The organism is Enterobacter cloacae complex sp. P17RS (assembly GCF_014895885.1).
Lineage (GTDB): Bacteria > Pseudomonadota > Gammaproteobacteria > Enterobacterales > Enterobacteriaceae > Enterobacter > Enterobacter bugandensis.
Map to the genome: position 1 here is coordinate 56,799 of NZ_JADBQK010000019.1, position 115,343 is coordinate 172,141.

102 protein-coding genes (2 of these 102 cut by a window edge) are annotated in these 115,343 nt (G+C 57.7%); 31 read left to right on the top strand and 71 right to left on the bottom strand.

Features of this window, described 5'->3' with window-relative positions; genetic code table 11:
- The 4 genes from purM to ppx all read left to right on the top strand — a co-directional run.
- Positions 1-632: the 3' portion of a phosphoribosylformylglycinamidine cyclo-ligase gene (gene purM, locus IM265_RS14780; protein ID WP_193030360.1), read on the top strand. The gene continues 406 nt to the left of window position 1, outside the view; only the last 632 of its 1,038 coding nucleotides appear in the window; its start codon lies off the left edge, out of view; it ends in the stop codon at positions 630-632.
- A complete protein-coding gene (gene purN / locus IM265_RS14785) occupies positions 629-1,270 on the top strand; it encodes a phosphoribosylglycinamide formyltransferase (protein WP_028014032.1) in 642 nt (213 codons plus the stop codon). The genes purM and purN overlap by 4 nt, the downstream gene beginning before the upstream one ends.
- A gap of 183 nt (positions 1,271-1,453) precedes the next feature.
- Positions 1,454-3,514: a polyphosphate kinase 1 gene (gene ppk1, locus IM265_RS14790; protein ID WP_028014033.1), complete on the top strand. Its 2,061-nt coding sequence runs from the start codon at positions 1,454-1,456 to the stop codon at positions 3,512-3,514.
- 3 nt (positions 3,515-3,517) lie between these two features.
- Positions 3,518-5,056: an exopolyphosphatase gene (gene ppx, locus IM265_RS14795; protein ID WP_193030358.1), complete on the top strand. Its 1,539-nt coding sequence runs from the start codon at positions 3,518-3,520 to the stop codon at positions 5,054-5,056.
- A gap of 4 nt (positions 5,057-5,060) precedes the next feature.
- On the opposite strand, the gene IM265_RS14800 is transcribed toward ppx, so the two are convergent.
- Positions 5,061-7,301 (bottom strand): EAL domain-containing protein, encoded by a 2,241-nt coding sequence (locus tag IM265_RS14800; RefSeq protein ID WP_028014035.1) that lies wholly within the window; start codon positions 7,299-7,301, stop codon positions 5,061-5,063.
- A 371-nt stretch (positions 7,302-7,672) separates the two neighbouring features.
- Here IM265_RS14800 and IM265_RS14805 point away from each other — a divergent pair, with 371 nt between their 5' ends.
- Positions 7,673-7,843: a YfgG family protein gene (locus IM265_RS14805; protein ID WP_193030356.1), complete on the top strand. Its 171-nt coding sequence runs from the start codon at positions 7,673-7,675 to the stop codon at positions 7,841-7,843.
- Here IM265_RS14805 and IM265_RS14810 read toward each other — a convergent pair.
- Positions 7,840-8,730: a LysR family transcriptional regulator gene (locus tag IM265_RS14810; protein ID WP_193030354.1), complete on the bottom strand. Its 891-nt coding sequence runs from the start codon at positions 8,728-8,730 to the stop codon at positions 7,840-7,842. The genes IM265_RS14805 and IM265_RS14810 overlap by 4 nt on opposite strands.
- A gap of 97 nt (positions 8,731-8,827) precedes the next feature.
- Here IM265_RS14810 and IM265_RS14815 point away from each other — a divergent pair, with 97 nt between their 5' ends.
- Genes IM265_RS14815 through IM265_RS14825 form a run of 3 tightly spaced genes read left to right on the top strand, consistent with a single transcriptional unit; the run spans position 8,828 to position 11,329 of the window.
- Positions 8,828-10,057, top strand: a complete 1,230-nt coding sequence (locus tag IM265_RS14815; RefSeq protein ID WP_193030352.1) for an MFS transporter — start codon at positions 8,828-8,830, stop codon at positions 10,055-10,057.
- 49 nt (positions 10,058-10,106) lie between these two features.
- A complete protein-coding gene (locus tag IM265_RS14820; protein WP_048959920.1) occupies positions 10,107-10,574 on the top strand; it encodes a DUF6130 family protein in 468 nt (155 codons plus the stop codon).
- Positions 10,575-10,585: 11 nt separating this feature from the next.
- Entirely contained in the window at positions 10,586-11,329 is a 744-nt protein-coding gene (locus IM265_RS14825) for an alpha/beta fold hydrolase (protein ID WP_193030350.1), read from the top strand.
- An 89-nt stretch (positions 11,330-11,418) separates the two neighbouring features.
- Here the strand turns inward: IM265_RS14825 and iolB are convergent, their stop codons facing one another.
- From iolB to IM265_RS14875, 10 genes are all read right to left on the bottom strand, one after another.
- Complete coding sequence (gene iolB, locus IM265_RS14830) at positions 11,419-12,243, bottom strand: 5-deoxy-glucuronate isomerase (protein WP_193030348.1); 825 nt, start codon at positions 12,241-12,243, stop codon at positions 11,419-11,421.
- Positions 12,244-12,252: 9 nt separating this feature from the next.
- Positions 12,253-13,143, bottom strand: coding sequence for a myo-inosose-2 dehydratase (gene iolE, locus IM265_RS14835; RefSeq protein ID WP_063437011.1), 891 nt, complete (start codon positions 13,141-13,143; stop codon positions 12,253-12,255).
- An 11-nt stretch (positions 13,144-13,154) separates the two neighbouring features.
- Complete coding sequence (iolC, locus tag IM265_RS14840) at positions 13,155-15,059, bottom strand: 5-dehydro-2-deoxygluconokinase (protein ID WP_193030346.1); 1,905 nt, start codon at positions 15,057-15,059, stop codon at positions 13,155-13,157.
- Positions 15,060-15,071: 12 nt separating this feature from the next.
- The gene (locus IM265_RS14845) at positions 15,072-16,205 is read right to left on the bottom strand and encodes a Gfo/Idh/MocA family protein (protein WP_193030344.1); all 1,134 of its coding nucleotides are present in this window, start codon (positions 16,203-16,205) and stop codon (positions 15,072-15,074) included.
- An 8-nt stretch (positions 16,206-16,213) separates the two neighbouring features.
- A complete protein-coding gene (locus IM265_RS14850) occupies positions 16,214-17,242 on the bottom strand; it encodes an ABC transporter permease (RefSeq protein WP_028014045.1) in 1,029 nt (342 codons plus the stop codon).
- 11 nt (positions 17,243-17,253) lie between these two features.
- A complete protein-coding gene (locus IM265_RS14855) occupies positions 17,254-18,801 on the bottom strand; it encodes a sugar ABC transporter ATP-binding protein (RefSeq protein WP_048957773.1) in 1,548 nt (515 codons plus the stop codon).
- 48 nt (positions 18,802-18,849) lie between these two features.
- Positions 18,850-19,779 carry a sugar ABC transporter substrate-binding protein gene (locus tag IM265_RS14860; protein WP_008502118.1) on the bottom strand — a complete coding sequence of 310 codons (930 nt, stop codon included), beginning with the start codon at positions 19,777-19,779 and terminating at the stop codon, positions 18,850-18,852.
- Between the two features lie 31 nt (positions 19,780-19,810).
- Entirely contained in the window at positions 19,811-20,797 is a 987-nt protein-coding gene (iolG, locus tag IM265_RS14865) for an inositol 2-dehydrogenase (protein WP_047368086.1), read from the bottom strand.
- Positions 20,798-21,097: 300 nt separating this feature from the next.
- Positions 21,098-23,023, bottom strand: a complete 1,926-nt coding sequence (gene iolD, locus IM265_RS14870; protein ID WP_182035064.1) for a 3D-(3,5/4)-trihydroxycyclohexane-1,2-dione acylhydrolase (decyclizing) — start codon at positions 23,021-23,023, stop codon at positions 21,098-21,100.
- Positions 23,024-23,034: 11 nt separating this feature from the next.
- Positions 23,035-24,540 (bottom strand): CoA-acylating methylmalonate-semialdehyde dehydrogenase, encoded by a 1,506-nt coding sequence (locus IM265_RS14875; RefSeq protein ID WP_045630997.1) that lies wholly within the window; start codon positions 24,538-24,540, stop codon positions 23,035-23,037.
- Positions 24,541-24,833: 293 nt separating this feature from the next.
- Between IM265_RS14875 and IM265_RS14880 the strand changes: the two genes are divergently transcribed.
- On the top strand, positions 24,834-25,664 hold the full coding sequence (locus tag IM265_RS14880; protein WP_193030342.1) for a MurR/RpiR family transcriptional regulator: 831 nt from the start codon (positions 24,834-24,836) through the stop codon (positions 25,662-25,664).
- A gap of 56 nt (positions 25,665-25,720) precedes the next feature.
- Here the strand turns inward: IM265_RS14880 and guaA are convergent, their stop codons facing one another.
- Both guaA and guaB read right to left on the bottom strand, forming a co-directional pair.
- Positions 25,721-27,298: a glutamine-hydrolyzing GMP synthase gene (gene guaA, locus IM265_RS14885; RefSeq protein ID WP_003860599.1), complete on the bottom strand. Its 1,578-nt coding sequence runs from the start codon at positions 27,296-27,298 to the stop codon at positions 25,721-25,723.
- Positions 27,299-27,364: 66 nt separating this feature from the next.
- Positions 27,365-28,831 carry an IMP dehydrogenase gene (gene guaB / locus IM265_RS14890; RefSeq protein ID WP_014884799.1) on the bottom strand — a complete coding sequence of 489 codons (1,467 nt, stop codon included), beginning with the start codon at positions 28,829-28,831 and terminating at the stop codon, positions 27,365-27,367.
- Between the two features lie 158 nt (positions 28,832-28,989).
- Here guaB and xseA point away from each other — a divergent pair, with 158 nt between their 5' ends.
- From xseA to IM265_RS14905, 3 genes are read left to right on the top strand one after another with little or no spacing between them, the layout of a single operon-like run.
- Complete coding sequence (gene xseA, locus IM265_RS14895; RefSeq protein WP_193030340.1) at positions 28,990-30,363, top strand: exodeoxyribonuclease VII large subunit; 1,374 nt, start codon at positions 28,990-28,992, stop codon at positions 30,361-30,363.
- 58 nt (positions 30,364-30,421) lie between these two features.
- A complete protein-coding gene (locus tag IM265_RS14900; protein WP_063437004.1) occupies positions 30,422-31,441 on the top strand; it encodes a M4 family metallopeptidase in 1,020 nt (339 codons plus the stop codon).
- Entirely contained in the window at positions 31,442-31,792 is a 351-nt protein-coding gene (locus tag IM265_RS14905; RefSeq protein ID WP_028014053.1) for a protealysin inhibitor emfourin, read from the top strand.
- On the opposite strand, the gene IM265_RS14910 is transcribed toward IM265_RS14905, so the two are convergent.
- The 17 genes from IM265_RS14910 to IM265_RS14990 form a co-directional block, all read right to left on the bottom strand.
- On the bottom strand, positions 31,789-32,010 hold the full coding sequence (locus IM265_RS14910; RefSeq protein WP_193030339.1) for a zinc ribbon domain-containing protein: 222 nt from the start codon (positions 32,008-32,010) through the stop codon (positions 31,789-31,791). The two genes, IM265_RS14905 and IM265_RS14910, sit on opposite strands and share 4 nt — an antisense overlap.
- A gap of 47 nt (positions 32,011-32,057) precedes the next feature.
- Positions 32,058-33,092: an oxidoreductase gene (locus IM265_RS14915; RefSeq protein ID WP_193030337.1), complete on the bottom strand. Its 1,035-nt coding sequence runs from the start codon at positions 33,090-33,092 to the stop codon at positions 32,058-32,060.
- Between the two features lie 58 nt (positions 33,093-33,150).
- Complete coding sequence (locus IM265_RS14920) at positions 33,151-34,695, bottom strand: peptide MFS transporter (protein WP_041908728.1); 1,545 nt, start codon at positions 34,693-34,695, stop codon at positions 33,151-33,153.
- Positions 34,696-34,995: 300 nt separating this feature from the next.
- On the bottom strand, positions 34,996-36,471 hold the full coding sequence (gene der / locus IM265_RS14925) for a ribosome biogenesis GTPase Der (protein ID WP_028014057.1): 1,476 nt from the start codon (positions 36,469-36,471) through the stop codon (positions 34,996-34,998).
- A gap of 112 nt (positions 36,472-36,583) precedes the next feature.
- Complete coding sequence (gene bamB, locus IM265_RS14930) at positions 36,584-37,762, bottom strand: outer membrane protein assembly factor BamB (RefSeq protein ID WP_193030335.1); 1,179 nt, start codon at positions 37,760-37,762, stop codon at positions 36,584-36,586.
- A gap of 10 nt (positions 37,763-37,772) precedes the next feature.
- Positions 37,773-38,393, bottom strand: a complete 621-nt coding sequence (locus IM265_RS14935) for a YfgM family protein (protein WP_028014059.1) — start codon at positions 38,391-38,393, stop codon at positions 37,773-37,775.
- 13 nt (positions 38,394-38,406) lie between these two features.
- A complete protein-coding gene (gene hisS, locus IM265_RS14940; protein ID WP_028014060.1) occupies positions 38,407-39,681 on the bottom strand; it encodes a histidine--tRNA ligase in 1,275 nt (424 codons plus the stop codon).
- 80 nt (positions 39,682-39,761) lie between these two features.
- Positions 39,762-40,880, bottom strand: coding sequence for a flavodoxin-dependent (E)-4-hydroxy-3-methylbut-2-enyl-diphosphate synthase (gene ispG, locus IM265_RS14945; RefSeq protein ID WP_193030333.1), 1,119 nt, complete (start codon positions 40,878-40,880; stop codon positions 39,762-39,764).
- Between the two features lie 26 nt (positions 40,881-40,906).
- Complete coding sequence (gene rodZ / locus IM265_RS14950; protein WP_047368095.1) at positions 40,907-41,914, bottom strand: cytoskeleton protein RodZ; 1,008 nt, start codon at positions 41,912-41,914, stop codon at positions 40,907-40,909.
- 291 nt (positions 41,915-42,205) lie between these two features.
- On the bottom strand, positions 42,206-43,372 hold the full coding sequence (locus tag IM265_RS14955) for a bifunctional tRNA (adenosine(37)-C2)-methyltransferase TrmG/ribosomal RNA large subunit methyltransferase RlmN (RefSeq protein WP_028014062.1): 1,167 nt from the start codon (positions 43,370-43,372) through the stop codon (positions 42,206-42,208).
- Positions 43,373-43,519: 147 nt separating this feature from the next.
- A complete protein-coding gene (gene ndk / locus IM265_RS14960) occupies positions 43,520-43,951 on the bottom strand; it encodes a nucleoside-diphosphate kinase (RefSeq protein ID WP_003860625.1) in 432 nt (143 codons plus the stop codon).
- Positions 43,952-44,074: 123 nt separating this feature from the next.
- Complete coding sequence (locus IM265_RS14965; protein ID WP_193030331.1) at positions 44,075-44,950, bottom strand: 4Fe-4S binding protein; 876 nt, start codon at positions 44,948-44,950, stop codon at positions 44,075-44,077.
- Positions 44,950-45,738, bottom strand: coding sequence for a DmsC/YnfH family molybdoenzyme membrane anchor subunit (locus IM265_RS14970; protein WP_028014064.1), 789 nt, complete (start codon positions 45,736-45,738; stop codon positions 44,950-44,952). Before IM265_RS14970 ends, IM265_RS14965 begins: the two co-directional genes overlap by 1 nt.
- Positions 45,731-46,360 carry a DMSO/selenate family reductase complex B subunit gene (locus IM265_RS14975; RefSeq protein ID WP_003860631.1) on the bottom strand — a complete coding sequence of 210 codons (630 nt, stop codon included), beginning with the start codon at positions 46,358-46,360 and terminating at the stop codon, positions 45,731-45,733. Before IM265_RS14975 ends, IM265_RS14970 begins: the two co-directional genes overlap by 8 nt.
- Positions 46,357-48,735, bottom strand: a complete 2,379-nt coding sequence (locus tag IM265_RS14980; RefSeq protein WP_305038395.1) for a DMSO/selenate family reductase complex A subunit — start codon at positions 48,733-48,735, stop codon at positions 46,357-46,359. The genes IM265_RS14975 and IM265_RS14980 overlap by 4 nt, the downstream gene beginning before the upstream one ends.
- Before the next feature lie 88 nt (positions 48,736-48,823).
- Positions 48,824-51,151, bottom strand: a complete 2,328-nt coding sequence (gene pbpC, locus IM265_RS14985) for a peptidoglycan glycosyltransferase PbpC (RefSeq protein ID WP_193030528.1) — start codon at positions 51,149-51,151, stop codon at positions 48,824-48,826.
- 1 nt (position 51,152) lies between these two features.
- Positions 51,153-56,105: an alpha-2-macroglobulin gene (locus IM265_RS14990; protein WP_193030327.1), complete on the bottom strand. Its 4,953-nt coding sequence runs from the start codon at positions 56,103-56,105 to the stop codon at positions 51,153-51,155.
- A gap of 287 nt (positions 56,106-56,392) precedes the next feature.
- On the opposite strand from IM265_RS14990, the gene IM265_RS14995 reads away from it, so the two are divergent.
- From IM265_RS14995 to IM265_RS15010, 4 genes are all read left to right on the top strand, one after another.
- Positions 56,393-57,937 carry a PTS transporter subunit EIIC gene (locus IM265_RS14995; protein WP_193030325.1) on the top strand — a complete coding sequence of 515 codons (1,545 nt, stop codon included), beginning with the start codon at positions 56,393-56,395 and terminating at the stop codon, positions 57,935-57,937.
- 12 nt (positions 57,938-57,949) lie between these two features.
- Entirely contained in the window at positions 57,950-59,317 is a 1,368-nt protein-coding gene (locus IM265_RS15000; RefSeq protein ID WP_041908712.1) for a 6-phospho-alpha-glucosidase, read from the top strand.
- A gap of 90 nt (positions 59,318-59,407) precedes the next feature.
- Positions 59,408-60,253, top strand: a complete 846-nt coding sequence (sseA, locus tag IM265_RS15005) for a 3-mercaptopyruvate sulfurtransferase (protein WP_088204544.1) — start codon at positions 59,408-59,410, stop codon at positions 60,251-60,253.
- Complete coding sequence (locus IM265_RS15010) at positions 60,253-61,023, top strand: MurR/RpiR family transcriptional regulator (RefSeq protein WP_088204543.1); 771 nt, start codon at positions 60,253-60,255, stop codon at positions 61,021-61,023. The genes sseA and IM265_RS15010 overlap by 1 nt, the downstream gene beginning before the upstream one ends.
- Before the next feature lie 17 nt (positions 61,024-61,040).
- On the opposite strand, the gene sseB is transcribed toward IM265_RS15010, so the two are convergent.
- From sseB to trmJ, 11 genes are all read right to left on the bottom strand, one after another.
- Complete coding sequence (sseB, locus tag IM265_RS15015; protein WP_153656508.1) at positions 61,041-61,817, bottom strand: enhanced serine sensitivity protein SseB; 777 nt, start codon at positions 61,815-61,817, stop codon at positions 61,041-61,043.
- 96 nt (positions 61,818-61,913) lie between these two features.
- Positions 61,914-63,200, bottom strand: coding sequence for an aminopeptidase PepB (gene pepB / locus IM265_RS15020; RefSeq protein ID WP_088204541.1), 1,287 nt, complete (start codon positions 63,198-63,200; stop codon positions 61,914-61,916).
- Between the two features lie 60 nt (positions 63,201-63,260).
- Positions 63,261-63,461 (bottom strand): Fe-S cluster assembly protein IscX, encoded by a 201-nt coding sequence (gene iscX, locus IM265_RS15025; RefSeq protein ID WP_003860650.1) that lies wholly within the window; start codon positions 63,459-63,461, stop codon positions 63,261-63,263.
- 1 nt (position 63,462) lies between these two features.
- A complete protein-coding gene (gene fdx, locus IM265_RS15030; protein ID WP_003860652.1) occupies positions 63,463-63,798 on the bottom strand; it encodes an ISC system 2Fe-2S type ferredoxin in 336 nt (111 codons plus the stop codon).
- A 1-nt stretch (position 63,799) separates the two neighbouring features.
- Positions 63,800-65,650 carry a Fe-S protein assembly chaperone HscA gene (gene hscA, locus IM265_RS15035; RefSeq protein ID WP_045260179.1) on the bottom strand — a complete coding sequence of 617 codons (1,851 nt, stop codon included), beginning with the start codon at positions 65,648-65,650 and terminating at the stop codon, positions 63,800-63,802.
- A 14-nt stretch (positions 65,651-65,664) separates the two neighbouring features.
- Positions 65,665-66,180 carry a co-chaperone HscB gene (hscB, locus tag IM265_RS15040; RefSeq protein ID WP_045260178.1) on the bottom strand — a complete coding sequence of 172 codons (516 nt, stop codon included), beginning with the start codon at positions 66,178-66,180 and terminating at the stop codon, positions 65,665-65,667.
- Between the two features lie 76 nt (positions 66,181-66,256).
- A complete protein-coding gene (gene iscA / locus IM265_RS15045) occupies positions 66,257-66,580 on the bottom strand; it encodes an iron-sulfur cluster assembly protein IscA (RefSeq protein WP_003860659.1) in 324 nt (107 codons plus the stop codon).
- A 13-nt stretch (positions 66,581-66,593) separates the two neighbouring features.
- A complete protein-coding gene (gene iscU, locus IM265_RS15050; RefSeq protein WP_003860661.1) occupies positions 66,594-66,980 on the bottom strand; it encodes a Fe-S cluster assembly scaffold IscU in 387 nt (128 codons plus the stop codon).
- 24 nt (positions 66,981-67,004) lie between these two features.
- Complete coding sequence (gene iscS / locus IM265_RS15055) at positions 67,005-68,219, bottom strand: cysteine desulfurase (protein WP_193030324.1); 1,215 nt, start codon at positions 68,217-68,219, stop codon at positions 67,005-67,007.
- Positions 68,220-68,336: 117 nt separating this feature from the next.
- A complete protein-coding gene (iscR, locus tag IM265_RS15060) occupies positions 68,337-68,828 on the bottom strand; it encodes a Fe-S cluster assembly transcriptional regulator IscR (protein ID WP_008502158.1) in 492 nt (163 codons plus the stop codon).
- A 216-nt stretch (positions 68,829-69,044) separates the two neighbouring features.
- Positions 69,045-69,770 carry a tRNA (cytosine(32)/uridine(32)-2'-O)-methyltransferase TrmJ gene (gene trmJ, locus IM265_RS15065; RefSeq protein ID WP_028014076.1) on the bottom strand — a complete coding sequence of 242 codons (726 nt, stop codon included), beginning with the start codon at positions 69,768-69,770 and terminating at the stop codon, positions 69,045-69,047.
- A gap of 132 nt (positions 69,771-69,902) precedes the next feature.
- Between trmJ and suhB the strand changes: the two genes are divergently transcribed.
- Positions 69,903-70,706, top strand: coding sequence for an inositol-1-monophosphatase (gene suhB / locus IM265_RS15070; RefSeq protein WP_028014077.1), 804 nt, complete (start codon positions 69,903-69,905; stop codon positions 70,704-70,706).
- Positions 70,707-70,711: 5 nt separating this feature from the next.
- Here suhB and IM265_RS15075 read toward each other — a convergent pair whose 3' ends face one another.
- Positions 70,712-71,704, bottom strand: a complete 993-nt coding sequence (locus IM265_RS15075) for a nickel/cobalt transporter (protein ID WP_193030322.1) — start codon at positions 71,702-71,704, stop codon at positions 70,712-70,714.
- On the bottom strand, positions 71,695-72,333 hold the full coding sequence (locus tag IM265_RS15080) for a DUF1007 family protein (RefSeq protein ID WP_028014079.1): 639 nt from the start codon (positions 72,331-72,333) through the stop codon (positions 71,695-71,697). The genes IM265_RS15075 and IM265_RS15080 overlap by 10 nt, the downstream gene beginning before the upstream one ends.
- 125 nt (positions 72,334-72,458) lie before the next feature.
- Here IM265_RS15080 and csiE point away from each other — a divergent pair, with 125 nt between their 5' ends.
- A complete protein-coding gene (gene csiE / locus IM265_RS15085; RefSeq protein ID WP_193030320.1) occupies positions 72,459-73,736 on the top strand; it encodes a stationary phase inducible protein CsiE in 1,278 nt (425 codons plus the stop codon).
- Here the strand turns inward: csiE and IM265_RS15090 are convergent, their stop codons facing one another.
- On the bottom strand, positions 73,737-74,876 hold the full coding sequence (locus tag IM265_RS15090; protein ID WP_049001534.1) for a 3-phenylpropionate MFS transporter: 1,140 nt from the start codon (positions 74,874-74,876) through the stop codon (positions 73,737-73,739). It abuts the gene before it with no gap.
- Between the two features lie 172 nt (positions 74,877-75,048).
- Between IM265_RS15090 and IM265_RS15095 the strand changes: the two genes are divergently transcribed.
- On the top strand, positions 75,049-75,471 hold the full coding sequence (locus tag IM265_RS15095; RefSeq protein WP_028014082.1) for a DoxX family protein: 423 nt from the start codon (positions 75,049-75,051) through the stop codon (positions 75,469-75,471).
- A gap of 54 nt (positions 75,472-75,525) precedes the next feature.
- Here IM265_RS15095 and glyA read toward each other — a convergent pair whose 3' ends face one another.
- Entirely contained in the window at positions 75,526-76,779 is a 1,254-nt protein-coding gene (glyA, locus tag IM265_RS15100; protein ID WP_025757663.1) for a serine hydroxymethyltransferase, read from the bottom strand.
- A 303-nt stretch (positions 76,780-77,082) separates the two neighbouring features.
- Between glyA and hmpA the strand changes: the two genes are divergently transcribed.
- Positions 77,083-78,273 carry an NO-inducible flavohemoprotein gene (gene hmpA / locus IM265_RS15105; protein ID WP_193030318.1) on the top strand — a complete coding sequence of 397 codons (1,191 nt, stop codon included), beginning with the start codon at positions 77,083-77,085 and terminating at the stop codon, positions 78,271-78,273.
- A 51-nt stretch (positions 78,274-78,324) separates the two neighbouring features.
- On the opposite strand, the gene glnB is transcribed toward hmpA, so the two are convergent.
- The 5 genes from glnB to purL all read right to left on the bottom strand — a co-directional run bounded on the left by glnB (position 78,325) and on the right by purL (position 86,640).
- Positions 78,325-78,663, bottom strand: coding sequence for a nitrogen regulatory protein P-II (glnB, locus tag IM265_RS15110; protein ID WP_003860685.1), 339 nt, complete (start codon positions 78,661-78,663; stop codon positions 78,325-78,327).
- 65 nt (positions 78,664-78,728) lie between these two features.
- The gene (gene glrR / locus IM265_RS15115; protein ID WP_028014084.1) at positions 78,729-80,066 is read right to left on the bottom strand and encodes a two-component system response regulator GlrR; all 1,338 of its coding nucleotides are present in this window, start codon (positions 80,064-80,066) and stop codon (positions 78,729-78,731) included.
- A complete protein-coding gene (gene qseG, locus IM265_RS15120; protein ID WP_048957757.1) occupies positions 80,053-80,790 on the bottom strand; it encodes a two-component system QseEF-associated lipoprotein QseG in 738 nt (245 codons plus the stop codon). The genes glrR and qseG overlap by 14 nt, the downstream gene beginning before the upstream one ends.
- 4 nt (positions 80,791-80,794) lie before the next feature.
- On the bottom strand, positions 80,795-82,219 hold the full coding sequence (gene qseE / locus IM265_RS15125) for a two component system sensor histidine kinase QseE/GlrK (RefSeq protein ID WP_193030316.1): 1,425 nt from the start codon (positions 82,217-82,219) through the stop codon (positions 80,795-80,797).
- A 533-nt stretch (positions 82,220-82,752) separates the two neighbouring features.
- The gene (gene purL / locus IM265_RS15130; protein WP_193030314.1) at positions 82,753-86,640 is read right to left on the bottom strand and encodes a phosphoribosylformylglycinamidine synthase; all 3,888 of its coding nucleotides are present in this window, start codon (positions 86,638-86,640) and stop codon (positions 82,753-82,755) included.
- Positions 86,641-86,907: 267 nt separating this feature from the next.
- Between purL and mltF the strand changes: the two genes are divergently transcribed.
- The gene (mltF, locus tag IM265_RS15135; RefSeq protein ID WP_193030312.1) at positions 86,908-88,458 is read left to right on the top strand and encodes a membrane-bound lytic murein transglycosylase MltF; all 1,551 of its coding nucleotides are present in this window, start codon (positions 86,908-86,910) and stop codon (positions 88,456-88,458) included.
- Here the strand turns inward: mltF and tadA are convergent.
- The 4 genes from tadA to murQ are packed head-to-tail and all read right to left on the bottom strand — an operon-like array spanning position 88,346 to position 91,815.
- Positions 88,346-88,885: a tRNA adenosine(34) deaminase TadA gene (gene tadA / locus IM265_RS15140; RefSeq protein WP_048338854.1), complete on the bottom strand. Its 540-nt coding sequence runs from the start codon at positions 88,883-88,885 to the stop codon at positions 88,346-88,348. The two genes, mltF and tadA, sit on opposite strands and share 113 nt — an antisense overlap.
- 24 nt (positions 88,886-88,909) lie before the next feature.
- Positions 88,910-89,545: a phosphatidylglycerophosphatase C gene (gene yfhb, locus IM265_RS15145; protein WP_028014089.1), complete on the bottom strand. Its 636-nt coding sequence runs from the start codon at positions 89,543-89,545 to the stop codon at positions 88,910-88,912.
- 3 nt (positions 89,546-89,548) lie between these two features.
- Positions 89,549-90,910: a PTS transporter subunit EIIC gene (locus IM265_RS15150; RefSeq protein WP_028014090.1), complete on the bottom strand. Its 1,362-nt coding sequence runs from the start codon at positions 90,908-90,910 to the stop codon at positions 89,549-89,551.
- Between the two features lie 11 nt (positions 90,911-90,921).
- The gene (murQ, locus tag IM265_RS15155; RefSeq protein WP_193030310.1) at positions 90,922-91,815 is read right to left on the bottom strand and encodes an N-acetylmuramic acid 6-phosphate etherase; all 894 of its coding nucleotides are present in this window, start codon (positions 91,813-91,815) and stop codon (positions 90,922-90,924) included.
- Positions 91,816-91,933: 118 nt separating this feature from the next.
- Between murQ and IM265_RS15160 the strand changes: the two genes are divergently transcribed.
- Together IM265_RS15160 and IM265_RS15165 are read left to right on the top strand one after the other, a co-directional pair.
- Positions 91,934-92,782: a MurR/RpiR family transcriptional regulator gene (locus IM265_RS15160; protein ID WP_028014092.1), complete on the top strand. Its 849-nt coding sequence runs from the start codon at positions 91,934-91,936 to the stop codon at positions 92,780-92,782.
- 46 nt (positions 92,783-92,828) lie between these two features.
- Positions 92,829-93,089: a YfhL family 4Fe-4S dicluster ferredoxin gene (locus IM265_RS15165; RefSeq protein ID WP_028014093.1), complete on the top strand. Its 261-nt coding sequence runs from the start codon at positions 92,829-92,831 to the stop codon at positions 93,087-93,089.
- On the opposite strand, the gene acpS is transcribed toward IM265_RS15165, so the two are convergent.
- From acpS to rseD, 12 genes are all read right to left on the bottom strand, one after another.
- Positions 93,086-93,466, bottom strand: a complete 381-nt coding sequence (acpS, locus tag IM265_RS15170; RefSeq protein WP_028014094.1) for a holo-ACP synthase — start codon at positions 93,464-93,466, stop codon at positions 93,086-93,088. The genes IM265_RS15165 and acpS overlap by 4 nt on opposite strands.
- A complete protein-coding gene (pdxJ, locus tag IM265_RS15175) occupies positions 93,466-94,197 on the bottom strand; it encodes a pyridoxine 5'-phosphate synthase (protein WP_041908673.1) in 732 nt (243 codons plus the stop codon). Before pdxJ ends, acpS begins: the two co-directional genes overlap by 1 nt.
- Before the next feature lie 33 nt (positions 94,198-94,230).
- Entirely contained in the window at positions 94,231-94,938 is a 708-nt protein-coding gene (gene recO, locus IM265_RS15180) for a DNA repair protein RecO (RefSeq protein WP_028014096.1), read from the bottom strand.
- Positions 94,939-94,956: 18 nt separating this feature from the next.
- Positions 94,957-95,862: a GTPase Era gene (gene era / locus IM265_RS15185; RefSeq protein WP_028014097.1), complete on the bottom strand. Its 906-nt coding sequence runs from the start codon at positions 95,860-95,862 to the stop codon at positions 94,957-94,959.
- Positions 95,859-96,539, bottom strand: coding sequence for a ribonuclease III (rnc, locus tag IM265_RS15190; RefSeq protein WP_003860711.1), 681 nt, complete (start codon positions 96,537-96,539; stop codon positions 95,859-95,861). Before rnc ends, era begins: the two co-directional genes overlap by 4 nt.
- Positions 96,540-96,761: 222 nt before the next feature.
- A complete protein-coding gene (gene lepB, locus IM265_RS15195) occupies positions 96,762-97,736 on the bottom strand; it encodes a signal peptidase I (protein ID WP_047364182.1) in 975 nt (324 codons plus the stop codon).
- Between the two features lie 16 nt (positions 97,737-97,752).
- Positions 97,753-99,552 (bottom strand): translation elongation factor 4, encoded by a 1,800-nt coding sequence (gene lepA / locus IM265_RS15200; protein ID WP_028014099.1) that lies wholly within the window; start codon positions 99,550-99,552, stop codon positions 97,753-97,755.
- Between the two features lie 185 nt (positions 99,553-99,737).
- Positions 99,738-100,214 carry a SoxR-reducing system protein RseC gene (gene rseC / locus IM265_RS15205; RefSeq protein ID WP_045260167.1) on the bottom strand — a complete coding sequence of 159 codons (477 nt, stop codon included), beginning with the start codon at positions 100,212-100,214 and terminating at the stop codon, positions 99,738-99,740.
- Positions 100,211-101,164: a sigma-E factor regulatory protein RseB gene (rseB, locus tag IM265_RS15210; RefSeq protein ID WP_041908666.1), complete on the bottom strand. Its 954-nt coding sequence runs from the start codon at positions 101,162-101,164 to the stop codon at positions 100,211-100,213. Before rseB ends, rseC begins: the two co-directional genes overlap by 4 nt.
- Positions 101,164-101,814, bottom strand: a complete 651-nt coding sequence (gene rseA / locus IM265_RS15215) for an anti-sigma-E factor RseA (RefSeq protein WP_014832926.1) — start codon at positions 101,812-101,814, stop codon at positions 101,164-101,166. The genes rseB and rseA overlap by 1 nt, the downstream gene beginning before the upstream one ends.
- A gap of 31 nt (positions 101,815-101,845) precedes the next feature.
- A complete protein-coding gene (rpoE, locus tag IM265_RS15220; protein WP_028014102.1) occupies positions 101,846-102,421 on the bottom strand; it encodes an RNA polymerase sigma factor RpoE in 576 nt (191 codons plus the stop codon).
- Complete coding sequence (rseD, locus tag IM265_RS22210; protein ID WP_231940818.1) at positions 102,418-102,501, bottom strand: rpoE leader peptide RseD; 84 nt, start codon at positions 102,499-102,501, stop codon at positions 102,418-102,420. The genes rpoE and rseD overlap by 4 nt, the downstream gene beginning before the upstream one ends.
- A 343-nt stretch (positions 102,502-102,844) precedes the next feature.
- Here rseD and nadB point away from each other — a divergent pair, with 343 nt between their 5' ends.
- Positions 102,845-104,464: an L-aspartate oxidase gene (gene nadB / locus IM265_RS15230; protein ID WP_028014103.1), complete on the top strand. Its 1,620-nt coding sequence runs from the start codon at positions 102,845-102,847 to the stop codon at positions 104,462-104,464.
- Here nadB and IM265_RS15235 read toward each other — a convergent pair.
- Positions 104,449-105,186, bottom strand: a complete 738-nt coding sequence (locus tag IM265_RS15235) for a tRNA1(Val) (adenine(37)-N6)-methyltransferase (protein ID WP_182035015.1) — start codon at positions 105,184-105,186, stop codon at positions 104,449-104,451. The two genes, nadB and IM265_RS15235, sit on opposite strands and share 16 nt — an antisense overlap.
- A gap of 132 nt (positions 105,187-105,318) precedes the next feature.
- Between IM265_RS15235 and srmB the strand changes: the two genes are divergently transcribed.
- Complete coding sequence (gene srmB / locus IM265_RS15240; protein WP_069733418.1) at positions 105,319-106,647, top strand: ATP-dependent RNA helicase SrmB; 1,329 nt, start codon at positions 105,319-105,321, stop codon at positions 106,645-106,647.
- A 53-nt stretch (positions 106,648-106,700) separates the two neighbouring features.
- Here the strand turns inward: srmB and grcA are convergent, their stop codons facing one another.
- Positions 106,701-107,084 (bottom strand): autonomous glycyl radical cofactor GrcA, encoded by a 384-nt coding sequence (grcA, locus tag IM265_RS15245; RefSeq protein ID WP_006176733.1) that lies wholly within the window; start codon positions 107,082-107,084, stop codon positions 106,701-106,703.
- A gap of 314 nt (positions 107,085-107,398) precedes the next feature.
- Here grcA and ung point away from each other — a divergent pair, with 314 nt between their 5' ends.
- A complete protein-coding gene (ung, locus tag IM265_RS15250) occupies positions 107,399-108,088 on the top strand; it encodes a uracil-DNA glycosylase (protein ID WP_023333064.1) in 690 nt (229 codons plus the stop codon).
- Between the two features lie 39 nt (positions 108,089-108,127).
- Here ung and IM265_RS15255 read toward each other — a convergent pair whose 3' ends face one another.
- Complete coding sequence (locus IM265_RS15255) at positions 108,128-109,243, bottom strand: tRNA/rRNA methyltransferase (RefSeq protein ID WP_028014107.1); 1,116 nt, start codon at positions 109,241-109,243, stop codon at positions 108,128-108,130.
- Positions 109,244-109,447: 204 nt separating this feature from the next.
- On the opposite strand from IM265_RS15255, the gene trxC reads away from it, so the two are divergent.
- From trxC to IM265_RS15280, 5 genes are all read left to right on the top strand, one after another.
- Positions 109,448-109,867, top strand: a complete 420-nt coding sequence (gene trxC, locus IM265_RS15260; RefSeq protein ID WP_028014108.1) for a thioredoxin TrxC — start codon at positions 109,448-109,450, stop codon at positions 109,865-109,867.
- Between the two features lie 69 nt (positions 109,868-109,936).
- Entirely contained in the window at positions 109,937-110,635 is a 699-nt protein-coding gene (gene tapT / locus IM265_RS15265; protein WP_045260163.1) for a tRNA-uridine aminocarboxypropyltransferase, read from the top strand.
- A 35-nt stretch (positions 110,636-110,670) separates the two neighbouring features.
- Entirely contained in the window at positions 110,671-113,334 is a 2,664-nt protein-coding gene (pat, locus tag IM265_RS15270; RefSeq protein WP_041908654.1) for a protein lysine acetyltransferase, read from the top strand.
- Between the two features lie 110 nt (positions 113,335-113,444).
- Positions 113,445-114,800 carry a CDP-diacylglycerol--serine O-phosphatidyltransferase gene (pssA, locus tag IM265_RS15275; RefSeq protein WP_045260161.1) on the top strand — a complete coding sequence of 452 codons (1,356 nt, stop codon included), beginning with the start codon at positions 113,445-113,447 and terminating at the stop codon, positions 114,798-114,800.
- Positions 114,801-114,845: 45 nt separating this feature from the next.
- A complete protein-coding gene (locus IM265_RS15280) occupies positions 114,846-115,169 on the top strand; it encodes a YfiM family lipoprotein (RefSeq protein ID WP_041908650.1) in 324 nt (107 codons plus the stop codon).
- On the opposite strand, the gene IM265_RS15285 is transcribed toward IM265_RS15280, so the two are convergent.
- On the bottom strand, positions 115,166-115,343 hold the final stretch of the coding sequence (locus IM265_RS15285) for an MFS transporter (RefSeq protein WP_041908648.1). 1,130 nt of this gene lie beyond the right edge of the window; only the last 178 of its 1,308 coding nucleotides appear in the window; its start codon lies off the right edge, out of view; it ends in the stop codon at positions 115,166-115,168. The genes IM265_RS15280 and IM265_RS15285 overlap by 4 nt on opposite strands.

Genomic DNA, 115,343 nt, shown 5'->3' on the forward strand with positions numbered 1-115,343 from the left:
CGCTGGTGGGCGGTGAAACCGCTGAAATGCCGGGCATGTACCACGGCGAAGATTATGACGTCGCGGGCTTCTGCGTCGGCGTAGTAGAAAAATCAGAAATTATCGACGGCAGCAAAGTGGCCGATGGCGATGTGCTGATCGCGCTGGCCTCCAGCGGCCCGCACTCTAACGGCTACTCTCTGGTGCGTAAAATCCTCGAAGTAAGCGGCTGCGATCCGCTGACCACCGAGCTGGGCGGTAAACCGCTGGCTGACCACCTGCTGGCCCCAACCCGCATCTACGTGAAAAACGTGCTGGAGCTTATCGAGAACGTTGACGTTCACGCTATTGCTCACCTGACCGGCGGCGGCTTCTGGGAAAACATCCCGCGCGTGCTGCCGGACAACACCCAGGCGGTGATCGACGAATCCTCATGGCAGTGGCCAGCCGTCTTTAACTGGCTGCAGACTGCAGGCAACGTGAGCTCTCACGAAATGTACCGCACCTTTAACTGCGGCGTGGGCATGGTTATCGCCCTGCCGGCAAGCGAAGCGGATAAAGCGGTTAAGCTGCTGACCGAGAAAGGTGAAAACGCGTGGAAAATCGGTACGATTAAAGCCTCCGATTCCGAACAGCGTGTGGTCATTGAATGAAAAACATCGTGGTGCTTATTTCCGGCAACGGAAGCAATTTGCAGGCCATCATAGACGCCTGCAAACAGAAGAAAATCAATGGCACCATTCGGGCAGTTTTCAGCAACAAGGCCGACGCGTTCGGCCTTGAGCGCGCGCGGGAAGCGAACATTCCCGCTCACGCGCTGGAAGCCAGCCAGTTCGCCGGACGTGAAGCCTTTGACCGCGAGCTGGTGCAGGAGATTGACGCCTACGCGCCCGACCTCGTAGTGCTGGCGGGCTATATGCGTATTCTGAGCCCGGCCTTCGTCGAACACTACGCCGGTCGACTGCTGAATATTCACCCTTCCCTGCTGCCAAAATATCCCGGCCTGCATACCCATCGTCAGGTGCTGGAAAACGGTGACGAGGAGCACGGTACCTCCGTCCATTTCGTGACCGACGAGCTGGACGGTGGCCCGGTGATCCTGCAGGCGAAAGTCCCGGTCTTTGACGGCGACAACGAAGACGACGTGACCGAACGCGTGCAGACGCAGGAGCACGCCATTTACCCGCTGGTGGTAAGCTGGTTTGTCGACGGGCGTCTGGAGATGCGCGACGGCGCAGCCTGGCTGGACGGCGTGAAGTTGCCCCCGCAGGGTTATGCGGCCGAAGAGTAGTTTGCTATGTCGGGTGGCGCTTCGCTTACCCGATATTCCCTCCCCCAACCCGCTAAATTCCCCAACAAAAAAAATAACTGTCATACTTTTCTGGCACTGTTGGACATATCGTGGAAATGCTCGCCATAATAAGGACGAGACGGATTTACCACGTCCTGTGATTGAACTGGAGTGTGAGCTGTAATGGGTCAGGAAAAGTTATATATCGAGAAAGAGCTAAGCTGGTTAGCATTTAACGAACGTGTACTCCAGGAAGCGGCCGACAAAAGTAACCCGCTGATCGAACGCATGCGTTTTTTAGGCATTTATTCCAACAACCTGGATGAGTTCTACAAGGTTCGCTTTGCCGAGCTGAAAAGACGCATCATCATCAGCGAAGAACAGGGCTTAAACTCGCACTCGCGGCATCTGCTGGGCAAAATCCAGTCCCGCGTGCTGAAAGCCGATCAGGAATTTGACGGCCTGTATAACGAACTGCTGCTGGAGATGGCGCGCAATCAAATCTTCCTGATTAACGAACGTCAGCTTTCCGTTAACCAACAAAACTGGCTGCGCCACTACTTTAAACAGTACCTGCGCCAGCACATTACCCCGATTCTCATCAACCGCGAAACCGATCTGGTGCAATTCCTGAAGGATGACTACACCTACCTGGCGGTGGAAATTATTCGCGGTGAATCCATCCGTTATGCCCTGCTGGAGATCCCGTCCGACAAGGTGCCGCGCTTTGTGAACCTGCCGCCGGAAACCCCGCGCAGACGCAAGCCGATGATCCTGCTGGATAACATCCTGCGCTACTGCCTGGACGACATTTTCAAAGGCTTCTTCGATTACGATGCGTTAAACGCCTACTCGATGAAGATGACCCGTGACGCCGAATATGACCTGGTGCACGAGATGGAAGCCAGCCTGATGGAGCTGATGTCCTCCAGCCTGAAACAGCGCCTGACGGCCGAGCCGGTGCGCTTTGTCTATCAGCGCGACATGCCGGACGCCATGGTGGAGATGCTGCGCGAGAAGCTGACCATTTCGCGCTATGACTCCATCGTGCCGGGTGGCCGTTACCACAACTTTAAAGACTTCATTGGCTTCCCGAACGTTGGCAAAGCCAATCTGGTGAACAAACCGCTGCCGCGCCTGCGTCATATCTGGTTCGATAAGTTCCGCAACGGATTCGACGCCATCCGCGAGCGCGACGTGCTGCTCTACTACCCGTACCACACCTTTGAACACGTGCTGGAGCTGCTGCGTCAGGCCTCGTTCGACCCGAACGTGCTGGCGATCAAAATCAACATCTACCGCGTGGCAAAAGATTCCCGCATCATCGACGCGATGATCCACGCGGCACACAACGGCAAAAAAGTCACCGTGGTGGTTGAGCTGCAGGCGCGCTTCGACGAAGAGGCGAACATTCACTGGGCGCGCCGCCTGACGGAAGCGGGCGTGCACGTGATCTTCTCCGCGCCGGGTCTGAAAATTCACGCCAAACTGTTCCTGATCTCGCGTAAAGAGGGCGATGACGTGGTGCGCTATGCCCACATCGGCACCGGGAACTTTAACGAAAAAACCGCGCGGATTTATACCGACTACTCGCTCTTAACCGCTGACGCCCGCATTACCAACGAAGTGCGCCGGGTCTTTAACTTTATCGAAAACCCGTACCGTCCGGTGAGCTTCGACTATCTGCTAGTCTCACCGCAGAACTCGCGCCGCCTGCTGTACGATATGATCGATAAAGAGATCGCCAATGCGCAGAAAGGCTTGTCGTCCGGCATCACGCTGAAGCTTAACAACCTGGTCGATAAAGGGCTGGTGGACAGACTGTATGCGGCGTCCAGCTCCGGCGTGCCGGTTAACCTGCTGATCCGCGGCATGTGCTCGCTTATTCCGGAACTGGAAGGCATCAGCGACAATATTCGCGTTATCAGCATCGTTGACCGCTACCTGGAGCACGATAGGGTCTATATTTTCGATAATGCGGGCGATAAACAGGTCTATCTCTCTTCGGCAGACTGGATGACGCGCAATATTGACTATCGAATTGAAGTCGCGACGCCGCTGCTGGATCCGCGTCTGAAACAGCGTATCCTCGACATTATCGAGATCCTGTTCAGCGATACGGTGAAGGCGCGCTATATCGACAAAGAACTCAGTAACCGCTACGTACCGCGCGGCAACCGCCGTAAAGTGCGGTCACAGCTGGCGATTTATGACTATATCAAATCACTCGAGCAACCCGATTAACCTATGCCGATAAATGATAAGACCCCACGCCCGCAGGAATACGCCGCGGTCGATCTTGGCTCTAACAGTTTTCACATGGTCATCGCCCGTGAGGTGGATGGCGCGCTGCAGATCATCGGTCGTCTGAAGCAGCGCGTACACCTGGCGGATGGGCTTGATGAGCGCAGCATGCTCAGCGAAGAGGCGATGGAGCGCGGTTTAAACTGCCTGTCGCTGTTTGCCGAACGCCTGCAGGGCTTCTCGCCCTCCAGCGTTTGCATCGTGGGCACCCACACGCTGCGCCAGGCGCTGAACGCGCCGGAGTTCCTCAAGCGGGCCGAAAAAGTGATCCCCTACCCGATTGAGATCATCTCCGGTAACGAGGAGGCGCGTCTGATTTTCATGGGCGTTGAACATACCCAGCCGGAAAAAGGGCGCAAGCTGGTGATCGACATCGGCGGTGGTTCTACGGAGCTGGTGATCGGCGAAGACTTTGAGCCGCGCCTGGTGGAAAGCCGTCGCATGGGCTGCGTCAGCTTCGCGCAGATGTACTTCCCCGGCGGCACCATTACCCGTGAAAACTTCCAGCGGGCGAAAATGGCTGCGATCCAGAAGCTGGAGAATCTGGCCTGGCAGTACCGCATTCAGGGCTGGAACGTGGCGCTGGGCGCGTCGGGCACCATCAAGGCGGCGCATGAAGTGCTGCTGGCGATGGGTGAAAAAGACGGTTTTATCACGCCTGAACGCCTGACCCTGCTGACCGAAGAGATGCTGAAGCATAAAAGTTTTGACGCCCTAAGCCTGCCGGGGCTTTCCGACGAGCGTAAGGCAGTCTTCGTGCCGGGCCTGGCTATTCTCTGCGGCGTGTTTGACGCCCTGGCGATTAAAGAGCTGCGCCTTTCCGACGGCGCGCTGCGTGAGGGGGTGCTGTATGAGATGGAGGGCCGCTTCCGCCATCAGGACATTCGCAGCCGCACCGCGCAGAGCCTGGCCAACCAGTACAACATCGACCGCGAGCAGGCGAAGCGCGTGCTGGAAACCACGGTGCAGATGTACGAGCAGTGGCAGGAGCAGAACCCCAAGCTGGCGCACCCGCAGCTTGCCGCGCTGCTGAAATGGGCCGCGATGCTGCACGAGGTAGGGCTGAACATCAACCACAGCGGGATGCACCGCCATTCAGCGTATATTCTGCAAAACAGCGATCTGCCCGGCTTCAACCAGGAGCAGCAAACCATGATGGCGACCCTGGTGCGCTATCACCGTAAAGCCATCAAGCTCGACGATCTGCCGCGCTTCACGCTGTTTAAGAAAAAGCAGTTCCTGCCGCTTATTCAGCTGCTGCGCCTGGGCGTGCTGCTGAACAATCAGCGTCAGGCCACCACCACACCGCCGACGCTGAAGCTGAAAACCGACGATCACCACTGGACGCTGAGCTTCCCGCACGACTGGTTCAGCCAGAACGCGCTGGTCCTGCTGGACCTGGAAAAAGAGCAGCAGTACTGGGAAGCGGTCACCGGCTGGATGCTCAAAATCGAGGAAGATAGCGCCGACGTCGCCGCGTAACGGCTCAGGCGTCCGCCGTGGACGCCTCTGCTTCCAGCAGTGACTCAAGCGGTGCCGGTCTGCCAATCAGATAGCCCTGCACATAATCAATGCCTAGCGCGTGCACCGCGCTACGTATCTCTTCGGTCTCGACATATTCCGCCACCACCAGCATCTTCTTCATGCGAGCCAGATGACAGATAGAGGCCACAATCTGGTAATCCAGACTGTTGTTGACGATATTGCGGATGAAATCGCCGTCGATTTTGAGAATGTCCGCATCCACGCTTTTCAGCCGCGCATAGCTCGCATAGCCGGTACCAAAATCATCGATCGCAATGCGTACCCCCATTTTCTGCAGCTGCCGAAGGATGTGGAGCCCCTGCTCCGCGTTGCAGAAGGTGCTGCACTCCGTCACTTCAAAGATCAGCTGCCACGGCTCAATGGCATATTTCGCCAGCAGGCGACTCACCTCAAGCGGGAACTGCACCCGACACACCGTTGAAGGGGCCAGATTAATGGCAAAGCGCTGGCCGGGCAGCCGTTCGCGATGCGCGGCGAGGAAGCGCAGCGTATGCTCCAGCACCCACAAATCTACCCGCGAAGAGAGGCCAAACTCCTGGGCTATCGGCAGGAATTGTTCAGGGGAGATCAACAGCCCGTTTGCATCAGTCATCCGCAGCAAGACCTCATGATACCTATCGCCACGCAGGCCGCGTACGGGCTGAACGAGCAGCGTGAATGCGTTGTTATCCAGCGCACGCTGCAGGCGACTCATCACCGCGACTTTATCCTTCAGGCTGCGCTGCAGATGGACGGCGCCGCGCTGCTGAAGATTTTCCGGATGGTTAGAGGAGAGCGACAGATCGGCCACCACCCCCAGCTCACCCAGCACCAGATAGAGGTGGTTAACCGGCGAACGCACATAGCAGTAGCTCACCCCCACCTGCGGCTGCAGCGGCATGCCGTCCCAGACAAAGCGGAACTGCTTGATGTGCTCGTCCAGGGTTTCAATCCGCTGCTGGTGCGATTCGGCGTTAAGGCGAACCGCCATGTCACAGCCCGTCAGGTGATAGACCTGCTCATTGGGCTGGAGCGTGCCGTTAATCCATTGCGCGAGCTGCTGTTTGTACTGAATGCGCAGTAACACGCCATAGTTACGGCCCAGAATTTCAAGCTCAGGAACGCGGAGTAAACAGAGCGCCGACCACGGGTTTTTCGCCAGATCGCGCGAGAGCGCCCGCAGGTTTGGCATATGCAGAACCGGGTCGAGCAGCGCCAGCCTGCGGGAGCGTTTGTTCACCGCCCGCTGCCGGGTCGCCAGCATCGACATGTAAATCACCACAAACGAGAAGACCAGATAGCTGGAAGAGGTGATTGCCAGCTGAATGTCGTACCCCTGGTTCACGGGGATATAGCGGTAAAAATAGTGAATAGACACCAGCAGTATCGGGATCCAGATAAGCGAAATCAGCTTATAGCCAAAGCGCATCGCCCCCCAGAGCATCACCGGCATCAGCAGCGACAGGGTGTAGTTAGTGGTGAAAATCGAACTGTTTTCATTCATCGGCAGCAGCAGGAGCGAAAGCAGCCCGGCAAGCGCAATGGCCCAAATCAGAAACTCAGCGCGCGTCACCTTTTTGTCTATCTGGGTACGGATCTGCGAGATGAGGCTTTTGAGATAGCGCGGATGACGAATCAGGCGGATCAGCAGATAACTTAACGGCACGCCCGTCAGACCGCTGACCAGCAAGGCCTGATAGTTGATCAGCGTGCGAATGTTGAGGGGGTTAAGCCCTGCCAGGCTCTGGCGGCTCTCATACACGCCCAAATACACCGCAAACTGGAACAACAGCAGAAACAGCGTCGCGGGGCAGAAGGCCTGCCAGAAAATGCGCTGCGCCATCAGCCGTACGTCGCCGTATGCCGTCATATTGCGTCTGGGCGCAAACACCCGGTAGCCGCCCCAGCTAAGCACTATAGGGACAATAAAATGGAGCACGCCGGCGACGGTTTCAAACATCCCGACCGACGGGTAATAGCGGATAAACAGCGACAACACGATCCCGGGAAGGGCTTCCAGACCAAAAAACATCATCAGCGAAAGCAAAAACGAGAGCGGTAAATAATAAAGTGCCGCTATCCCGTCGCCCAGGTGCGTGAACGTATTCGCCACGCTCAGTACGGGAAGTAAAACCACCGGTAAAATAAGCGGCAATACCCACCAGCGGTGTTGATTCTTTTTCAGGAAAGCAAAAATGTTCATAGATGCCCGGTTAAACCCCTTTTTCTCCAGATGGAAAATAATGACAGGCATCCAACCTGACCTGGCGCCGCCCGGCGACGTGCGGAGCGAACGGTATGGAGGAGGGATTTTAAATATCAGGGCCGGGAATCCGTTGACATAAATCAAACTATTTTACGCAAATAAGCTTTGCACAGCGTTTTTTTGAAATAATTTTCTTCATATTATCAATATGGTAAATGCAAATATTAATTTCAATAACAATAATTAATGTAAACGTTGACGGTTATTTACACATGACGGAATTGACCCTCTCTTTCCGCTGTGCCTTAATATCCCCGTCGCCCAGAAGGGCATGCCCAGGAAAAAGAAGAGTGAGTCAGGCCACGCGTATGCGCAAACGACACCGTTTTAACACCCGGATGACCCGCATTATACTGCTCATCAGCTTTCTGTTTTTCTTTGGCCGCTTCGTTTACTCTTCCATCGGCGCCTGGTATCACCATCAGGAAAAAATCCAGTCGCAGCAGTCCAGCCTGAACGTCGACGCCGCTGACCGCTAGCCCTGCGATGGGTTTTGTACCAGCCGAATTATCCCCGCGATCCCTTTGCTGAGGATCTTGTCCTGCCGCATCACGATGGCGAGCTGGCGCTGCAGCACGGGCGTGAGCGACATGACGCAGAGCCCTTCACGGTCAGCGTCATGCTCAACCGCCATTCGCGGAACGATACTGTAGCCGAGCCCCACCCGAACCATACGCTTAATCGCCTCAATGCTGCCAAGCTGCATCACCGGCGCGATCGCTAACCCATTGGCCGCAAACCAGCCATCAATGAGCGCCCGGGTACCGCTGCCAGACTCAAAGGCGATCAGCGGCTGGGCATGGAGCGCCTCCGGGGTTAACTCCCTGAAAGCATCCTGCTGTTCCCGCGACGCGATAAAAACAAACTCCTCGTCCATCACCGGCATAACGTCCAGCGCTCTGCCGCTGACCGGCAGCGTCACCAGCCCCATATCGAGACGGTTCTCTTCAATGGCCCTGACGATATCGAGGGTGTTGCCCGTTGTTACGCCCACCCGCAGGAGCGGATAGTCGCGGCGCAGCTGCTCCAGCAGGGGCGGCAGAAGGTGGATACAGGCCGTCGCCCCCGTGCCAAGAGTAATGGTCCCGCTGACATCGTGGCTGAACGCGCTCACGGACCGCAGGGTTTCGTCCACAACCAGCTGAATGCGCTCTCCGTGAACCAGCAGTGACTCTCCTGCCGCCGTGGCCTTAATGCCCCGCCCGGTACGCTCCACCAGCCGCGTTTGCAGAAACTGCTCCAGCTGACGTATTTGCAGACTAACGGCGGGCTGGGAAATGCCCAGCAGATCCGCCGCCGCCGAAAAGCTGCCGCGCTGGATCACCAGACGGAACGTCGCGAGATAGCCAAGGTTAAGCGTCGTCATTCAAAGTTTCTCTTATACAGCGCATAAGGTTGCAGGCCTGCCAGCACAATACCGCGCTCGCTATGCTCAGGACAACTGCATAACGGAATGAAAAACAATGGAAACACCTGCCCTGCCTCGTCGCCTTGCCCTTACTGCCGGATGTAATCAGCTTATCAACTGGGGGATCTCGTTTTATCTGCCCGGCACCTTTGTGCGGGCAATTTCAGCCGACCGGGGATGGTCAGCGCCGCAGATTTACCTCGGCCTGACGCTGGCGATGCTGGTGATGGCCGCGGTCTCCCCTTTCGTCGCCCGTCTGCTGGCACGCTTTGGCGGACAGAAAGTGGTAATGGGCGGAACGCTGCTGATCGCCGCAAGCTGCGCCGGTATGGCGTATACCCGGACGCTGTCTGGCTGGTACGGCGCCTGGCTACTGTGCGGCATCGGGATGCGTCTGTCGCTGTACGATGCGCTGTTCGCCGCGCTGGTCAACCTCTACGGGCAGCAGGCGCGAAGAACGATCTCACGCGTCACGCTGGCGGGCGGGCTGGCGTCTGCCGTCTTCTGGCCGCTGGGCGATGGCCTGCTTCACATCATGAGCTGGCAGGACGCGTTACGCATTTATGCCCTGCTTGGCCTGCTGAGCGCAGTGCTGATCCGCACGCTTCCCCGGCAGCGGCTGACGGAAAACACAAAGGCCATCGCGCCGCCCCTGCGCAACGAGCGGCGTAACGCCTGGCTTTATGCGGCCTTCATCGCCCTTATCACCTTTGTCTCTAACGGCACCTCCACCCATCTGCCGGAGTTTATTGCCCACTTTGGCCTGCCGGTCGCCATCGGCATGCTGTGGGGGATCGGCCAGACGGGCGCGCGCTCGCTGGAGGTGCTGGCAGGCGGCCGCTTAACCCCCTTCAAACTCACGCTCTTCACCGCCCTCGCCATGCCGCTGTGTTTTCTTGTGGGAATAAGCAGCACCCTGTTTGTCTGGTGCGCGGCCGGGTTTGTGCTGGGCTACGGTGCCATCAACGGGCTGGTCACCATAGTAAAAGCCACGCTGCCACTGGAGCTGTTTAGCACGGAAAGCTATGCCCGCCGCACGGGTATGCTGCTTATCCCGGGCCAGCTGATGGCCGCAGCCGCACCGTTTGCCTATGCGTGGCTGAACAAAACGCTGGGGATCGCGGGTGCAATGGGAGTGTCGACGGGGTTAACGCTGGTGATTGCCGGGCTGGCGATAGCGATCGTGCGCCGTCCCGGTAGGCAAACTGTATCGCACTGTATCCCGCGCGACGCGCTGACAAACGGGTACAAAACGCCCCCTCCGGCAAATATCTCCGATACATAAAAATGGTTTTCTTTCCCTGTCGTCATTCAGAACCAATGAGGAGAGAACCATGATTCGTCGTTACGCAATTTTACCCCTGCTCGTCCTGGCCTCTGTAACACATGCCCAGGCCACGCCGCTGGACAACCTGAGCGCCGCGGACGTTAACGGCCCTGCCGCCGTTGCGCCGCTGGAACACCCGCAGCCGCCCGCCAGGCTGATCGTCGATCCCCCGCTCCCGGGCCCGCTGAGCAAAGGCGCGGTGTTTATTCAGTACCGGGCCGAAAACCTGCGCATCGAGCCGGTATTCGGCCCCGAGGCGCTCAAGGTGACCCCGCGCATCGGGCACATTCACGTGGTGGTGGACGGCGCGCCGTGGCACTGGGCTGACGCCAGCGGCGAGCCGGTGATCCTGGTGGGGCTGCCCGCCGGCAAGCACAAGGTAACGATCATCCTGGCTGACCCGACGCACAAGCCGCTCGACCACAAAACCATTGAATTCACCGTCCCGCCCCACGCGGCGATCCACCATTTTTAAGGAGTCTGAACATGAAAGCACTGTCTGTACTGACGGCGGGCCTGCTGGCGCTTTCTGCCAGCGCCTTCGCGGAAAATAAAACCAGCGTCGTGCTGGTGCACGGCGCGTTTGCCGACGGCAGCAGCTGGAATAAGGTGATAACCCTTCTGCAGAAACAGCACGCAGAGGTCATTGCCGTCCAGCTCCCGCTCACCTCGCTTAATGATGATGTTGCCGCCACAAAACGAGCCATCGCCCGGGCGCACGGCGACGTGGTGCTGGTAGGCCACTCCTGGGGCGGCACCGTGATTAGCGAGGCGGGCAACGATGCACGGGTAAAATCGCTGGTCTATGTGGCGGCGTTCGCGCCGGATTCCGGCCAGTCGACGGCGGATCTGGCAGGTAGCTTCCCTCCGCCGCCGGGTAGCGCGGGCATTGCTAAAACGGCGGACGGCTATTTATACCTGCCGACGGAAGCCGTCAGGAAGGACTTCGCGCCTGACGTGAAGCCGGGTGAACAAAACGCTATCGCGGCCACGCAGGGGCCCATTAAGGCCGATGCGTTTGGTGAAAAGGTGACTCACGCGGCGTGGCATGATAAACCGAGCTGGTTTGTGGTCAGCAAGGATGACCGGATGATCAACCCCGACCTGGAACGTGCGATGGCAAAGGCAATACATGCGAAAACCACCGAGGTGGCCGCGAGCCACGTGTCGATGGTGAGTCAGCCGGAGGCCATCGCCCGGACGATTGAGCAGGCGAGGCGGACGCACTGAGGACAATTCGCCCGGCGGCGCTACGCTTGCACGAACCTACGATTTCGTAGGCAGGGTAAGCGCAGCGCCTCCCGACAAGAAAGGCCGTCTCAGCCCCCCCTCTCTGCGGGATAATCGCGATTAATCCACGCGTGGTCCTCTTCCCAGGTGAACATCCATTTGCGCACCGGACCGGCCATCACGTTGAGGTAGTAGCTGTCATACCCGGCCATCGTCGCCACCGGATGATACCCCTTCGGCACCATCACCACGTCACGGTTGTAGACCGCCATACACTCATCCAGCGTTCTGTCGTCGGTGTAGACGCGCTGCATGCAGAACCCCTGCTCCGGGTTGAGGCGATGGTAGTAGGTCTCCTCCAGGTAGGTCTCCTGCGGCGGGTTATCCGTGTCATGCTTGTGGCTCGGGTACGAGCTGGTACAGCCCTCGCTAGTCCAGACCTCCACCACCAGCAGGCTGTCGGCGGGCTTGTCTTCCGGCAGAATGTTGTGCACGTAGCGCTGGTTGTGCCCCTTGCCGCGCGCTTCAGCGTCGATATCCTGCGGGGCAATCAGCCGCGTCGGGTACGAGCCCTTGCCCGGCGCGGCGCAGACCGCCAGCTCCAGCGCCGTCAGCGCCTTCACCTGCACCGTCTCCTGCGGGGTGACGTATACCGCCCACGGCTTGATGCGCTCGAACGGGCTCATCCTCTCGCCGATATCGTTAAACTGCGCGGAAGGAGTGGTGATAGAGGCGCGCCCGGCGACCAGCACCAGGCAGCGCTCTTCCCTGACGGCGGGCAGCGTCAGCGTCTGCCCCTCCTGTAGCTCATACGCCTCAAACCCGACGTACCCCCACTCTGCGCGTTCCGGGGTGACGGACTGAGTGCGTCCCTCCGCGTTCGGCTGCTGCCAGCGTGATAACAGACGTGACATGTCACCTCCTCAAATAAGCCCGGCGTCGCGCGCCAGGCGGCTCAGGTTGTTATACCCCAGACGAGCGTAGGTCAGCGGATGGGCAATCGCCGGATCCTGCTCGGCCTCCACCACCAGCCAGCCGCGATAGTCCTGCGCCTTCAGCAGACTCATGATCGGCGGGTAATCGACGCAGCCATCGCCCGGCACGGTAAACACGCCGCTCAGCACCGCATCGAGGAAGCTGGTTTTGCGGTTTTTCACGTCCGCCAGCACGTCGGCGCGCACGTCTTTGCAGTGAACGTGGTTGATGCGCGACGCCCAGCGCTGCGCCACCGCCAGCGGATCGGCCCCGGCAAAGGTCAGGTGACCGGTGTCCAGCAGCAGTCCCACCGCCTCTCCGGTGTGGGTCATCAGGTTGTCCACGTCGTCGGCGGACTCAATCACCGTGCCCATATGATGATGGTAAGCAATCTGGACTCCCTGCTGCTGGGTGTAGCGGGCAAATTCGGTGAGCTTCTCGCCGTACTCCTTCCAGCGCGCCTGAGGGAAACGCGGACGCAGATGCACCGGGGTCTGCTGCTCGCCGTGAATGCAGCCGCTCACTTCCGCAAAGACCAGCACCTTCGCCCCCAGCTCGCGCAGCAGCGTCAGGTGCGGCTGCACGGCGGCGATCTCCTCCTCCACGCTGCGCTCCAGCAGGCGGCCGGAGTACCAGCCGGAGACCAGCTGCAGGTCGTGGCGCTGCAAAATCGGGCCAAGCAGGCGTGCTTCACGCGGGAATTTGTTGCCCAGCTCAAAGCCAGCAAAACCGGCCTCTTTCCCTTCGCTCAGGCAGGTCTCCAGCGAGGTTTCCGCGCCGAGGGAAGGCAGATCGTCGTTCGTCCACGTCAGCGGGTTAATGCCTAATTGCACATTCATTGTTATCTCCATTATGCGTGTCCGCGCTCGCGCCACCAGGCGATAAGCTGCAGGTAGTTGTCCCGGATGCGCGCTACCAGCTGCGCATCGTCAATATCGTGCTTCAGCCACGCGCGGGAGGCGTCGCCAAACAGCGTGCGCCCCACGGCGAAGCCTTTAACCAGCGGCTGCCCCGCTGCGGCCTTGAAGCCCGCGCGCAGCTGTTCCGCCGGAGCGTCCAGACCGAGGATCACCACCCCGCGGCAGTGCGGGTCCCGGCGTTCGATAATTTCGCCGAGCGCCGTCCAGCCGTCGGCGGAAAGCGGCGGCAGCTTCCACCAGTCCGGGTAAATGCCCAGGTTGTAGAAGCGGGAAATGGCGCGCAGGTAGAGCTCGTCGCTGCGCGGCATGCTGGCGGGCAGGATCACCTCCAGCAGCAGCTCGTGCCCGGACCGGCAGCAGGCGTGGTACACCTCAGCGATTTTCTGCTCCTGCTCCAGGCGCAGGCCATGAGCGTCTTCCGGGTGGAAGAAGACCAGGCACTTCACCACGTGCTCCTGCGGCCAGCTGATAAGCTGGGTGCCGATATTGCCGTGCTCCATCTCCAGCGGCCGGGAGCCCGGCAGCTCAATGGGGCGACCAATCCACCACCCTTCCCCGGTGATCGCGTTCAGCGCGTCCTGACCAAAGGTGCCGTCACACAGCAGGCCGGCTTTGCCCTCCAGCCCGGCGCGGCTCGCCGCCTCGCGGCTGGCCTGCAGGATCAGCTGCTTCAGCGCCGGAATGCGCTTAAGCGACGCGCCGCACTGCATCGCCATATCCTCAAGCTGGCTGCGGTGATCGAAGGCCATCACGCACAGCTCCGGCCATTCGCGGCGGCGGGTGGTCACCCGGTGGAGATGGTTAAGACGCGGGTCAAGATCCGGGCGCGGCACAACCGCAGCGCGGGAGAGATAGTCATCCAGCTCGATTTTGCTCGGCATCGCCGGGGCGCAGCCGTGGCGCGAGACCACCAGCGCGCCGCAGGCGTTGGCGTAGCGGCACGCCTGCTCCCAGCCCTCGTCGTTCAGGTAGCCGCGCAGCAGGCCAGACATAAACGCATCCCCCGCCCCGAGAACGTTCAGCACCTCCACGCGCACGCCGGTCACCGTCAGGCCGTCGTCCAGCCGGGACGGGATGGCGTCGGTATAGACCGAGCAGCCGAGCGCGCCGCGCTTGCAGACCAGCGTTGCTTCACTGACGGTGCGCACTTGCCCCAGCGCCTGCAGCGTATCCGTGCTGCCGCCCGCAATGTGGAACTCCTCTTCGGTGCCGACAATGACGTCGAAGAGGTGCAGTACCTCCTGCAGCTCGCGGGTGACCTGGTCGGCGGCGATAAAGCGCGTTTCACCGTCGCCTAAGGAGGTGAGCCCCCACAGCACCGGACGGTAGTCGATGTCCAGCACCGTGCGCACGCCGTGACGGCGGGCATAGCCCAGCGCCGTCAGCACCGCCTCGCGGGTCTGCGGATGAGAAAGGTGGGTCCCGGTGATGGCAAGACAACGTGCGGAGGCAATGTAGCTTTCATTCACATCGCTGGCGGTAATCGCCATATCCGCGCAGTTATCGCGATAAAAAATCAGAGGAAAGGTGTCCCGGTCTTTAATGCCGAGTAGCACCAGCGCCGTGAGGCGCTCTTTATCGGTAATCAGATGGCTGGTATCGCAGCCTACCTGGTTGAGCTCTTCGCGCAGGAAGCGGCCCATATGTTCATCGCCGACGCGCGCCAGCATCGACGAGCGCAGGCCCTGGCGCGCGGTGCCGTACGCCACGTTGCCGGAGGATCCGCCAAGGTATTTGGCGAAGCTCGACACGTCCTCCAGGCGGGCACCAATCTGCTGACTATAGAGGTCTACCGCCACGCGGCCCATGCATATCACATCAAACTGCTTTTCCACGTTGATACCTCATCAGACAATGTCGTTCACGTTCAGCCAGCGGCCCTGCAGGTGCGAGAGCGCAATCGCGTCCAGCACGCGCGACACCTTCCAGCCCTCTTCGAAGTCCGGCCACATCGGCGCGTCGGCGGCAATCCCGTCCACCAGGTCGCGCACCTCCACCGTTTTTTGATCGTTAAAGCCAATTCCGTGGCCTGCGCCCATGCAGAACGCGGCGTAGTCCGGGTGCGCCGGGCCGACGAGCAGCGTGCGGAACCCCTGACGGTTCACCGGATCGTCATGCAGATAGAGCTTTAGCTCCGCCATGCGCTCCTGGGTGAAGCTGATGGCGCCCTTCGTCCCGGTGATCACGTACGAGAGCCCCATCTTGCGGCCGCAGGCGACGCGGGAGGTTTCAATGACACCCTGCGCCCCGCCCGCGAAGCGCACCATCGCGTGGGCCTGATCCTCGTTTTCCACCGCAATCATCTCTGACGATCCGGCCTTCGCCGGGCGCGCCGGGACCACGATCTTCAGATCGCCGCAGACCTGCTCGATATCGCCCACCAGGTACTGAGCCATATTGACGATATGCGCCGCGAGGTCGCCCAGCGCGCCCAGCCCGGCGGTCTCTTTAAAGCAGTGCCAGTGGATGGGCGACAGCGGGTCGGCCATGTAGTCTTCGTTGTGGGTGCCGTAGAAGTGGATCACATCGCCAATCTCGCCGCGGGCGATAATATCCTTCGCCAGCTGCGCCGTCGGGTTCTTCATGTAGTTGAACCCCACCAGCGTTTTCACCCCGGCCCGCTTCGCGGCGTCGACCATCTCGCGCGCATCGTGGGCGTTGAGCGCCAGAGGCTTCTCCGAGTAGACGTGCTTGCCGTGGCGGATCGCCTCCAGCGCCATCTCTTTATGCAGGTGGTTGGGTGAGCAAATATCCACCACGTCAATGGCCGGGTCGGCCACCAGCGCCCGCCAGTCTCCCGTTGAACGGTTAAAGCCAAACGCCTGCGCGCGCTCTGCCGCCAGCTCCGGCGTGACTTCCGCCACCATCTCGCGCACCAGCCTGCCGCGCAGGTCGAACACCGTGGGAGCCTGGGCATAGGCGATAGCGTGCGCCTTGCCGATATACCCGGTGCCAATCAATCCAATACGAACCTCTTTCATCACGATCCTCACAGTGCGCCGCGGCGGCTCTTGGCGTAGGTATCAAACGCCACCGCCAGAACGATAATTAACCCGGTGATAATCTGCTGGTAGTAAGCCGAGACGTTCATCAGCACCAGGCCGTTAATCAGAATGCCCATAATGATGGAGCCGATAATGGTGCCGCCGATGCGCCCGTAGCCGCCCATCAGCGAGGTGCCGCCAATCACCACCGAGGCGATGACGCGCAGCTCAAAGGAGATCCCGGCCACCGCCTCGGCGCTACCCAGACGCGCGCTCAGGATGAAGCCCGCCAGCCCGGCCAGACAGCCGATCAGCACGTAGACGCTGACGAGCACGCGCTTGACGTTCACCCCTGCCAGGCGCGCCGCCTCCGGGTTGCCGCCGATGGCGTAGACGAAGCGGCCCCAGCGGGTTTTATGCAGCGCCAGATAGCCGCCGACGGCGACGATGGCGAAGATCCAGATCGGAATGGAGATGCCGAGCAACTCCCCGCGCCCCCACCAGCGGTAGCCAGGATCAAAACCGGCAATCGGCGCGCCGTCGTTGATCACCAGCGTCAGGCCGCGCCAGATGGTCATCCCGCCGAGGGTGACGATAAACGGCGGCAGGCGCAGGCGGGTGACGCCCAGACCGTGCAGGAAGCCAATCGCCGTGCCCATCGCCAGACAAATCCCCAGCCCGATTAGCCAGCTCATGCCGCCCCAGGCGTTCGGGTCGACGGTGGTGAAGTTATCGCCCTTAATAACGTACGCCGCGGTCATGGCGCACACCGCCAGAATGGAGCCCACGGAGAGGTCGATCCCGGCGGTCAGAATGACGAAGGTCATCCCCACGGCCATGATCCCGTAGATGGAGACTTCGGTCAGGATGTTGAAAATATTGCGTTCAGAGAAAAAGTTACTGTTCTGCGACTGAAAGAAGATCAGCAGCAGGATCATGAAAATCAACACCCCGAAGCGCTCGAAGAAGGCGATGGGATCGATGCGTCCGGCGCGTTTGACCGGGGCCTGCGTTTTAGAAATCATCTGCGTCATGAGAAACTCCGTTATGCCGCGTTCAGGGCGTTGTGGTTGATGGCCATCATCGTCATCAGCCGTTCTTCGTTAGCGTCGTCACCGTGGATCTCGCCGGTCACCCGGCCTTCGCTGAGGGTGATGATCCGGTCAGACACCGCCATCACTTCAGGCAGATCGGAGGAGATCACGATCACCGCCACGCCCTTTTTCGCCATGTCAAACAGCACCTGGTGCACTTCCGATTTGGTCCCCACGTCGATGCCGCGCGTCGGCTCATCGACGATCAGCACCCGCGGGTTGAGCGCCATGCAGCGCGCGAGGATCACCTTCTGCTGGTTACCGCCGGAGAGCTTGCGCACCTCCTGCGCGCTGTTGACCATTTTGATCTGCAGGGCCTGGCGATAGGACTCAATCAGATCGTCCTCTTTGCGGGTGTTCACGAACCAGCGCCACTGCAGCAGCGAGGAGAGACACGAGAGCGACAGGTTGTCGCGAATCGACAGCCCGAGCACCGCCCCCTCTTTTTTACGGTCTTCGGGCACCAGCGCCACGCCCTGGTCGAGGGCATACAGCGGGTCGCGCGGCTGGTACGGCACGCCATCCAGCTCAAAGCTCCCGGAGGTAAAGGCGTCTGCGCCAAACAGGCAGCGAGCCACCTCGGTGCGTCCCGCGCCCACCAGCCCGGCAATGCCCAGAACCTCCCCGGCATGGACGTGGAAGCTGATGTCGTGCAGGGCGATGCCGTGCGGATCCAGCGGCGGCTTTTCGCGGCTTAGCCCCTTCACCGCCAGGCGGACAGGTTTGTCTTGATGATGGGTTTCGCTGGCGGGGCGACGGTTAAAGGCCACGTCGCGCCCGACCATCAGGCGGATCAGCTGTTCGACGTTGGTCTCCGCCACCGCACCGGTACCGGTGAAGCGGCCGTCCTGAAATACGGTGAAGCGATCGCAGAGCTGGAAAACTTCGTGCAGGCGGTGGGTAACGTAAATAATGCTCACGCCGCGGTTTTTAAGCTCCCGCACCACGCGGTGCAGGCTTTCCACCTCGCTGTCGCTCAGCGCGGCGGAAGGTTCGTCCATTATGATCAGGCGAGCGTTGAGGGTCAGCGCCCGGGCGATCTCCACCATCTGCTGCTGGGCGACGCTCAGACGGGCGACCGGCGTGGTCGGCGCAACGTTTAGCTGCAGGTAATCGAGAATGACCTGCGCCTCCTGATTGACCGCCTTTTCGTCGACGATCAGGTTCCGTTTACGCGGCTCGCGCCCGAGAAACATGTTTTCCGCGACGGTCATGTTGGGCAGCAGGTTGAATTCCTGATAGATGGTGATAATGCCCTTGTTCTGCCGTTCCACCGGGGAGTCGTCCACCGGCAGCATTTCGCCGTTGAACCAGATATCCCCGCGGGTTTGCGGCTGCGCGCCCGCAAGCGCCTTCAGCAGCGTGGATTTTCCCGCTCCGTTTTCCCCCAGCAGGGCGTGGATCTCCCCCGCGCCGACGGTCAACTGGGCGCTGCTTAGCGCCCAGACGCCGGAAAAGCTTTTTGCCAGGTCGGTCACTTTCAGTAAGGGTTGCGACATCGGTCTGCTCCTCCTCATGTTGAGCCGCCAGAGGCGGCTCGGGACATATCAGTTACCAGCCTCACCGATACGCTCAGCCTGCTGCAGGTTCTCTTTGGTGATCAGCGTTGGCGGGTAGTCGGCCCCGGTGATGGCTTTCTTCTCGCGCACGTTGGCCACCAGCTGGCTCATCGCCGTCTGCACCGCAAAGCCCGGACGCTGATCCGCCGTTACCGCCAGCCAGCCATCGCGCACGCGGGCCAGCGCTTCCGGTACCGCATCAAAGCCGGTCACGAGGATTTCACCCGGCTTCACGCCCTGGCTCTGCAGGGCTTCAATCGCGCCCAGCGCCATATCGTCGTTGGCGGAGAGGATCACCTGCGGGCGTTTCGGTAGCGAAGGCAGAACGCTTTCGACGATGCGCATCCCTTCAGAACGCATCCAGTTGCCGGTCTGATCGGCGACGATCTTGTACTTATCCCCGCCCGCCTTCAGGCTGTCGCGGATCCCTTTGGTGCGTTCAATATTGGAGGAGGAGCCCGGCTGGCCGGTGAGCAGGATGATCTCTGCCCCGTCGGGGAATTTGGTTTTGACGAAGTCGCCAATCGCCTGGCCGCCTTTGTAGTTGTTGGCGCCAAAGTGAGGCACTTTCTTCTGGCTGTCGACGGAGCGGTCAAGGGTGACCACCGGCAGCTTTGCATCCTGAATTTCATCCACCGCGCTGGAGACCGCGTTCACGTCGTTCGGGGAGACGATAAAGCCCTGCGCCCCGCGGGTGATGGCGTTTTCCAGGTCAGCCACCTGCTTCGGTGAACTGCCCTGCCCGTCCAGTACCTGAAGCTTCACGCCCATCTCTTTCGCGGCTTTCACCGCCGTACGCTGCATGTGAACCTCAAACGGCATGGCCAGGTTTGGCGTACTGAAAACAATCTGCTCGTTTTCGGCGAGGGCGGCCCCGGACGTCATGGCGATGAGGGCGGCTACGATCAGTTTTTTCATTATTATGTCTCTCTGTGTAGGGTTGTTGTGTTTAGAGGACGATCTCGCGCTGGCTACGCAGCGACTCCAGCGCTTTATCCGCGAGGTACAGCGCACGTTCACCATCATCGCCGCTGCAGTCAGGCACCGCTTCGCCGCGCAGGACCGCAACAAAGTGTTCCCATTCCGCGGCGTAAGCGGATTTGTAGCGCTGCAGGAAGAAGTGTTCCGGCAGCGCGCTGGTGCAGCCCTGTTTGCCGTAGTGCTGCACCTGGTTTTCAAGAATATTGCCGGCGCACAGCAGCCCTTCGGAGCCGTGCAGCTCCAGGCGCTGGTCGTAACCGTAAGAGGAGCGGCGGCTGTTGACGATGGTCGCCATCGCGCCGGAGGCATATTTCAGAACGATAAACGCGGTATCGATATCCCCCGCCTCGCCAATCGCCGGATCCACCAGGTTACTGCCCTGGGCATACACCGACACCGGCTCTTCGCCCATGATGAAACGGGCCATGTCGAAGTCGTGAATGGTCATATCGCGGAACATGCCGCCGGAGACGCGCACGTACTCCGCAGGCGGCGGAGACGGGTCGCGGGAGATGATCAGCAACGATTCCGGCTTGCCGATGCGTCCGGCCTGGGCATCGGTTTTCACGCGGCGGAACTGAGGGTCAAAGCGGCGGTTAAAGCCGATGAACAGCGGCACGTCGTACTCTTTAACCACTTTCAGGCAGTCGCGCACGCGGGCGAGGTCGAGGTGTACCGGCTTTTCGCAGAAGATAGCCTTGCCGTGGCGGGCGGCCATTTCAATCAGATCCGCGTGGGTGTCGGTGGCGGAGGCGATCAGCACGGCGTGAACGTTAGGGTCGGTCATCGCCTCATCCACGCTCTGCTGGCGGGCCTGATACTGTGCGGCGAGACGGGTGGCAAATTCCTGATTCGGGTCAACCACGGACCAGAGCGTGGTCGCGCCGTGGCTGGCGATGTTAGCTGCATGTACCTGGCCAATTCGGCCAGCGCCCAGTAAAGCAATGTTAAACATAACGGCTCCCGGTGTTGGTGAATGCTGTGAACTAACGACCCTATAAATAAAACATTTATTTCATTTTTATAAATAGTGAAAATTATGTTTTTGAGTGCGGGTTAACACTTTTGAGATGTATGAGATAATTTTTGTTATCAATCTCACAACATGAAAGAAGGTACTGCTCACCCCTCACCCCGGCCCTCTCCCCAAAGGAGCGAGGGAGAAAAGAGTGCACCACCCCATCCCCTCTCCACTTTTGGGAGAGGGTTAGGGTGAGGGGGAAATGAAATGAAAATTTCGTTAAGACAGGAAAACTCAATACTGACGGGCTTTTTTCACCTGCGCCTGCGTTTGCTCCGCGGCCTCACGCACGGCAGACGACTCTGCCACCTGCGCGTCACCGGTTCGCCACCACGAGGCGTAGTCATGGGTCATGGTCTTCGGCAATACCTTGATGTCCAGCAGCGTCGGGCCCGGATGGGCGCGTGATGCCTCAAGCGCCGCCAGCAGGCTCTGCTCGTCGTTCACCCGCCACGCGCGACAGCCATAGCTTTCCGCGTTTTGCGCAAAGTCGACCTTCACCAGCGGCCCGTCAAGCCGCCCGGTTTCCGGGTTGCGATGGCGATTTTCCGTGCCAAAGCTGCCCATTCCGTGCCCCATCTGCAGGTTGTTGATGCAGCCGAAGCTGGCGTTATCAAACAGCAGAACGGTGACCTTAATGCCCTCCTGTACGGTGGTTTGCAGCTCGGAGTGCAGCATCATGTAGGAGCCATCCCCCACCATGGCGTAAACCGGCTGCCCGGGTCGGGCGAGCTTCGCGCCGATGGCCGCCGCAATCTCGTAGCCCATGCAGGAGTAGCCGTACTCCAGGTGATAGCTGTCCGGCGTTTTGACCTGCCAGAGGCGCTGTAAATCTCCCGGCAGCGAACCGGCCGCGCCCACCACGATGGCGTTATCTTCCACATGCTGATTGATCAGCCCCAGCACCCGCGTCTGGGTCAGGCGGGTATTAAGCGTCTCGCCGTATTCCGTCAGCTGCGCGTCCAGATGCCCCGCCACTTCGGGCGCGTCGTCCGGATGCCACTGGCGATCCCACAGGCGGCGGCACTCATCGCGCCACGCGGATTTCGCCTGGGCGATCGCCTCTCCCCAGCCGCTGCGGTAATCGCCGAGCGCGTGGGTTAAGGCCTGGAGCCCGGTTTGGGCATCGGCAATCAGCGCGGTGGCGTCCAGCTTCAGGGCGTCAAACTCGGCCACGTTCAGCAGCAGGAATTCGACGTCCGGGTGGGAAAAGAGCGCCTTGGAGCCGGTGGTAAAGTCGGTCAGGCGCGTGCCGACGCCAATCACTAAGTCAGCCTGTGGCGCGAGCTGGTTGGCGGCCATTCCGCCCGTCACCCCTACGCCGCCGAGGTTAAGTGGGTGGTCACTTACCAGCGCCCCCTTCCCGGCCTGCGTTTCGGCAAACGGCAGCTGCAGCGTCTCGACAAATTCGCGAAACGCCTCATGCGCGCCGGAGTAACGCACGCCGCCGCCGCACACCACCAGCGGACGGCGCTTGCGGGCGATCAGCGCACGCGCCTGCGCCAGTCGCTGCGGATCGGGCGGACGGCGTTCGATGTGGTGCACCCGACGCGCGAAGAAGCTTAGCGGGTAGTCCCACGCTTCCCCTTGCACGTCCTGCGGCAGACAGAGGGTCACCGCTCCGGTATCTGCGGGGTCAGTAAGCGTTCGCATCGCGCTTAGCATGGCGCTCATGAGCTGCTCGGGGCGGTTGATGCGGTCCCAGTAGCGGGAAACCGGACGGAAGCAGTCGTTGGTGCTGATGCTGAGATCGTGATACTGCTCGATCTGCTGCAGCACCGGGTCCGGCTGGCGGCTGGCGTAGATATCGCCCGGCAGCAGTAAAAGCGGGATGCGGTTCGCCGTGGCGGTGGCCGCTGCCGTGACCATATTGGCGGCGCCCGGCCCGACTGAGGAGGTGACGGCAAAAATGCGCTGGCGGCGGTGCTGTTTGGCGAATCCCGTCGCCATGTGGGCAATGCCCTGCTCGTTGCACCCCTGCATGATTTTCAGATGACCGGGATCCTGCTCCAGCGCCTGGCCAATACCCAGCACGTTGCCGTGCCCAAAGATCGTCGCCACACCCTCCACGAAGGGCGTTTCGTTGCCGTCAACGCTGACGTACTGTTGATTCAGGAACCGGACCAGCGCCTGGGCCATGGTCATACGTTCGGTTTGCATAATGCCTCCTGTCAGCCCAGCGTCGGCATGGAGAACGCAGCGCCTGTCTCCTGCTGCATTTCCGGCCAGCGCGCGGTGATGGTTTTCATTCGGGTGTAGAAACGCACGCCGTCGTTGCCGTGCACGTTGAGCGCGCCAAAGATGGAACGCTTCCAGCCACCGAAACTGTGGAATGCCATCGGCACCGGGATCGGCACGTTGACCCCCACCATGCCCGCCTGCACCTCTTCGCAGAAGCGGCGCGCGCAGCCGCCGTCACGGGTGAAGATCGCCGAGCCATTACCATATTCATGGCGGTTAATGAGGTCCACCGCGCTGGCGTAATCTGCTACGCGCACCACAGAAAGCACCGGGCCAAAAATCTCTTCTTTATAGATGGTCATCTCCGGTGTGACGTTATCGAACAGCGTCGGCCCGACGAAGTAGCCCTGCTCGTGGCCCTTCACGCTGAAGCCGCGCCCGTCCACGCGCAGTTTCGCCCCCTGCGCTTCCCCGCTGTCGATATAGCCCAGCACCTTGCTGCGGTGCGCGGAGGAGATAAGCGGCCCCATTTCGTTTTCCGGTGTCTGGTCCAGCCCCGGTCCGACGCGCAGCGCTTCAATCTGTTTTTCCAGCCGGGTGCAGAGGTCGTCAGCGGTTTTATCCCCCACCGCCAGCACCACTGAGAGCGCCATGCAGCGTTCCCCCGCCGCGCCGTAGGCCGCGCCCATGATGGCGTTGGTCGCCATCTCCATGTCGGCATCCGGCATTAAAATGCAGTGGTTTTTCGCACCGCCCAGCGCCTGACAGCGCTTACCGTGGGCGGAGGCGGTCTGGTAAATGTATTCGGCAATCGGCGTGGAGCCGACAAAGCTCACCGCCTGCACGCGCGGGTCGGTCAGGAGCACGTCAACGGACTCTTTATCCCCCTGCACCACGTTGAAGACGCCGTCCGGCAGGCCTGCCTCTTTTAACAGCTGCGCCAGCGCGAGCGCGAGAGAAGGGTCTTTTTCCGACGGCTTCAGCACGAAGGTATTCCCGGTCGCCAGCGCAATGGGGAACATCCACATCGGCACCATCGCCGGGAAGTTAAACGGCGTGATCCCGGCGCAGACGCCGAGCGGCTGCATCAGCGAGTGGCTGTCGACGCCGGTACCGACGTTCGCAGAGTGTTCACCCTTTTGCAGATGCGGGATACCGCAGGCAAATTCCACCACTTCCAGACCGCGGGTCAGTTCGCCCACCGCGTCGGAGAAGACCTTGCCGTGCTCTTCGCTGATGATGCGGGCCAGGCGCGTCATGTTCTCTTCCAGCAGCGCCTTGAAGCGGAACATCACGCGCGCGCGCTTAAGCGGAGCCTGGCGCGCCCACGCGGGAAACGCCTGCTGCGCGGCGGCAATCGCCTGCTCCGTTTCCTGTGCCGTACTCATCACCACCTGGCGGATCTGCTCGCCGGTGGCCGGGTTGAAGATCGCCTGAACGCGCTGGCCTGAACCGGTGACACATTCGCCGTGAATAAAATTCGCTACCGTCTCCATCCTTAACCTCTCGCTGTTGATACGTGACTGTTACCTGAAACGCTGTGTACTGGACACTATATATGAAACAAATATTCCATTTTAAGTTGAAATAAAATAAATGATGATTATTGTGATCAAGGATGGATTTTTATGTTAACAGCCAGCAACACTGACGCTGCGTGCGCTATTAAGGGATTTCGGGCGAGGAAATGACTGAAGCTTCTGTTTCATTTTTGCTGCCAGATGGATGGCCGACATTTAAAAGACGCGGTTTTGCGTTTAGAATCATCAGACTGTATTTGGGGGATAACATGACGACAGCAACCAGCCTGAACGAACTGCAGCAGCAAATCCGCGATCGCTACGATAGCCTGAGCAAGAGGCTGCAGCAGGTCTCCCGCTACGTGCTGGATAACACCAACAGCGTGGCCTTTGATACGGTTGCCGTCATTGCCGAGCGCGCCGACGTGCCGCCTTCGACGCTGATCCGCTTTGCTAACGCCTTTTACTTCACCGGTTTCAACGAAATGAAACAGCTGTTTCGCATGAACCTGGTGGAGGAGACTGCCAGCTACAGCGACCGCGCGCGGCTGTTCCGCGAAATGGAGAGCGAGGCCGTGCCGGAAACGCCGCTCGATATTCTGCAGGAGTTCGCCCGCTCGAACGCGCAGGCGCTGCAGCAGCTGGCCGCCCGCGCCGAGCCGGAAATGCTGGAGCGCGCGGTACAGCTGCTGGCCGACGCCGACACTATCTACATCGCCGGACTGCGCCGCTCGTTTAGCGTCGCTGCCTACCTCACCTATGCCCTGAGCCACCTGGAGTGCCGCCCTATTCTGCTCGACGGCATGGGCGGGATGCTGCGCGAGCAAATCAGCCGCATTAAGGCGCGCGACATCGTGGTGTCGATCAGCTTCTCGCCATATGCGGAAGAGACGGTGATGGTCAGCGAAACCGCCGCCAGCGTCGGCGCCCGGCAGATCGTGATTACGGACAGCCAGATAAGCCCGCTGGCAACGTTCAGCGATCTCTGCTTTGTGGTGAAGGAGGCGCAGGTGGATGCGTTCCGGTCTCAGTCGGCGACGCTGTGCCTGGTGCAGTCGCTGGTGGTGGCGCTGGCGTATAGGTTGGGTGAAGGGAAATAAGGCAATAAAAAACCCCCTGCGCAGGCAGAGGGTTTGGGTGTTAATTCAGAGGGAAATCATTCCCACTCAATCGTAGCCGGTGGCTTACCACTGATGTCATACACCACGCGGGAAATACCATTCACTTCGTTGATGATGCGGTTAGACACGCGGCCTAAGAAGTCATACGGCAGGTGCGCCCAGTGCGCGGTCATGAAGTCGATGGTTTCCACCGCACGCAGGGAAACAACCCAGTCGTACTTACGGCCATCGCCCATTACGCCGACGGAGCGAACCGGCAGGAACACGGTGAACGCCTGGCTTACCTTGTTGTACAGGTCAGCTTTGTGCAGCTCTTCGATGAAGATCGCGTCCGCGCGACGCAGCAGGTCGCAGTACTCTTTCTTCACTTCGCCCAGCACGCGCACGCCCAGACCCGGACCCGGGAACGGGTGACGGTAGAGCATGTCGTACGGCAGACCCAGTTCCAGACCGATCTTACGCACTTCGTCTTTGAACAGCTCGCGCAGCGGTTCAACCAGACCCATCTTCATCTCTTTCGGCAGGCCGCCCACGTTGTGGTGAGATTTGATGACGTGCGCTTTGCCGGTAGCGGATGCCGCAGACTCGATCACGTCAGGGTAGATAGTACCCTGCGCCAGCCACTTCACGTCTTCCAGCTTCAGCGCTTCTTCGTCGAACACTTCCACGAAGACGCGGCCGATGATCTTACGTTTTGCTTCCGGATCGTTCTCGCCTTTCAGCGCGTCCAGGAAGCGCTGCTCGCCTTCCACGTGAACGATGTTCAGACCGAAGTGGTCGCCGAACATGTCCATGACCTGCTTCGCTTCGTTCAGACGCAGCAGACCGTTGTCCACGAAGACGCAGGTCAGGTTTTTGCCGATGGCACGGTGCAGCAGCATCGCGGTGACGGAGGAGTCCACGCCGCCGGAGAGGCCGAGGATCACTTTGTCATCGCCAACCTGCTGGCGGATACGCTCAACGGCGTCGTCGATGATTTTTGCCGGGGTCCACAGGGCTTCACACTGGCAGATGTCGCGCACGAAGCGCTCCAGCATGCGCATACCCTGACGGGTGTGGGTCACTTCCGGGTGGAACTGCACGCCGTAGAAGCGTTTTTCTTCGTTCGCCATGATGGCGAACGGGCAGCTTTCGGTGCTGGCAACGGTCACGAAGTCGGACGGGATGGCGGTAACCTTGTCGCCGTGGCTCATCCACACGTCCAGCAGCGGCTTGCCGTCTGCGGTCAGGGAGTCTTCGATACCGCGCACCAGCGCGCTGTCGGTGACAACTTCAACCTGCGCGTAGCCGAACTCACGTTCGTTAGAGCCTTCTACGTGGCCGCCCAGCTGCATCGCCATGGTCTGCATGCCGTAGCAGACGCCGAATACCGGCACGCCCGCTTCGAACACGTACTGCGGCGCGCGCGGGCTGTTCTCTTCAGTGGTGCTTTCCGGGCCGCCGGAGAGGATGATGCCGCTTGGATTGAATTCGCGAATCTGTGCTTCCGTGACATCCCACGCCCACAGCTCACAGTAAACGCCCAGTTCACGCACGCGACGCGCCACCAGCTGAGTGTACTGAGAACCGAAGTCCAGGATGAGAATGCGATGTTTATGAATGTTTTCCGTCATTGACGCTAATTCCGAGGCAAGTGAAACAAAACAAAGCGCCCGGCAGAAGCCGGGCGCGGAAACTTATCAGGAGCCCAGACGGTAGTTCGGGGACTCTTTGGTGATCGTCACGTCGTGAACGTGGCTCTCCTGGATACCCGCACCGCTGATACGTACGAATTCCGCTTTGGTACGCAGCAGGTCAATGGTACCACAGCCGGTCAGACCCATACAGGAACGCAGGCCGCCCATCTGCTGGTGAATGATCTCTTTCAGACGGCCTTTATAGGCCACGCGGCCTTCGATACCTTCCGGTACCAGTTTGTCAGCAGCGTTATCGGTCTGGAAGTAACGGTCAGAGGAACCTTTGGACATCGCGCCCAGGGAGCCCATCCCACGGTAAGATTTGTAAGAACGGCCCTGGTAGAGTTCGATTTCGCCCGGGGATTCTTCGGTACCAGCGAGCATGGAGCCAACCATTACGGCAGCAGCGCCCGCGGCGATGGCTTTAGCAATGTCGCCAGAGAAGCGGATACCGCCGTCAGCGATAACCGGAATACCGGTGCCTTCCAGCGCTTCAACCGCGTCAGAAACCGCGGTGATCTGTGGAACGCCCACGCCGGTCACGATACGGGTGGTACAGATGGAGCCAGGGCCGATACCCACTTTCACCGCGCTGCAGCCGGCGTCAGCCAGCGCGCGAGCGCCTGCGCCCGTCGCCACGTTGCCGCCAATGATCTGCAGGTCAGGGTATTTTGCACGGGTGTCGCGAATACGCTGCAGCACGCCTTCGGAGTGGCCGTGAGAGGAGTCAATCAGCAGCACGTCAACGCCCGCCGCCACCAGCGCGTCAACGCGCTCTTCGTTACCTGCACCCGCGCCAACCGCAGCACCGACGCGCAGACGGCCATGCTCGTCTTTACAGGCGTTCGGTTTACGTTCTGCTTTCTGGAAATCTTTAACGGTGATCATGCCGCGCAGGTGGAAGTTCGCATCCACAACCAGCGCTTTCTCAACGCGTTTTTCGTGCATTTTCGCCAGCACCACGTCGCGAGTTTCGCCTTCGCGGACGGTCACCAGACGCTCTTTTGGCGTCATGTAGACGCTGACAGGCTGGTTCAGGTCAGTCACGAAGCGCACGTCACGACCGGTGATGATGCCCACCAGTTCATTGTCTTCGGTCACTACCGGGTAGCCGGCAAAGCCGTTACGCTCGGTCAGCGCTTTCACTTCGTGCAGGGTGGTGGTTGGCAGAACGGTCTGAGGGTCGGACACGATACCAGATTCATGTTTCTTCACGCGGCGAACTTCTTCCGCCTGACGCTCGATAGACATGTTTTTGTGGATAAAGCCAATGCCGCCTTCCTGTGCCAGGGCGATAGCCAGGCGCGCTTCAGTCACGGTGTCCATTGCCGCGGAGAGCATAGGAATGTTCAGACGAATGGTTTTCGTCAACTGCGTGCTGAGGTCGGCAGTATTCGGCAGAACGGTGGAATGAGCGGGAACGAGGAGGACGTCGTCAAACGTCAGTGCTTCTTTAGCGATACGTAGCATGGGCAATATCTCTGACCTGGGTGGTTAAATATTGCCGTGGCATTATACAGAGCGTAACCGATTGCATCTACACTTTTTTGAAAAAATGCTTGCGAATGCCTCTCAGCAGGTTACTATCGACTGAATAACTTGCTGATTTAGAATTTGATCCCGCTCACATGTTATCCTCTCAATCCCCCTCAATTTATACTGTCAGCCGCCTTAATCAGACGGTGCGTTTGCTGCTTGAGCAGGAAATGGGGCAGGTCTGGATCAGCGGTGAAATCTCTAACTTCACGCAGCCCTCCTCCGGACACTGGTACTTTACCTTAAAAGACGACACCGCCCAGGTGCGCTGCGCGATGTTCCGTAACAGCAACCGTCGCGTGACGTTCCGTCCGCAGCACGGCCAGCAGGTTCTGGTTCGCGCCAATATCACCCTGTATGAGCCGCGCGGCGATTATCAAATCATCGTTGAGAGCATGCAGCCCGCGGGCGAAGGCCTGCTGCAGCAAAAGTATGAGCAGTTAAAGGCGAAGCTCTCCGAAGAGGGACTTTTCGACCAACAGTTCAAAAAGCCGCTGCCCTCGCCTGCCCACTGCGTGGGTGTCATCACCTCGAAAACCGGTGCCGCCCTGCACGACATTTTGCACGTACTGAAGCGTCGCGATCCTTCACTGCCCGTCATTATCTACCCGACCGCCGTTCAGGGTGACGATGCGCCAGGTCAGATTGTACGCGCCATTGAACTGGCAAATGCGCGTAAGGAGTGTGACGTGTTGATCGTCGGGCGCGGCGGCGGCTCGCTGGAAGACCTGTGGAGCTTTAACGACGAGCGCGTGGCGCGGGCAATCTTTGCAAGCGAGATCCCCGTGGTGAGCGCCGTCGGGCATGAAACGGACGTGACAATTGCGGATTTTGTTGCGGATCTGCGTGCGCCTACGCCGTCCGCGGCGGCGGAAGTGGTGAGCCGTAATCAGCTGGAGCTGCTGCGTCAGCTTCAGAACGGCCAGCAGCGTCTTGAGATGGCGATGGACTACTTCCTTGCCAACCGTACCCGCCGCTTTATCCAGCTTCATCACCGTCTTCAGCAGCAGCACCCGCAGCTTCGTCTGGCGCGTCAGCAGACCGTGCTGGAACGCCTGCGTCAGCGCATGAACTTTGCGCTTGATAATCAGCTTAAGCGCGCGGTGACGCGCCAGCAGCGTGTGACCCAGCGCCTGAACCAGCAGAATCCGCAGCCGAAAATCTATCGTGCGCAAACGCGCATTCAGCAGCTGGAATATCGTCTGGCGGAGACTCTCCGGGCGCGCCTGAGCACCACACGTGAGCGTTTTGGCAACGCGGTGACCCATCTGGAAGCCGTCAGCCCCCTCTCCACGCTGGCACGCGGCTATAGCGTAACGACAGCAGCGGACGGCAAAGTGCTGAAGCACACCAAACAGGTGAACACCGGTGACGTTCTTACCACCCGCCTGTCTGACGGCTGGGTGGAAAGCGAAGTGAAATCAATTAAACCGGTGAAAAAGACGCGTCAGCGCAAAACCGGATAATTCTTCGCCGGTTACTTACTATACTGCTGCTATTCCCTTTTTTAATAAGGAGAGCAGCATGTCCCATCTTCGTAGCGTTATTCCCCCTTATATTCTTCGTCGTATTATCGAAAGCGGTTCCGAACCGCAGCAGCGCTATGCCCGTCAGACCTTAACCCACGTCCAGACGCTGATGGCGCATATGCCGGGCAAACCCGCCGCGCCGCACGTGAATAAAGCCGGTCAGCTTGAGCGCGATATCTACGATGCGAAACAGACCCAGGAGCTGCCGGGTACCCAGGTGCGTTACGAGGGCCAGCCGTCGAATGGCGATGTGGCCGTGGACGAGGCGTATGATTATTTGGGTATTACCCATGATTTCTTCTGGAAAGAATATCAGCGCGATTCGCTCGATAATAAGGGACTGATTTTGACCGGCACCGTGCATTACGGTCGGGAATATCAGAACGCCTTCTGGAACGGTCAGCAGATGGTGTTTGGCGACGGTGACGGGGAGATCTTTAACCGCTTTACGGTTGCCATCGACGTGGTGGCACACGAGCTGAGCCACGGCGTCACCGAGACCGAAGCCGGGCTAATCTATTTCGAACAGTCAGGCGCGCTGAATGAGTCCCTGTCAGACGTGTTTGGTTCGCTGGTGAAACAGTACCATCTCAAGCAAACCGCCGATAAAGCAGACTGGTTGATTGGTGAAGGGCTGCTGGCTGCGGGCATTAACGGCAAAGGGCTGCGCTCCATGTCTGAACCCGGCACCGCCTACGACGATCCCCTGCTCGGCAAAGACCCGCAGCCCGCGCACATGAAAGATTTCATCAAAACGCGCGAGGATAACGGCGGCGTCCATCTTAACTCCGGCATCCCCAACCGGGCATTTTACCTGGCCGCGACGGCGATCGGCGGTTACGCCTGGGAAAAAGCCGGTTATGCCTGGTACGACACGGTTTGTGATCGCAATCTGGCGCAGGATGCGGATTTTGATGCCTTCGCAAAACTGACGATAGCGCACGGAGAGAAACGCTCCGGTAGCGACGTTGGGGCGGCGATAAAACAGGCCTGGGAACAGGTGGGAGTGCTGTAAATGCAGGTTCCGGAACTGACGGATGACGCCGTGGTTGAGCTGGCCCGGGAAGGCGGCGTCGCTTTTATTCCTAAGCTGAGCGGCCAGCGTACCATCGCGCTCTCCTCGCTTAATGAGGCCCAGCGCCAGCGCCTGGTGAGCATCCTGGAGCAGGCCTTTCCACGCGGTCAGCCGCCGGGTCAGACGTCGTCACCCGGCAGCGGTGACCAGCGCTATTTCCGCATCCAGATTATCTGGACCGGCCAAAATCAGGCGCACTATGCCGATATCATCGTGCTGGTACCCGAGCAGGAAGCGCCCGAGTCGCTGGTCGAGCTGTGGAAAAAAGGCGAAGACTGCGTGTGCGATTAATCTTCGGCCGGAACAAACTCCACGCGCTTTTTAGAAATTAAGCCGTGGCCGTTCTGGCAGAAATAGTCCACCGCCCCGCAGGCCTTTAAGACCTGGAGTGGCTGATGGCACTCCGGGCAGCGGGCTTCGAGCGCAATATCTTTATTACAGCTGTCACAGTGCACCGCCCCGTTCAGGGGTTCAAGCTGTGCCTGGCAATCCGGGCAGGTAATGATCATGGTGTCTCCTTCAGGGCGTTCAGGTCTGCGATAATTTTACCACGTCTTCAGTGCGGGCCACGCAACTGTTGCTGCAAGGTCAGCAGCAGCGCCACCTCATCGATCCTGCGGCGCGTTGTGCGGCTCACCTCCTGTGGATCGCGCTCAAACAGACTGTTTGCGCCAAGAATATGACCGGCAAGACAGCGTTCGTAAATCGTGCCGGGGATATGCCAGCGCTGAATAGTCTTACCTTTAACTAGCTCCAGCACATCTTCCGCGCCGCGTCGGTCGTAGTTGATAATGCGGCCGTCGCGTAAATAGAGACGCAGGCCCTTTTGCCCGCCCGCGGGTCCCGCGTATTTATTAAGCCAGATGCCCACCGGCACGCCACTGATGGTTCCCTGCAAGTGCGCCTCGCCTTCCGCGGTGGTCTGGTCACCCTTTGCGATATCGTGGCCCAGGCGGTCTTTAGCCGTTATCACCTGCAGCGTCATATCGTCCTGACCGCCCAGATAGCGCAGCGTTTCACGCAGCATCGCCAGCACGTGCGTTCCGATATCCAGAATCACGCCGTCCGGGTGGTGAAGCGTTCTGGTATCCGGTTCTCCGGTCGCGAAATTGAGCGCGATGGGTTCCCCTGCGGCGTTATATCCGCTCGGCTCCTGCAAAAAACCTTCGATTCTGGCAATGTCAGATATATGGCCGACCAGCGACCGCTTCACCGTTTCGATGCGCGCCATCCAGTGGTCGAGCGCCAGCACGCGGGACGCCACGCCGGGCGTTGCCAGCAGCGCGTTGAGTTTTTCGATTTGAGGAAGCGTGGCGACAATCGGTTTTTCAATCACAATCCGCGGAACCGGCGAGGCAATCGCCAGCTCAAGCACCTCAAGGTGGTGCAGCGATGCGGTGGTAATAAAAAGGGTATCCAACGGGGTGGCTAAAAGCGCAGCAAGCGAGGCGCAGCGCGTAACGCCTTCAGGGTGCTTTGCGGGGAGAACATCAAAGCCGAAACAACGAACAGCGCCATCGAACAGATTACGTAGTGCGGGCAGATAGGCTGTTTCCACTACCGCACCAAGACCAACAAATCCTAACGGCATGGTTTCACCTCAGGAAGTACAGTGCCGGGGCATAACGCCTGCCCCGGCACACTGAGGTTTATGAGGCGCTAGCTGCCGGTTTAGTTTGTGCATTTTCCAGCATGCGGCGCACCGGAACAATGAGGACGATCAGCACTGCGGCACAAATCAGCAGCGCGATGGAGCAGCGCGCGAAGAGATCCGGCAGCATATCCAGCTGGTCGGCCTTCACGTGACCGCCAATCAGGCCCGCCGCCAGGTTACCCAGCGCGCTGGCGCAGAACCACAGCCCCATCATCTGGCCGCGCATTCTCTCCGGCGCCAGCAGGGTCATGGTCGCCAGACCGATCGGGCTCAGGCACAGCTCACCCAGCGTCAGCATTAAGATACTGCCCACCAGCCAGAACGGCGACACGCCCGCCCCGCCGTTGCTCAGCACGTTCTGTGCCGCCAGCATCATCAGGCCAAAGCCCGCTGCCGCACACAGAATACCGATAACAAACTTGGTGATGCTGCTCGGGCGAATGTTCATGCTCGCGAGCTTTGGCCATGCCCAGCTGAACACCGGGGCCAGCAGGATGATGAACAGGGCGTTAATCGACTGGAACCACACCGCCGGAATTTCAAAATCCCCGATCATGCGGTTAGTGTAGTCGTTGGCAAACAGGTTGAACGAGGTGGGCTTCTGCTCAAACGCGGACCAGAAGAACGCGGCGGAGACCAGCAGAATAAAGCAGACCAGCAGCCTGGCGCGCTCTTTACGGTTCAGGCCCGCGAAGATGAACAGGTAGATGAAGTAGAGGGCAACGGACGCCGCAATTACGTAGACCAGCACGCTGGCTACCGCGACCGGGTTAATGACAATCACGCCCTGCGCGATCAGCGTCACGAGCGTTGCCACGCCTGCCGCCAGCGCCAGCAGCCAGACGCCCACGCCGTTGCGCTTCACCACCGGGCTGTTCCATGTGGAGTCCAGACCGACTTCGCTGTCGTAGCGCTTCATCGCCGGAACCGCAAACACGCGGAAGATAATCAGCGCCACCAGCATCCCGATGCCGCCAATACCAAAGCCCCAGTGCCAGCCGTGGGTTTTTATCAGCCAGCCGGAAATCAGCGGGGCGATGAACGAGCCCATATTAATGCCCATGTAGAACAGCGAGAAACCGCCGTCACGACGCGCGTCGCCTTTTTTATACAGGGTGCCGACCATCACCGAGATACAGGTTTTGAACAGGCCAGAGCCGAGCACGATGAACATCAGGCCGATAAAGAACAGGTTGTTGCCCATGATAGCTGACAGCGCAATCGACAGGTGGCCGAGCGCGATCAGAATCGAACCGTACCAGACGGCTCTCTGCTGGCCGAGCCAGTTATCCGCCAGCCAGCCGCCCGGCAGCGCGGCCAGGTACATGGTACCGGCAAAAATACCGACAATCGCCGAGGCGTTTTCGCGCGCCAGTCCCATCCCTCCGTCATAGACGGTGGCGGCCATAAACAGGATCAGCAGCGGGCGAATGCCGTAGAACGAGAAACGCTCCCACATCTCGGTAAAGAACAGCGAACCGAGCGGATAAGGATGGCCGAAGAAGGTTCGGCTCTCTTTTTGATTAACAGAGGATTGCATAATTCTCCCGAAAGGTATGTGTCGTGCTTGTAAACACCAGCAGGTACGCCGGCCAGTTACGTATCTGACCGATTTTTTACATGCGGCGAAAAGTTAGTTAACCATTTGATAACCAGTCGCTAGTTTTGTCTAGTACCGGACCAGGGACTTTAAGATGAAAATTCGACGATTGTCTACTTTTCTGGATTTAAAGATGGTTGGGAGTGAATAGTGATTGACTTCACACAGAGAGAACCGACGGTATGATTGGGCCAAAAAAAAGCCCGCGATAAACGCGGGCCTTTATGAGATCGGCAATGATTATTTGCTTTTCTTAATGTGCTTAATCAAACGCTTACGCTTACGCATCTGGTTCGGCGTCAGGGTGTTGCGCTTGTTGGCGAACGGGTTTTCCCCTTCCTTGAACTGGATACGAATAGGCGTGCCCATCACGTCCAGCGATTTACGGAAGTAGTTCATCAGGTAGCGCTTGTAGGAATCCGGCAGGTCTTTCACCTGGTTGCCGTGAATCACCACGATTGGCGGGTTATAGCCACCGGCGTGGGCATATTTCAGCTTCACGCGACGACCGCGCACCAGCGGCGGCTGGTGATCTTCTGCAGCCATATTCATGATACGGGTCAGCATGGCGGTGCTCTGACGACGGGTGGAGCTGTCGTAGGCTTCACGCACGGATTCGAACAGGTTACCGACGCCGCTGCCGTGCAGCGCAGAGATAAAGTGCACGCGGGCAAAGTCGATAAAGCCCAGACGGAAGTCCAGGGTCTCTTTCACCTGCTCACGCACTTCATTGCTCAGGCCGTCCCACTTGTTGACGACGATGACCAGTGAACGCCCACTATTGAGGATAAAGCCGAGCAGAGAGAGATCCTGATCGGAGATACCTTCACGCGCGTCGATGACCAGCAGCACCACGTTGGCATCTTCAATCGCCTGCAGGGTTTTGATAACGGAGAATTTTTCCACCACGTCGGTGATTTTTCCGCGCTTACGTACACCGGCGGTGTCGATAAGGACATACTCACGTTCATCGCGCTGCATCGGGATGTAGATGCTGTCACGCGTAGTGCCCGGCATGTCGTAAACCACTACGCGCTCTTCACCCAGAATACGGTTAGTAAGCGTAGACTTACCTACGTTTGGACGACCGACGATAGCCAGCTTGATCGGCAGATCCTGCGGGTTGAAGTCATCCTCAGGCTCTTCTTCTTCGCCCTCTTCACCGTCTTCGAACTGCGCCCAGTATGCGGCGTCTTCGTCCACCTCTTCCGGCGGGTTCACTTCGTCCACCCACGGCAGCAGAACGGTTTCCAGCAGGCTGGTCACACCGCGGCCATGCGATGCCGCAATCGGGTGGATATCCCCCATGCCCAGAGACCAGAAGTCCGCGATAGCCTGATCGGCATCGATGCCGTCAGTTTTGTTCGCTACCAGGAAAGTTGGCTTTTCGCGAGAACGCAGGTGCTTAGCAATTGCGGAGTCCGCCGGCATCAGGCCAGCGCGCGCATCCACCATGAACAGCACAACATCCGCTTCTTCGATCGCCAGCAAGGACTGTTCCGCCATGCGGGTTTCAACGCCGTCTTCTGTGCCATCAATACCGCCGGTATCAATACAGATGAACTCGCGTCCTTCCACCTCTGCACGACCGTACTTACGGTCACGCGTCAGCCCCGGGAAATCCGCAACCAGCGCATCACGGGTGCGTGTTAAACGGTTAAAAAGAGTGGATTTTCCAACGTTAGGGCGCCCGACAAGCGCGACCACAGGTACCATGTTTGAAGCCTCATAAAATTCAAATAAACGTCGCATTCGCGGCGTTTTTAAAAATGTCAAAACGGCTCCTGAGTGAACAGGAGCCGTTTAGTATACTACAACCGCCGGGTAATTAACGCGTGATCGCGTACAGCGTGCCTTCTTTTGCCTGAATCAGCAGTTTGCCGTCAGCCACAACCGGGTCGGTCAGGAAGCCTGAACCGTCCACTTTCTGCTGCGCCACGAAGCGGCCATTCTCTGGATCAACCCAGTGCATATAGCCTTCGCTGTCGCCAACCACCAGGCTACCGTTGTACAGCACTGGCGCGGTCAGCAGACGGTGCAGCAGATCGCTTTGCGTCCACAGCGTCACGCCGCCTTCGGTGCTCAGCGCCAGCAGGCGATCGTTCTGGTCAACCATATAGATGCGGTTACCGTCCACGATGAAATCATTCACAGAGCCCAGCTCACGTTTCCACATGATCTGGCCGCTGCGCAGGTCCAGCGCGGTCAGGTTGCCGTTATAGGCCAGGGCGTAAACCACACCGTCAACGATAACCGGGGTAGTGTCTACGTCGCTCAGGCGGTCGATTTCAGTTGAGCCAGTGGCCTGCGAGATACGCTGCTGCCAGATCATCTGGCCCTGCTGCATCAGCACGGCACTCACGCGACCGTTGTCACCGCCCACAATGGCAGCGCCAAATGCGGTTGCAGGTGCGGATTCACCGCGCAGAGACAGCGCAGGCATATCCAGGTTAACGGTCCATTTTACCAGGCCGTCCGCTTCGTTCAGTGCCTGCAGCTGGCCGTTGCTGGTATGGATCAGCACCAGCCCGTCGCTCACAACCGGACGTGACAAGGACTCACCGGCTACGGCGGTCTGCCATGCAACAGAACCATCGCTGGCATTCAGCGCGTAAACCTGCGCTTTTTCGCTGCCCACGTAGACATGCCCACCGGAAACGGTCAGGCCGCCAGATAGCAGTGCAGGTTTACGGGAGAACCAGCCGTCTTTTTCCGCCAGGTTAACGGACCAGACCTCTTTCCCGTCATCGGCGTTCACCGCTTTCACGGTACCTTTGCGGTCAGCGGCATAGACAACGCTGTCTGCATACGCAGGATGAAGGTTGGAATAGAAATCACCAATCCCGCTGCCCACGGAGACATCCCACGCGGTGGATGGGGTAAACTGGTTTTCAACCGTCGGCAGTGGGGACATTTTCACAACGTCTTCTTCGCCACTGAACAGTGAACAACCACTTAATAACGTAACAGAAAGCAGTCCTGGCAGAAGTAATTTACGCAATTGCATCGGGTCCCTCTCAGACGGACAAATTATTTATTTTCATCTGCATCATTTCGCTCAGCGCAGGTGACGCTTTGCTCTCTACGCCAGCTTGCCACGCTTTACGCGCGCCCGCTTTGTCACCTTTGCTCAGCAGTGCTTCACCGCGCAGATCGGCAACGATGGCAGCAAAACCTTCGCCTTTGATGGTATCGAGCGTTTTCAGCGCGTCGTCAGCTTTTTTCTGCTGAACCTGAATACGTGCCAGACGCAGATTGATCACCGCTTTCAGGTTTTCATCGCTGGCAGCAGCAAGGCCCTGAGACAGCTGAGCAGCGGCTTTATCCAGTTCGTTTTTATCAACGTACTGCTGAGCCACTTCCAGCGCTGCCAGTGCACCGTAAGTGTTTTTGTTGTCAGCGGCAAATTTCTCTGCCGCAGCCAGCGTTTGCGGCTGGTCGGCACGAATCGCGCTAACGGTATTTTCATAGGACAGGGACGCGCCGCGCGCGGAATCCGCCTGATGGTTGTTCCAGTAACGCCAGCCCACCAGCGCACCCACACCTAAAATAACCCCAACAACCAGCGCTTTGCCGTTTTCAGCAAAGAAGCGTTTAATCGCGTCGACCTGATCGTGTTCGTTCTCGTACATTTCCACGCCGTCTTTCTCCTTAGCCCAATAGAGTGCGCAAGTGCGCCGCAACGCCGTCCTGCGTTACCGTTGTCTGCTCACCAGAGCGCAGGTCTTTTACTACCACTTCGCCGTTAGCCACTTCGGACTCGCCCAGCACCAGTGCAATACTTGCGCCCCACTTATCGGCACGAGCAAACTGTTTTTTGAAGTTGCCGCCGCCATGGTTGGTCATCAGCTTAACGCCCGGCAGCGCATCGCGCACGCGTTCGGCAAGCTGCATCGCCGCAGACTGCGTTTCCGCGCCTGAAGCCACCAGGTATATATCGACAACGGAATCTGCTTTAAATTCCGGATTAACTGCCTGAACCAGCAAAACAAGTCGCTCAAGACCCATCGCGAAGCCAACCGCAGGCGCCGCACGACCACCCAGTTGCTCAACCAGACCGTCATAACGGCCGCCGGCACACACGGTGCCCTGAGAACCGAGGCTGGTGGTTACCCACTCAAATACGGTGCGGTTGTAGTAGTCCAGACCGCGCACCAGACGCTGGTTCACGGTGTAGGCAATGCCCGCCGCTTCGAGCAGCTTGCACAGGCCGGTAAAGTGTTCGCGAGACTCGTCGTCCAGGTAGTCACCCAGCGCAGGGGCATCGTTCAGCAGCGCCTGAACATCAGGGTTTTTGGAATCCAGCACGCGCAGCGGGTTGCTGTACATGCGACGTTTGCAATCTTCGTCCAGCTTCTCTTTATGCTGCTCCAGGAACGCCACCAGCGCATCGCGGTAGTTAGCACGCGCTTCCAGAGAACCGATTGAGTTCAGTTCCAGCGAAACGTGCTCAGAGATACCGAGGGCGCGCCACCAGCGAGCGGTCAGCATAATCAGTTCGGCATCGATGTCCGGGCCCTGCAGGCCAAAGACTTCCACACCCAGCTGGTTAAACTGGCGATAACGACCTTTCTGCGGACGTTCGTGGCGGAACATCGGGCCGATATACCACAGGCGCTGCTCCTGATTGTACAGAAGACCATGTTCGATGCCGGCGCGTACGCAGCCCGCCGTACCTTCCGGACGCAGGGTCAGGCTGTCGCCGTTGCGGTCCTCAAAGGTGTACATCTCTTTTTCAACCACGTCGGTCACTTCACCGATCGCGCGTTTGAATAACGGGGTCTGCTCTACAATCGGCAAACGGATTTCGCTGTAACCGTAGCTGCCGAGCACCTGCTTCAGTGTGCCTTCAATGCGCTGCCAGATGGCGGTTTCGCCAGGCAGGTAATCGTTCATGCCGCGGATGGCTTGAATGTTTTTTGCCACGTTTATTCTCTTTCTATATACAAAAAAAACCCAAAGAATGGGTTCAATCATACATGGGAAGCGGCACGCTTCCCATCACGTTATTTTTCAACCTGCTGAACGCTGATACGCTGTGTCTCGTCCATCATCGCGGCTTTGGCGCGGATGCGGGCTTCAAGCTGGTCAATCATGTCGCTATTATCCAGACGATCTTTACGAACGCCATCTTCATAGAGACCACTTTTCTTGTTACCGCCGGTTACGCCCAGGGTTGAGACCAGCGCTTCACCCGGACCGTTCACGACACAGCCGATGATGGAGACGTCCATCGGGGTGATGATGTCTTCCAGACGCTGTTCCAGGGCATTCACCGTGCCGATCACGTCAAATTCCTGACGCGAACAGGTTGGGCAGGCAATGAAGTTGATCCCACGCGATCGGATACGCAGCGATTTCAGAATATCGAAACCGACCTTGATCTCTTCTACCGGATCCGCCGCCAGCGAGACGCGCAGGGTGTCGCCGATCCCTTCGGAGAGCAGCAGGCCCAGGCCGATCGCAGACTTCACCGAACCGCTACGCAGGCCGCCCGCTTCGGTGATCCCGAGATGCAGAGGCTGGTCGATCTGTTTTGCCAGCAGACGATACGATTCAACGGCCAGGAAAACGTCAGAGGCTTTTACGCTGACCTTGAACTGATCGAAGTTAAGACGATCAAGATGACCGACGTGACGCATGGCGGATTCGAGCAGCGCCTGCGGCGTTGGCTCGCCATATTTTTCCTGCAGATCTTTTTCCAGAGAGCCGGCGTTCACGCCGATACGGATTGGAATGTTTTTGTCGCGGGCGCAGTCAACCACCATGCGAATGCGTTCTTCATTGCCGATGTTGCCCGGGTTAATACGCAGGCAATCAACGCCGTATTCAGCAACTTTCAGCGCGATACGGTAGTCGAAGTGGATATCTGCAACCAGCGGCACGCTGACCTGCTGTTTGATCAGCTTGAACGCCTCAGCGGCATCCATCGTGGGCACTGAGACGCGAACAATGTCCGCGCCTACACGCTCTAATGCTTTGATTTGGTTGACCGTTGCTTCCACATCCGTGGTACGCGTATTGGTCATCGACTGGACGGCGATAGGTGCCCCATCGCCGACTGGCACATTCCCAACGTAAATCCGTTTCGATTTTCTACGTTGAATCGGAGCCTGGTTATGCATGAAAAATCTCCCGCGTTGCCCGTCTGTTACTGTGCTGCTGATTGTTCGGCATTAACGGTAAGACGTGCAACCTGGTTAGTTCTGATAAAGCGGCTCAGGTCGACAGGTTTTCCTTGATACTGGATCTGTACCGCTGCCGGAGCGCCGATTTTAAGTTTGTAAGGTGCCTGACCCGTTAGGTTTAACGTGCCATCTTTCCGCTGCAGGCCGCTGAACAGTTTTTTACCTGTCGCGTCAGTCACTTCCAGCCAACAGTCAGCCGTGAAGTTCATCACCAGCGCGTTTGGATCGGCGGCTGGCGCGGCGGTTGCCGCCGGGTCGGTCGGCAGGGACGCAGCGGCGTTGTTCGCCGGCTGAGTCGCTGCAGGGACGTTCGCCGCAGTATCGACATTTGCCTGAGAAGGGGCGACGACCGCGTTTTGATCCTGAGCCTGAGGCGCAGCGGTGTTCGCCGTTGCGGCCGGAGCCTGTGCTGCATCGGTTGCCGGAGCCGTTGTTTGCGGCTCGCTTGAGGCCGCCGCACCGTCGGTGTTAAGCGGAACGCTCTGGGCACCACCATTGCTCGCCTGATTGAGTTCAGCGGAGGATTGATCGGCCATCGTGGTGATCTCTTCCTGCTGCGCCTTATGGTTTTGCCACCACCATGCGCCAGTCAGGCCGACAACAACAAACAGCACCAGCCAGGTAAAGCTCATCAGCCAGCCATCACGTTTTTTACGACGTTTCCCCAGAGAGAAAGTTTGCATCGGGGCAACTTTTGCTGCACGAACCGGTGCCTGCTTCTCCATCATTGGCAGTAATTCGTTTTCGGGGATGTGCACCAGTTTTGCGTAAGAGCGGATATAGCCGCGCAGAAATGTTGAAGCCAGATCGGCTGGCGCCTTATCTTCTTCAATATCGCGAACCGTGGAAACTTTCAGGCACAAGCGTTCTGCAACAGCTTGCTGGCTGAGTCCGAGTTGTTCACGGGCGTTGCGAAGACGAACGCCAGTGGAGAGTGCTTCATGTTGGTCGTGAGTGGCTTCAGTATTCATTCGCTACAACTACTGGTACGTGAAAAAAAGGGTTCAGGTGCCGGTGAGTCACAATGCCGCCCGCACCGCGAAACTTCAGGTCAGTTAACCTTGAACAGACAGTATAAGACTGTCAGCCGGTAGATGACAGTGCAGCTCTGCCCGCGTGGCTAAACTGTTGTTACGTCGTTACATACTGCCCGAAACTCATATGAAACGCACCGTAATTATTAATCAAACGTCACGAATCTGACTGATTATTCAGTCAGATTATGCATCACAGCGTAGATAATGCGCCGTGATGCATAATAATCAAACAGCTTTAACCGCAATGGTCTCGCCCTGCATGCGTTTACGCAGGGTACGTTTGGTACGGTCAATGACGTCACCGGCCAACTGTCCGCATGCAGCATCAATATCATCACCGCGGGTTTTACGCACGATGGTGGTGAAACCATACTCCATCAGCACCTTGGAGAAACGGTCGATACGGCTGTTCGAGCTACGGCCATACGGCGCGCCCGGGAACGGGTTCCATGGGATCAGGTTGATTTTGCATGGCGTATCCTTCAGCAGTTCAGCCAGCTGATGCGCGTGCTCAGTACCGTCGTTGACGTGGTCCAGCATCACGTACTCGATGGTGACGCGGCCCTGGTTTGCGTTGGATTTCTCCAGGTAGCGACGCACGGCAGCGAGGAAGGTTTCGATATTGTACTTTTTGTTAATCGGTACAATTTCGTCACGAATTTCATCGTTTGGCGCGTGCAGGGAGATAGCCAGCGCAACGTCAATCATGTCGCCGAGCTTATCCAGCGCAGGCACAACGCCTGAGGTAGACAGCGTCACGCGGCGCTTGGACAGGCCAAAACCGAAGTCATCCAGCATGATTTCCATCGCCGGCACCACGTTGGTCAGGTTCAGCAGCGGTTCGCCCATTCCCATCATTACCACGTTGGTGATCGGACGCGTGCCGGTCACTTTTGCCGCACCCACGATCTTCGCGGCACGCCAGACCTGACCGATGATTTCAGACACGCGAAGGTTACGGTTAAAACCTTGCTGAGCCGTAGAGCAGAATTTGCACTCCAGCGCACAGCCCACCTGAGAAGAGACGCACAGCGTGGCACGATCGTCTTCCGGGATGTAGACGGTTTCAACGCGCTGATCGCCTACGGCAATCGCCCATTTGATGGTGCCGTCTGCCGAGCGCTGCTCTTCCACCACCTCCGGCGCGCGGATTTCAGCCACTTCTTTGAGCTTGTTGCGCAGCACTTTGTTGATGTCGGTCATCTCATCAAAGTTGTCGCTGCAGTAGTGGTACATCCATTTCATTACCTGATCGGCACGAAACGGCTTCTCACCCATATCTTTAAAGAACTCGCGCATCTGCTGACGGTTCAGGTCCAGCAGGTTAATTTTTCCATTTTTATTGGGAACCGCAGGAATGGCGACTTCGGAGGTATTCACTAGTTCAGACATAATTTTTTCCGGCCTCGTTGTTACACGTTGTGGCCCTTGGTGGGTTGAAAAGAAACGCCCCGGTAAGCAGTCTGCTCGTCCGGGGCGTTGCATTGTACAAAGTCTGGCGCAGGGATGCCACGTTTGCACGCGGCATTTACGAAATTATTAGCGAGTGCGCGGGCACACTTCGCCTTCAGCGAAGAAGAACGCGATTTCGCGTGCGGCAGACTCAACGGAGTCGGAACCGTGGGTGCCGTTCTCGGTGAAGCTGTCCGCGTAGTCAGCGCGCAGGGTACCTGCCAGCGCGTTGTCCGGGTTGGTTGCACCCAGCAGATCGCGGTGACGCTGTACTGCGTTTTCGCCTTCCAGCACGGAGACCACGATTGGACCGGAGGTCATGAACTCCACCAGGCCGTCAAAGAATGGACGACCTTCGTGCTCAGCGTAGAAACCGCGAGCCTGCTCAACGGTCAGGTGCAGCATTTTGGTGCCAACGATCTTAAACCCTGCTGATTCAAAGCGAGCGAAGATGCTGCCAATAACGTTTTTTGCCACCGCGTTTGGTTTGATGATGGAAAAAGTACGTTCAATAGCCATTGATAACCTCTGTAAAATGTTCTGTTGTTTTGCATACCTGAGTATGGTGTGGCGCGGATTATAAAGAGCAATAGCGCCATTGCCTATGGTTCTGCATAACATTTTTTTAAAATGAGACGAAGATTAGCAACAGGCCGGATTTCGCATACCGTGTCGATGGCGTAAACAGAGCGGGCACTGCTTTTCATCAGGCGTAAATGACCAGAACTGGCGCTGGCACGTCAGGCAAACTGCTTTATATGCGGGAGTGGCCACGTTTTTTGCCGGTCCATCTGTTTCTGCGACGTTGATCGCCTCGTGCTGACATACTGCCTCACAGCCACCGCAGCCGGTACAGCGCCCGGTCTCCACCACCAGCGCGGCGTTCTCAAACCGAATCGCGTTTTCCGGGCAGCTTCGCCAGCACGCACCGCACAGCACGCACTTATTAATATCGAGTGCGATATCTGACTCGCTAAACGTCGAGAATGCCCTGCGCAGCTCCCGCGGCCCCGGGGAAACGCGACAGGCTTTTACATCCTCGCGGGGAACGTGCATCAGCGCACGACGAGCGATATTCACCTCGCCGATCGGTATGAGCTTAAACCCCCACTCCGCTTCACCACGGCGACGAAGCGCAAGATTAAGCCGGGCAAGCGCCAGCAGCCAGTCAGGGTATTGCTCTGCGTCGATACTGATAAAACGAACCTGGCGTTGCGCGTGCCACAGCAGCAGCTCATTCACCCCAGGTGCGCGTTCAGTAAAAGGCCCAACAAGGATATCTCCACGCAGAAATCGCTTTCGCGGCGCGATGCCGGTAATGGCCCCGGAGGGGCAGACGAACAGGCAGTCACCGCATTCAATACAGCGATTTTCATCAACCGAGACGCCGGTTTCCGTAAAAGAAAAAGCCTGCGCTGGACAAACGTCCGCGCAGGCGCAGCAGGAAGCGTGGCGAAAACGGCGACGGACGCACGCATGCGTCACGTCCATCGCCGGGGCAAACGTCAATCTGCCCATCAGCCAATACTGAAGAAAACGAAGCGCAGCATCAGCTCACCCACAATCAGCAAGGCGCTGCCCAGCAGCAGCGTGCCGCGCGCCGCTTTCAGGCCGCCCGCAGCAAAGCAGAGCATACCTGCAACGGACACGCACCAGCTCAGCAGATGTACCGCGCGCAGCTGTTCGAGCATCCGTAGCGGAGCGTGAGGGAACGTCACCACGGTATTGTCCATGGCAGTGATGTCTGCCAGCCAGACGGGCTGCATCACCAGACGCACAAGCACCACCAGCGTGATAATGACAACCGCCGCACGCAGGGTAGTCTGGGAACGCATCCCAACTGCCATGCAGGCTGAACCGATGATACCCACCGAGCCGATAAACAGTACCAGCGTGTTAATGTGCTGCCAGGTCACCACGGACGCGTGCATGTAGATTTGTGCCATGCAGAACACGTCCACCAGCCCGACAAGACCCGCCACGGCCAAAAGCAGCTTCCAGCCTGGCTTATTGGAAAACATCAGCAGCACGGCGAGGCCAAGCGCCGCCAGGTAAAGGCTGGCGAAGATAATCTCACGGCTCAGCCACGAGCTGGAGACGTGGCGTAGCGCGTTCAGGGCATTGAGCGGATAGCCCATATGCAGCGCTGAGGCGAGCAGCCCCAGGCTCGCCAGCACAAACGCCCCAGCGGCAGGCAGCAGCGCGCTACGCGGTGTAGTATGCGCCCCCCCGAACGCCAGCCAGAGCGTCACGCCAACCGATCCCTGCAGGAACAGCGTAAAAATCAGCAGCGGTAACTCATGCATGACGTTTCCCCTCTTTCTCTGCGCCCTGATGCGCTTTGATCACCAGGTTCGGTTTTGTAATCGAGGAATCCGGCAAGCCCTTCACATCGCATACCGCACCGTATTTCGCCCGAAGTTCATCAATAGGCCCAAATTTGATCGCCTCAAGCGGACAGGTTGCCACGCAGACGGGCTGCTCGCCCTTTGCCTGCAGATCCACGCAAAAATCGCATTTGGACATCTGCCCGGTCTGCTCGTTGAGCTGTGGCGCGCCGTAAGGGCAAGACCACGCGCAGTAGCCGCAGCCAACGCACTTGTCCGTATCAACGCGCACGATGCCGTCGCCCGGACGCTTGTGCATTGCGGTGGTCGGACAGTTTTTGGTGCAGATCGGGTCCGCACAGTGGTTACAGGAAATAGAGAGCGTGTAGGCAAAAACGTTGTTGCTAACGCCGCCCTGCCCGGTTGGGATGAAATTCCCGCCGTTGACTTCGTATACGCGACGGAAACGACGTCCGACCTCAAGGTTGTTTTTGTCTTTGCACGCCACCTGGCATGCCTTGCAGCCCGAGCAGCGGGAAGAGTCAATATAGAAACCCAGCTGTTTATCGCTCACCGGCGCGTAGTGTTTAAACTGACTCATGCTTTAGCTACCTCCACCAGCATGGTTTGATGGGAATTCCCTTTCGCAAGCGCGGTAATACGGGCAGAGCTGAGCACGTTCGCGCAGCCGCCTTTATCGACGCCCTGTTCGTCCGGCTGCCACCAGGCGCCTGCCTGCATGGCAACAACGCCCGGAATGATGCGCGGCGTGACCTCAGCCGGAATTTCACAAATGCCGCGCGCGTTATGAATGCGCACGGTATCCCCCTGGGAAATGCCGCGCTTTTGCGCGTCCTGCGGGTTGATCCACAGCTTTTGCTGCTGCGCCTCAATCAGCCACGGGTTGGCGTACTGGGTTGAGTTAGCACGGTTTTTCCCTTTCCAGGTGATCAGCTGCAGCGGGAAGGTTTTCGCCAGTTCGTCTTCCGGCCCTTCATGGGCAGGCACGTAGTGCGATAGCGCCGGAATCTCCGGATGGTGCATGTCGTACAGACGCTTCGAGAAGATCTCAATTTTCCCGGACGGCGTCGGGAACGGATGATTTTGCGGATCGCGAATATTGTCTTCAAAAGCGACGAACGGCGCGCTTTTGAAAAGATGCTGGCGCGTCTTTTGTAGCGTCGCGAAGTCCGGCAGGTTTTCATCTGGCATGGAGAGCCGCGTCTGCTCCCAGATGTGCTCAATCCACGCTTTTTCGTCACGGCCCTCGCTGAATGCAGGTTCGACGCCAAGCTTAGCAGCAACTTCCCGCAGCCAGTCGTAGTCTGAACGGCGTTCGAATTCAGGTTCAATCAGCTTTTCCGACAGGATCAGATAGCTTGCCGTGCCCCAGGTTTCGCCGATATTCCAGCGTTCCATAAAGCTGGTTTCCGGCAGGAGAAGATCGGCGTATCTGGCGCTCGGCGTCATAAACAGATCACTTGCGACGATAAACTCGATTTTCGACTCGTCTTCCAGCACGCGCGTCGCCTGATGCAGATCCGGGTTCTGGTTAGCCAGATAATTTCCCGCCAGCGAGAAGAGGATGCGGATATTGCTGTCCAGCTTCTCTGCATCCTTCAGGCCGTCTTCCGCCGTTACCTTAGAAGCATCATCGGCGGCCTGCACCCAGTTCATCACCGATATTTTGGCTTTTACCGGGTTATCCGGCATCTCCGGCCCGGTAGCAAATTTACGATTAGCGCAGCCGCCATAGCCTGCCGCCCAGCCGCCCTTCACCCCAACGTTACCCGTCAGCGTTGCCAGTAACGTCGAGCCGCGCGCGGTGCGCTCGCCGCAGTTATGGCGCTGCGGTCCCCAGCCCTGAATCAGCGCGGCGGGTTTGGTGGTTGCGTAGTCGCGCGCCAGCTGACGAATGGTCTGCGCAGGCACGTGGGTGATTTTCTCTGCCCACTCGGGCGTTTTCGCCACGCCATCTTTTGCGCCGCTCAGATAAGCCATAAGGGATTCATTGGCCGGAACGCCTTCCGGCATGGATGCTTCGTCAAAGCCCAGGGTATAGCGCTGGATGAAGTCGCGATCGTGCAGATTCTCCGTGACGATCGTGTACATCATGGCGTCCATCAGGGCGTTGTCTGTTGTGGGAAGCAGCGGGATCCACTGGTCAGCCAGGGAGGAAACCGTATCGGAATAGCGCGGATCGACAACGATAAAGCGCGTGCCGTTTTGCTTCATCTTCTGATAGAAGTAGTTGCTGTGACCAAAGATCGTTTCCGTCGGGTTATGTCCCCAGAGAATGACCAGTTTGGTGTCCAGCAGCGTGTCCAGAGAGCTGCCGCTGGCGGCAGTGCCGTAGGTATACGGCGTGGCTGCCGCCGTGTTGCCCATACTGACTGAGTGATAGCTTTCGAGATAGCCGCCAGTTAAGTTGAGCAGACGACGAACCATTTTATCGCCGGAAAACGTTCCGCCGGATACCGCAGTGCCCACATGCACATAGCGTGAGGCAGCGCCGTATTTTTGTGTAATCGTTTTTAATTGATTCGCAATAAGAGTGGTGGCTTCATCCCAGGTAATACGCTCGAATTTTCCTTCGCCACGTTTACCCACGCGTTTCATTGGATATTTAAGCCGATCGGGATGATAAACAAATTTCCGATAAGCGCGGCCACGAACGCAGGCGCGCATTATCGGCATCTGCGGATCTAACGCATTGTCCGGACGCGTTGAAATTCGGGTAACAACGCCCTCACTAACGTGAGCGCGAATATCACATTTACCGCCGCAGTCAAACGTGCTGCAGGTTTGCACCACTTTTTCTTCAGGCGTCGCGTGTGTTGCCGCCGTACTCTGTGCCTGTGCTTTACCTGTTGTCGCTACAAAAGGAAGGGCGGCGAGCGCCGACCCTGCCTGAATAAAATGACGCCGGGATAGCGCGGGAATAAGCCCCTCTCCCTGATTTTTATTTTTCTTCATTGCTCGTTCCTTAAAATAAAAACGCATTCTCGTTTTTTTTCAGGAACGAATATTGATAATTATCAAACTAACTCTTCGGGGGTAACACTTAACGGTCTAATTGAAAATTCACCGTCGCCGTTTGTCCTGAGTCATCCATTACAAGTAATTGATATTCGCCAGGCAAATATAATTTTAATGAATGAGTATTATTGCGGCCTTCTAACGGTTCTCCATTTAAAAACCACCAACGCCCACCTTCTCCTCCAGTCGTAATAACAGATAGCGTCACGTTCCCTTCACCAGGGAGTCGCTTAATAACAGCCCCCTCTCTGATACCCGAAATCATAAGCGGTGCTGCATTGTTATTATCCAGCGGCGGGCAGAGCGTCGATCTCGCAGGAAGACGCGCAGCCCTTTTTTCCGCTGCGGGCAGCCACGGCTCCAGCGGCAGCGGCCAGACGTCGAGAACTTTTTCTGTGGCATCAGGGCAATCTGCCGCCACACGCTTGCCCGTTTTATCCAGCCAGACCGGGAAACGAATGCCGCGAATGCCTTCCTGTTCCGGCAGCAGCAGCGTGGGTGGTTCACTCCCTTCGAGCAGCCAGGTCGAAAGACGACGCCGACAGTTTTCACTGCCTTCCGGCAGCGACTGGCCGCCCGGCCAACAGATCACGCCCCGCCCAACGCTTTCCGGGCGCGGATCGCGCGGCAGGCGGGCCTCGTCTATTGTCGAGCGTGACTGAAGCAGGTTATTCACCTGGTTTAATAGCGGAACCGCGCTGGCAAAACCAAACTGCCCCGCTACCGGCGTGCCGTCAGGTCGCCCTGTCCAGATACCTATTACATACCGGGCATTCAGACCGATGGCCCAGGCATCGCGGTAGCCATAGCTGGTGCCCGTTTTCCACGCCAGCGGCGCAATTTGCGGCAGCGCACTGTCCGGCAGCGGCTGCGCTTCATTCGCCAGAATACGGCGAATAATCCACGCCGAACCTGGCGATAACAGCGGGCGTTCAGTTAGCGGGTTGCCCGGCTGTAAGCGCAGCCGGCCCGCCTTGCCATGCCTTGCAAAGGCGCTGTACGCGGCGGCGATATCCGCCAGCCTCGCGCCTGCGCCACCCAGGATCAGCGACAGATTCGGCTGCGCTCCGGCAGGCAGGATCAGCGGCAGGCCTGCGTTACTCAGCATCCCGGCAAACCGTTTGGGACCGTAGGCTTCCAGCACCTGGACGGCTGGCAGGTTGAGCGAGCGCACCAGCGCTTCACTCATGCTGACCGGCCCGTGGAACCCGCTGTCAAAATTTCCTGGGCGATAATCACCGGTTTTTCTGGGCACGTCCTGAAGCAGCGAGGCGGGATGGATCAGGCCATCGTCCAGCGCCATACCGTAAATAAAGGGTTTTAACACCGATCCCGGCGATCGGATCGCGTTGACCATATCCACGTGGCTAAAACGACTGTCATCGTTGATATCCACCGATCCCACCCAGCCGCGCACCTTCATGTCGGTATGATCGACCACGATCATCGCCAGCGAACTGCGTGCCGGCAGGCGGGATTTCCAGTTCATCGCCAGCTCTTCCAGCTGCCGTTGCAGTCCGGCATCCAGCGTAGTGACAATTTTTGTGTCGCGGCTTTTGCCGAGCATCATGCGTGCAAAGAGCGGCGCCAGCTGCGGCATCTGCCGGGGAGCCAGCCATACCGGCTCTTCACGGGACTCCTTCACCTGCTTTGCTGACCAGACGCCCTGAATCATCATGCGATCGAGCACTTTGTTGCGTGCCGCTTCGGCCCGCTCGGGCCAGCGATCCGGGCGCAGACGGCTGGGTGCCTGCGGCAGTACCGCCAGCAACGCCGCGTCGGAGTAGCTCAGCTGCGACGGGGGTTTCCCAAGGTAGGTCCAGCTTGCTGCTCCCACGCCCTGCAGCGTGCCGCCAAACGGAGCACGATTGAGATAGAGCGTAAGAATGTCACGCTTAGAGAGGTGCCATTCCAGCTGCATCGCCCGCCAGAGCTGGCGAATTTTGCCGCCAAAGGTGCGCGAATGCGGATCCAGCAGGCGTGCCACCTGCATGGTAAGCGTGCTTCCTCCCGAAACCACTCTTCCGGAACTGAGATCCTGCCAGGCGGCGCGCAGGACAGAGAGCGGGTTTACGCCCGGATGCTCCCAGAACCAGCGATCTTCGTACTGGATCAGAGCCTCAAGATAACGGGGAGAAACCTCTTCAATGGTCACGGGGTAGCGCCAGATGCCTTCGCTGTCGGCAAAACGCCAGAGCGGCGCGCCCTTCTCGTCCACCACAACTCGTGCGGGGTTAACCTCTTTCAGAGGCAGCGGCCACAGGCGGTCGGCGGCGACAATCAGCCCCCCTAAAACGAGAAGCGCTCCCGCCAGCCAAAGCCAGCGGGAGCGTGTCAGACGCGCTATCAGCATATTACGGAACAACAATCAGCGGGCCGCTGGCCGCACCCGTTGCCCGCCACTGCGGAACGTACATAGACTCCACCATCGGAACCGGCACCTGGTAGGTGCCCGGCGTTACGGCACGGGCCAGATAAACCAGCGTAACCGGCTGACCTTCGTTTACCGGCACGGCGGCCACAAAGCGGTCGTCGCGGAACTCCATGTGCTGAATGTCCGCCTGCTGCATCTGGCTGAGCAGGTTCTGCACTTCGCTGCCGCTGTCCTGCAGGCTTGCGCTGCTGCTCGCCAGGTTCTGGTTTTCCAGCTCCAGACCAGCAGGGAGGAGATCCACAACCAGCGCATCCGGAACGTTCTGGCTGGCTTTCACTTCAAGCCAGACCAGCACCAGTTCACCGCTCTTCAGCGAAGAGAGCGATTTGCTGCTGCCATCGGTTGCCAGGATATGACGTTCAACCTGCAGCACGTTGGAACTCGGCTGAGGCGCATATTCCGGATAGCCGGTGCTGTCCAGACGTACCCACAGCGGTGCCGTGCCGGTATTGGTTACCTGAAGCGCACCAAGCTGGTCGCCGCTTACGTTTTGTACCTGCGCCTTATCGCCGCCTGATGCGGTATCAGACAACGTGGTTTTCGCCTGCCATGCGCCTGACAGGGCTTGCAGCGAACGTCCGGCCAGGAACAGCGCATTGCTCTCCTGGGTGGATAGCCAGCGCTGGCTGAATGCCTGCTCAGAAAGAGCATTCAGCAGCGTATTTTGCGCATCCGGCAGCAATTTATACTCCTCCAGAAGGGAGAGCATCAGCGCGTTATCGCGAAGCGGGCTGCCGTAATCGGCCATCCATGTTTTTCTGTCGTTACGCGGTGTTTTGAGCGCCAGATCCAGCGCCTGCTGGCTGCGCGGCGCATCGCCCATCAGTTTGAGCGCCATGCCCAGCTGCATCAGCGGCAGGCCGGAAGCCGCCTGCCCGTGGCGCTCCCAGATTTCACGCAGCGCGCCCAGCGGGGCTTTTTGCTGACGCGCCAGCACCAGCGAGGCATACGCCTGCACGGCAAATTTGCTGGCCTGGGTGTCGTCGCTGTAGCGGATAGACATCATGCCCGGATCCTGCAGGTAGCGCAGCAGACGGTTGTTGGCGTTGTTCACCGCATCGGCAGGTACGCTATAACCCTGCTCGCCCGCGCGCACCAGGAAGTCAGTCACATAGGCGGTCAGCCAGTACTCTTCAGGGCCATTTTTATCCCACAAGGCAAAACCGCCATCATCACGCTGCATCTGCAGCAGACGGGAGATCCCAATATCAATGGCAGCACGGCGCTGGTCATCGGTATCTCCTTTTATACCAAGCGCGGTAAGCTGCGCGGCGTTGGTATAGAGTGACGGGAACAGGCCGCTGGTGGTCTGCTCCAGGCAGCCATACGGATACGCCTGCAGTTCACGAATATAGCGCGCCAGGTTGAGCGGTGGTTTGCCGCTCAGCAGCAGTTGCCCCTGCAGGGTGGCAGGAGAGAAACCGTTGCTGTGCTGCGCCGGTGCGTTCCAGGACTCGCCGGGGTTCAGCATGGCACCGGTATTGACCGTCTGCGCCGGGAATGCCGGACGTACGCCAATTTTCCAGCTCTTCTGCTGCGGGGCAAAGGTTTCGCCCGGAAGCTCCAGGCCGGTAACCTGCGCCGTCACCTCACCGTCGCCATAACCCTCCAGCGCACGCACCGGAATAAACAGGGTACTGCGCGCGCCCGGCGGCAACTGAACCGGCTGCGGCTGTGCACCTTCCAGCGACACTTTTCCTGTCGCGCTCAGAGCGACGTTCAGCGATTGCGGTTTGTCGGTCAGGTTAGTGAGATCCAACGTCAGCCGTGAGGTATCTCCACTTGCCAGGAAGCGCGGAGTATTAAGCTCGGTAATAACCGGCGCGGCCACCACAACCTTGCTTTCGCTGCTGCCGAAATCATCTTCCGTCCACGCCTGCGCCATCAGACGCAGTTCGCCGTTGAAATCACCAATCGGCAGCGTAACGGTGCCTTCTCCGTTGGCATCCAGCGTAACCGGCTGAGCCTGTTGGGCAATAATGGTGACGTGGTTCACCGGCGGTTTACCGCCGCGCTTGAGTTCATCGCCGTCACCACCGAAACGCAGCGCGGCCATGCGGCCCTGCCCTTCAATGACCTGGCCGTAGATATCATAGATATCGGCGCCGTAACGCTTCTGGCCGAAGAAGGCCTGCCATGGATCTGGCGTAACGTAATCGGTAATGTTCAGCACGCCGCTGTCCACCGCCGAGACCAGCACGTTCACTCTCTGCGGAACCGCCCCCTCTTTTACGCTGGCTTTCACTTTCACAGAGAGCGTCTGGTTTGGACGCATTTTCTGCGGGTTATCCAGCGCAATGTTCAGGCGGCGATTTTCGTCGCCCATCGGCAGATGCAGCAGACCAACCGCGCGCTTCGGCGTGGCGGATTTGGATTTATCGCCAGGACGCACCACCAGCGTACTGAGATAGAGATCGTGACGTTTCCAGGCTTTATCCACCGGAATGGAAAGATCGAGCCCGTTTGCCGGTACGTCGATCTCTTTCCACCACAGCGGTCCTTCGCTGGATTCGATCATGGCATAGCCCTTACCTGCGGCTGGCGCTGCAATGTGCAGCTGGATGGTATCGCCTGGCTGATAGGCCGGTTTATCCAGTTTCAGGGTCACGCGGTCAGGGCGCGCCGCACCCGTGCCGTCGCTGTTATCCTGCCAGCTGTAACCTGCCCAGAAGCGCACGCTGCTGACCACATCATCAGGCGCTTTCACTTCCAGTCGGTATGAGCCCCACTCCACCGGGAAGGTGACTTTGCCGGTTTCATCGGCCTTAAGGCTAAGCTCCTGCTCGCCCTCAATCAGCTCTTTTTGATCAAACTGAGACTGCCAGCCTTCGCTCTCGGACCAGTTCCAGAAATAGTCACGGCGTTCACGGATCAGGCGTACCTGTAAGCCGGACACCGCTTTTTTCGCGCCGCTGGCATCGGCATAGACGATGTCAAAGCTGGCGTTGCCGTTCTCGTCGACGATCGGTTGGTTGACGGTGGTATCGGTACGGTAGTCGTAGACCGCCTTACTGGCGAACTGCGGACGGATACCCGGCAGTTGCGCCGCCGGCCAGATAGCCTGCTCCGCGCGGCGCGTCACCGGACGACCGCCTGATTCCAGCAGGCTCGCCTGCAGGATCAGCTGCAGAGGCGAGTGTACCTCTTTCCACTGGCTTTCGATGGTGACCTGCCCGTGCCCCTGCTCATCCAGCGTAAGCTGCACTTCATCCAGACTGCGGCTCAGGTTTTCTTCCGCAATATCACCAAACTGGAAGCCGGGCAGCGCAGCAACGGCCTCACGCAGCGGACGCAGGAAAAGCTGGCCCTGAAGAGAATTGCCGTTGGCCGGAGCGCCATACAGGTAATAGCCCACGATGTTGAAGTCCACCTCATCCTGTGGGGAAACCGGTGCTTTTTGTCCCGTCAGATTGAGCGCCATACGCTCGGGCATAAAATCTTCGACGTGGAAATCCCACAGGCGCTGCTGGTTATCACCGATATTCGCGCGAATATGCCACATGCCGGTCTGGGCACCGCTATCCAGCGCGTAATTGAAGCGGTAGAGGCCGTTCTCAGGCTGAACAACGATCGTGCGTGCCACCTGCCCGTCCGGGCGCAGCACGTCAAGCTTCACGGGCTGATCGGGAAGCGGTTTTCCGTCGCTGTCGCGCAGCAGGCCGTTAAGGATCACCGTTTCACCCGGACGATAGAGATCGCGTGGGCCAAACATAAAGAATTGCTTGCTGAAGCCGGGGCTACCGGCGATGTCGAACTCTGCCAGGTCGAGCGCTGGGAGCTTGAGATCGAGCAGCGTAGTCTGGCCGTCTTTGCTGGCGAGGATCAGCGCGGCTTCTTTGTCTGTTTCAAGCTTCGCATGGCCGTCGGCGTCGCTGCTGGCTTCGGCGAGCGTCTGACCTTTGTCATTCAGCAGCGTGACGGTGACGCCGGACTGCGCCGCACCGTTTTCCAGGCTTTGGGTGAAAATGTCCAGCCGGTTATGATACCGGTGAGCAGACAAACCGATATCGCTCAGGGTAAAGAGCGTTGCGGCATTGCTGTAGTTGTAGTGCCCTGCCTGGTTCATGACGGCGATATAAACGCCGGACTGCTGAAGCGGCTTGATATCTTTAAGCGGCAGGAGCAGTTTTTCACGCGTGTTGCGCGCCGGGTTGAGGTCAAAACGACCGGTATAGACCAATTCCGCCATCTTCAGCAGATTGTCAGATTCCCAGTTGGTCAGCGAGTTGCGGTACTCCCACTGGCTGACAAACGAGGCCAGCGATTCGGGCTTCACGCGGTAGAAATTGACGTCCACATTGTTGACGTTAAGCGCCATCACCGGCAGCCCTTCCACCACTTTGCCCGGCAGCAGCGAGCCGCGGCTGGCGAAACCGACCGACGGCTCTATATCTCGCGTGGTCAGGGCTTTTTCATAATCAATGCCAAAGGTCGCTTTGTTTAGCGCCACCAGGCCACGATCCACGGTGATAACCAGATTACGGTTTGGCTCCAGATGGCGCAGGCGCAGCTCTTTCAGGTTAGGCGCAAGTTCCCACGCCCCGTCAACTTTGCCGCTTTTCTTATCCACGACGTGAACCGTCTTCGCGAAATCCTGTTCCGGATCCAGCGGGACAGAGAAGGTCAGCACCAGCGTAGCGGCGCCGTCCAGTTGCACTTCAGACGCATCAAGCAGAGTCAGCGCTTTTCCCTGACTCTGGGCGGCCATTTTAGCCAGCTTTTCAGCGTCGGGCTTTTCCGCGGCTTTCGGTGTTGATGCGGTGGATGCTGCGGGAGCCGCAGCCTGAGGTTTATCGTCGCTGTTATCACAGCCGACAAGCGTAAAGGTGGTGAGCAGCGCGAGAGAGATCGCGGCTAAGCGAAACGGTTTCATCCTGTGTCCCTGGCCTGAGGGGGCCTGTTGGTCGTCGTCCGGATAAGTATTATCCGCAAGTTTCGTTAATTCAAAAAGTCCAATTTAAGAATCTGGAAAGCGCCTCGCAGAATGGCATCACGCCGCTACACCGGGATGGAACCGCGATCACAGCGCATAACGTCACATGTTACCTTTTACGTCATTTGTTTTTAAAACAAGAAGATAGCTGGATATGTTCGCTCAGAGCCTGCTAGTTTTATGACCATGACGCACCCCGAGTGCGCGGTTCAAAAAGAGAGAAAGCCATGAAACGAGCCGTGAACGCCCTACAAAATTTCGGAAAATCATTATACGGACCGGTACTTATCTTACCGATTGTCGGTCTGTTTATCGCCTTTGGCAATGTGCTGGGCAACGGTAACCTGGCCGAATACCTGCCGTTCCTTGGCCATCCGCTTATCCAGAGTATCGGCCAGCTGATCGCCAAATCTGCCGTGTCGGTGCTGGTCAACCTGGCGCTGGTGTTTGCCGTCGGGATCCCGATTGGTCTGGCGACGCGCGATAAAGGCTACGCGGCGCTGATTGGTCTGGTGACTTTCGTGGTCTTTATCAACGCCATGAACGTGACGCTGCAGCTGCAGGGCGAGCTTGCCCCTGCTGAGCAGATGAAAGCCGCCGGGCAAAGCATGGTGCTGGGCGTTCAGGTGCTGGAGATGGGCGTTTTCGCCGGGATCCTGACCGGGGCGCTCTCCGGTTATCTGTACAACAAATACTCCGGCGTACAGTTTAACGGCGCGATGGCGATTTACTCCGGCCACTGTTTTGTGGCGATTGTCATATTGCCCGTCTCTATGCTGCTCGGCGTGGTAATGAGCGAACTCTGGCCGTTTGCCCAGCATGGCATTAGCGCCCTGGCGCTGGCAATTAAAGGCTCCGGCCCGTTCGGGGTGGCGATCTACGGTTTCCTTGAGCGCATTCTGGTGCCGACCGGCCTGCACCATCTGGTTTATACGCCGTTCCTGTATACCGAACTGGGGGGCACGCAGGAGGTGTGCGGCACGGCTTACCAGGGGGCGCGCAATATCTACTTCGCCGAGATGGCCTGCCCGGACGTGAAGCAGCTCAGCAGCACGGTAGTGTGGGACGCGCGCGGCATCAGCAAGATGTTCGGCCTGCCCGCCGCCGCGCTGGCGATGTACATGACTGCGAAGCCGGAGCGTAAAGCCGTTGCGAAAGCCATTTTGATCCCGGCGGCGCTGACCTCGCTGCTGGTCGGCGTAACCGAACCGATTGAATTCTCCTTCCTGTTCGTCGCCCCGCTACTGTTCGTGGTGCATGCGGTCCTGACCGGTATTGGCATGATGCTGTTCTCGCTGCTGGGCGTTCATGCCATCGGTGCCAACGGGATTATCGATTTCATTCTCTACAACCTGCCGCTCGGCACCGAGAAATCCAACTGGCCGATGTACATCGTGGTTGGGCTGATCATGTTTGCCCTCTACTTCGTGGTGTTCCGCTTCCTGATCCTGCGTTTCAACATGAAAACGCCGGGCCGTGAGGATGAAGATCAGGAGACACGCCTCTACAGCAAGCAGGAGTACCAGGCGAAAGGCATTAACGACGGGCTGGGCGAGTCCATCGTGGTGGGCTTGGGCGGCCGGGAAAATATTGAGGTTGTGGATAACTGCTACACCCGCTTACGCGTCACGGTGAAGGATGTTGCCATCATCGACGAGCCGCGCCTGAAGGCGACCGGCGCGAAAGGGGTTATCAAACAAGGTAACAACGTTCAGGTGGTCTACGGGCTGCACGTCAAAAAAATGCGAGAAGCCGTTGAGACGTTTCTCTGAAAGGAGCTAAAGATGTTTACACCCCCATTCATTCTGTCGATTGCCGGCGGCGGCAGCACTTATACGCCGGGTATTGTGAAAAGCCTGATGGTGCGCCTGCAGGATTTCCCGCTGGCCGAAATCCGCCTCTATGACATCGACGAGGCGCGTCAGAACACCATTGCGCCGGTGGTTGAGAAAGTGATTCGCGACCACAGTCAGAGCATCAAATTTACCGTCACCAGTGACCCGGAAGTGGCGTTCAGCGGCGCGCATTTCGTTTTCGCCCAGATGCGCGTCGGCCAGTACAAAATGCGCGAGCAGGATGAGAAGATCCCGCTGCGTCACGGCGTGGTCGGCCAGGAGACCTGCGGCCCCGGCGGGCTGGCCTACGGACTGCGCACGATCCTGCCGATGGTCGAGCTTATCGATCTGGTGGATCGCTACGCGCATGAGAAAGCCTGGATCGTGAACTACTCCAACCCGGCGGCGATCGTCGCGGAGGGCGTGCGACGCCTGCGACCAAATGCTCGCGTGCTGAACATCTGCGATATGCCGGTCGCGGCGATGCGTAATATGGGGGCCATTCTGGGTGTCGATCGTCGCAAACTGGAGGTGGACTACTTTGGCCTGAACCACTTCGGCTGGTTTACCCGCGTGCTGGTGGACGGCGAGGACAAATTACCGGAGCTGCGTAAACATATCGCGAAGTTTGGCCTGCTGACGGAAGATGCGGCCAAAACCGATCCGCAGCACTCGGATCCTTCGTGGGTTAAAACCTGGCGCAACATCAAGCCGATTATGGATAACTTCCCGGAGTACCTGCCGAACCCGTACCTGCAGTACTACCTGATGCCGAACCAGATTGTGGAGCATCAGAACCCCGACTATACCCGCGCCAATGAAGTGATGAACGGGCGTGAGAAAAAACTTTTTGCTGCTGCTGAAGAGTACAAGCGCACCGGGATTTTACCGGATGCCTTCCACGTGGGCGTTCACGGCGAGTTTATCGTCGATGTCGCCTGCTCGCTGGCCTTTAACCTGCGCCAACGCCATCTGGTAATGGTGGAGAACCGTGGGGCGATTACTAATCTGCCATACGATGCAGTGGTGGAAGTACCCGCCTACATCACCTCCGAAGGGCCGGAGCCTGTGCGCGTGGGGCTGGTACCGCTGTTCCACCAGACCCTGCTGCAACAGCAACTGGCGTCTGAACAGCTGCTGGTAGAGGCGACCATCGAAGGCAGCTATGAGAAAGCGCTTCAGGCGTTCACCCTCAACCGCACCGTGCCCACCATGGAGCACGCAAAAGCGATTCTGGATGAGATGATAGAAGCCAACCGCGACTACTGGCCTGCGCTGCAAAAAGCCTGGCAGGACGGCGAAACGGTGAAAAAATAGGGGCTTGCTCGCGAGTTGAACGTGGTTTGCTTGTCGGTGTCAGAAAAAACACCGACAATCCTTTTTTACGGAAAAGAATGGAGGCAACCCATGTCCACCTCATATTTTGTCGCCGCCGACTGGCTGATTGAGCACGGCGACGATCCGGAAGTCCAGATTATTGACGCGCGTATGGCCCCGCCGGGCCAGGAACATCGTGACGTTCCCGGTGAATACCGCGCAGGGCATCTGCCTGGCGCGGTATTTTTTGATATCGAAGCCCTCTCCGATCATACCTCTCCCCTGCCGCACATGCTGCCGCGCCCGGAAGCGTTTTCCGTGGCGATGCGCGAGCTGGGCGTCAGCAAAGACAAACATCTTGTTGTTTACGATGAAGGCAATCTGTTCTCCGCGCCGCGCGCATGGTGGATGCTGAAACAGTTTGGCGTGGAAAAAGTCTCGATTCTGGCGGGCGGTCTGGCGGGCTGGAAGCGTGACGAGCTGCCGCTCCAGCAGGGCGACGTGACGCTGCCGGAAGGCGAGTTCGACGCGACGTTCGACGCTAACGTGGTGAAGCGCCTGACCGACGTACTGGTCGCGAGCCATGAAAAGACGGCGCAAATCGTCGATGCGCGCCCTGCACCACGCTTTAACGCTGAAGCGGATGAACCACGTCCAGGGCTGAGACGAGGCCATATTCCAGGTGCGCTGAACGTGCCGTGGGGCGACCTGGTGTTTGAGGGCGAGCTGAAAACTACCGACGAGCTGCGTGCCATTTTTGACCGCGCGGGCGTGGATTTACATCGCCCGATTATTGCCAGCTGCGGCTCCGGCGTGACGGCCTGCGTGGTGATCCTGGCGCTTGCCACCCTCGGCGTCAACGACGTTACGCTCTACGACGGCGCCTGGAGCGAATGGGGGTCGCGTGACGATCTGCCAGTTGAACCGGCGAAATAATGGATAACCGCCTGGCCACGCTGTTAACGCGCGGGGCGTCGCTGACCCGCGCGGAGTATCGCGTCCTCGCCCACCTGACGGAGCATCCGCTGCTGGTGGGCAACATTACGGTGCGCGAGCTGGCGCAGGCGACGTTTGTTTCTACCGCCACCATTATGCGGCTGTGTCAGAAGCTGGGGTTTAGCGGCTTTAGCGAGTTTATCTGGCACTGCAAGCAGCTGCTCTCCGACACGCCGCATATTGCCGCTCAGGCGCAATCCCTTCCTGAGCTCCCGGCGCTGTTTAATCAGTTTATCGCTAACTATCAGCACACCTTTCAGTGGGTCACGCAGGAGAAGCGCCAGCAGTTTGCCAGCCTGCTGCACCAGAAAGAGAGCTTCTTTCTCTACGGCGCCGGGTTTTCCTATCTCTTTGCCGAATACCTGACCAAGAAGCTGCAGGTGTTGGGCAAAACGGCGTTCATCTCCGGGCCGGGGGACAGCCGAAACATTTTTCTCAGCAACGCCGCGCGTTATCAGGTATTTATCGCCGTTTCGCGAAGCGGCGAAACGGAACAGGTGCTGGATAAGGCGCGAATTGCCAAAAACGTCGGCATGACGGTCGTCGCCTTTACCCGCGCCTCGGCCAATACGCTGGCGGGCATGGCGGACGTGCACTTTGCGCTGTATGACGAAGCGGTGCACTTCGCTGCCGAAGCCGCGGGCGTGACGTCGTTTGAGTCGAATCTGGTGCTGCTGATGGATTTACTGCTGCTGGAGGCAACGGGGTGACATTCACCCCGCCGTAATCAGATGATGCGGTTGGTCTTGAGATCGCGCAGGAAGCCGCCCCAGCGACGCTCGTAGAACGGCGTGATATGCTCGGTGATGAAGTGGCTGATGCCCTTCTCACCTTTCGTCACCTGACAGATATCGATCGGCTCATCGCCCGGCAGCGTGTCGGTGGCCACGCTTCCCGCCGCCTGAACGATCTCGTCGAAATCGCCATCGGCTTCAATACCGATCAACAGCACCGGCTTTTCGTCCGCGCGCTCTTTAATGGAGCAGAGAAACGCGCGCCTGACGGGCTTGAGCGTTTTGAACAGCGTTGTCAGCGAATCGATCATCTGCGCAGGCGGCTCGGCCACCTCAGACAGCAGCAGCGTTTCGCCCCCTTCCAGCACCTCCTGCGTGCTAAGCGGGTTACCCTCTTCACCAATCAGGTGGCTGATCTCGCGCGGCGTGAACTCTTTCCCGGTTGGCAGCTTAGCGTTAAGGAACAGCGTCTGGCCCAGCGTCATTTCGAACAGCGTGCGCACCGGCATCACCACGAACGCCTGTTCATCTTCTACCGCTTCCTGCAACGCTTCCAATGAAGTGAAGAACGGGATCACCGACGTGCCGTCATCTTTCTCCCAGTGCAGCAGATCCAGCGCGCTGTCTTCCACTACCTGCTCACCTTCCGCCGCGGTGCCCGGCACCCAGACGGTGGATTCCAGCAGCGTGCGGAAAAATGCCGGACGATGGGCGGGCTCGGTCGCCGCCTGTTCCAGCAGGGTTTCTAATTCGTTTTTGGTATCTGACATAGTTTGGCTACTTCAATAAACGCCGGGTGGCGCTTTGCTTACCCGGCCTACAAAACCACAGGCCCGTGCAAGCGCAGCGCCGCCGGGCAAAAAAGATCACTCAGCCGTCAGCAGGTTCGCCACGGTACGCACGCCCAGACCGGTCGCACCCGCGGACCACTGCTCAACTGCCGCCTTACGGTAGGTTGCGGAGCAGTCGATGTGCAGCCAGCCTTCGTGATAGTTCTCAACGAAGTGCGACAGGAAGCCTGCTGCGGTACTTGCCCCCGCCGGGTACGCCGCGCTCGCGGTGTTATTCAGCTCGGCAAAGTTAGACGGCAGCTGGCTGCGGTGGAACTCGGCCAGCGGCAGACGCCAGAACGGTTCGTTTTCCGCAGCCGCGCTTGCCAGCAGGCGAGCGGCCAGCTTGTCGTCAAAGCTGAACAGCGCGTGGTAGTCGTTGCCCAGGGCGGTTTTCGCCGCGCCGGTCAGGGTCGCCATGTCGATAATCAGCTCTGGCTTCTGGGCAGAGGCGTCGATCAGGCCATCGGCCAGCACCAGACGGCCTTCGGCATCGGTGTTCATCACTTCGACATTTTTACCGTTGCGGTAGCGAATGATGTCGCCCAGCTTGAAGGCGTTGCCGCTCACCATGTTGTCCGCGCAGCACAGGTAGAGCTTCACGCGCTTGTTCAGACCGCGGGTGATGGCGAACGCCAGCGCGCCGGTGATGGTTGCCGCGCCGCCCATGTCGGACTTCATGGAATCCATGAACGCGCTCTGCTTCAGGCTGTAGCCGCCGGTGTCGAAGGTGATACCTTTACCGACCAGGCAGGCAAAGACAGGCGCTTCTTTATCGCCGGTTGGGTTGTAATCCAGCGCCAGCAGGACCGGAGGACGCTCAGAACCACGGCCCACGGTGTGGATGCCCATGTAGTTCTGCTCGCGCAGATCTTCACCTTTGGTGATGCGGTAGGACATGTTATCCCCCGCCACGCCGCACAGCAGGTCAACGGCGCGCTGCGCAAGCTGTTCAGGACCAAGCTCTTCCGCCGGGGCGTTGATGGTGTCGCGCACCCAGTCGATAATGTGCAGGCGGCTTTCCAGCTCTTTTTGACCGGCTTCGTCGAGGTTCGCCCATTCAATTTTGCGGGTGCCTTTCGGGCCTTTGTAGCCCGCCCAGAACGCCCAGCTGCGGTCAGTATCCCAACCTTCGCCTTCCAGCGAGACATGCTTAATGCCCAGGCCGTCAATTTTACGCGCGGCGCGCTGGATCAGACCTAAATCATCTTTGCCCGTCAGGTGCAGGGTGATACCGTCGTTGTTGATGCTGTAGCTGGCTTTCTCGCCCCAGCGCGCGTCGGCGGGCTGCGTAGAGAGCGTAATCTTCATCGCTTCGGTCATTTTATTTTTCCTTATTAGCAACTAGCAAACGGGCCGCCTGAAGGCAGCCCGTTTTGTTATTTATTCTGCTTCATCTAACCAGACTAACAGAATCGCCTCCAGAATTTTTTCATTGGATGCGTTTGGATCGTCGTCGAAATCCTCTAAATCGCAGATCCACTGGTGCATGTCGGTGAATCGTACGGTTTTGGGATCGAGATCCGGGTTCGCGTCGTAGAGCGCTTCGCCGATTTCACGGCTGTCTGTCCACTTCAGTCCCATATTAATGCTCGCGTGCGTGGTTGATGGTGTAGCGTGGGAATTCCACGACCAGATCTTCATCGGTCACCGCGGCCTGGCAGCTCAGGCGGCTGTCTGGCTCCAGACCCCATGCTTTATCCAGCATGTCGTCTTCGTCTTCGGTGCTCTCGGCGAGAGAGTCGAAACCTTCACGCACGATGCAGTGGCAGGTGGTGCAGGCACAGGATTTTTCACAGGCGTGTTCCACTTCGATACCTGCACGCAGGGCAACATCGAGAATGGTTTCACCGGTCTTCGCTTCCAGAACAGCGCCATCCGGACAGAGGTCCGCATGAGGCAAAATAACAATCTTTGGCATATTAAACCTCGTCCACGGACTGGCCTTTCAGCGCGACGCGGACAGATTTGTCCATGCGGCGAGCAGCGAAGTCCTGGGTTTGTTTATCAACGTTTTTAATGGCTTCTTCTATTGCGTCAGCGTCATTGCCTTCGGCGACTGCGCGTAAGCGCGCGGCAGCCTCGTCAATCACCTGACGCTCGGCGGCGCTTAACAGCGCGGCATCGGCAGCGAGCGCCCCGTTCAGACTTTCCAGCACACGTGCGGCTTCAACTTTCTGTTCAGCCAGCATACGCGCCTTCACATCCTGCTCGGCGTAGCTCATTGAATCCTGGATCATGGAGGCGATTTCGCCATCGGTCAGGCCGTAGGACGGCTTCACCTGGATGGACGACTCCACGCCGGTCGATTTTTCCATCGCCGTGACGCTCAGCAGGCCGTCCGCATCTACCTGGAAGGTCACGCGAATATGCGCCCCGCCAGCTGGCAGCGCCGGGATGCCGCGCAGCGCAAAGCGCGCCAGAGAGCGGCAGTCCTGCACCAGTTCGCGCTCGCCCTGCATCACGTGGATGGACATCGCGGTCTGGCCGTCTTTGAAGGTGGTGAACTCCTGCGCACGCGCCACCGGAATGGTGGTGTTACGCGGGATCACTTTCTCCACCAGGCCGCCCATGGTTTCTAAACCGAGAGACAGCGGGATGACATCCAGCAGCAGCATTTCGCTGTCCGGCTTGTTGCCAACCAGAATATCGGCCTGGATAGCGGCGCCGACGGCAACCACTTTGTCCGGGTCGATGGAGGTCAGCGGCGTGCGGCCGAAGAATTCGCCCACGCGCTCGCGCACCAGCGGCACGCGCGTTGAGCCGCCCACCATGACCACTTCCAGCACCTCGTCAGCCTCCACGCCCGCATCCTTCAATGCGCGACGGCAGGCCAGCAGGGTGCGTTTAACCAGAGGCGCAATCAGCTCGCTGAACTGGTCGCGGGTGATTTCACCCTGCCAGCCTGCGACATTAACACTGACCGACTGCGCATCGCTCAGCGCAATTTTGGCGTCGATGGCCGCATCCAGCAGTTCGCGCTGAACGCGCGCATCGCTGCGATCGCTGATGCCCGCCTGATCGCGGATGTAGTCTGCCAGCAGATGGTCGAAATCATCGCCGCCGAGCGCGGAATCCCCGCCGGTCGCCAGCACTTCAAATACCCCGCGGCTCAGGCGCAGGATAGAAATATCAAAGGTGCCGCCGCCCAGATCGTAGACCGCAATTACCCCTTCCTGACCGGAGTCGAGGCCGTAGGCAATCGCCGCCGCCGTCGGTTCGTTCAGCAGGCGCAGCACGTGCAGGCCCGCCAGACGCGCGGCGTCTTTGGTGCCCTGTCGCTGTGCGTCGTCAAAATAGGCCGGAACGGTGATCACTACGCCGTCCAGATCGCCGCCAAGCGTCGCCGTCGCGCGCGCCGCCAGCGCTTTGAGGATGTCAGCAGACACGCGAATTGGGTTCAGCAGGCCGGCCGCCGTGGCAATCATCGGCAGACCGTTTTCACTGGCCTGCAGCTGATACGGCAGGTGCGGGTAGCGGGTCTGGATATCGGCCAGCGAGCGGCCCATCATGCGCTTTACGGAGCTGATGGTGTTGGCCGGATCGCGCGCGGCGTTGGCGCGGGCGTCATAGCCGACCGCGTGACCCTGCTGCTGGTAGTGGACCACGGAAGGCAGCAGATGGCGGCCCTGCTCGTCGGCCAGCGTTTCCGCCTGGCCGCTGCGCACGGTCGCCACGAGGGAATTGGTGGTGCCCAGGTCAATACCGACCGCCAGACGACGCTGGTGCGGTGCGGCGCTTAAGCCAGGCTCACTAATTTGTAATAAGGCCATAATTGCTTCCGAAATTAAAAATCGAGCAGCTTTTCTTCGAGTTGTTCAGCGCTGCTTCGCAGTTTATCGAGAAAACGGAGTTTGCGCACAGTGTCTGCCGCCACGTCCCAGGTCTCGTTGTTCAGTTGCTCCACCATCTGCTGATGGCGGGTATCGAACATGCCCTTCACGCGCGTGATAAAACGTTCCAGACGCGCTTCGTCTTTGGCCTGTTCAATCTCATCCAGTTCTTCGCGCAGCTCCAGCTGTTCCATCAGAAACGCGGTGTCGCGCACGGTGTGCTGTTCGCTCGCCAGATCAAAGCCGTGGAGCGAGAGCAGATATTCTGCACGCGCCAGCGGATGGCGCAGCGTCTGCCAGGCCTGGTTGATGGTCGCGGAGTGCGATACCGCAGCCAGCTGCTCTGCCTGCGTCCCGCTGGCGAATTTATCCGGATGATACTGACGCTGCAGATCCTGAAAACGGACCGTCAGCGCCTGAAGATCGATCGGGTATTGAGCGGGTAGTCCGAAGAGAGTGAAGTAATCCATAACAATCTCAGGGGTAGCCTGTTAGAACAAACCCCACGCGCAGCAAAGCCACGGTGGGGTTTCGGATGACGCGCGGTTAAACGTGGAAGCTTTCGCCGCAACCACACTCGTCTTTGACGTTCGGGTTCGTGAATTTGAACCCTTCGTTCAGGCCTTCTTTTACGAAGTCCAGCTGAGTGCCGTTGAGAAATTGCAGGCTTTTGCCATCGACCACCACCTTCACGCCCTTGTCTTCAAACACGGTGTCATCAGACGCCGGCTCGTCAACAAACTCCAGTACGTAAGCCATACCAGAACAGCCGGAGGTACGTACGCCCAGTCGCAGGCCAAAGCCTTTACCACGGTTCGCCAGAAAAGAGCTTACTCGCGCGGCAGCGCTGTCGCTAAGGGTAATCGACATACTCAAACCTCAATTATTTTGCTTCACGTTTGCTTTTGTAATCCGCAATGGCGGCTTTGATCGCGTCTTCTGCCAGAATTGAACAGTGAATTTTCACCGGCGGCAGTTCGAGTTCTTCAGCAATATCCGTGTTCTTAATTGCCTGTGCTTCGTCCAGAGACTTGCCCTTCACCCACTCGGTGACCAGGGAGCTGGACGCAATTGCAGAACCGCAGCCGTAGGTCTTGAAGCGCGCGTCTTCAATGATACCTTCATTGTTGACTTTAATCTGCAACTTCATTACGTCGCCACACGCCGGCGCGCCAACCATGCCGCTACCGACAGATTCATCGCTGTTGTCAAAAGAGCCAACGTTGCGCGGGTTCTCGTAATGATCGATAACTTTTTCGCTGTATGCCATGATTGAATTCTCCTTATATACCGATTAGTGATGTGACCATTCAATGCTGTTCAGATCCACGCCCTGCTTGAACATTTCCCAAAGTGGAGAAAGGTCGCGCAGACGGCCAATGGAGTTACGAACCAGCTTGATGGTGTAGTCAATCTCTTCTTCGGTAGTGAAACGACCTAAAGAGAAACGGATAGAGCTGTGTGCCAGCTCGTCAGTCATACCCAGCGCGCGCAGCACGTAGGATGGCTCCAGGCTTGCAGACGTACAGGCAGAACCGGAAGAAACGGCCAGGTCTTTCAGCGCCATGATCAGCGATTCGCCTTCAACATAGTTGAAGCTGACGTTGAGGATGTTCGGCGCGCCCTGCTCGAGATCGCCGTTCAGATACACTTCTTCCATATCTTTCACGCCGTCCCACAGACGGTTACGCAGCGTGCGCAGGCGCGCCATCTCGGTTTCCATCTCTGCTTTCGCAATGCGGTACGCTTCGCCCATGCCCACGATCTGGTGAACAGGCAGCGTACCGGAACGCATGCCGCGCTCGTGACCGCCGCCGTGCATCTGTGCTTCGATGCGGATACGTGGCTTACGACGAACGTACAGCGCGCCGATCCCTTTCGGGCCATAGATTTTGTGGCCGGAGAAGGACATCAGGTCTACTTTCAGCTGGCTCAGGTCGATAGGCAGTTTGCCCACGCTCTGGGTCGCATCAACGTGATAGATGATACCGCGCGCGCGGCACATTTCGCCGATGGTCGCGATGTCTTGTACCACGCCGATTTCGTTGTTGACGTGCATGATGGAAACCAGAATGGTGTCATCACGCATGGCCGCTTCGAGCTCTTTCAGGTCAATAATACCGTTGCTCTGCGGGGCCAGATAGGTCACTTCGAAACCTTCACGCTCCAGCTGGCGGCAGGTGTCCAGCACGGCTTTGTGTTCGGTTTTGCTGGTGATGATGTGCTTGCCTTTTTTCTGATAAAAGTTGGCTGCACCTTTGATCGCCAGGTTGTCGGATTCGGTCGCACCGGAGGTGAAAACAATCTCACGCGGGTCGGCACCCACCAGGTCAGCAATCTGATTACGGGCGATATCCACCGCCTCTTCAGCATGCCAGCCAAAACGGTGTGAACGGGAAGCTGGGTTACCAAAGTTTCCGTCCAGGGTCAGACACTGCATCATTTTCTCGGCAACACGCGGGTCCACCGGCGTGGTTGCGGAGTAGTCGAGATAAATCGGTAATTTCATTGCTCTATAAACTCCGTACATCGCTTCAATGCAAGGAATCAGGCAACCGGCTGGATGTACGACCGAGTACGCGGGGTGTGACCACCCCGGCCTGATTCTGAAATACTTATCGTTTTATTACGCGCGTAATTTGACGTCGATAGCGTCCTGCGCGCGGGTGCTGCGTTGTGAATCATGGCTGTGCTGACGGCCTGATACGTCCAGAACTTCCTGGTTATTGACCAGTTCACCGAGGGTGATGTTGTTCAGGAAGCCGGTCAGACGGTCGCTCAGATCGCGCCACAGCGCGTGGGTCAGGCACTTATCGCCGCCCTGGCAGCCGCCTTTACCCTGGCAACGGGTTGCGTCAACGGATTCATCCACCGCGCTAATCACTTCACCAACCGCAATACTGCCCGCGTCTTTACCCAGCAGATAACCGCCGCCCGGGCCACGAACGCTGGACACCAGTCCATTTTTACGCAGTCTGGAGAACAGCTGTTCCAGGTAAGAGAGGGAGATCCCTTGTCGTTCAGAAATATCAGCCAACGGAACCGGGCCCGCTTCGGAGTTGAGCGCAACGTCCAGCATCGCGGTCACGGCATAACGCCCTTTAGATGTCAGTCTCATGTCTTACTTAACCTCAAACTCGCCCCTGCCCGGGGTTTTTTATTGTAAAATGGGGGTATTGCATAGCAGGGCCAAGTCTGACATTCCTGACTAAAATGGTCAACTATTTACTTGACTGTTTTAGTCAGGTATTTAACCTTCTGTGCCTTCATAATATAGGTGCGGCCTGATGCCCTCACCCCAACCCTCTCCCACGGGGAGAGGGGGAAATCGGCACTACTCTTTATTCTTCTGCTCAATCGACGCCAGAATTCCGCGCAGGATGTTCAGCTCCTGGCTTTCCGGACGCGCGCGGGTAAACATGCGGCGCAGCTTGTTCATCACCTGGCCAGGGTGGCCTTCACGGATGAAGCCGGTAGCGAGCAGCGTCTGCTCCAGGTGACCGTAGAAACGCTCAAGGTCGTCCACCAGCGGGTAGGCCGTCTCTTCTTTCGGTTCTGCCTGCTTCTCCTGCGTCGCCAGCCACGCCATACGCACCTCGTAGGCGATAACCTGCACCGCCATTGCCAGATTCAGCGAGCTGTATTCCGGGTTGGCGGCAATCGCCACGTGGTAGTGGCACTTCTGCAGTTCGTCGTTGGTCAGGCCAACGCGCTCGCGGCCAAACACCAGCGCAACCGGCGCCTGTTCTGCTTCTGAGACGCTTTTCAGGCCGCATTCACGCGGATCCAGCATCGGCCACGGCAGCGTGCGTGAACGCGCGCTGGTGCCGACAACGAGGCTGCAGCCGGCCAGCGCTTCGTCGAGGGTATCAACGATCTGCGCGTTGCCGATCACGTCGCTGGCCCCGGCCGCCAGGGCGATAGCCTGAGAGTCTGGTTTCACCAGCGGATTAACCAGCCACAGGTTCGTTAAGCCCATGGTTTTCATAGCGCGGGCAACGGAGCCCATGTTGCCGGTGTGCGATGTTTCGACCAGCACGATTCGAATGTTTTGCAGCATAATTTTTAGATGTCTGGATTCAGTGTCTGAAGAATATTCGGGCATATTATCATAAACGGGAGACATAATCCGATCCCGCTGCTATACTCTGCGCCGATTTTCCTGTTCTTTAACATCCAGTGAGAGAGACCGATGCATCCGATGCTGACCATCGCCGTGCGCGCAGCGCGCAAGGCGGGTAATGTAATTGCCAAACACTACGAAACGCCAGACTCCGTAGAAACCAGCCAGAAAGGCAGCAATGATTTCGTGACTAACGTCGATAAAGCCGCAGAAGCGATTATTATCGAAACGATCCGCAAATCTTACCCGCAGCACACCATCATCACCGAAGAAAGCGGTGAACATGAAGGTACCGATCAGGATGTTCAATGGGTTATCGATCCACTGGATGGCACCACCAACTTCGTTAAACGCCTGCCACACTTCTCTGTGTCAATCGCAGTACGCATTAAAGGCCGTACTGAAGTCGCCGTTGTTTACGATCCAATGCGTAACGAACTGTTCACCGCGACCCGCGGTCAGGGCGCGCAGCTGAACGGCTACCGTCTGCGCTGCAGCAACGCACGCGACCTGGACGGCACCATCCTGGCGACCGGCTTCCCGTTCAAGGCGAAGCAGCACGCAACTACCTATATGAATATCCTGGGCAAGCTGTTCACCGAATGCGCGGACTTCCGTCGCACCGGCTCTGCTGCGCTGGATCTGGCCTATGTGGCAACCGGCCGCGTTGACGGTTACTTCGAACTGTCACTGAAGCCGTGGGACTTCGCTGCGGGCGAGCTGATCGCACGTGAAGCAGGCGCGATTGTTTGCGACTTCACCGGCGGCCACAACTACATGACCACCGGCAACATCGTTGCGGGTAACCCACGCGTTGTTAAAGCCATGCTGGCCAACATGCGTGACGAGCTGAGCGATGCGCTGAAGCGTTAATCTCCTCATCTCAGCCCTCTCCCCAAAGGGGAGAGGGTGCTAAACGGCGCCGCGCTCATCCACATCGTTACCGCCGCCACCAGCAGAATCACTCCCCCCGCCAGCGCGAGCGTTGTCCATCCTACCTGCCGCCACAGTACCGGCGTTTTATTGCCGCTGAGTTTTACCGCAAGCTGACGGAAGCTGTGAACCAGCAACGCCAAAGACGAAATGGTGAGAGAGGTTCCTGCCGCCATCGCCAGCGCAGAGAGCATGCCCCAGCCGAACACGCCAATCACTTTACTGAACAGCAGCACCATGATTGCCCCCGAGCACGGGCGCATCCCCATAGAGAGAACTATTATCAGCCGCGCGCGCCAGTCGTCACCGCTTTGTAATTGTTCCTGCGTCGGCAGATGCTGATGCCCGCAGCCGCAGTGTTCATCATGAACGTGGTGCGGCGTAAAGGTTTTGAATTTGGGCTTTTGCAGCAGCGCGCGCAGCTTTTTCAGCGCCCGCCAGCAGAGGATCAGCCCCAGCACGCCGACCAGCGCATAGCTGCCCTTCTCCAGCCAGAAGCTGCTCAGGTGCAGCTGGCGCGCGGGAAGCTGTAATAGCGAAAGCACAACCACCACCAGCGCAATCGCCACGCCCCCCTGAAGCAGCGAAGAGGCCAGCGTCAGGCCAATGCTTGATTTCAGCTTCGACGGATGGGTGGCAAGCCAGGTGGTGATGACGATTTTGCCGTGCCCCGGCCCCAGCGCGTGCAGCACGCCATAGATAAAGCTGAACGCCAGCAGGGAACCGCCCGCTTTGGTCGGATTCTCCGCCACCGCCTTCAGCAGCCCGCTCATCTGCTGGTTGACCTCACGCTGCCAGATGATGCTTTTCATCATCACCTGCGGCCAGGCCTGCCACAGCCAGAGCGAACCGCAAACGGCGAGCAGTAGAAAAAGCGCCAGCGGCCAGAGGTGCAGCCAGCGGCGCGGCTTTCGTACCGGAGAGGAGATCACTGACATTGTAACGTTACCTTCTGCGCAAACTGTTTACCCAGTTCCATGTCCTCCGGTGGGGCATCCTCTTTATCAAGAGAGACAGCAAAATTCAGCGTCTCTTCGCTGGGCTTCGGGGTGTGAACCGTAATGTTGCAGGTTTTTTGCAACGACGCAGGAAGCTGCACGTCGCTGTCCTCGGCGTAGCTCATATCGACGTAGTATGTTGGGTCAAAGGTGGAAAACGTATAGGTTTGTCCTGCCAGCGGCTGCGGGTGCGCCAGTGGAAGCACGAACGTCAGCACCGCCTGATGTCCGTCGCGGGACATGCCGTATTCTGTCGGGCGATTGAGGAACTTCACCTTTTGTCCGTTATGCCAGAACTCGGTGAAGTAGTGCTGCCCGAGCACGTTGGCCATCACTTCTGCCGCCAGCTTTTTCCAGATTTCGTCGCCGGGCTTCGCGTTACCCGCATCATAAAGCAGATCCGCCGAGGTGATTTCATCCATCGTCCAGCGCATTTTCAGGCCGCTCAGCTGCGTGCCGTCGGTGACCAGCTCGGTTTTCAGGCTGATAAAACTGTGAGGATGTGCGCTGGCGGTAAAGGTGATAACCGCCAAAAATAACGCCATCGCATTTTGTTTAACTGTCTGCATCAATTCCTCACGTCAAAAATTCTGTGATGTTCCCCAGCAATCCTGAGTGAAAGGCCTGCCGGCGCGCTTTTCAGCGCCCATCCTTTAGCTATTCTTATCAAACATTCACACTGGATACCCGACAGATGATGACGACGCTTGAAATTCCATCTGTGCTTTCCAGTTCGCAGCGCCGCTGCCAGGTGCTTTTGATGCTTTACCTGCCCGATGCTGCCGTCACCGCACAGAGCATAATCGCTGCCAACGGCGTGGACGAGGTCATGGCACGGCAAGATATAGCCGAGACGCGCGATGAAATCCAGCGCTATCACCGGCTGGATATCGTCACGCACCATGACGGCAGCTACCGAATTGAAGGCACTGCCCTGAATCAGCGTTTATGTCTGCTGCACTGGCTGCGCAGGGCGCTCCGCCTTTGTCCGCAGTTTGTCTCGCACCAGTTTACCCCAGCCTTAAAAACCGCGCTTAAACAGCACGGCATCGCGCGGCAGCTTTACGACGATGCTAACCTGCGGGCGCTGATCGGCTTCTGCTCACGCAAGCTGCAGCGTCAGTTTGAATGCCGGGACGTCCAGTTCTTACAGCTCTACTTGCAATACTGCCTCATCCAGCACCACTTAGGGAATACGCCGCAGTTTTCCCACGCGCAGCGCAGCTGGACCCAGTCGCGGGGAGAGTATTTTACGGCGCAGGAAATTGTCCGTCACTGGAAGCGGCGCGTGCCGCAGGGCGCGCACGTGGATGAGCAGCTGTTTCTGGCGCTGCTGTTTATGATGCTCCGCACGCCCGATCCGGTGCTTGATAAACACCAGCAGGATCAGCGCCTGCGCCGCGCCATTGTGCGCATGGTGGCCCGTTTCCGCTCGCAGACCGGGATGAACTTCAGCGATGAGCAGGGGCTGACCGATCAGCTGTATATCCATCTGGCTCAGGCGCTGGACCGCTCGCTGTTTGAGATCGGCATCGACAATAGCCTGCCCGAGGAAATTCACCGTCTCTATCCCCGGCTGTTACGCACCACCAAAGAGGCACTCTTTGAGCTGGAAGCCGAATTTGGGCTGCGGTTCTCCGATGAAGAGATGGCGCTGGTAGCGGTTATTTTCGGCGCCTGGCTGATGCAGGAGACCGATCTGCATGAAAAACAGGTAGTGCTGCTGACCGGGGAGGATAAATCCTGTGAGGAGGTGATTGAACAGCAGCTGCGCGAATTAACCCTGCTGCCGCTCAACATTCGCTATCTGACGCTGCAGGCGTTCCAGAAAGAGGGGGCACCGCGCGAAGCCGCGCTGGTTATCACCCCCTATCCTACCGTGCTGCCGCTGTTCTCGCCGCCGCTGATCCACGCGGTTGAATCACTTAACGCGCAGCAGCAGGAACATATTCGCGCCATGCTGGAATCGTAGCTACGCCCGTGCGGCCACTTTCGGTCGAACAAACAACGCCGGGAGCGCCACCAGCGCCATGACCCAGAACACGCCGTGTCCCAGATGCTGATACAGAAAGCCCGCAAAGACCGTCATCACCGCAATGCTGCCGCCCATCGCCACCGCAGAGTAGACCGCCTGCAGACGGATCACGTCCCCGCCCTCGCGCGCCGCGATATAGCGCATCGCCGCCAGGTGGCACACGGTGAAGGTGCCGCAGTGAAGGATCTGCGCCACAATCAGCCACGGCAGTTCGGTCGTCCAGCCCATAATCCCCCAGCGCGCCACGCCGCAGACCGCGGAAAGCAGCAGCAGATCGCGCGCGCCGAAGCGGCGGAACAGCTTTTTGCTCAGGGCGAAAATAATGACTTCTGCCACCACCCCCAGCGACCACAGGTAACCGACAGCAGAGGCCGAGTAACCCGCCCCCTGCCAGTAGATGGCGCTGAAGCCATAATAGGCCGCGTGCGCCCCCTGAAGCAGACAGACGCACGCCAGAAAACGCCAGCTCTGGGCCACCAGGCTCCGCCAGGCGGGCCAGCCGGCGCTCTCCTGATGGCGACTCTCCCCTTGCGGCATCACCGACGGGCGCAGCAGCATGCCCAGCAGCATCGAGGCAATACCGATACTCAGCAGCGCCAGAATCGCGCGGTAGTCGTAAAGGCTGACCAGTTTCCCCACCAGCGCAGAGCCGATCACGAAGGCAATCGATCCCCAGAGGCGCACGCGGCCATAGTCCATGGTGATCTGCTTTTGCCAGGTGTTCGCCAGCGCATCCGTCAGCGGCACCAGCGGGGAGAAGAACAGATTAAAGCCAACCATCACTACCATCAGCCAGGCAAACTGGTGGCTGACCCAGAAGCAAGCCGCAAAAACCAGCGTCAGCAGGGCCAGAATGCGCACCGCTTTAATCAGTAAGGAGGGATCGCTGACGCGGGGGGCAATCAGCAGGCTTCCGAGGAAACGCGCCACCAGCCCCGCGCCCAGCAGGATGCCGATGGTTTCTGGCGTCAAACCAATTCCCTTGAGCCAGACGCTCCAGAAAGGCAGAAAAATACCGTAGCTAAAGAAGTAGGTGAAGTAGCTGAGCGCCAGCCAGCGCGTGGAATGCAAGACCATGAATCCCTCCCGAAATGGAGGCGATAGTCTGGCGTTTATCCTGCACTTTAGCAAGTCGTTAGCGCGCTATAAATTAACGATAAATTAACGTCCTGGACAGCCGGTCGGCGTATGGCGTGAGCGGCAAAATTGTATTACGTTTAAAAGACATCGCCTGAAGAGGTCGTTTGCCATGAACAGCTTACGTTATTTCGATTTCGGCTCCTCACGCTCCTTCCTGCTATTGATTGCCCGTATTGCCATCGTTGTCCTGTTTATTATTTTTGGCTATCCCAAGCTGACGGGGTTTAGCGGCACCGTTCAGTATATGACGTCGCTCGGTGCCCCCATGCCGATGCTGGCGGCCATTATCGCCGTAGTAATGGAGGTTCCCGCCGCTATCCTGATCGTGCTCGGCTTTTTCACCCGCCCCCTCGCGGTGCTCTTTGTCTTCTATACGCTGGGCACGGCGATTATCGGTCACCACTACTGGGATATGACCGGAGATGCGGTTGTGCCGAATATGATTAATTTCTACAAGAACGTCAGTATTGCTGGCGCGTTTATTTTGCTGGCGATTGTGGGACCGGGGGCCATTTCCCTGGACCGGCGTTAAGCCATAAAAAAAGGCCGCAAGCGCGGCCTTTTTTATTTCTGCAAAGCAGAGGAATTATGCGTATACCGGGAAGCGTGCGCAGATATCCAGAACTTTACCTTTGACGCGCTCGATAACCGCTTCGTCATTGATGTTGTCCAGAACGTCACACATCCAGCCAGCCAGCTCTTTCACTTCCGCTTCTTTAAAGCCGCGGCGCGTCACGGCCGGAGAACCGATACGGATACCGGAGGTCACGAACGGGCTCTTCGGATCGTTTGGCACGCTGTTTTTGTTCACGGTGATGTTGGCGCGGCCCAGGGCAGCGTCAGCTTCTTTACCGGTCAGGTTCTTATCAACCAGGTCCAGCAGGAACAGGTGGTTTTCAGTCCCGCCGGATACCACTTTGTAGCCACGGTTCAGGAACACTTCCACCATCGCTTTGGCGTTCTTAGCAACCTGCTGCTGATACACCTTGAACTCTGGCTCCATCGCTTCTTTCAGCGCGACCGCTTTTGCGGCGATAACGTGCATCAGCGGGCCACCCTGCGCGCTTGGGAACACAGCAGAGTTCAGTTTTTTGTACAGCTCTTCGTCACCGCCTTTCGCCAGGATCAGGCCACCGCGTGGACCCGCCAGGGTTTTGTGGGTGGTGGTGGTCACAACGTGAGCGTGAGGAACCGGGTTCGGGTAAACGCCTGCGGCAATAAGGCCCGCAACGTGCGCCATGTCAACGAACAGGTACGCGCCGATGCTGTCTGCGATTTCACGCATTTTTGCCCAGTCAACGATACCGGAGTAAGCAGAGAAGCCACCGATGATCATCTTCGGCTTGTGCTCTTTGGCCTGCTTCGCCATGTCTTCGTAGTCAATTTTACCGGACTCATCAATACCGTAAGGAATGATGTTGTACAGTTTGCCGGAGAAGTTAACCGGGGAGCCGTGAGTCAGGTGGCCGCCCTGCGCCAGGTTCATACCCAGAACGGTATCGCCCGGCTGCAGCAGCGCGGTGTAAACAGCGAAGTTAGCCTGAGAGCCGGAGTGCGGCTGGACGTTCGCGTAGTCAGCGCCGAAGAGTGCTTTCGCACGGTCGATAGCCAGCTGCTCAACGATATCAACGTACTCGCAACCGCCATAGTAGCGCTTGCCCGGGTAACCTTCAGCGTATTTGTTGGTCAGCTGAGAGCCCTGCGCCTGCATTACGCGCGGGCTGGTGTAGTTTTCGGAGGCGATCAGTTCGATGTGCTCTTCCTGACGTACTTTTTCCTGCTCCATAGCCTGCCACAGTTCGGCATCATAATCGGCAATGTTCATTTCACGCTTTAACATCCGCATCTCCTGACTCAGCTAACAAGTAAATTTTGGCCTGAAAAGGCAGTCCTGTTGGACGACGGGCAACAGTATAACTGAATAGTTCTGTGATAACAGGTCTTGACAAACGATTTTACGCAAACGTTTTCCTTCACGCCACGCAAGGGTTTGAGGAATAAAGATCTCACTATTTCCAGCGGATTTCTTTTCAGGTTTGTGATGCGTATTTTTCATCTTGCAAAGAACCATTTACAAAGCATGGGTATTTTTTATAAGATGCATTTAAAATACATCATTAGGTAATATCAGAAGGAAGCTGCCATGCTCGACGCTCAAACCATCGCTACCGTTAAAGCCACCATTCCCCTGCTGGTGGAAACCGGCCCTAAACTTACCGCCCATTTCTACGATCGCATGTTCACGCACAATCCGGAGCTCAAAGAGATTTTCAATATGAGCAACCAGCGTAACGGCGATCAGCGTGAAGCGCTTTTCAACGCCATCGCGGCCTACGCCAGCAATATCGAAAACCTGGCGGCGTTGCTGCCTGCGGTGGAAAAAATTGCGCAGAAGCACACCAGCTTCCAGATCCAACCCGAGCAGTACAACATCGTCGGCACTCACCTGCTGGCAACGCTGGACGAAATGTTCAGCCCGGGCCAGGAGGTGCTGGACGCCTGGGGTAAAGCCTACGGCGTGCTGGCAAACGTGTTTATCAACCGTGAAGCGCAGATCTACAGCGAAAACGCCAGCAAGAACGGCGGCTGGGAAGGAACGCGCGCCTTCCGTATCGTCGAGAAAACGCCGCGCAGCGCGCTTATCACCAGTTTTGAATTTGAGCCGGTTGACGGCCAGCCGGTGGCCGATTATCAGCCGGGCCAGTATCTGGGCGTATGGCTGAAGCCTGAAGGCTTCCCGCACCAGGAGATCCGCCAGTACTCTCTGACCCGCAAACCAAACGGCAAAGGCTACCGCGTTGCGGTGAAGCGCGAGGACGGCGGTCAGGTATCCAACTGGCTGCATAACGAAGCGAGCGTGGGCGACGTGGTCCATCTGGCCGCGCCGGCGGGCGACTTCTTTATGGCCATTGAAACCAATATCCCGGTCACGCTGATCTCCGCGGGCGTAGGCCAAACGCCAATGCTGGCGATGCTGGATACGCTGGCGAAAGCCAACCACAGCGCGCAGGTTAACTGGTTCCACGCAGCGGAGAACGGCGACGTCCACGCCTTTGCGGATGAAGTGAAAGCGCTGGGAGCGACCCTGCCGCGTTTCACCGCGCATACCTGGTATCGCCTGCCGACGGAGGCAGACCGCACTGCCGCACGCTTTGACAGCGAAGGACTGATGAATTTAAGCCAGATGGAAGGGGCGTTTAGCGCGCCGGAAATGCAGTTCTACGTCTGTGGACCCGTGGCGTTTATGCAGTATGCCGCGAAGCAGTTGGTTGAGCTGGGCGTGAATAAAGACAACATTCATTACGAATGTTTCGGGCCGCATAAGGTGCTGTAACGCAAAAAGCCCCTCGTTCGAGGGGCTTTTTTTTCGCCGGGTGGCGAATGGTTAAATCGCGGCGTCGTCTTCTTCGCCGGTACGGATACGGATCACGCGCGCCACGTCAAAGACGAAGATTTTCCCGTCGCCAATTTTGCCCGTCTGCGCCGTGCGGATAATGGTATCCACGCAGGTATCAACGATATCGTCGCTGACCACGATTTCAATTTTCACTTTCGGCAGAAAGTCGACCATGTACTCTGCGCCACGATAAAGCTCGGTGTGGCCCTTCTGACGACCAAAACCTTTCACTTCCGTCACGGTCATCCCGGTGATGCCTACTTCCGCCAGCGCTTCACGTACATCATCCAGTTTGAAAGGTTTAATAATCGCATCAATCTTTTTCATGGTGGGTCCTTAAACTCTTGCCTGTAAGCTGCCTCGTAATCGATTGCTCACAGTACCATACGGCATTACTCTTTAAAATCGTTTGCTTCCAGCTCGTGGCGTGAGAGCAGCTTATAGAACTCGGTGCGGTTGCGTCCGGCCATCCGCGCCGCGTGGGTCACGTTGCCTTTGGTGATCTGCAGCAGCTTGCGCAGATAGTTCAGCTCGAACTGGTTACGCGCTTCCGCAAACGTCGGCAAGGCCGTGTTCTCCCCTTCCAGCGCCTGTTCCACCAGCGCATCGCTGATAACGGGCGAGGACGTCAGCGCCACGCACTGCTCAATCACGTTCACCAGCTGGCGCACGTTACCCGGCCAGCTGGCGGCCATCAGCCGTTTCATCGCATCAGTCGAAAAGGCGCGCACGAACGGTTTATGCCGATCTGCCGCCTGGCGCAGGAGGTGATTCGCCAGCAGCGGAATATCTTCCGCACGCTCCGCCAGCGCCGGGATCTTCAGGTTCACCACGTTCAGACGGTAGTAGAGATCTTCACGGAACTCGTTGCGGGCCATCACTTTGGGCAAGTCGCGGTGGGTGGCGGAAATGATTCGCACATTAATATCAATATCGCGGTTGCTGCCCAACGGGCGCACTTTGCGCTCCTGAAGTACGCGCAACAGTTTGACCTGCAGCGGCGCAGGCATGTCGCCAATTTCGTCGAGGAACAGCGTGCCGCCTTCCGCGGCCTGGAAGAGCCCTTCCCGGCTGCTTACCGCGCCGGTAAATGCGCCGCGGGCATGGCCAAAAAGTTCAGACTCAAGAAGCTGCTCTGGCAGGGCACCGCAGTTAATGGCGATAAAGGCATTTTTACTGCGCGGGCTGGCGTTGTGGATCGCCTGCGCCAGGATCTCTTTCCCGGTTCCGCTCTGGCCGTTAATCAACACGCTGACGTCTGACTGTGCGACCATTCGCGCCTGCTCAAGCAGACGCAGCATTATCGGGCTGCGGGTGACGATAGATTCACGCCATGCGTCGTCTCCGGAGGGCGCGGCGTGCTCCAGCGCGCTGTCGATAGCTTTGTAGAGCGCGTCTTTATCTACCGGCTTGGTGAGGAAGCTGAACACGCCCTGCTGAGTTGCGGCGACGGCATCCGGGATTGACCCGTGCGCCGTCAGGATAATGACCGGCATGCCAGGCTGCTGCTTCTGGATTTCGGCGAACAGCTGCATGCCATCCATTTCGTCCATCCGCAGGTCGCTGATCACCAGGTCAATCTTTTCGCGGCTGAGGACTTTAAGCCCCTCCTGCCCGCTTTCCGCGGTCACCACGGTGTAGCCTTCACTCACCAGACGCATCCCCAGCAGCTTTAACAGGCCGGGATCGTCATCCACCAGTAAGAGATGGGCTGGTTTACGGCTCGTCATGCTTCACATCCTCTTGTTTCGGCATATCGCTGTCCGGTGTAGCAGATGAACTACCCGGCTGATATTTACGCGACGAGAGCTGTCTTTCGATATCGGTCAGGTTTTCCAGCTTTCGCGTCGTGGTATCCAGCTGAGTACGTAAATGCTGTTGCTGTTGGCGCAGCGTATCCAGCTCGCTGTCGGTTGACTGCTGTAGCTTGCTGTAGCGGGAGCGCTCTTCAGACAGCTGCAGCTGTAACGTCTGCCCATCCCGCCAGAGCTGGTATACCGGGCGCACCTGTGCGGGAAGATTGATCACAAACGTGTCCAGACGGGTCACGTTGGCCCGACGTTCAACGGGGGTAATTTTCGCATCGGCCAGTAAAATCCCACGCTTGAAAGCGTCCTGCCAGGTGTCTTCATCCAGCATCGCCGCCTTCATGCGGGCGTCTACCGGCGCAAGCCGCTGGGCGCAATCTATTCCGCGCAGCCAGAACAGCGGATTATTTTCGACATCATGCCCTGACAGATTCCAGATATCCTCACAGCGGGTAGAGAGGAAATCCGCCAGCTGGTTATCGGGCCATTTGTCTTCCTGTTTACCGCTTATCGCACTTTGCGGCGCATGGGAAACGCACCCCGCCAGAACTAAACAGGGCAGACTCAGGCGACCCGCTTTGCTGGAAAACACCGCGCGTATGGCGCGGAAAAAGACGTGTGACATACTCACCAGATATAGATTCATTTTATTAATTTTTCCGGCTCAGGGGCAGTTCAATACGGAAGCAAACATCTGAACGTTCGTCCGTGGCAATGTTTAGCTCACCCTGCATGCGTCGTATGCAGTCCCGGGCAATGCTTAATCCCAGACCGCTTCCTTTTACCGCGCCTTTCCGCTGATGACTCCCCTGGAAAAAGGGTTCGAAGATCATGGTTTTTTCGTCATCGGGGATCGGGGTGCCGGTGTTTGCGACGTCAATAAACACCCGGGAGCCCTTCGTATAACTTCGGATATAAATGTTACCGGATTCAGTACCATAGTGCACCGCATTGGAGTAAAGATTATCCAGAACGCTCATTAATAGCATCGGTTCAGCCAGGCAGATCGGCGCATTCAGCTCCACCCCGGTATGCATCATTTTAGCTCTTGCCGGCAAGCTATGGGCGGAGATCACCATATCCACCAGTGGCTCAATCTCCACCTCTTCCAGTACCACCGTCCCGTCAGCCAGCTTGCGGTTGTAATCCAGAAGCTGCTCGATCAGCTTTTGCAGGTTGCGACTGCTGGCGTCCAGAATTTCGACAATCTCTTTCTGCTCCGGCGTAAGCGGCCCTGCTACCTCGTCCGCCAGCAGCTCCGTTCCTTCACGCATGCTGGCCAGCGGGGTTTTCAGCTCATGGGAAATATGGCGCAGGAACTGATGACGCTGGGATTCCAGCCACGCCAGGCGCTCGGATAGCCAGATAATGCGCTGACCGACGGATCGCAGCTCGCGCGGGCCTTTAAAGGCAACCGTATCCCCGAGCGATTTCCCCTCCCCCAGGCGGTTGATCATACGCTGAATACCCTTCACCGGGCCGATGATCATGCGGGTAAAGAGCAGCACCAGCCCGAGGCTCACCAGGAACAGCACCAGCGCCTGCCAGCCGAAGAACTGGCCGCGCTCGGCAATCTCCTGCTGCAGCTGCTGGCCGCGAGAGAAAATGACCGTGCGCGTTGACTGCACCATTTCGGTATTGGCGGCGGCGAATGCCTCAAGGCGCGCGGCGGCAGCCGCATCCGGGCCGCTGTTTTGGCACTGCAGCTGCGCGAGATCGTTCAGATCCTGACGTAACGCCTGATACAGCCTGTCGTCCGGCAGCACGCCCGCGTGGGCATCCAGCATTTCGCTGTAGCGCTTGCGCTGGCTCTGGTACACCTTCTCCAGCGTCCGATCGTCAAGCACGCAGTACTGACGATAGCTACGCTCCATCTCCAGCGCGGCGTTGGTCATCGCTTCACTGCGTCTGGCATCGATAAGCGTGGTGCGGTTCGTCAGCGCCGCCTGGGCACTCAGCGCGTTGAGGCTCTGCCATGCCTGCCAGGCGAGGATCAGCAGCGGCAGCAGGATCAGCAGAAAGGCCATCATCACGAGCTGTCGCAGGGAGCGGGGAAAAACGGGCCAGCGTTTCAACGCATTACTCTCTTCATGGGGGTTTACGGAGAGCGTAACTGAGTCTGCCCTTCAGATACAACAAAGCCGGGTAAAAACCCGGCTTTGTTGTGGAATAAGGCGGTGCCTAACTCGACGTTTCGCCCTGGCCTGATAAAGCATCGCTATGATCAGTAGTTGGACGGCAGGCACCTTTTTGTGCGTCATTCGAAGTTTATGTAGCACGTCCCGAAGGGGCTGACATAAGAAGGTGAATGAGCCACTGGTTAATATTATGCAACACCCATGCCAGAATGCAAAACAAAATATTAACACATTGAAATATATATCTTTTATTCGTTTAATCTATTTGTTGTGCGCTGAATGATTTCCAAGCTAAGTGTCGCTATTAAGCAACACCTTAACGGGAACCTGTCCTGCCATATATAAATCAATGAGTTAAATGTCTCCATTTGGAGACACCCCTATACCATCTTTGTCGCAATTTTGCGACACGCATAAAAAAACCCGGTGGCGCTACGCTCACCGGGCCTACAAAGTACCTGCTTTACATCTTAACCCAGCTGTTTACGCGCGTTGCGGAAGATACGCATCCACGGGCTGTCCTCGCCCCAGTTTTCCGGGTGCCAGGAGTTGCTCACGGTACGGAACACGCGTTCAGGGTGCGGCATCATGATGGTCGCGCGACCGCTTTCGCTGGTCACCGCCGTAATACCGTTGACGGAGCCGTTCGGGTTCGCCGGATAGGTTTCCGTGACCTTGCCGAAGTTATCGACAAAGCGCAGCGCCACCAGGCCTTTGCTCTCGAGCTGCGCCAGATGGGCCGCATCGCGCACTTCTACCTGACCTTCGCCGTGGGAAACGGCGATTGGCATCTGAGAGCCAACCATTCCCTGCAGCAGCAGAGACGGGCTCTGAGTCACTTCAACCAGACTGAAGCGCGCTTCGAAGCGGTCGGACTGGTTGCGCACAAAGCGTGGCCAGGCTTCGCTGCCCGGGATCAGCTCGCGCAGGTTAGACATCATCTGGCAGCCGTTGCACACGCCCAGCGCCAGGGTTTGCGGACGATGGAAGAAGGTCTCGAACTCGTCGCGCACGCGGCTGTTAAATAGAATGGACTTCGCCCAGCCTTCGCCTGCGCCCAGCACGTCGCCGTAGGAGAAACCGCCGCACGCCACCAGCGCATGGAAATCTTCCAGACCGGTACGCCCGGCCAGCAGGTCGCTCATGTGGACGTCGATAGCGTCAAAGCCCGCGCGGTGGAAGGCTGCCGCCATCTCAACGTGGGAGTTAACGCCCTGCTCGCGCAGCACGGCCACTTTCGGACGCGCGCCGGTCGCAATGTACGGCGCAGCGATATCTTCGTTGATGTCGAAGGAGAGCTTCACGTTCAGGCCAGGATCCTGGTCATTCGCTTTCGCGTTATGCTCCTGATCGGCGCATTCCGGGTTATCGCGCAGGCGCTGCATCTGCCAGGTGGTTTCTGCCCACCACATGCGCAGCGTGGTGCGGCTTTCGCTGAACACGGCGTGACCGTCGGCCTCAATGACGAAGCGGTCGCCCTGAACGGCTTTCCCCAGATAGTGGACGCAGTCTGCCAGACCGTGCTTCGCCAGAATCGCTTCCACCGCCTCGCGGTCTGCGGCGCGAACCTGAATCACCGCACCCAGCTCTTCGTTAAACAGCGCCGCCAGGCGGTCTTCGCCAAGCGTTGCAATGTTCGCTTCCACGCCGCAGTGGCCGGTGAAGGTCATCTCTGCCAGGGTCACCAGCAGGCCGCCGTCGGAACGGTCGTGGTAGGCCAGCAGCTTGCGCTGTGCCACCAGCGCCTGAATGGCGTCGTAGAAGCCTTTTAGCTGCGCCACGTCGCGCACGTCGGCTGGCTTGTCGCCAAGTTGACGGTAAACCTGCGCCAGTGCGGTGGCGCCCAGCGCGTTGTGGCCTTTACCCAGGTCAATCAACAGCAGGGCGTTATCTTCGGTCGCCAGCTGCGGCGTAACGGTATGGCGCACGTCTTCCACGCGGGCAAACGCAGTGATCACCAGCGACAGCGGAGACGTCATCTCGCGCTGCTCGTTACCCTCCTGCCAGCGGGTTTTCATCGACATGGAGTCTTTACCCACCGGAATGGTCAGGCCGAGGGCTGGGCACAGCTCCTCACCCAGCGCTTTCACGGCTTCATACAGGCCAGCGTCTTCACCAGGGTGACCGGCTGCCGCCATCCAGTTCGCGGAAAGTTTGATACGTTTGATGTCGCCAATCTGCGTCGCCGCAATGTTGGTCAGCGCTTCACCGACCGCCAGTCGTGCAGAGGCGGCGAAGTCCAGCAGCGCCACCGGGGTGCGTTCACCCAGCGCCATCGCTTCGCCGTAGTAGCTGTCGAGGCTCGCGGTGGTCACGGCGCAGTTCGCCACCGGGATCTGCCACGGGCCAACCATTTGATCGCGGGATACCATACCGGTCACGGTACGGTCGCCGATGGTCACCAGGAAGGTTTTCTCTGCCACAGCAGGCAGGTGCAGTACGCGGTTGACCGCTTCCGCCACGGTAATGCCCTGGCGATCCAGCGCTTTGCCCGCTGCTTTACGGGTTGTTACATCGCGGGTCATCTTCGGCGTTTTACCGAGCAGCACGTCCAGCGGCAGATCGATAGGCTGGTTGTCGAAATGGGTGTCGCTCAGAGTCAGGTGCTGCTCTTCGGTCGCTTCACCGATGACGGCATACGGCGCGCGCTCGCGGCGGCACAGCTCGTCAAACAGCGGCAGCTGGTCGGCCGCAACCGCCAGCACATAGCGCTCCTGGGATTCGTTACACCAGATTTCGAGCGGGCTCATGCCCGGCTCATCGCTCAGGATATCGCGCAGGTTGAAACGGCCACCGCGACCACCGTCGCTCACCAGCTCCGGCATGGCGTTGGACAGGCCGCCCGCGCCCACGTCGTGGATGAACAGAATCGGGTTAGCATCTCCCAGTTGCCAGCAGCGGTCGATCACTTCCTGGCAGCGACGCTCCATTTCAGGGTTGTCACGCTGCACGGAGGCAAAATCGAGATCCGCATCAGACTGGCCGGAGGCCATAGAAGAGGCCGCACCGCCGCCCAGACCGATGTTCATCGCCGGGCCGCCCAGCACGATCAGCTTCGCGCCGACGACGATCTCGCCTTTCTGCACGTGATCGGCACGGATGTTGCCGATCCCGCCCGCCAGCATGATCGGTTTGTGGTAGCCACGCAGCTCTTCGCCGTTGTGGCTGTCCACCTTCTCTTCGTAGGTACGGAAGTAACCGTTCAGCGCCGGACGTCCAAATTCGTTGTTAAACGCCGCGCCGCCCAGCGGACCTTCGGTCATGATATCCAGCGCGGTCACGATGCGCTCTGGCTTGCCGAAATCTTCTTCCCACGGCTGTTCAAAGCCAGGGATGCGCAGGTTGGAGACGGAGAAACCGACCAGACCCGCTTTTGGTTTCGCCCCACGCCCGGTCGCCCCTTCGTCACGGATTTCGCCGCCGGAGCCGGTTGCCGCACCCGGCCACGGAGAAATGGCCGTCGGGTGGTTGTGGGTTTCCACTTTCATCAGAATATGCGCAGGCTCCTGATGGAAGTCATAGCGCCCTGCTTCGCGATCGGCGAAGAAGCGGCCCACCTCGGAACCTTCCATCACAGCGGCGTTGTCTTTATAGGCAGACAGCACGTGGTCAGGGGTTTGTTCCATGGTGTTTTTGATCATTTTGAACAGCGACTTCGGCTGCTGTTCGCCGTCGATGATCCAGTCGGCGTTGAAAATCTTATGGCGGCAGTGCTCAGAGTTGGCCTGCGCGAACATGTAGAGTTCGATGTCGTTCGGGTTGCGGTTGAGCTTAACGAACGCGTCCTGCAGGTAGTCAATTTCGTCTTCTGCCAGCGCCAGGCCGAGACGCAGGTTGGCGTCAATCAGCGCCTGGCGGCCCTGCCCCAGCAGGTCCACGCTCTGTACCGGCGCAGGCTGATGATGGGAGAAAAGCTTCTGTGCGTCATCAAGAGAGGCAAACACGCTCTCCATCATGCGGTCGTGCAATTCAGCCGCAACCGCCTGCCACTGCGCGTCGCTCAGGGTAGAGGCTTCGACGTAGTACGCTACGCCGCGCTCCAGACGGTTAATCTGGCTCAGGCCGCAGTTGTGGGCAATGTCGGTGGCTTTGGAAGACCAGGGGGAGATGGTGCCCGGACGCGGTGTCGCAAGGATCAGTTTGCCGGTTGGCGTATGGCTGCTCAGATTTGGGCCATACTTGAGCAGGCGTTCCAGCTGTACGCGCTCCTCTGCATTCAGGGGGGCATTCAGGTCAGCAAAATGGACATACTCAGCGTAAATATTGCTTACCGGAAGGTCGGCCGCCTGAAAACGTGCCAGCAGTTTGGTAATACGGAAGGCAGACAGTGCAGGCGAACCACGCAGAATTTCCATCATAAGTCTCTCGTCTTCGAAGCGCCGGGGCGCTTACAGTGTGCGCAAGGGGGGAAAACGGGCGTCATTATAGAGAATCCTGAGCGCCGACGAAACCGTTTGCGTCGAAATAAAATCGACTTCAGCGTTTAACAATAGATGTGACCTGTCTCTCTAATTGGTTGCCAAGTGGCGCAAGTTTACGCAAAATGCCGCTCATTCAATGACAAACCTTATGATTAACATGGCTACAGCAGACTGAGGCAACCGGCGTCGCAGAGAATTAACTAATTGAAAAAATTAAAGATTAATTATCTGCTCATCGGCATTGTAACGTTGCTGCTGGCAGTGGCCCTCTGGCCTTCCATCCCCTGGTTCGGCAAAGCCGAAAATCGTATCGCCGCCATTCAGGAGCGGGGGGAACTGCGCGTCAGTACCCTCAACTCTCCGCTGATTTACAGCGACATCAACGGCAAAATTATTGGTCTGGATTATGAGCTGGCGCAGCAGTTTGCCGATTATCTGGGCGTGAAGCTTAAAATTACCGTCCGCCAGAACATCAACCAGCTGTTTGACGACCTGGACAACAACAACGCCGATATCCTCGCTGCCGGGCTGGTCTATAACAGCGAGCGCAGCAAGAACTACCAGCCGGGTCCGACCTACTACTCCGTTTCCCAGCAGCTGGTTTATCGCGTCGGGAGCCTGCGCCCGCGTACGCTTGCCTCGATCAACGCGCAACAGCTGACGATTGCTCCCGGCCACGTGGTGATTGACGACCTGCGTGAGTTAAAAGAGAAAAAATACCCGGATCTGAGCTGGACGGTTGACCCTAAACTCGGCACGACGGAGCTGCTGGAGCAGGTCAAAGATCAGAAACTGCCCTACACCATCGCCGATTCGGTGGCGATCAGCCTGTTCCAGCGGGTGCATCCTGAAATCGCCGTGGCGCTGGACGTGACGGACGAACAGCCGGTGACCTGGTTTACCCATCTGGATGATGACCAGACCCTCTCGGCGGCCATGCTGGATTTTTATAACACCATCAATGAAGACGGCACGCTGGCGCGACTTGAGGAGAAGTACCTCGGCCACGGGGATGACTTTGACTACGTTGACACCCGCAGCTTCCTGCGCGCGGTTGACAGCGTCCTGCCTGACCTGCAGCCGCTTTTCGAAAAATATGCCCAGGAGATTGACTGGAAACTGCTGGCGGCTATCTCGTACCAGGAGTCCCACTGGGACACCCAGGCCACGTCGCCAACGGGCGTACGCGGACTGATGATGTTAACCAAAAATACCGCGCTGAGCCTGGGCGTTAACGACCGTACCGATGCGGAACAGAGCATCAGCGGCGGGGCGCGCTACCTGCAGGATATGATGGCTAAAGTCCCGGAAACCGTGCCGGAAGAGGAACGGATCTGGTTTGCGCTGGCGGCCTACAACATGGGCTACGCGCACATGCTTGACGCGCGGGCTCTGACGGCGAAAACGAAGGGAAACCCGGACAGCTGGTCAGACGTAAAACAGCGCCTGCCGCTGCTGAGCCAGAAGTCATGGTACAATAAGCTGACGTATGGCTACGCGCGCGGACATGAAGCCTACGCCTACGTGGAAAATATACGTAAGTATCAGATTAGCCTGGTCGGCTATCTGCTGGAGAAAGAGAAAGAGGCAACAGAGGCAAAACAGCTGGCGGAAAGTTATCCGGTTGTAGCGCCGGACGAGCTTAATCATCCGACAACTTCAATTCTGCCTTTTGTTGCTTTTTCTGCTGACGGCGCATTCGAAAGAAATCGCTTAATAGCCCCGAACACTCTGGTGCAAGTACCCCACCGATAGTCTGCACCTGATGATTCATTCCTGGATGACCCAGCACGTCCATCAGTGAACCGGCCGCACCGGTTTTTTCATCTCGCGCTCCAAACACCAGGGTACCGATTCGGCTGTGCACCATCGCCCCGGAGCACATCACGCAGGGTTCAAGGGTGACGTACAGAGTGGTATCGAGCAGACGATAGTTTTGCAGCACCAGGCCGCCCTGACGAAGCGCCATAATTTCGGCGTGCGCAGTAGGATCGTGGCGGCCAATAGGACGGTTCCACCCTTCCCCAATCACCCGGTTGTTATGAACCAGCACCGCGCCCACGGGCACTTCGCCCTCGTCCCAGGCCCGTTGAGCCAGCGCCAGCGCGTGGCGCATCCAGTATTCATGATTGTGTTCTGAGGTGGACAAGGGCTGATACTCCAGTCTAAAAGCGGGCGGCATTATACACAGCCCTTATAGATAAGACTATTCGAGTTGCTGAAGTTCACCGAGGGGAGTAACGCGCCAGCGGTGCTGGCAAAAATAGAGCAGCGGGTTGTCCTGCTTGCTGTCGCTGTAGCCGCTGTAAAGACGCAGCGGCGTGCCGATGCGTTTTTCCAGCTGGACCACTTTTTCATGCCCCAGACAGCGCATCGTCAGGACCCAGCCGCCGTAGCCGCGGGAAATTTGCGTGGCGATAAGGTTTACGCGCGGCAGCCAGGGGGTATCAAAGTAGACCTGCTCCACCAGCGTCTGCGGGGAGCCGGTAATCAGCCAGATATCGGCATCGTTGGCGTCAAGATAGCTGGTCAGGCGCGCCTGCACCACGGGAAACGCGGCAACGTGGCCGCGGAACCAGAGAGCGAACTCCTTTTCGAGCTGTTTGAGCCGCGCTTCGCTGTGGCCAAACGTACATCCCCACAGCAGCAGGCTCATCGGCCAGCGCGCCGCCCGGCCTTTTACCAGCAGCGCGATGCCAATGAGGGGTAAGAGCGGTAAGACGAGCAGCGCGTTCAGAGGCTGACGCCGCAGCAGGTAGCGCATAAACGTACCAAACATATCCTGCTGATGCAGCGTTCCATCCAGATCGAAAAAGACAACGCGACGCTCGTGATTGGCCAAACCTTACTCCTCTGGGTCGTTGAATCCTAACAGCCAGGTAAACAGGAACCCGGCGATCACCGCTACTAAATAGCCTAACAGATAGAGCATGACTTTTCCGGTCACGATGGTTAATGCCAGCGGTAAACCGGAGAGACCAAAGGTGATAACGGTGGCGACTTTCCAGTAGCTGATGAGTGCCCCGCCTACCGCGCCCCCCAGACAGGCCGCAAGGAACGGTTTACCCAGCGGCAGCGTGACGCCGAATATCAGCGGCTCGCCAATGCCGAGCAGCCCGACCGGCAGCGCCCCTTTAATCACTTTTTTCAGGCGCGCGTTGCGGGTTTTCATCAGGACGGCAATCGCTGCCCCCACCTGCCCGACGCCCGCCATCGAGAGAATAGGCAGCAGCGCGTTATAACCGTGCGCCTGCACCAGCTCGACGTGGATCGGCACCAGCCCCTGATGCAGGCCGGTCAGCACCAGCGGCAGGAAGGTACCTGACAGCACCGCCCCCACCAGCAGGCCGCCGCGGTCGATAGCCAGAGACGCGCCGTGGGCGATGGCGTCAGAGATCCACCCGCCTAGTGGCTGAAGGACCACAATCGCGACGCTACCGGTAATTAACGTGGTCAGCAGCGGGTTGAGGATCAGCTCAATCGAGCCAGGCAGAACCGCGCGTAGCTTTTTCTCGATCCAGCACATAAGAATAACCACCAGCAGCACGGCAATCACCCCGCCGCGACCAGGCTGGAGCGCCTCGCCAAACAGCGTGATTTGCGCCAGCTGCGGGCTGGACAAGATCCCTGCCATTACGCCGCCCATGGCCAGCGAGCCGCCAAACACCTTCGCGGTATTGACCCCGACCAGAATGTTCATAATGGCAAACACCGCGCTGCCGAAGATCCCGAGAATGCCCAGCAGGTTCGGATACTGCGTGGCAAAATCCCCGACAATATCTGGCCGCTTGAGGATGTTGATGATCCCGGTGATCAAGCCGGAAGCTATAAACGCCGGGATCAGCGGGATAAAGACGTTTGCCAGCTGTCGCAGCGCATCGCTCATGGGAGCTTTGTATTTGGCCTTCGCCTGCGCTTTGGTGCGTTCAGCGTCGTCAACCGTCACGCTTGCACCGCCGACCATCAGCGCGCGCATGGCATCGACAACCTGCGCCGCCTTGCCCGGCCCGACGATCAGCTGGTGTTGCTGCCCCTGTTTTACGTAGCCACTGACGCCGGACAGCTTCTTCAGACCCGGCACGTCAAGCTGGTCGTCGTTATGCACCTCGACGCGCACGCGCGTCATGCAGTTTTCCAGACGCTGAATATTTTGTTCCCCGCCTATCCCCTGCAGGATATCGCTGGCGAGCGCTGCTGTTTTGTCCATAAACGCCTCTGCTAGTTTTCTAATGCCGCCCGTAAGAAGCCGTTATGCGCGTCGAGTTTGGCTCGCGCGGCCGCCGCGTCCAGCCCGCTTAAGATCATTAAAATGGCCGGTTTAACGTCGTGATCGGTCTGCCTGAGCACCGCTTCTGCCTCTTTACGGCCCGCGCCTGTCGCCTCCATCACCATGCGGCAGGCTCTGTCCACCAGCTTGACGTTGGTGGCCTGCATATCGACCATCAGGTTCTGGTAGACCTTGCCGAACTTCACCATCGCACCGGTGGAGATCATATTGAGCACCAGCTTTTGCGCGGTCCCGGATTTCAGGCGCGTGGAGCCGGTGAGCGCTTCCGGCCCAACGACCGGAGAGATGGCGATAGCGGCCACCTGCGCAATCGGCGAGCCGGGGTTGCAGGAGATGGCGACCGTCGTGCAGCCGGTCCGATTGGCGTATTCCAGGCCGCCAATGACGTACGGCGTGCGCCCGGATGCCGCCAGGCCAACCACCAGATCGTTCGCCGTCAGGTTCAGATCCTTCAGGTCATCCTCACCCAGCTGTTTGTTGTCCTCCGCTCCTTCAACGGCCTTCAGCAGCGCGCCGGGACCACCTGCAATCAGGCCAACCACCAGGCCGTGCGGAACGCCAAAGGTGGGCGGACATTCCGAGGCATCCAGCACCCCGAGACGCCCGCTGGTACCGGCCCCCATATAGATAATGCGACCACCGGCCTTAAGAGCTTCCGCCGCTGCATCGACCGCTTTCGCCACCTCTGGCAATGTCTCTTTCACTGCCTGCGCGACCAGCGTATCCTGTTGATTAAAGCGGTTAACCAGCTCCAGGGTGGAGAGGGCATCCAGATCCATGGTTTGCGGGTTACGCGTTTCAGAAACAAGTGAGCCAAGATTCATTTTTTGTACCTCAAGAATTTTTAATTCATAATAATCACACTATAATGGAATATAAAATTCATTCAGGCGAGCAGAATTCGTTTTTGCGCAGACAATCACATTTCCGCCGGGAGTACTCATGAACTGTTTAATTCGCATTCGCCAGCGCTACGCCGGCTTTGCTCAAAGCGACAAAAAGCTGGCGGATTTTCTGCTTTCTCAGCCCGATCGCGCCCGCCACCTCAGCTCACAGCAGCTGGCAAGCGAAGCTGGAGTGAGCCAGTCAAGCGTGGTGAAATTTGCTCAGAAGATCGGGTTTAAGGGTTTTCCCGCTCTTAAGCTGGCAATCAGCGAAGCGCTGGTGAGTAACCCGAATCCGCAGTCCATGCCGGTGCATAACCAGATCCGCGGCGATGACCCGATGCGTCTGGTTGGGGAAAAGCTGATCAAGGAGAACGTGGCGGCCATGCACGCCACGCTGGACGTGAATACCGAAGAGAAATTACTGGAAAGCGTGGCGATGCTGCGGGCGGCGCGGCGTATTATTTTGACCGGTATTGGCGCGTCCGGTCTGGTGGCGCGTAATTTTGGCTGGAAGCTGACTAAAATCGGTTTTAACGCCATCGTCGAGCAGGATATGCACGCCCTGCTGGCGACCGTGCAGGCGATGGATCCTGACGATCTGCTGCTGGCCATCTCCTACTCCGGCGAGCGCCGCGAGATCAACATGGCGACCGACGAAGCCCTGCGCGTCGGCGGCAAAATTCTGGCGATCACCGGCTTTACGCCAAATGCGCTGCAGCAGCGGGCAACGCGCTGTTTGTATACCATTGCCGAAGAGCAGGCCACGCGCAGCGCAGCAATTTCGTCCACCAGCGCACAAATGATGCTGACGGACCTGCTGTTTATGGCGCTGGTACAGCAGGATCTGGAGCGCGCGCCCGAGCGCATTCGTCACAGCGAAGAACTGGTAAAGAAACTGGTTTGACGCGTATAATGCCCGCCCAGTTTGTGTTGTTTCTGAGAATTTCCTGATGGCGCTGTTAATTACCAAAAAATGCATCAATTGCGATATGTGCGAACCCGAATGCCCGAACCAGGCGATTTCGATGGGCGACAGCATTTACGAGATTAACAGCGACCGCTGCACGGAATGCGTCGGCCACTATGAGACGCCGACCTGCCAGAAGGTGTGCCCGATCCCCAACACTATTCTGAAGGATCCGACACACGTCGAGAGCGAAGAGCAGCTGTGGGATAAATTTGTCCTGATGCACCACGCGGACAAAATTTAGCTTTCGATAATCACCGTCGCGCTGGCATAGTGACGTTCATCTGCGATCGTCACGTGCATATGATTCACCCCCAGCTTCTCCGCCAGCTTTTGCGCTTCACCCCACAGACGCAGGCGCGGTTTGCCCAGCTCATCATTAAAAACTTCGAACTGGTTAAATGCCAGGCCGTTACGAATGCCGGTCCCGAAGGCTTTGGCTGCCGCCTCTTTTACCGCAAAGCGCTTTGCCAGAAAACGCACCGGCTGCTGGTGCGCTTCCCAGATGGCCCATTCGTTATCGCTCAGCACGCGCCTTGCCAGGCGATCGCCGCTGCGGGCGATCACCGCTTCGATGCGGGCTATTTCGACGATATCGGTGCCTAAGCCCAAAATGGCCATTACTGACGCGCTTCCAGCATCAGGCGTTTCATCTCTGAAACCGCCTCTTTCAGGCCGCTCATCACCGCGCGGCCAATAATGGCGTGGCCGATGTTCAGCTCATGCATTTCCGGCAGAGCAGCAATGGCCTTCACGTTGTGGTAGGTCAGGCCGTGACCGGCATTAACCTTCAGTCCCAGGCTCGCGGCGTAGGTGGCCGCTTTGGCGATACGCTCCAGCTCTTTGGCCTGCTCGGCATCATTTTTAGCATCGGCATAGCAGCCGGTGTGAATTTCGATATACGGCGCGCCCACGTCGGCTGCCGCTTTAATCTGCGCGAAATCGGCGTCGATAAACAGAGAAACCAGGATACCGGCATCCGCCAGGCGCTTGCAGGCATCGCGCATTTTGTCCTGCTGCCCCGCCACGTCCAGCCCGCCTTCGGTGGTCACTTCCTGGCGTTTTTCCGGCACCAGGCAGCAGAAGTGCGGTTTGGTCTCGCAGGCAATGGTCAGCATCTCTTCGGTGACCGCCATCTCCAGATTCATACGGGTGTCCAGCGTCTGACGAAGAATGCGCACGTCGCGGTCGGTAATGTGGCGGCGGTCTTCACGCAGGTGAACGGTAATGCCGTCGGCACCAGCCTGTTCAGCGATAAACGCCGCCTGAACCGGATCGGGATACGCCGTGCCGCGCGCGTTACGCAGGGTGGCGATGTGGTCGATGTTGACGCCTAACAGTAATTCAGCCATGACAATCCTCGGTTTTCTTTTTGATGCTGTGGTCTAACGTTTGGGCATAAACTGCCTGAATAATTCGCGGCTCTTTAAGGGCTTGCCGCCAAGATACGGCTTGAGGGCAATCCGGGTAAAGCGTTTTGCTGCGCGCAGGGTGTCGGCGTCCGGAAACTCGCGTTCATAAAGTGCTCTGAGCTGGCGTCCGGTAAAAGTACTGTTATCAACGACGACGCTGGCAATAAAGCCTTTTTCTTCGCGGTAGCGGTAGGTCATGGTGTCTTCCACCTCATCACCGCTGCCTGCGCAGTGCAGAAAATCCACGCCGTACCCGAGGTGGCCCAGCAGCGCCAGTTCGAAACGACGCAGGGCGGGTTCGGGCGTGCCGGTCGCACCCGCCAGTGCCTGGATACAGTGCAGATAATCGAAGAAAAGTTCCGAGAAGCGAGTCTCATGTTCAAGGACGCGGGAGATGAGCTCGTTGACATACAGACCGCTGTAGAGCGTGATGCCAGAAAGGGGAAGCGCCAGAGAGACGGCTTCAGCGCTGCGCAAGGTTTTGACTTCCCCTCGCCCGCCAAAGCGAACCAGCAGCGGCGTAAAAGGCTGTAGGGCACCCTTCAGATTAGAACGTTTGGAACGTGCGCCTTTCGCAACAAGGCGCACGCGGCCCGACTCTTCCGTGAAGACGTCCAGCATCAGGCTGGTTTCGCTCCAGGGACGACTATGGAGAACGAAGGCGCGCTGCCAACCTTCCATTATACTCGTCGTCTTGAGTTACTGATCTTCGCCGTAACCGAGGCTGCGCAGAGCACGCTCATCATCGGCCCAGCCAGATTTCACCTTCACCCACAGTTCCAGGTGAACCGGCGCTTCGAACATCTCCTGCATGTCCTTACGGGCTTCGATACCGATGGTTTTGATCTTGGCGCCTTTGTTGCCGATCACCATCTTCTTCTGCCCTTCACGCTCGACGAGGATCAGGCCGTTAATGTCGTAGCCACCGCGCTCGTTGCTCTGGAAACGCTCGATCTCCACCGTCACAGAGTACGGCAGCTCGGCGCCCAGGAAACGCATCAGCTTTTCACGGATGATTTCAGACGCCATAAAGCGCTGAGAGCGATCGGTGATGTAATCTTCCGGGAAGTGGTGAATCGCTTCCGGCAGATGCTTGCGTACGATGCCCGCGATGGTATCAACGTTCAGGCCGGTCTCAGCAGACAGCGGAACGATATCGAGGAAGTTCATCTGGCTGCCCAGCCACTGCAGGTGCGGCAGCAGGTCAGCTTTTTCCTGCACGTTGTCAACTTTGTTGACCGCGAGGATCACCGGCGTTTTGCCGTCACGCAGCTTGTTCAGTACCATTTCGTCGTCCGGCGTCCAGCGGGTGCCTTCCACAACGAAAATCACCAGCTCTACGTCGCCGATGGAGCTGCTCGCCGCCTTGTTCATCAGACGGTTAATGGCACGCTTCTCTTCCATGTGCAGGCCAGGGGTATCGACGTAGATTGCCTGATACGCGCCTTCAGTATGGATGCCGACGATGCGGTGACGCGTGGTCTGCGCCTTACGCGAGGTGATGGAAATCTTCTGCCCAAGCAGATTATTCAGCAGGGTGGATTTGCCAACGTTCGGACGTCCGACGATGGCAATAAATCCGCAATAGGTTTTTTCTTCGCTCATTCCAGCTCCAGCATTTTTAACGCCTGTTCGGCGGCAGCCTGTTCAGCCTTACGGCGGCTTGAACCTGTGCCCACCACCGGTTCACTCAGGCCACTGACCTGGCAATGGATGGTAAATTCCTGATCGTGCGCTTCGCCACGAACCTGCACCACCAGATAGGATGGCAGCGGCAGATGACGGCCCTGCAAATATTCCTGCAGGCGCGTTTTCGGATCTTTTTGTTTATCGCCCGGGCTAATTTCGTCCAGACGGGTCTGATACCAGTTAAGGATCAGCTTTTCTACGGTCTGGATATCGCTGTCCAGGAACACGCCACCAATTAATGCTTCGACCGTATCGGCAAGAATAGATTCACGACGGAAGCCGCCGCTTTTCAGTTCACCCGGCCCAAGACGCAGACATTCGCCCAGTTCAAATTCGCGCGCGATTTCAGCGAGGGTGTTGCCGCGCACCAGCGTGGCCCGCATGCGGCTCATATCACCTTCGTCCACGCGCGGGAAACGATGATAAAGCGCATTCGCAATCACGAAACTTAAAATAGAGTCACCCAGAAACTCGAGACGCTCATTATGTTTGCTGCTGGCACTGCGATGGGTTAATGCCTGTTGCAACAACTCCTGATGATGAAAAGTGTAGCCCAGCTTCCGTTGAAGCCGATTAATTACGATGGGGTTCATGCGATACCAATAAATGAATGCGTCAAAAATGCAGCACACGAAACCGACCTGAGAAAACCAACGCGGTTTCGTGTGCCGTGGCACCCTTGCAGGGCCAACCTTAAACTTCGGGGGAATATTCTATACACAACGACAGGGGATGTCGTTAGTTCAAAGAGATTTATCGAGGAAATAATTCACGTAGCCGCGAAATAACGCGGCTACGTGTTCTTTTCCTGAGAATTAATGGATTCCGCCAATACGATTCAGGCGCACGCCGGTCGGCCACTCGCCTTCCTGCTTCTCAAAACTCATCCAGATCGCGGTTGCTTTACCCACCAGATTCGCTTCCGGCACAAAGCCCCAGTAACGGCTGTCCGCGGAGTTATCGCGGTTATCGCCCATCATGAAGTAGTGTCCCGGCGGTACGATCCAGCTGGCCAGCTGCTGACCCGGCTGTTTGTAATACATCCCCACCTGGTCCTGCGCGATTGGCACGGTCAGAATGCGGTGAGTGACATCGCCCAGCGTCTCTTTGCGCTCAACCAGACGAATGCCGTTCTCTTTGGTTTCACCTTTTGGCACCTGGAAGAACCCGCTGGTCGCTTCACCGCCGTTACGACGGGCGAAAGTCTGCACGAAATCACTTGGCTCAACGTTTGAGTAGGTGATTGGCAGCGCGTTTTCACACGCGGTACCGGAGCTGCAGCCCGGCTGAACGGTGACTTCCTTCGCAACCGGATCGTAGGTCACTTTATCACCCGGCAGACCCACCGCGCGCTTAATGTAATCCAGACGCGGATCGTCCGGATATTTAAACACCACGATGTCGCCACGTTTCGGATGCCCCGTTTCGATCAGCGTTTTCTGGTAAATCGGATCTTTAATGCCGTAGGCAAACTTCTCAACCAGAATAAAATCACCGATCAGCAGCGTTGGCATCATTGATCCCGATGGGATCTGGAACGGCTCATAAATAAACGAACGTACCACCAGCACAATCGCCAGCACCGGGAACACCGACGCGCCCGTTTCCAGCCAGCCCGGTTTCGGGCCAACTTTCTTCAGGGTTTTCGCGTCCAGCGCATCGCCAGTCGCTGCCTGCGCGGCAGCCTGACGTTCACGGCGTTTTGGGGCGAAGATAAACTTATCCAGACACCACAGCAGGCCAGTCACCAGCGTAGCGATGACCAGGATCAGGGCAAACATGTTCGCCATGCCAACTCCTTAAAGGTTATTTGCCGTCTTTACCGACATGAAGAATGGCAAGGAATGCTTCCTGCGGCAGCTCAACGTTACCGACCTGCTTCATACGCTTCTTACCTTCTTTCTGCTTCTGCAGCAGCTTTTTCTTACGGCTGACGTCACCGCCATAGCACTTCGCCAGAACGTTTTTACGCAGCTGCTTCACGGTTGAGCGGGCAATGATGTGGTTACCGATGGCCGCCTGAATCGCAATGTCAAACTGCTGACGCGGGATCAGATCTTTCATCTTCTCAACCAGCTCGCGGCCACGGTACGGCGCATTGTCGTTGTGGGTGATCAGCGCCAGCGCATCTACACGCTCGCCGTTGATCAGCACGTCCACGCGCACCATGTTGGAAGCCTGGAAACGCTTGAAGTTGTAATCCAGTGACGCATAGCCACGGGAGGTAGACTTCAGACGGTCGAAGAAGTCGAGTACCACTTCCGCCATAGGGATTTCATAGGTCAGCGCCACCTGGTTACCGTGGTAAACCATGTTGGTCTGCACGCCACGCTTCTCAATACAGAGCGTAATAACGTTCCCCAGGAACTCCTGCGGCAGCAGCATGTGACATTCTGCAATAGGCTCGCGCAGCTCGTGAATGTTGTTCAGCGGCGGCAGCTTGGACGGGCTGTCGACGTAGATCACTTCTTTCGAGGTGGTTTCTACTTCGTAGACTACCGTTGGTGCGGTGGTGATCAGATCCAGATCGTATTCACGCTCCAGACGTTCCTGAATGATCTCCATGTGCAGCAGGCCGAGGAAGCCGCAGCGGAAGCCGAAGCCCAGCGCCGTTGAACTTTCTGGCTCATAGAACAGGGAAGCATCGTTCAGGCTCAGCTTGCCGAGCGCATCGCGGAAGTTTTCGTAGTCGTCAGAGCTGACCGGGAACAGACCCGCGTAAACCTGCGGTTTCACCTTTTTGAAGCCTGGCAGCGCTTTGTCTGCCGGGTTACGCGCGCCGGTCAGGGTATCGCCCACTGGCGCGCCGAGGATGTCTTTAATCGCGCAGACCAGCCAGCCTACCTCGCCGCATTTCAGCTCGGTACGGTCAACCTGTTTTGGCGTGAAGATACCCAGACGGTCTGCGTTGTAGACCTGTCCGGTACTCATAACCTTGATTTTGTCGCCTTTACGCATGGTGCCGTTTTTGATACGCACCAGTGAGACCACGCCCAGGTAGTTATCGAACCAGGAGTCGATGATCAGCGCCTGCAATGGACCATCCGGGTCGCCTTCCGGGGCCGGAATATCACGTACCAGGCGTTCCAGCACGTCGGTCACACCCACACCGGTTTTCGCGGAGCAGCGTACGGCGTCGGTCGCGTCAATGCCGACAATGTCTTCAATCTCTTCCGCCACGCGCTCAGGATCGGCGGCTGGCAGGTCGATTTTGTTCAGAACCGGCACAACTTCGAGATCCATTTCCATCGCGGTGTAGCAGTTTGCCAGGGTTTGGGCTTCTACGCCCTGCCCGGCATCGACCACCAGCAGCGCACCTTCACAGGCCGCCAGCGAGCGTGATACTTCATAGGAGAAGTCAACGTGGCCTGGGGTGTCGATAAAGTTCAGTTGATAGGTTTCGCCATCAGAAGCTTTATAGTCGAGCGTCACGCTCTGCGCTTTGATGGTGATACCGCGTTCGCGTTCCAGGTCCATGGAGTCCAGTACCTGGGCTGCCATTTCACGATCAGACAGGCCACCGCAAATCTGGATAATACGGTCAGACAGCGTCGACTTACCGTGGTCAATGTGAGCAATGATCGAAAAGTTACGTATGTTCTTCATATAGTTAAATAATTATGCCTTACGAATTCCTGGAGGCCGCTGTTCTTAGCCTGACGTTTTTCAGTGCGAAAACGCAGCATTCTACACTACATACCCGCAACCTGGAAATGCACTTAGAGCCAAGCATAGCGCGAAGAAATGGCGTTTTCTTTTTTGAGATGTAAATAATGATAAAGCCCGGTGGATCACCGGGCCTCAGAAGAGAGCGTCTCGACGCGAAGTTGGTCAGGCGCCAGCGCAACGCTCAGAATAACGGGCTGCCACTCATCGCGCGCTGCGAGCTTCGGTGAGATGCCTTTGGCAAGCCAGAATCCCCCTACGCCACCCAAAGCTGCACCGCACATGGCGGCCACGTCGGTACCAAACAGCATCTGAAAAAGGCCGCCCATGACAAACAGCCCCACCAGCGGGGAGAGATAGACCAGCATCGCGGAACTCAGCAGACTGCCTTCCGTAATGCCCAGTTCCACCTTCTGACCCGCCACCAGCGGCTGTTCGCTCGGCACGGAGATTGTATGCGATGTCTGTGGCCCTAACTTATTCAGCACGCGACTGCCACAACCGGCTCGGGATGCGCAGCTATTGCATGAGGCTTTAACATCACAGCTGACCAGCGCAATACCATTCTGCCACGAGACGACGGTCGCCCACTCTTTAATCATTGTGCGGCCCTGAATTTAATGCTGTCTGAAATGCGCTTCGCCGTCTGCGGAGGTAATTCCCCCACAATCGTGATTTCTGCGTTATCGCGTACCGTGGTGCTGACCGTACGACGCCCGGTACGAAGCATTTGTTCAGCGCTGTTTGCCGTTGCGCGGTTGATATTCACCGAGAAGCTGAACAAGCCATCGGAATAGAGGCGTGATTCAACCGGCGTATCAATGGTGGGCAACTGACGACGGCTGCTGGACACTTCGCTAAAGCCTTGCGGTATCCAGGAAGGAACCCAGTTGAAATTAGCGGAGTCCCCTGCAGGAACAGAAAGCAGCGGCGGCAGGCTGGCCTTCGCCAGATTCTGCATGCTGTTACCAACCTGATTGTTCACGCTGAAGGAGATGACGCGGAACTGTTCAAGCGTCTCGCCGTCGCGGTCGAGCAGGTCCACGCGCATCGGCAGCTTGGTTTCCGCATCAATCCAGACGATATAGCTGTAGCGCGTGCCATCGCGCGCAACCACGCGGATCACTTCACACAGCCTGTCTGCAATACGGGTACGCCCTACCGAAATAAAATCATAGTAAGGGGCAAGTCGTTTGAAGTCGGTATAGATAAGCGACGGTAGAGAATCAACGATATAGTCGCCATTCAGCGTGAAAGGCTCCAGACCGGGCTCGAAATAGCTGATTTCGTTGCCACGCTGGACAACTTCCCGACGCGGGCCATCCATCTGTAAAAGCTGGGCGAGCGGCTGGTTATCAAGACGGGCATGGCGATAGCGTAACGACTCGACGCCCTGCTTGTTGATGCTGATAAATGCCAACTCGTAATTGAGTGACTGGCTGGCCAGATTCATTTGCTGCAACAACGCCCCGGATGAAACATCAGCCGAGGCGTTAGCAGAGAAGAACAGGCTACCCGCCATCAGAGACATGGCGAACCAAAGTTGCTTCATTACTGCGATTGCGTTCCTAAAGTTTGGTTTCCGGGCACCTGCACAGCAGCTTGCTGAGTTTGGGCCTGCTCAAACTGAAGCTGTTCAGAGTGCAGACGACGCTGCAACTCATAATCCTGCAACATCGCATTAATGCGACGGCGCTGCTCCTGAACCTGCTGTTGCTGACCGCCGCTGGCGGAGGCATCAGCCGGTACGCCCAGACTTACCGGGCTGGCTTTGCCCATCATCGGCAGTGTGTTAAACACTGGCGCTTCTGGCTGCTGATTAGTTTCAGACTGAGTATTATAGTGCTGGACGCCAACGATAACTGCAAGCGATACGCATGCAGCCACCCCCATTTGGGTGAGCTGGCTGGCCCACGGACGCACTTTTTGCCAGAACGGCATTTTCTGCCACTGGTGCGGTGCGGGTTGCGCTTCAGGAATCAGCGGAGTGGTCTGATGAACAGGCTCATTCTCAATGGCCGCCATCACGCGGGCAGAGATATCGAAATGGAGAACCTCTCCGGTATCACCGCGCAGCGTGTCACGGATGAGATGGTAACTCTCCCAGGTCTCTTGCATTTCGGGAGAATGAGACAGCTCGTTGAGCAGCTCACTATCCAGCGTCTCACCATCCATTAAAGCGGAAAGTTTTTCTTTCTGCATGCCTAATACCTTTTCCAGTATCCCGCTATCGTCAACGCCTGATAAGCGGTTGAACTTTATTATCAATAGCTTCTCGCGCACGGAAAATTCGTGAACGAACCGTGCCGACCGGACAATCCATGATAGCGGCTATCTCTTCATAGCTCAGACCATCAAGCTCCCGTAACGTAATTGCCATGCGTAAATCTTCCGGGAGTGACTCGATCGTGCGAAAAACAATTTGTCTCAGTTCTTCTGACAACATTAAGTTCTCAGGGTTCGAAATTTCTTTCAGCGCACCGCCACTTTCGAAGTTTTCGGCGTCGATAGCGTCTACATCACTGGACGGCGGACGACGACCCTGAGCAACCAGGTAATTCTTTGCCGTATTGACAGCAATACGGTACAGCCAGGTATAAAAAGCACTATCTCCCCGGAAAGATTCCAGCGCGCGATAGGCCTTAATAAAAGACTCTTGCACCACATCAGGTACATCACCTGACGGTACATAGCGGGAAACCAGACTCGCCACCTTATGCTGGTAGCGCACCACCAGTAGGTTAAAGGCTTTCTGATCTCCCTTCTGGACCCGTTCAACCAGGACCTGGTCCGTTAACTGCTCGCTCATCCGAGGTAATGTCTCCCCAAACCTAAATTCCACGCGTTATCGAAACGCCACTCTATAACTACCGCACTTTGAGCAAGCACCAGGTTAGAGTGTCTGATCTTCAATAAGTTCCGTAACGCCTTTGTTTTTGTTCATCGCGCCGCAGACCGTTCATTTTCTCTCATTATAAGTCTGTTCACGATACGCACCACTTTCTGACAAGAAACATCTTTTTCCCGCCAGAAGAGTAACGCAACACAGGCTTTATTTCACCACAAAATCTGACGCTAACGATCTGCTTCGCAAAATAATTTCATTTATTTACCCTTCGTTTACCCCTGCCTCTGCGTTTAGTCATTGCAACTTCCATTAAAAAAAACGTGCGATATCTCGCATTCAGGTGCTATTCTGCCCCAACACTGTTTAGTAAATTAAACAACAATCATGAACACAACACCTGAACTTCATTGTGATGTACTGATCATCGGCAGCGGCGCTGCCGGTCTCTCTCTGGCGCTGCGTCTGGCTGAACATCAGAACGTTATCGTTCTGAGCAAAGGCCCGATAAGTGAAGGCTCCACATTTTATGCTCAGGGCGGCATTGCCGCGGTATTTGACGAGACCGACAGCATTGCGTCACATGTGGAAGATACGCTGATTGCCGGGGCCGGGATCGTGGATGCGCACGCGGCAGAGTTTGTCGCCAGCAATGCCCGCCATTGCGTTCAGTGGCTTATCGATCAGGGTGTTTTATTCGATACTCAGGTTCAGCCCAACGGTGAAGAGAGCTACCACTTAACGCGTGAAGGCGGCCATAGCCACCGCCGCATCCTGCACGCCGCGGATGCTACCGGAAAAGAAGTGGAAACCACGCTGGTCAGCAAAGCGCTGAACCATCCTAACATCCGGGTCCTTGAGCGGAGCAACGCGGTTGATCTGATCATTTCCGACAAGATAGGCCTGCCCGGTACGCGTCGCGTGGTGGGAGCGTGGGTCTGGAACCGTAATAAAGAGAAGGTGGAAACCTGTCAGGCGAAGGCTGTGGTGTTGGCTACAGGTGGCGCCTCTAAGGTGTATCAGTACACCACGAATCCGGATATCGCTTCCGGGGACGGTATCGCCATGGCCTGGCGCGCCGGCTGCCGCGTGGCGAATCTCGAATTTAATCAGTTTCACCCCACCGCCCTGTTCCACCCTCAGGCGCGAAATTTCCTACTGACGGAAGCCCTGCGCGGCGAAGGGGCTTATCTGAAACGCCCTGACGGTACCCGCTTTATGCCGGACTTTGACGCCCGCGGTGAACTGGCGCCGCGTGATATTGTTGCCCGCGCCATCGACCACGAAATGAAGCGCCTTGGCGTGGACTGCATGTATCTCGATATCAGCCATAAGCCGGCAGAATTCATTCGCCAGCATTTCCCGATGATTTACGAAAAGCTGCTCAATCTTGGCATTGATTTAACACGCGATCCGGTGCCCATTGTGCCAGCCGCCCACTATACCTGCGGCGGCGTGATGGTTGACGATCACGGACGCACTGATGTAGACGGTCTGTATGCTATTGGTGAGGTCAGCTATACCGGGCTACACGGCGCGAACCGTATGGCGTCTAACTCGCTGCTTGAATGTCTGGTGTACGGCTGGTCAGCGGCGGAGGACATCACGAAGCGCATGCCTTACGCCCGTGAAACAGAGCGTTTACCGGCCTGGGATGAAAGCCGCGTGGAGAACCCGGACGAGCTGGTAGTGATCCAGCACAACTGGCACGAGCTACGGTTGTTTATGTGGGATTACGTTGGGATTGTGCGCACCACGAAACGTCTGGAACGCGCGTTGCGCCGCATTACGATGCTGCAGCAGGAAATTGATGAATATTATGCCCATTTCCGCGTCTCCAATAATCTGCTGGAGCTGCGCAATCTGGTGCAGGTTGCCGAGCTGATTGTTCGCTGCGCGATGATGCGTAAAGAGAGCCGCGGTTTGCACTACATACTCGACTACCCGGATCGGCTTGCTGAGTCCGGCCCGTCGATACTCGCCCCGCAGGTTTACATAAACAAATAAAACGCCTGGGTCAGAGCCGTGTAATCTTCGGAATAACGCTGGTCTGGCCCACGGATCACCATACGGTCATTAAAGCACTCACCCTCTTTTGGCGAAAGCGCCAGCAGCACGCGGTGCGGCAATCGGCCTTCCGTATCAGAGATGTCAGTTCGCAAACGTAACGTCCAGCCGATCTCCTGCGCGGTAGCGATAAACGTGTTGCCCGTACTTTCTGGCAGCACCACGCAGAAAAAGCCCTCTTCTGAGATAAGTTCAGCCGCGTTGACGAGCAGCGCTTTGTGATCGAGTGAACCGGTATAGCGCGCCTGTTCACGCTCCGGTGTACCGCACTCCACGCCGGGCTCGTAGTAAGGGGGGTTGCTGACGATAAGATCGTAACGCGCCGTCTGCTCTGGCGCCCAGGCCAGCACGTCCGCGCACTTAACGGTTATCCGGTCAGCCCAGGGGGACTCGGCCGCGTTTTCACCCGCCTGCCCTGCGGCCTGCGCATCCAGCTCAATGGCATCAATAGTGACATGCTCTTCAGTACGCTGCGCCAGCATCAAGGCCACCAGCCCGCTGCCGGTACCGATATCAAGAATACGCTTAACACCTGCGACAGGTGCCCATGCTCCCAGTAAAATGCCGTCTGTACCGACTTTCATGGCACAGCGATCGTGAGCGACAAAAAATTGTTTAAACGTAAAACCATCGCGGCGCAGCTGCGCTTTGAGTTGAGACATGTCAGGGCAACCTTCTAAGTGAAACTGGAGTAGCATAGGGGAAAGCGAAGTGGCCGCAAAGCGATATCCATACAAACAGATGAAGATTACAGCCGTAACGTCTATAATCAGCGCCCCACACAGAGGTAGAACATGACTGTAACGACTTTTTCCGAACTTGAACTCGATGAAAGCCTGCTCAATGCTCTTGAGAGCAAAGGCTTTACACGCCCGACCGCCATTCAGGCAGCGGCCATTCCGCCTGCGCTTGAGGGCCGCGATGTGCTCGGTTCTGCGCCAACCGGCACGGGGAAGACAGCAGCCTATTTGCTGCCTGTGTTGCAGCACCTGCTCGACTTTCCACGTAAAAAATCTGGCCCGCCGCGTATTTTGATCCTGACGCCTACGCGCGAACTGGCCATGCAGGTTGCCGATCATGCGCGTGAACTCGCGGCGAATACGCATCTGGATATCGCCACCATCACCGGCGGCGTTGCGTATATGAACCACGCCGAAGTGTTCAGCGAAAACCAGGACATCGTCGTCGCGACGACGGGCCGCCTGCTGCAGTATATTAAAGAAGAGAACTTCGACTGCCGCGCGGTAGAAACGCTGATCCTCGACGAAGCGGACCGCATGCTGGACATGGGCTTTGCGCAGGATATCGAGCATATTGCAGGTGAAACGCGCTGGCGTAACCAGACGATGCTGTTCTCTGCCACCCTTGAAGGGGATGCGATTAAAGACTTCGCAGAGCGTCTGCTGGAAGATCCGGTGGAAGTCTCTGCGACGCCATCCACGCGAGAGCGTAAAAAGATCCACCAGTGGTATTACCGTGCGGACAACCTTGAGCATAAGGTTGAGCTGCTCAAGCACCTGCTAACGCAGGAAGACGCCACCCGCACTATCGTGTTTGTGCGTAAGCGCGAGCGCGTGCACGAGCTGGCTGAAATGCTGCGCAACGCCGGGATCAACAACTGCTATCTTGAAGGTGAGATGGCGCAGATCAAGCGTACCGAAGGCATTAAGCGCCTGACCGATGGCCGCGTTAACGTGCTGGTCGCAACAGACGTTGCCGCCCGCGGGATCGACATCCCTGACGTGAGCCATGTCATTAACTTCGATATGCCGCGCAGCGGAGATACCTACCTGCACCGCATTGGCCGTACCGGTCGCGCGGGCCGCAAAGGGATTGCAATTTCACTGGTTGAAGCGCATGACTACCTGCTGCTGCAGAAAATTGGCCGCTATGTTGACGAGCCGCTGAAAGCGCGCGTTATTGATGGCTTGCGCCCAACCACACGTGCGCCGAGTGAAAAAATGACGGGTAAACCGTCCAAGAAAGCGCTCGCGAAACGTGCTGAGAGAAAAGAGAAAGAAAAAGAGAAGCCGCGCGTGAAGCAGCGCCACCGCGATACCAAAAACATTGGTAAGCGTCGTAAGCCAAGCGCTGTCGCGCAGGAAACGAAGACTGAAGAGTAAGAAAAAGCCGGGGTAATCCCCGGCTTTTTTGTTCCACCCCCGTGGCTGAAGCCTTACAGGCTTTCAGTAAAGGTACGGGCGATAACGTCGCGCTGCTGTTCTGGAGTCAGTGAGTTAAAGCGAACCGCATAACCAGACACGCGGATAGTCAGCTGTGGGTATTTTTCCGGGTGCTCAACGGCATCCATCAGCGTTTCGCGGCGCAGCACGTTAACGTTCAGGTGCTGACCCCCTTCAACGCGCACTTCCGGCTGCACTTCCATTGGGATTTCACGGTATTCGATTTCGCCCAGTTTATTCACCGGTACGATTTCATCTTCAGCAAAACCCGCTTTCGCAACCACACAGCGCGCTTCATTTTTCTCGCTGTCCAGCAGCCAGAAAGAGTTGAGCAGATCGTCATTTGCCGCTTTGGTAATCTGGATACCTGTAATCATGTGTTGCCTCCCTTAGGCTACATTAACTGATGCTGGCCTTACGCGGCCAATTGGTAAAACCATTGTTTCTTGTGTGTATATATATCATTCACACCACGGCGATTTATTGATTTAAATCAACAAAAACACCAACCACATAAAGAGTGTGGTTTGAATTTATTGCTTTAGATCAATTTCATACCCCCATCAACTCAACTTAACCTGCATCATTTCAAAATAAATTTAACGACTTAGCACGCATTTCAGCGCGTAATTTTGCTCACAAGCGTTAAACAGGTAAGCTAGTGACAGATTGAGATTCGCAGGAGAGCGACATGACGACACCTTTAACCTGGCATGACGTGCTGGCAGAAGAAAAGCAGCAGCCTTATTTTATCAATACGCTCAGTACCGTTGCCGCTGAGCGTCAGTCCGGGCAAACGATTTATCCGCCGCAAAAAGATGTATTCAACGCGTTTCGCTATACCGAGTTGAGCGATGTGAAAGTCGTCATTCTGGGCCAGGATCCCTATCACGGCCCTGGGCAGGCGCACGGGCTGGCATTTTCCGTACGCCCAGGCGTGGCGATCCCCCCTTCTCTGCTCAACATGTATAAAGAGCTTGAGGGAACCGTGCCCGGGTTTACCCGCCCCAACCACGGTTATCTGGAAAGCTGGGCGCGCCAGGGCGTGCTGTTATTGAACACGGTGCTCACCGTACGGGCGGGCCAGGCGCACTCGCACGCCAGCCTTGGGTGGGAAACCTTTACCGATAAAGTTATCAGCCTTATCAACGAGCATCGTGAAGGGGTCGTGTTTTTACTCTGGGGTTCTCACGCGCAGAAGAAAGGGGCAATTATCGATCGTCAGCGTCATCACGTGTTGAAGGCACCGCACCCGTCACCGCTTTCTGCCCATCGCGGTTTCTTTGGCAGTAATCATTTTGTTCTGGCAAATGAATGGCTGGAAAAACGTGGCGAAACGCCAATTGACTGGATGCCTGTGTTACCGGCAGAGAGCGAGTAGGGTTTGAATGTGCCGGGTCAGGCCCGGCACATAAGAGGCTTATGCCTTATTCTGACGCCACCACTCGGCCAGCAGCACGCCGGTCGCAACGGATACGTTCAGACTTTCCACATTGCCCGTCCCGTCGATGGAGACGCTCAGATCCGAACTGGAGAGCGCCGCATCAGACAGACCATCGCGTTCCTGACCCAACACCAGCACCATCTTGCGCGGCAGCGTCGCTTTAAACAGCGGCGTACCGGCATGGCTGGATGTGGTCACGATGGAATAGCCCGCTTTACGGAACTGCTCGAGGGCATCCAGAACGCTGTCGCCGGTGATCGGCTGTACGTGCTCGGCTCCGCCTTCCGCAGTACGGATCGCGGCGCCGGATTCCAGCAGCGCGGCATCCTGCAGCAGCACGCCCTTCACGCCGAAATGCGCGCAGCTGCGCATCATTGCGCCCAGGTTGTGCGGGTTACCCACGTCTTCCAGCGCCAGCACGCAGTCATCGGCATCCGCCTGGCTGACCCACTGCTGAACTGTCGTGCCGTTACGTTTTTTAATCAGGAAGCAGACGCCGCCGTGGTGCTCGGTACCGGACGCTTTTGTCAGTTCAGCATCATCAACCACGTGGTAGGCTTTGCGGTTCGCCGCCATCCAGCGCAGCGCTTCTTTGAAGCGCGGGGTCACGCTCTGGATAAACCAGGCGCGGACGATACACTCAGGACGGCTCTGGAACAGCGCCTGGCAGGCGTTCTCGCCATATACACGGGTCTCTTCCGCGCGCTGACGACGCAGCACTTCCGGGTCGATAAAGCTTTTACCGCTGATACCGCCGTGATCGGCTTTTTCCGGCGTCTCATCGCCAGGGGCGCGAGAAACGGTGCGCCACGGAGAGGCGTTATCACGTGAGAAGTCATCACGCGGACGGTCATCGCGCTTGCGATCGTCACGCTTCCGATCGTCACGCTTGCGGTCATCACGTTTGCGGTCATCACCGCGGTTATTTCTGTCATCGCGGGCGGGGCGACGGCCACCGTCTGCACGAGAGGACGCTGGACGCCCGCCACCTTTTCCGGTACGCGGATTTTGGGTGCGTTTATCAGAGTCATCATCACTGCGGACATACATCACTTTGACCTTGCCGCTTTTGTTTTTCATTTCGTCGTTCATGCTTTTCTCCACCAGCGCTGCGCGAAGCGCGCAGATTACCCGATGTGCCAGCGCATAGCCATAATTTCGTACAAAAGCCTGTGACTATTGTTCCCATTGAATAAAACGCATTGTCGTTTCATACAGGCTCACTGATAATATGTAACATATCAGAAACATTATCGGCGTTCTGCCGCTGTCCCACGGCTCTATCAGAGGTTAGTTATGAATACCGTATGTGCCAACTGTCAGGCTTTAAACCGCATTCCGGACGATCGGATGGATGACGGTGCGAAATGCGGACGTTGTGGCCATGAATTGTTTGATGGCGATGTCATTAACGCGACGGGTGCTACGCTGGACAAACTCCTCAAGGACGATCTCCCGGTGGTGGTCGATTTCTGGGCGCCATGGTGCGGTCCGTGCCGCAGCTTCGCGCCAATCTTCGAAGATGTGGCCGAAGAGCGCAGCGGAAAAATGCGGTTCGTTAAGGTTAATACCGAGGCCGAACGCGAGTTAAGCGCACGTTTTCGTATTCGCAGTATCCCGACCATCATGATTTTCAAAAATGGTGAAGTGATCGATATGCTCAACGGTGCGGTTCCAAAAGCACCTTTTGATAGCTGGTTAAACGAATCGCTGTAACATTCCCGGGGCACACCTTGTGCCCCGTTCCCGCCTCTGCGAAAATAGGGTTTTTCCTCCATTTCGCCCATGACTGATAACGCTGTCCTTAAATTACGCGCCGAACGCCTTGCGCGCGCGACTCGCCCCTTTCTTGCTCGTGGCAATCGCATACGTCGCTGTCAGCGCTGCCTGCTGCCGCTGAAGGTGTGTCTGTGCGAGACGCTGGCCCCAAGTACTGCGGAGAGCCGCTTTTGTCTGGTCATGTTCGATACCGAGCCGATGAAGCCCAGTAATACGGGGCGTCTTATTGCCGATATTCTGCCGGATACCGCCGCGTTTCAGTGGTCGCGCACTGAGCCACCTCAGGCTCTGCTCGACCTGGTGGCAAGCCCGGACTACCAGCCGATGGTGGTTTTCCCGGCATCTTATGCGGGAGAACAGCGTCAGGTCCTTACCGCGCCGCCATCAGGCAAACCACCGCTGTTTATTATGCTGGACGGTACCTGGACCGAAGCGCGGAAAATGTTTCGCAAAAGCCCTTACCTCGACGCTCTGCCGGTTATTTCTGTCGATCTTTCCCGCGTCTCGGCCTACCGCCTGCGCGAAGCGCATGCTGACGGGCAATACTGCACTGCCGAAGTAGCCATTGCGCTACTGGATTTAGCAGGAGATACCGCTGCAGCTGGTGCCCTGGGCAACCATTTCTCATGCTTCCGGGAGCGCTATCTGGCGGGAAAAACCGTTCATAAGGGCAGCATCACAGCAACGGAGACAGAAAGCGTTTAAAATCATCAGGTCGCTTGCATTCACAGGAGGCCTGCATGAGCCAGAGAGGGTTAGAAGCGCTACTCCGTCCTAAATCCATTGCCGTCATCGGCGCATCAATGAAACCGGATCGTGCAGGCTATCTGATGATGCGCAACCTGCTAGCCGGAGGATTTAACGGTCCCGTTATGCCCGTCACGCCGTCTTATAAGGCCGTTCAGGGCGTACTTGCCTGGCCGGACGTGGAGAGCCTGCCTTTCGTACCGGATCTCGCCGTTCTGTGTACAAACGCCAAACGCAATCCGGAACTGCTGGAGTCACTCGGCAAGAAAGGGTGTAAAACCTGCATTATTCTCTCGTCTCCGCCTGAACAGCAGCCCGAACTGCTGGCCTGCGCCAGCCGCTATCAGATGCGCATTCTCGGGCCGAACAGCCTGGGTCTGCTCGCGCCCTGGCAGGGGCTGAACGCCAGCTTCTCCCCGGTGCCGATCCGTAAAGGCAAGCTGGCGTTTATCTCGCAGTCGGCTGCGGTCTCAAACACTATCCTTGACTGGGCGCAGCAGCGTGAAATGGGATTCTCCTACTTCATTGCTCTGGGCGACAGCCTGGATATTGACGTTGACGAACTGCTGGATTTCCTGGCGCGAGACAGCAAAACCAGCGCAATCCTCCTTTATCTTGAGCACCTGAGCGACGCCCGTCGTTTTGTTTCCGCTTCGCGTAGCGCATCGCGCAATAAACCGATCCTCGTTATCAAAAGCGGTCGCAGCCCTGCGGCGCAGCGTCTGCTGCAGTCTCATTCCGGTATGGATCCGGCCTGGGATGCTGCCATTCAGCGCGCGGGGTTGCTGCGGGTGCAGGATACACACGAGCTTTTTTCCGCCGTTGAGACGTTGAGCCACATGCGTCCGCTGCGCGGCGAGAAGTTAATGATTGTCAGCAATGGCGCGGCCCCTGCCGCGCTGGCGCTGGATGAGCTTTGGCTGCGTAACGGCAAGCTGGCCACGCTGGGTGAAGAGACGCTGCAACGCCTCAGAGAGGCGCTTCCGGCAAGCGTGACGCCTGGCAATCCGCTTGATTTGCGCGATGATGCCAGCAGCGATCGCTATATCAGAGCAATCTCCATTTTGCTGGACAGCCAGGATTTCGATGCGCTGATGATTATCCACTCCCCCAGCGCGGCCGCGCCGGGCAGTGAAAGCGCGCGGGCGCTGATTGAGGCGGTACGAAATCATCCGCGCGGCAAATATGTCACCCTGCTGACCAACTGGTGCGGTGAGTTTTCCTCTCAGGAGGCGCGACGCTTGTTCAGTGAAGCCGGCCTGCCAACCTACCGCACGCCGGAAGGCACCATCACGGCATTTATGCATATGGTGGAATATCGCCGCAACCAGAAACAGCTGCGTGAGACACCGGCTTTGCCCGGAAACCTGACGGCGAACACCGTCGACGTTCATCGGCTGTTACAGCAGGCCATTGAAGAAGGCGCGACCTCGCTTGATACGCATGAAGTGCAGCCCATACTGGGCAGCTACGGGATGCAAACTCTGCCAACCTGGATCGCCAGCGACAGCGCTGAGGCCGTACATATAGCCGAACAGATTGGCTACCCGGTCGCCCTTAAGCTTCGTTCCCCCGATATCCCGCATAAGTCTGACGTTCAGGGAGTCATGTTGTACCTGCGTACGGCAACGGAGGTGCAGCAGGCAGCCGATGCCATTTTCGATCGCGTCAAAATGGCCTGGCCGCAGGCTCGGATCCACGGACTGCTGGTGCAAAGCATGGCTCACCGCGCGGGCGCCCAGGAACTGCGGGTGGTGGTTGAACACGATCCTGTCTTCGGCCCGCTCATTATGTTGGGGGAAGGCGGCGTTGAGTGGCGTCCAGAGGAACAGGCCGCGGTGGCGCTACCGCCGCTGAACATGAATCTGGCGCGCTATCTGATCATTCAGGCGATTAAAAGCAAAAAGATCCGGGGCCGCAGCGCCCTGCGTCCGCTCGATATTGCCGGGTTAAGTCAGTTCCTGGTGCAGGTGTCTAACCTGGTCGTAGATTGTGCGGAGATCCAGCGGTTGGATATCCATCCGCTGCTCGCCTCCGGCACTGAATTTACGGCGCTGGACGTAACGCTGGATATCGCGCCATTTGAAGGGGACAGAGAGAGCCGCCTGGCGATCCGTCCGTATCCTCTGCAGCTGGAGGAGTGGGTCGAGATGAAGAATGGGGAACGCGCCCTGTTCCGCCCTATTCTGCCGGAAGATGAACCGCAGCTGCGTGCCTTTATTTCTCAGGTTACGAAAGAAGATCTCTATTATCGCTACTTTAGCGAAATCAACGAATTTACCCACGATGATTTAGCCAATATGACCCAGATCGACTACGATCGAGAGATGGCGTTTGTCGCCGTTCGACGTTCCGATCGGGGCGATGAGATCCTCGGCGTGACGCGCGCAATTTCCGATCCGGATAACATTGACGCGGAATTTGCTGTGCTGGTGCGCTCCGATCTTAAAGGCCTGGGTCTGGGCAGACGACTGCTGGAAAAACTCATCAGTTATACGCGAGATCACGGATTGTTACGCCTGAATGGCATTACTATGCCGAACAATCGCGGTATGGTGACCCTGGCGCGAAAACTCGGATTTGAGGTTGATATTCAGCTGGACGAAGGTATTGTCGCCTTATCCCTCGGCCTGACACCGGCAGACAAACCCGAGTAAGCTACTGGAAATGTTACCCACTTTGGACGGGACTGGTGGTATCATTGTCCGCTTATGTTGTTTGCATGGTACAGACAACCCTTCAATGAACAGAGAAGAAACGCACTGTGATGTTGTCAAAATTTAAGCGTAATAAACATCAACAACACCTTGCTCAACTACCGAAGATTTCTCAGTCAGTTGATGATGTAGAGTTCTTTTACGCTCCCGCTCATTTTCGGGAGACGCTTCTGGAAAAGATTGCCAGTGCCACGCGACGCATTTGCATTGTGGCCCTGTATCTTGAACAAGATGAAGGCGGGCGCGCGATCCTGAACGCGCTCTATGAAGCCAAGCGTCTGCGTCCGGAACTGGATGTTCGCGTGCTGGTTGACTGGCATCGTGCCCAGCGTGGCCGTATTGGCGCGGCTGCTTCAAACACCAATGCAGACTGGTATTGCCGCACGGCACAGGAAAATCCTGGCGTCGATGTACCTGTTTATGGCGTCCCGGTGAATACCCGAGAAGCGCTCGGTGTCCTTCATTTTAAAGGGTTCATCATCGATGACAGCGTGCTTTACAGCGGCGCAAGCCTCAATGATGTCTATCTTCATCAGCTCGATAAATATCGCTATGACCGCTACCATCTGATCCGTAATCCTCAGATGGCCGATATCATGTTTAACTGGGTTGATAAAAACCTGGTACATGGCCGTGGCGTTAATCGCCTTGACGATCCCGAGCGCCCTAAGAGCCCGGAAATCAAAAACGATGTTCGCGCCTTCCGCCAGGAGCTGCGCGATGCTGTTTACCATTTTCAGGGCGACGCTAACAACGAAGAGTTATCCGTTACCCCGCTGGTTGGGCTTGGCAAATCAAGCCTGCTGAATAAAACGATCTTCCATCTGATGCCGTGCGCGGAGCAAAAGCTCACCATCTGCACGCCGTACTTTAACCTTCCTGCCGTACTGGTGCGTAATATCATTCAGCTGCTGCGCGATGGTAAAAAAGTGGAAATTATCGTCGGGGATAAAACGGCGAACGACTTCTTCATACCTGAAGATCAGCCGTTCAAAATCATCGGTGCGCTGCCTTATCTTTATGAAATTAACCTGCGCCGCTTCCTGAGCCGTTTACAGTATTACGTAAATACTGACCAGCTGGTTGTGCGTCTGTGGAAAGATGAAGACAATAGTTACCATCTGAAAGGTATGTGGGTCGACGATGAGTGGATGCTGCTGACCGGTAACAACCTGAACCCGCGCGCGTGGAGACTGGATCTGGAAAACGCGATCCTGATCCATGACCCGCAGCATGAGTTAGCCGCGCAGCGTGAGCGTGAACTGGAGTTGATTCGCACGCACACCACGGTGGTTAATCATTACCGCGAGCTGCAGAGCATTGCCGATTATCCTGTGAAAGTTCGCAAGCTGATTCGCCGCTTGCGTCGTATCCGTATTGACCGACTTATCAGCCGAATTCTGTAATGTCCAGGCCCTGTTACCCGCAGGGCTTTTTTATGGAGCCCGTTGATGCGTATTCCTCTGTTACTGAGCGCTTTCTTTCTGACTGGCTGCAGTCATATGGCCAATGATAGCTGGTCCGGTCAGGACAAAGCACAACACTTCCTCGCTTCCGCTATGCTGTCTGCAGCCGGTAATGAGTACGCGCAGCATCAGGGATACAGCCGGGACCGTAGCGCGGCGATAGGGTTGATGTTCTCAGTGGGCCTTGGGGCATCAAAAGAACTATGGGATAGCCGCCCCTCAGGGAGCGGCTGGAGCTGGAAAGATTTCGCCTGGGACGTAGCCGGCGCAACAACCGGCTACGCCGTCTGGCAGATGGCACATTATTAAAGGCGGATACCTTTTCCTTTGCGATGCAGCATCAGCGAGACAATAAACGCCAGCGCTCCCATTACGGTGACATACCAGAAGAAGGTCGTTTCACTGCCCCACGACTTAAGCGATAGCGCGACATACTCTGCCGAACCGCCAAACAGGGCATTCGCTACCGCATAAGAGAGGCCA

Bases quoted from the DNA above. Each gene is read 5' to 3' on its own strand.
- purN (WP_028014032.1), top strand. From the start codon at position 629: ATGAAAAACATCGTGGTGCTTATTTCCGGCAACGGAAGCAATTTGCAG.
- ppk1 (WP_028014033.1), top strand. From the start codon at position 1,454: ATGGGTCAGGAAAAGTTATATATCGAGAAAGAGCTAAGCTGGTTAGCA.
- ppx (WP_193030358.1), top strand. From the start codon at position 3,518: ATGCCGATAAATGATAAGACCCCACGCCCGCAGGAATACGCCGCGGTC.
- IM265_RS14800 (WP_028014035.1), bottom strand. From the start codon at position 7,301: ATGAACATTTTTGCTTTCCTGAAAAAGAATCAACACCGCTGGTGGGTA.
- IM265_RS14805 (WP_193030356.1), top strand. From the start codon at position 7,673: ATGCGCAAACGACACCGTTTTAACACCCGGATGACCCGCATTATACTG.
- IM265_RS14810 (WP_193030354.1), bottom strand. From the start codon at position 8,730: ATGACGACGCTTAACCTTGGCTATCTCGCGACGTTCCGTCTGGTGATC.
- IM265_RS14815 (WP_193030352.1), top strand. From the start codon at position 8,828: ATGGAAACACCTGCCCTGCCTCGTCGCCTTGCCCTTACTGCCGGATGT.
- IM265_RS14820 (WP_048959920.1), top strand. From the start codon at position 10,107: ATGATTCGTCGTTACGCAATTTTACCCCTGCTCGTCCTGGCCTCTGTA.
- IM265_RS14825 (WP_193030350.1), top strand. From the start codon at position 10,586: ATGAAAGCACTGTCTGTACTGACGGCGGGCCTGCTGGCGCTTTCTGCC.
- iolB (WP_193030348.1), bottom strand. From the start codon at position 12,243: ATGTCACGTCTGTTATCACGCTGGCAGCAGCCGAACGCGGAGGGACGC.
- iolE (WP_063437011.1), bottom strand. From the start codon at position 13,143: ATGAATGTGCAATTAGGCATTAACCCGCTGACGTGGACGAACGACGAT.
- IM265_RS14845 (WP_193030344.1), bottom strand. From the start codon at position 16,205: ATGAAAGAGGTTCGTATTGGATTGATTGGCACCGGGTATATCGGCAAG.
- IM265_RS14850 (WP_028014045.1), bottom strand. From the start codon at position 17,242: ATGACGCAGATGATTTCTAAAACGCAGGCCCCGGTCAAACGCGCCGGA.
- IM265_RS14855 (WP_048957773.1), bottom strand. From the start codon at position 18,801: ATGTCGCAACCCTTACTGAAAGTGACCGACCTGGCAAAAAGCTTTTCC.
- IM265_RS14860 (WP_008502118.1), bottom strand. From the start codon at position 19,779: ATGAAAAAACTGATCGTAGCCGCCCTCATCGCCATGACGTCCGGGGCC.
- iolG (WP_047368086.1), bottom strand. From the start codon at position 20,797: ATGTTTAACATTGCTTTACTGGGCGCTGGCCGAATTGGCCAGGTACAT.
- iolD (WP_182035064.1), bottom strand. From the start codon at position 23,023: ATGCAAACCGAACGTATGACCATGGCCCAGGCGCTGGTCCGGTTCCTG.
- IM265_RS14875 (WP_045630997.1), bottom strand. From the start codon at position 24,540: ATGGAGACGGTAGCGAATTTTATTCACGGCGAATGTGTCACCGGTTCA.
- IM265_RS14880 (WP_193030342.1), top strand. From the start codon at position 24,834: ATGACGACAGCAACCAGCCTGAACGAACTGCAGCAGCAAATCCGCGAT.
- guaA (WP_003860599.1), bottom strand. From the start codon at position 27,298: ATGACGGAAAACATTCATAAACATCGCATTCTCATCCTGGACTTCGGT.
- guaB (WP_014884799.1), bottom strand. From the start codon at position 28,831: ATGCTACGTATCGCTAAAGAAGCACTGACGTTTGACGACGTCCTCCTC.
- xseA (WP_193030340.1), top strand. From the start codon at position 28,990: ATGTTATCCTCTCAATCCCCCTCAATTTATACTGTCAGCCGCCTTAAT.
- IM265_RS14900 (WP_063437004.1), top strand. From the start codon at position 30,422: ATGTCCCATCTTCGTAGCGTTATTCCCCCTTATATTCTTCGTCGTATT.
- IM265_RS14905 (WP_028014053.1), top strand. From the start codon at position 31,442: ATGCAGGTTCCGGAACTGACGGATGACGCCGTGGTTGAGCTGGCCCGG.
- IM265_RS14910 (WP_193030339.1), bottom strand. From the start codon at position 32,010: ATGATCATTACCTGCCCGGATTGCCAGGCACAGCTTGAACCCCTGAAC.
- IM265_RS14915 (WP_193030337.1), bottom strand. From the start codon at position 33,092: ATGCCGTTAGGATTTGTTGGTCTTGGTGCGGTAGTGGAAACAGCCTAT.
- IM265_RS14920 (WP_041908728.1), bottom strand. From the start codon at position 34,695: ATGCAATCCTCTGTTAATCAAAAAGAGAGCCGAACCTTCTTCGGCCAT.
- der (WP_028014057.1), bottom strand. From the start codon at position 36,471: ATGGTACCTGTGGTCGCGCTTGTCGGGCGCCCTAACGTTGGAAAATCC.
- bamB (WP_193030335.1), bottom strand. From the start codon at position 37,762: ATGCAATTGCGTAAATTACTTCTGCCAGGACTGCTTTCTGTTACGTTA.
- ispG (WP_193030333.1), bottom strand. From the start codon at position 40,880: ATGCATAACCAGGCTCCGATTCAACGTAGAAAATCGAAACGGATTTAC.
- rodZ (WP_047368095.1), bottom strand. From the start codon at position 41,914: ATGAATACTGAAGCCACTCACGACCAACATGAAGCACTCTCCACTGGC.
- IM265_RS14955 (WP_028014062.1), bottom strand. From the start codon at position 43,372: ATGTCTGAACTAGTGAATACCTCCGAAGTCGCCATTCCTGCGGTTCCC.
- ndk (WP_003860625.1), bottom strand. From the start codon at position 43,951: ATGGCTATTGAACGTACTTTTTCCATCATCAAACCAAACGCGGTGGCA.
- IM265_RS14965 (WP_193030331.1), bottom strand. From the start codon at position 44,950: ATGGGCAGATTGACGTTTGCCCCGGCGATGGACGTGACGCATGCGTGC.
- IM265_RS14970 (WP_028014064.1), bottom strand. From the start codon at position 45,738: ATGCATGAGTTACCGCTGCTGATTTTTACGCTGTTCCTGCAGGGATCG.
- IM265_RS14975 (WP_003860631.1), bottom strand. From the start codon at position 46,360: ATGAGTCAGTTTAAACACTACGCGCCGGTGAGCGATAAACAGCTGGGT.
- IM265_RS14980 (WP_305038395.1), bottom strand. From the start codon at position 48,735: ATGAAGAAAAATAAAAATCAGGGAGAGGGGCTTATTCCCGCGCTATCC.
- pbpC (WP_193030528.1), bottom strand. From the start codon at position 51,151: ATGCTGATAGCGCGTCTGACACGCTCCCGCTGGCTTTGGCTGGCGGGA.
- IM265_RS14990 (WP_193030327.1), bottom strand. From the start codon at position 56,105: ATGAAACCGTTTCGCTTAGCCGCGATCTCTCTCGCGCTGCTCACCACC.
- IM265_RS14995 (WP_193030325.1), top strand. From the start codon at position 56,393: ATGAAACGAGCCGTGAACGCCCTACAAAATTTCGGAAAATCATTATAC.
- IM265_RS15000 (WP_041908712.1), top strand. From the start codon at position 57,950: ATGTTTACACCCCCATTCATTCTGTCGATTGCCGGCGGCGGCAGCACT.
- sseA (WP_088204544.1), top strand. From the start codon at position 59,408: ATGTCCACCTCATATTTTGTCGCCGCCGACTGGCTGATTGAGCACGGC.
- IM265_RS15010 (WP_088204543.1), top strand. From the start codon at position 60,253: ATGGATAACCGCCTGGCCACGCTGTTAACGCGCGGGGCGTCGCTGACC.
- sseB (WP_153656508.1), bottom strand. From the start codon at position 61,817: ATGTCAGATACCAAAAACGAATTAGAAACCCTGCTGGAACAGGCGGCG.
- pepB (WP_088204541.1), bottom strand. From the start codon at position 63,200: ATGACCGAAGCGATGAAGATTACGCTCTCTACGCAGCCCGCCGACGCG.
- iscX (WP_003860650.1), bottom strand. From the start codon at position 63,461: ATGGGACTGAAGTGGACAGACAGCCGTGAAATCGGCGAAGCGCTCTAC.
- fdx (WP_003860652.1), bottom strand. From the start codon at position 63,798: ATGCCAAAGATTGTTATTTTGCCTCATGCGGACCTCTGTCCGGATGGC.
- hscA (WP_045260179.1), bottom strand. From the start codon at position 65,650: ATGGCCTTATTACAAATTAGTGAGCCTGGCTTAAGCGCCGCACCGCAC.
- hscB (WP_045260178.1), bottom strand. From the start codon at position 66,180: ATGGATTACTTCACTCTCTTCGGACTACCCGCTCAATACCCGATCGAT.
- iscA (WP_003860659.1), bottom strand. From the start codon at position 66,580: ATGTCGATTACCCTTAGCGACAGCGCTGCCGCGCGAGTAAGCTCTTTT.
- iscU (WP_003860661.1), bottom strand. From the start codon at position 66,980: ATGGCATACAGCGAAAAAGTTATCGATCATTACGAGAACCCGCGCAAC.
- iscS (WP_193030324.1), bottom strand. From the start codon at position 68,219: ATGAAATTACCGATTTATCTCGACTACTCCGCAACCACGCCGGTGGAC.
- iscR (WP_008502158.1), bottom strand. From the start codon at position 68,828: ATGAGACTGACATCTAAAGGGCGTTATGCCGTGACCGCGATGCTGGAC.
- trmJ (WP_028014076.1), bottom strand. From the start codon at position 69,770: ATGCTGCAAAACATTCGAATCGTGCTGGTCGAAACATCGCACACCGGC.
- suhB (WP_028014077.1), top strand. From the start codon at position 69,903: ATGCATCCGATGCTGACCATCGCCGTGCGCGCAGCGCGCAAGGCGGGT.
- IM265_RS15075 (WP_193030322.1), bottom strand. From the start codon at position 71,704: ATGTCAGTGATCTCCTCTCCGGTACGAAAGCCGCGCCGCTGGCTGCAC.
- IM265_RS15080 (WP_028014079.1), bottom strand. From the start codon at position 72,333: ATGCAGACAGTTAAACAAAATGCGATGGCGTTATTTTTGGCGGTTATC.
- csiE (WP_193030320.1), top strand. From the start codon at position 72,459: ATGATGACGACGCTTGAAATTCCATCTGTGCTTTCCAGTTCGCAGCGC.
- IM265_RS15090 (WP_049001534.1), bottom strand. From the start codon at position 74,876: ATGGTCTTGCATTCCACGCGCTGGCTGGCGCTCAGCTACTTCACCTAC.
- IM265_RS15095 (WP_028014082.1), top strand. From the start codon at position 75,049: ATGAACAGCTTACGTTATTTCGATTTCGGCTCCTCACGCTCCTTCCTG.
- glyA (WP_025757663.1), bottom strand. From the start codon at position 76,779: ATGTTAAAGCGTGAAATGAACATTGCCGATTATGATGCCGAACTGTGG.
- hmpA (WP_193030318.1), top strand. From the start codon at position 77,083: ATGCTCGACGCTCAAACCATCGCTACCGTTAAAGCCACCATTCCCCTG.
- glnB (WP_003860685.1), bottom strand. From the start codon at position 78,663: ATGAAAAAGATTGATGCGATTATTAAACCTTTCAAACTGGATGATGTA.
- glrR (WP_028014084.1), bottom strand. From the start codon at position 80,066: ATGACGAGCCGTAAACCAGCCCATCTCTTACTGGTGGATGACGATCCC.
- qseG (WP_048957757.1), bottom strand. From the start codon at position 80,790: ATGAATCTATATCTGGTGAGTATGTCACACGTCTTTTTCCGCGCCATA.
- purL (WP_193030314.1), bottom strand. From the start codon at position 86,640: ATGATGGAAATTCTGCGTGGTTCGCCTGCACTGTCTGCCTTCCGTATT.
- tadA (WP_048338854.1), bottom strand. From the start codon at position 88,885: ATGCCGCCCGCTTTTAGACTGGAGTATCAGCCCTTGTCCACCTCAGAA.
- IM265_RS15150 (WP_028014090.1), bottom strand. From the start codon at position 90,910: ATGGACAAAACAGCAGCGCTCGCCAGCGATATCCTGCAGGGGATAGGC.
- murQ (WP_193030310.1), bottom strand. From the start codon at position 91,815: ATGAATCTTGGCTCACTTGTTTCTGAAACGCGTAACCCGCAAACCATG.
- IM265_RS15160 (WP_028014092.1), top strand. From the start codon at position 91,934: ATGAACTGTTTAATTCGCATTCGCCAGCGCTACGCCGGCTTTGCTCAA.
- IM265_RS15165 (WP_028014093.1), top strand. From the start codon at position 92,829: ATGGCGCTGTTAATTACCAAAAAATGCATCAATTGCGATATGTGCGAA.
- acpS (WP_028014094.1), bottom strand. From the start codon at position 93,466: ATGGCCATTTTGGGCTTAGGCACCGATATCGTCGAAATAGCCCGCATC.
- pdxJ (WP_041908673.1), bottom strand. From the start codon at position 94,197: ATGGCTGAATTACTGTTAGGCGTCAACATCGACCACATCGCCACCCTG.
- recO (WP_028014096.1), bottom strand. From the start codon at position 94,938: ATGGAAGGTTGGCAGCGCGCCTTCGTTCTCCATAGTCGTCCCTGGAGC.
- era (WP_028014097.1), bottom strand. From the start codon at position 95,862: ATGAGCGAAGAAAAAACCTATTGCGGATTTATTGCCATCGTCGGACGT.
- rnc (WP_003860711.1), bottom strand. From the start codon at position 96,539: ATGAACCCCATCGTAATTAATCGGCTTCAACGGAAGCTGGGCTACACT.
- lepB (WP_047364182.1), bottom strand. From the start codon at position 97,736: ATGGCGAACATGTTTGCCCTGATCCTGGTCATCGCTACGCTGGTGACT.
- lepA (WP_028014099.1), bottom strand. From the start codon at position 99,552: ATGAAGAACATACGTAACTTTTCGATCATTGCTCACATTGACCACGGT.
- rseC (WP_045260167.1), bottom strand. From the start codon at position 100,214: ATGATTAAAGAGTGGGCGACCGTCGTCTCGTGGCAGAATGGTATTGCG.
- rseB (WP_041908666.1), bottom strand. From the start codon at position 101,164: ATGAAGCAACTTTGGTTCGCCATGTCTCTGATGGCGGGTAGCCTGTTC.
- rseA (WP_014832926.1), bottom strand. From the start codon at position 101,814: ATGCAGAAAGAAAAACTTTCCGCTTTAATGGATGGTGAGACGCTGGAT.
- rpoE (WP_028014102.1), bottom strand. From the start codon at position 102,421: ATGAGCGAGCAGTTAACGGACCAGGTCCTGGTTGAACGGGTCCAGAAG.
- nadB (WP_028014103.1), top strand. From the start codon at position 102,845: ATGAACACAACACCTGAACTTCATTGTGATGTACTGATCATCGGCAGC.
- IM265_RS15235 (WP_182035015.1), bottom strand. From the start codon at position 105,186: ATGTCTCAACTCAAAGCGCAGCTGCGCCGCGATGGTTTTACGTTTAAA.
- srmB (WP_069733418.1), top strand. From the start codon at position 105,319: ATGACTGTAACGACTTTTTCCGAACTTGAACTCGATGAAAGCCTGCTC.
- grcA (WP_006176733.1), bottom strand. From the start codon at position 107,084: ATGATTACAGGTATCCAGATTACCAAAGCGGCAAATGACGATCTGCTC.
- ung (WP_023333064.1), top strand. From the start codon at position 107,399: ATGACGACACCTTTAACCTGGCATGACGTGCTGGCAGAAGAAAAGCAG.
- IM265_RS15255 (WP_028014107.1), bottom strand. From the start codon at position 109,243: ATGAACGACGAAATGAAAAACAAAAGCGGCAAGGTCAAAGTGATGTAT.
- trxC (WP_028014108.1), top strand. From the start codon at position 109,448: ATGAATACCGTATGTGCCAACTGTCAGGCTTTAAACCGCATTCCGGAC.
- tapT (WP_045260163.1), top strand. From the start codon at position 109,937: ATGACTGATAACGCTGTCCTTAAATTACGCGCCGAACGCCTTGCGCGC.
- pat (WP_041908654.1), top strand. From the start codon at position 110,671: ATGAGCCAGAGAGGGTTAGAAGCGCTACTCCGTCCTAAATCCATTGCC.
- pssA (WP_045260161.1), top strand. From the start codon at position 113,445: ATGTTGTCAAAATTTAAGCGTAATAAACATCAACAACACCTTGCTCAA.
- IM265_RS15280 (WP_041908650.1), top strand. From the start codon at position 114,846: ATGCGTATTCCTCTGTTACTGAGCGCTTTCTTTCTGACTGGCTGCAGT.